The organism is Nonomuraea solani (assembly GCF_900108335.1).
In the GTDB taxonomy this organism is placed as follows: Bacteria; Actinomycetota; Actinomycetes; order Streptosporangiales; family Streptosporangiaceae; genus Nonomuraea; species Nonomuraea solani.
Map to the genome: position 1 here is coordinate 1 of NZ_FNVT01000020.1, position 110,222 is coordinate 110,222.

General features: G+C 70.2%; 119 protein-coding genes and 2 pseudogenes. 67 read left to right on the forward strand and 54 right to left on the reverse strand.

The features are described 5' to 3' along the window. Together C4V41_RS62385 and C4V41_RS46185 are read right to left on the reverse strand one after the other, a co-directional pair. Window positions 1-305: hypothetical protein (locus C4V41_RS62385; protein WP_160150631.1), on the reverse strand; the 305-nt coding region annotated here is incomplete at its 3' end. 136 nt (window positions 306-441) lie between these two features. Continuing rightward, the gene (locus tag C4V41_RS46185) at window positions 442-1,026 is read right to left on the reverse strand and encodes a recombinase family protein (RefSeq protein ID WP_103962410.1); all 585 of its coding nucleotides are present in this window, start codon (window positions 1,024-1,026) and stop codon (window positions 442-444) included. 8 nt (window positions 1,027-1,034) lie between these two features. Between C4V41_RS46185 and C4V41_RS46190 the strand changes: the two genes are divergently transcribed. Together C4V41_RS46190 and C4V41_RS46195 are read left to right on the forward strand one after the other, a co-directional pair. After that, the gene (locus tag C4V41_RS46190; RefSeq protein WP_103962411.1) at window positions 1,035-1,607 is read left to right on the forward strand and encodes a DUF6924 domain-containing protein; all 573 of its coding nucleotides are present in this window, start codon (window positions 1,035-1,037) and stop codon (window positions 1,605-1,607) included. Next, window positions 1,594-2,652, forward strand: a complete 1,059-nt coding sequence (locus C4V41_RS46195; protein WP_103962412.1) for a WD40 repeat domain-containing protein — start codon at window positions 1,594-1,596, stop codon at window positions 2,650-2,652. Before C4V41_RS46190 ends, C4V41_RS46195 begins: the two co-directional genes overlap by 14 nt. A gap of 370 nt (window positions 2,653-3,022) precedes the next feature. On the opposite strand, the gene C4V41_RS66285 is transcribed toward C4V41_RS46195, so the two are convergent. The 3 genes from C4V41_RS66285 to C4V41_RS46215 form a co-directional block, all read right to left on the reverse strand. Then, window positions 3,023-4,339 carry a DUF4158 domain-containing protein gene (locus C4V41_RS66285; RefSeq protein ID WP_407670159.1) on the reverse strand — a complete coding sequence of 439 codons (1,317 nt, stop codon included), beginning with the start codon at window positions 4,337-4,339 and terminating at the stop codon, window positions 3,023-3,025. Window positions 4,340-4,629: 290 nt separating this feature from the next. Continuing rightward, the gene (locus tag C4V41_RS46210) at window positions 4,630-5,013 is read right to left on the reverse strand and encodes an SAM-dependent methyltransferase (RefSeq protein WP_200824701.1); all 384 of its coding nucleotides are present in this window, start codon (window positions 5,011-5,013) and stop codon (window positions 4,630-4,632) included. 333 nt (window positions 5,014-5,346) lie between these two features. Next, entirely contained in the window at window positions 5,347-6,015 is a 669-nt protein-coding gene (locus C4V41_RS46215; RefSeq protein ID WP_103962413.1) for a class I SAM-dependent methyltransferase, read from the reverse strand. Window positions 6,016-6,076: 61 nt separating this feature from the next. Here C4V41_RS46215 and C4V41_RS46220 point away from each other — a divergent pair, with 61 nt between their 5' ends. Further along, complete coding sequence (locus C4V41_RS46220) at window positions 6,077-6,715, forward strand: TetR/AcrR family transcriptional regulator (RefSeq protein WP_103962414.1); 639 nt, start codon at window positions 6,077-6,079, stop codon at window positions 6,713-6,715. 192 nt (window positions 6,716-6,907) lie between these two features. On the opposite strand, the gene C4V41_RS46225 is transcribed toward C4V41_RS46220, so the two are convergent. The 5 genes from C4V41_RS46225 to C4V41_RS46240 form a co-directional block, all read right to left on the reverse strand. Continuing rightward, window positions 6,908-7,504, reverse strand: a complete 597-nt coding sequence (locus C4V41_RS46225) for a recombinase family protein (RefSeq protein WP_103962415.1) — start codon at window positions 7,502-7,504, stop codon at window positions 6,908-6,910. A 409-nt stretch (window positions 7,505-7,913) separates the two neighbouring features. Continuing rightward, on the reverse strand, window positions 7,914-8,147 hold the full coding sequence (locus C4V41_RS61185; RefSeq protein WP_146104044.1) for a hypothetical protein: 234 nt from the start codon (window positions 8,145-8,147) through the stop codon (window positions 7,914-7,916). A 112-nt stretch (window positions 8,148-8,259) separates the two neighbouring features. Then, window positions 8,260-8,955: an ABC transporter permease gene (locus tag C4V41_RS46230; protein WP_103962416.1), complete on the reverse strand. Its 696-nt coding sequence runs from the start codon at window positions 8,953-8,955 to the stop codon at window positions 8,260-8,262. Further along, window positions 8,952-9,857 (reverse strand): ABC transporter ATP-binding protein, encoded by a 906-nt coding sequence (locus C4V41_RS46235; RefSeq protein WP_103962417.1) that lies wholly within the window; start codon window positions 9,855-9,857, stop codon window positions 8,952-8,954. Before C4V41_RS46235 ends, C4V41_RS46230 begins: the two co-directional genes overlap by 4 nt. Beyond that, entirely contained in the window at window positions 9,854-10,228 is a 375-nt protein-coding gene (locus C4V41_RS46240; RefSeq protein WP_103962418.1) for a GntR family transcriptional regulator, read from the reverse strand. Before C4V41_RS46240 ends, C4V41_RS46235 begins: the two co-directional genes overlap by 4 nt. A 602-nt stretch (window positions 10,229-10,830) precedes the next feature. Between C4V41_RS46240 and C4V41_RS46245 the strand changes: the two genes are divergently transcribed. Continuing rightward, entirely contained in the window at window positions 10,831-11,028 is a 198-nt protein-coding gene (locus C4V41_RS46245; protein WP_103962419.1) for a hypothetical protein, read from the forward strand. A gap of 44 nt (window positions 11,029-11,072) precedes the next feature. Here the strand turns inward: C4V41_RS46245 and C4V41_RS46250 are convergent, their stop codons facing one another. Further along, entirely contained in the window at window positions 11,073-12,518 is a 1,446-nt protein-coding gene (locus tag C4V41_RS46250) for a tyrosine-type recombinase/integrase (protein ID WP_200824702.1), read from the reverse strand. Window positions 12,519-13,021: 503 nt separating this feature from the next. Next, complete coding sequence (locus C4V41_RS46255; RefSeq protein WP_103962420.1) at window positions 13,022-13,621, reverse strand: TetR/AcrR family transcriptional regulator; 600 nt, start codon at window positions 13,619-13,621, stop codon at window positions 13,022-13,024. 97 nt (window positions 13,622-13,718) lie between these two features. Between C4V41_RS46255 and C4V41_RS46260 the strand changes: the two genes are divergently transcribed. After that, window positions 13,719-15,209 carry a carboxylesterase/lipase family protein gene (locus tag C4V41_RS46260; RefSeq protein WP_103962421.1) on the forward strand — a complete coding sequence of 497 codons (1,491 nt, stop codon included), beginning with the start codon at window positions 13,719-13,721 and terminating at the stop codon, window positions 15,207-15,209. Here the strand turns inward: C4V41_RS46260 and C4V41_RS64780 are convergent. From C4V41_RS64780 to C4V41_RS46285, 5 genes are all read right to left on the reverse strand, one after another. Next, window positions 15,143-15,565 carry a hypothetical protein gene (locus C4V41_RS64780; RefSeq protein WP_235030801.1) on the reverse strand — a complete coding sequence of 141 codons (423 nt, stop codon included), beginning with the start codon at window positions 15,563-15,565 and terminating at the stop codon, window positions 15,143-15,145. The genes C4V41_RS46260 and C4V41_RS64780 overlap by 67 nt on opposite strands. Before the next feature lie 72 nt (window positions 15,566-15,637). Then, complete coding sequence (locus C4V41_RS64785) at window positions 15,638-16,036, reverse strand: DUF6069 family protein (RefSeq protein WP_235030802.1); 399 nt, start codon at window positions 16,034-16,036, stop codon at window positions 15,638-15,640. Window positions 16,037-16,275: 239 nt separating this feature from the next. Continuing rightward, window positions 16,276-16,836 (reverse strand): dihydrofolate reductase family protein, encoded by a 561-nt coding sequence (locus tag C4V41_RS46275; protein WP_103962423.1) that lies wholly within the window; start codon window positions 16,834-16,836, stop codon window positions 16,276-16,278. A 259-nt stretch (window positions 16,837-17,095) separates the two neighbouring features. Next, window positions 17,096-18,055, reverse strand: a complete 960-nt coding sequence (locus C4V41_RS46280) for an MBL fold metallo-hydrolase (RefSeq protein ID WP_235030803.1) — start codon at window positions 18,053-18,055, stop codon at window positions 17,096-17,098. 42 nt (window positions 18,056-18,097) lie between these two features. Continuing rightward, window positions 18,098-18,604 (reverse strand): pyridoxamine 5'-phosphate oxidase family protein, encoded by a 507-nt coding sequence (locus C4V41_RS46285; protein ID WP_103962425.1) that lies wholly within the window; start codon window positions 18,602-18,604, stop codon window positions 18,098-18,100. Window positions 18,605-18,816: 212 nt separating this feature from the next. Between C4V41_RS46285 and C4V41_RS46290 the strand changes: the two genes are divergently transcribed. Further along, complete coding sequence (locus C4V41_RS46290) at window positions 18,817-21,483, forward strand: LuxR C-terminal-related transcriptional regulator (protein WP_103962426.1); 2,667 nt, start codon at window positions 18,817-18,819, stop codon at window positions 21,481-21,483. Between the two features lie 414 nt (window positions 21,484-21,897). Here the strand turns inward: C4V41_RS46290 and C4V41_RS46300 are convergent, their stop codons facing one another. Further along, complete coding sequence (locus C4V41_RS46300) at window positions 21,898-23,025, reverse strand: serine hydrolase domain-containing protein (RefSeq protein ID WP_103962427.1); 1,128 nt, start codon at window positions 23,023-23,025, stop codon at window positions 21,898-21,900. A gap of 149 nt (window positions 23,026-23,174) precedes the next feature. On the opposite strand from C4V41_RS46300, the gene C4V41_RS46305 reads away from it, so the two are divergent. The 3 genes from C4V41_RS46305 to C4V41_RS62390 all read left to right on the forward strand — a co-directional run bounded on the left by C4V41_RS46305 (window position 23,175) and on the right by C4V41_RS62390 (window position 25,557). Then, on the forward strand, window positions 23,175-23,906 hold the full coding sequence (locus tag C4V41_RS46305) for a MarR family transcriptional regulator (protein WP_235030804.1): 732 nt from the start codon (window positions 23,175-23,177) through the stop codon (window positions 23,904-23,906). A 282-nt stretch (window positions 23,907-24,188) separates the two neighbouring features. After that, window positions 24,189-25,127, forward strand: a complete 939-nt coding sequence (locus tag C4V41_RS46310) for an immunity 49 family protein (RefSeq protein ID WP_160150632.1) — start codon at window positions 24,189-24,191, stop codon at window positions 25,125-25,127. Window positions 25,128-25,416: 289 nt separating this feature from the next. Next, window positions 25,417-25,557 carry a hypothetical protein gene (locus C4V41_RS62390; RefSeq protein WP_160150633.1) on the forward strand — a complete coding sequence of 47 codons (141 nt, stop codon included), beginning with the start codon at window positions 25,417-25,419 and terminating at the stop codon, window positions 25,555-25,557. A gap of 110 nt (window positions 25,558-25,667) precedes the next feature. Here the strand turns inward: C4V41_RS62390 and C4V41_RS46315 are convergent, their stop codons facing one another. Next, on the reverse strand, window positions 25,668-26,237 hold the full coding sequence (locus tag C4V41_RS46315; protein ID WP_200824704.1) for a TetR/AcrR family transcriptional regulator: 570 nt from the start codon (window positions 26,235-26,237) through the stop codon (window positions 25,668-25,670). Between the two features lie 91 nt (window positions 26,238-26,328). On the opposite strand from C4V41_RS46315, the gene C4V41_RS63490 reads away from it, so the two are divergent. The 3 genes from C4V41_RS63490 (at window position 26,329) to C4V41_RS46325 (ending at window position 29,773) form a co-directional block, all read left to right on the forward strand. Further along, window positions 26,329-26,562 carry a hypothetical protein gene (locus tag C4V41_RS63490; protein ID WP_200824705.1) on the forward strand — a complete coding sequence of 78 codons (234 nt, stop codon included), beginning with the start codon at window positions 26,329-26,331 and terminating at the stop codon, window positions 26,560-26,562. A 433-nt stretch (window positions 26,563-26,995) separates the two neighbouring features. Then, entirely contained in the window at window positions 26,996-27,346 is a 351-nt protein-coding gene (locus C4V41_RS46320; RefSeq protein ID WP_103962429.1) for a VOC family protein, read from the forward strand. A 69-nt stretch (window positions 27,347-27,415) separates the two neighbouring features. Beyond that, window positions 27,416-29,773: an ATP-binding cassette domain-containing protein gene (locus tag C4V41_RS46325; RefSeq protein ID WP_103962430.1), complete on the forward strand. Its 2,358-nt coding sequence runs from the start codon at window positions 27,416-27,418 to the stop codon at window positions 29,771-29,773. 43 nt (window positions 29,774-29,816) lie between these two features. Here the strand turns inward: C4V41_RS46325 and C4V41_RS46330 are convergent, their stop codons facing one another. Continuing rightward, window positions 29,817-30,317, reverse strand: a complete 501-nt coding sequence (locus C4V41_RS46330) for an FBP domain-containing protein (RefSeq protein ID WP_103962431.1) — start codon at window positions 30,315-30,317, stop codon at window positions 29,817-29,819. Between the two features lie 69 nt (window positions 30,318-30,386). Here C4V41_RS46330 and C4V41_RS46335 point away from each other — a divergent pair, with 69 nt between their 5' ends. The 5 genes from C4V41_RS46335 to C4V41_RS46355 all read left to right on the forward strand — a co-directional run bounded on the left by C4V41_RS46335 (window position 30,387) and on the right by C4V41_RS46355 (window position 33,426). Continuing rightward, window positions 30,387-30,962 carry a TetR/AcrR family transcriptional regulator gene (locus C4V41_RS46335; protein WP_103962432.1) on the forward strand — a complete coding sequence of 192 codons (576 nt, stop codon included), beginning with the start codon at window positions 30,387-30,389 and terminating at the stop codon, window positions 30,960-30,962. Window positions 30,963-31,089: 127 nt separating this feature from the next. Beyond that, window positions 31,090-31,818: an arsenate reductase/protein-tyrosine-phosphatase family protein gene (locus C4V41_RS46340; protein WP_235030805.1), complete on the forward strand. Its 729-nt coding sequence runs from the start codon at window positions 31,090-31,092 to the stop codon at window positions 31,816-31,818. After that, window positions 31,815-32,195: a VOC family protein gene (locus C4V41_RS46345; RefSeq protein ID WP_103962434.1), complete on the forward strand. Its 381-nt coding sequence runs from the start codon at window positions 31,815-31,817 to the stop codon at window positions 32,193-32,195. The genes C4V41_RS46340 and C4V41_RS46345 overlap by 4 nt, the downstream gene beginning before the upstream one ends. Before the next feature lie 87 nt (window positions 32,196-32,282). Further along, window positions 32,283-32,837, forward strand: a complete 555-nt coding sequence (locus C4V41_RS46350) for a hypothetical protein (RefSeq protein WP_103962435.1) — start codon at window positions 32,283-32,285, stop codon at window positions 32,835-32,837. Window positions 32,838-32,859: 22 nt separating this feature from the next. Beyond that, complete coding sequence (locus tag C4V41_RS46355; RefSeq protein ID WP_103962436.1) at window positions 32,860-33,426, forward strand: hypothetical protein; 567 nt, start codon at window positions 32,860-32,862, stop codon at window positions 33,424-33,426. Window positions 33,427-33,662: 236 nt separating this feature from the next. Here the strand turns inward: C4V41_RS46355 and C4V41_RS46360 are convergent, their stop codons facing one another. Next, on the reverse strand, window positions 33,663-34,124 hold the full coding sequence (locus C4V41_RS46360) for a winged helix-turn-helix transcriptional regulator (RefSeq protein WP_103962437.1): 462 nt from the start codon (window positions 34,122-34,124) through the stop codon (window positions 33,663-33,665). An 83-nt stretch (window positions 34,125-34,207) separates the two neighbouring features. Here C4V41_RS46360 and C4V41_RS65965 point away from each other — a divergent pair. Then, window positions 34,208-35,323, forward strand: a pseudogene (locus C4V41_RS65965) (MFS transporter); the annotation flags it as partial. On the opposite strand, the gene C4V41_RS63495 reads toward C4V41_RS65965, so the two are convergent. The 4 genes from C4V41_RS63495 to C4V41_RS46375 form a co-directional block, all read right to left on the reverse strand. Then, the gene (locus C4V41_RS63495) at window positions 35,320-35,616 is read right to left on the reverse strand and encodes a LysR substrate-binding domain-containing protein (RefSeq protein ID WP_200824706.1); all 297 of its coding nucleotides are present in this window, start codon (window positions 35,614-35,616) and stop codon (window positions 35,320-35,322) included. The pseudogene C4V41_RS65965 and the gene C4V41_RS63495 sit on opposite strands and share 4 nt — an antisense overlap. 167 nt (window positions 35,617-35,783) lie before the next feature. Next, window positions 35,784-36,440 carry an alpha/beta fold hydrolase gene (locus C4V41_RS63500; RefSeq protein WP_200824707.1) on the reverse strand — a complete coding sequence of 219 codons (657 nt, stop codon included), beginning with the start codon at window positions 36,438-36,440 and terminating at the stop codon, window positions 35,784-35,786. Then, window positions 36,440-37,519, reverse strand: coding sequence for a YbfB/YjiJ family MFS transporter (locus C4V41_RS63505; protein WP_235030806.1), 1,080 nt, complete (start codon window positions 37,517-37,519; stop codon window positions 36,440-36,442). The genes C4V41_RS63500 and C4V41_RS63505 overlap by 1 nt, the downstream gene beginning before the upstream one ends. Continuing rightward, window positions 37,510-38,310, reverse strand: a complete 801-nt coding sequence (locus tag C4V41_RS46375) for an alpha/beta hydrolase family protein (RefSeq protein WP_103962439.1) — start codon at window positions 38,308-38,310, stop codon at window positions 37,510-37,512. Before C4V41_RS46375 ends, C4V41_RS63505 begins: the two co-directional genes overlap by 10 nt. An 82-nt stretch (window positions 38,311-38,392) precedes the next feature. Here C4V41_RS46375 and C4V41_RS46380 point away from each other — a divergent pair, with 82 nt between their 5' ends. Both C4V41_RS46380 and C4V41_RS46385 read left to right on the forward strand, forming a co-directional pair. Continuing rightward, a complete protein-coding gene (locus tag C4V41_RS46380; RefSeq protein ID WP_103962440.1) occupies window positions 38,393-39,058 on the forward strand; it encodes a TetR/AcrR family transcriptional regulator in 666 nt (221 codons plus the stop codon). Further along, the gene (locus C4V41_RS46385; protein ID WP_103962441.1) at window positions 39,043-39,480 is read left to right on the forward strand and encodes a MerR family transcriptional regulator; all 438 of its coding nucleotides are present in this window, start codon (window positions 39,043-39,045) and stop codon (window positions 39,478-39,480) included. The genes C4V41_RS46380 and C4V41_RS46385 overlap by 16 nt, the downstream gene beginning before the upstream one ends. On the opposite strand, the gene C4V41_RS46390 is transcribed toward C4V41_RS46385, so the two are convergent. Together C4V41_RS46390 and C4V41_RS46395 are read right to left on the reverse strand one after the other, a co-directional pair. Further along, window positions 39,472-39,996: a GNAT family N-acetyltransferase gene (locus tag C4V41_RS46390; RefSeq protein WP_103962442.1), complete on the reverse strand. Its 525-nt coding sequence runs from the start codon at window positions 39,994-39,996 to the stop codon at window positions 39,472-39,474. The two genes, C4V41_RS46385 and C4V41_RS46390, sit on opposite strands and share 9 nt — an antisense overlap. Beyond that, entirely contained in the window at window positions 39,993-40,967 is a 975-nt protein-coding gene (locus tag C4V41_RS46395; RefSeq protein ID WP_103962443.1) for a Gfo/Idh/MocA family protein, read from the reverse strand. The genes C4V41_RS46390 and C4V41_RS46395 overlap by 4 nt, the downstream gene beginning before the upstream one ends. A 155-nt stretch (window positions 40,968-41,122) precedes the next feature. Between C4V41_RS46395 and C4V41_RS46400 the strand changes: the two genes are divergently transcribed. The 3 genes from C4V41_RS46400 to C4V41_RS61190 all read left to right on the forward strand — a co-directional run bounded on the left by C4V41_RS46400 (window position 41,123) and on the right by C4V41_RS61190 (window position 44,321). Then, on the forward strand, window positions 41,123-41,503 hold the full coding sequence (locus C4V41_RS46400) for a peptidase inhibitor family I36 protein (RefSeq protein WP_160150634.1): 381 nt from the start codon (window positions 41,123-41,125) through the stop codon (window positions 41,501-41,503). Between the two features lie 277 nt (window positions 41,504-41,780). Continuing rightward, complete coding sequence (locus C4V41_RS46405) at window positions 41,781-44,042, forward strand: ATP-binding protein (protein ID WP_103962445.1); 2,262 nt, start codon at window positions 41,781-41,783, stop codon at window positions 44,040-44,042. 48 nt (window positions 44,043-44,090) lie between these two features. After that, the gene (locus tag C4V41_RS61190) at window positions 44,091-44,321 is read left to right on the forward strand and encodes a hypothetical protein (protein WP_146104045.1); all 231 of its coding nucleotides are present in this window, start codon (window positions 44,091-44,093) and stop codon (window positions 44,319-44,321) included. Between the two features lie 197 nt (window positions 44,322-44,518). On the opposite strand, the gene C4V41_RS46410 is transcribed toward C4V41_RS61190, so the two are convergent. The 3 genes from C4V41_RS46410 to C4V41_RS46420 all read right to left on the reverse strand — a co-directional run bounded on the left by C4V41_RS46410 (window position 44,519) and on the right by C4V41_RS46420 (window position 46,782). Further along, window positions 44,519-44,962 (reverse strand): hypothetical protein, encoded by a 444-nt coding sequence (locus C4V41_RS46410; protein WP_103962446.1) that lies wholly within the window; start codon window positions 44,960-44,962, stop codon window positions 44,519-44,521. A 75-nt stretch (window positions 44,963-45,037) separates the two neighbouring features. Beyond that, window positions 45,038-46,123: a sensor histidine kinase gene (locus C4V41_RS46415; RefSeq protein ID WP_200824708.1), complete on the reverse strand. Its 1,086-nt coding sequence runs from the start codon at window positions 46,121-46,123 to the stop codon at window positions 45,038-45,040. Then, complete coding sequence (locus tag C4V41_RS46420) at window positions 46,120-46,782, reverse strand: response regulator transcription factor (RefSeq protein ID WP_103962447.1); 663 nt, start codon at window positions 46,780-46,782, stop codon at window positions 46,120-46,122. Before C4V41_RS46420 ends, C4V41_RS46415 begins: the two co-directional genes overlap by 4 nt. A 140-nt stretch (window positions 46,783-46,922) precedes the next feature. Here C4V41_RS46420 and C4V41_RS46425 point away from each other — a divergent pair, with 140 nt between their 5' ends. Next, window positions 46,923-48,374, forward strand: a complete 1,452-nt coding sequence (locus tag C4V41_RS46425; protein ID WP_103962448.1) for a DUF1349 domain-containing protein — start codon at window positions 46,923-46,925, stop codon at window positions 48,372-48,374. Window positions 48,375-48,482: 108 nt separating this feature from the next. Here the strand turns inward: C4V41_RS46425 and C4V41_RS46430 are convergent, their stop codons facing one another. Further along, window positions 48,483-50,138 (reverse strand): serine hydrolase domain-containing protein, encoded by a 1,656-nt coding sequence (locus C4V41_RS46430; RefSeq protein ID WP_103962449.1) that lies wholly within the window; start codon window positions 50,136-50,138, stop codon window positions 48,483-48,485. A gap of 193 nt (window positions 50,139-50,331) precedes the next feature. Between C4V41_RS46430 and C4V41_RS46435 the strand changes: the two genes are divergently transcribed. Next, window positions 50,332-51,270 carry a helix-turn-helix domain-containing protein gene (locus tag C4V41_RS46435; protein WP_103962450.1) on the forward strand — a complete coding sequence of 313 codons (939 nt, stop codon included), beginning with the start codon at window positions 50,332-50,334 and terminating at the stop codon, window positions 51,268-51,270. Between the two features lie 77 nt (window positions 51,271-51,347). On the opposite strand, the gene C4V41_RS46440 is transcribed toward C4V41_RS46435, so the two are convergent. Then, on the reverse strand, window positions 51,348-52,403 hold the full coding sequence (locus tag C4V41_RS46440) for a protein kinase family protein (RefSeq protein ID WP_235030807.1): 1,056 nt from the start codon (window positions 52,401-52,403) through the stop codon (window positions 51,348-51,350). Window positions 52,404-52,726: 323 nt separating this feature from the next. Between C4V41_RS46440 and C4V41_RS46445 the strand changes: the two genes are divergently transcribed. Further along, window positions 52,727-53,839, forward strand: a complete 1,113-nt coding sequence (locus tag C4V41_RS46445; protein ID WP_146104046.1) for a nucleoside/nucleotide kinase family protein — start codon at window positions 52,727-52,729, stop codon at window positions 53,837-53,839. Between the two features lie 7 nt (window positions 53,840-53,846). Here the strand turns inward: C4V41_RS46445 and C4V41_RS46450 are convergent, their stop codons facing one another. Beyond that, entirely contained in the window at window positions 53,847-54,722 is an 876-nt protein-coding gene (locus tag C4V41_RS46450; protein ID WP_103962453.1) for a LysR family transcriptional regulator, read from the reverse strand. Between the two features lie 85 nt (window positions 54,723-54,807). Here C4V41_RS46450 and C4V41_RS46455 point away from each other — a divergent pair, with 85 nt between their 5' ends. From C4V41_RS46455 to C4V41_RS46470, 4 genes are all read left to right on the forward strand, one after another. Continuing rightward, window positions 54,808-55,167 carry a YybH family protein gene (locus tag C4V41_RS46455; protein WP_200824709.1) on the forward strand — a complete coding sequence of 120 codons (360 nt, stop codon included), beginning with the start codon at window positions 54,808-54,810 and terminating at the stop codon, window positions 55,165-55,167. Between the two features lie 83 nt (window positions 55,168-55,250). Further along, window positions 55,251-56,147 carry an alpha/beta hydrolase gene (locus C4V41_RS46460; RefSeq protein WP_200824710.1) on the forward strand — a complete coding sequence of 299 codons (897 nt, stop codon included), beginning with the start codon at window positions 55,251-55,253 and terminating at the stop codon, window positions 56,145-56,147. Next, a complete protein-coding gene (locus tag C4V41_RS46465; protein WP_103962455.1) occupies window positions 56,144-57,868 on the forward strand; it encodes an ABC transporter ATP-binding protein in 1,725 nt (574 codons plus the stop codon). The genes C4V41_RS46460 and C4V41_RS46465 overlap by 4 nt, the downstream gene beginning before the upstream one ends. Then, window positions 57,865-59,583, forward strand: a complete 1,719-nt coding sequence (locus C4V41_RS46470; RefSeq protein ID WP_103962456.1) for an ABC transporter ATP-binding protein — start codon at window positions 57,865-57,867, stop codon at window positions 59,581-59,583. The genes C4V41_RS46465 and C4V41_RS46470 overlap by 4 nt, the downstream gene beginning before the upstream one ends. On the opposite strand, the gene C4V41_RS46475 is transcribed toward C4V41_RS46470, so the two are convergent. Continuing rightward, window positions 59,552-60,325 (reverse strand): MerR family transcriptional regulator, encoded by a 774-nt coding sequence (locus C4V41_RS46475; protein WP_103962457.1) that lies wholly within the window; start codon window positions 60,323-60,325, stop codon window positions 59,552-59,554. The two genes, C4V41_RS46470 and C4V41_RS46475, sit on opposite strands and share 32 nt — an antisense overlap. A 34-nt stretch (window positions 60,326-60,359) precedes the next feature. Further along, window positions 60,360-60,953, reverse strand: coding sequence for a TetR/AcrR family transcriptional regulator (locus tag C4V41_RS46480; protein ID WP_103962458.1), 594 nt, complete (start codon window positions 60,951-60,953; stop codon window positions 60,360-60,362). Window positions 60,954-61,082: 129 nt separating this feature from the next. On the opposite strand from C4V41_RS46480, the gene C4V41_RS46485 reads away from it, so the two are divergent. From C4V41_RS46485 to C4V41_RS46495, 3 genes are all read left to right on the forward strand, one after another. Beyond that, a complete protein-coding gene (locus C4V41_RS46485; RefSeq protein WP_235030831.1) occupies window positions 61,083-61,889 on the forward strand; it encodes an SDR family NAD(P)-dependent oxidoreductase in 807 nt (268 codons plus the stop codon). A gap of 227 nt (window positions 61,890-62,116) precedes the next feature. Then, window positions 62,117-62,977 (forward strand): nitroreductase/quinone reductase family protein, encoded by an 861-nt coding sequence (locus C4V41_RS46490; RefSeq protein ID WP_327537510.1) that lies wholly within the window; start codon window positions 62,117-62,119, stop codon window positions 62,975-62,977. 231 nt (window positions 62,978-63,208) lie between these two features. Continuing rightward, window positions 63,209-65,038, forward strand: a complete 1,830-nt coding sequence (locus C4V41_RS46495; RefSeq protein WP_103962461.1) for a rhamnogalacturonan lyase — start codon at window positions 63,209-63,211, stop codon at window positions 65,036-65,038. A gap of 32 nt (window positions 65,039-65,070) precedes the next feature. Here C4V41_RS46495 and C4V41_RS46500 read toward each other — a convergent pair whose 3' ends face one another. After that, entirely contained in the window at window positions 65,071-65,766 is a 696-nt protein-coding gene (locus C4V41_RS46500; protein WP_103962462.1) for an SDR family NAD(P)-dependent oxidoreductase, read from the reverse strand. Window positions 65,767-65,845: 79 nt separating this feature from the next. On the opposite strand from C4V41_RS46500, the gene C4V41_RS46505 reads away from it, so the two are divergent. Then, the gene (locus C4V41_RS46505) at window positions 65,846-66,256 is read left to right on the forward strand and encodes a winged helix-turn-helix transcriptional regulator (protein WP_327537511.1); all 411 of its coding nucleotides are present in this window, start codon (window positions 65,846-65,848) and stop codon (window positions 66,254-66,256) included. Between the two features lie 4 nt (window positions 66,257-66,260). Here the strand turns inward: C4V41_RS46505 and sigJ are convergent, their stop codons facing one another. Continuing rightward, window positions 66,261-67,175, reverse strand: a complete 915-nt coding sequence (gene sigJ, locus C4V41_RS46510) for an RNA polymerase sigma factor SigJ (RefSeq protein WP_103962464.1) — start codon at window positions 67,173-67,175, stop codon at window positions 66,261-66,263. A gap of 262 nt (window positions 67,176-67,437) precedes the next feature. Here sigJ and C4V41_RS46515 point away from each other — a divergent pair, with 262 nt between their 5' ends. Further along, on the forward strand, window positions 67,438-67,824 hold the full coding sequence (locus C4V41_RS46515; protein ID WP_103962465.1) for a sensor histidine kinase: 387 nt from the start codon (window positions 67,438-67,440) through the stop codon (window positions 67,822-67,824). Window positions 67,825-67,868: 44 nt separating this feature from the next. Here C4V41_RS46515 and C4V41_RS46520 read toward each other — a convergent pair whose 3' ends face one another. Next, a complete protein-coding gene (locus tag C4V41_RS46520) occupies window positions 67,869-69,656 on the reverse strand; it encodes a LamG domain-containing protein (protein ID WP_103962466.1) in 1,788 nt (595 codons plus the stop codon). A 182-nt stretch (window positions 69,657-69,838) separates the two neighbouring features. On the opposite strand from C4V41_RS46520, the gene C4V41_RS46525 reads away from it, so the two are divergent. The 5 genes from C4V41_RS46525 (at window position 69,839) to C4V41_RS46545 (ending at window position 72,600) form a co-directional block, all read left to right on the forward strand. Then, the gene (locus C4V41_RS46525; protein ID WP_103962467.1) at window positions 69,839-70,477 is read left to right on the forward strand and encodes a TetR/AcrR family transcriptional regulator; all 639 of its coding nucleotides are present in this window, start codon (window positions 69,839-69,841) and stop codon (window positions 70,475-70,477) included. A 12-nt stretch (window positions 70,478-70,489) separates the two neighbouring features. Then, window positions 70,490-70,780, forward strand: a complete 291-nt coding sequence (locus tag C4V41_RS62395) for a DUF6204 family protein (protein WP_235030833.1) — start codon at window positions 70,490-70,492, stop codon at window positions 70,778-70,780. A gap of 132 nt (window positions 70,781-70,912) precedes the next feature. Next, entirely contained in the window at window positions 70,913-71,506 is a 594-nt protein-coding gene (locus tag C4V41_RS46535) for a hypothetical protein (protein ID WP_235030808.1), read from the forward strand. Beyond that, window positions 71,503-72,069: a helix-turn-helix domain-containing protein gene (locus C4V41_RS46540; RefSeq protein ID WP_103962468.1), complete on the forward strand. Its 567-nt coding sequence runs from the start codon at window positions 71,503-71,505 to the stop codon at window positions 72,067-72,069. Before C4V41_RS46535 ends, C4V41_RS46540 begins: the two co-directional genes overlap by 4 nt. Before the next feature lie 9 nt (window positions 72,070-72,078). Continuing rightward, window positions 72,079-72,600, forward strand: a complete 522-nt coding sequence (locus C4V41_RS46545; RefSeq protein ID WP_103962469.1) for a GNAT family N-acetyltransferase — start codon at window positions 72,079-72,081, stop codon at window positions 72,598-72,600. 305 nt (window positions 72,601-72,905) lie between these two features. On the opposite strand, the gene C4V41_RS46550 is transcribed toward C4V41_RS46545, so the two are convergent. Further along, complete coding sequence (locus C4V41_RS46550; RefSeq protein ID WP_103962470.1) at window positions 72,906-73,856, reverse strand: MurR/RpiR family transcriptional regulator; 951 nt, start codon at window positions 73,854-73,856, stop codon at window positions 72,906-72,908. A gap of 65 nt (window positions 73,857-73,921) precedes the next feature. On the opposite strand from C4V41_RS46550, the gene thrC reads away from it, so the two are divergent. From thrC to C4V41_RS46595, 9 genes are all read left to right on the forward strand, one after another. Further along, on the forward strand, window positions 73,922-74,986 hold the full coding sequence (thrC, locus tag C4V41_RS46555; RefSeq protein WP_103962616.1) for a threonine synthase: 1,065 nt from the start codon (window positions 73,922-73,924) through the stop codon (window positions 74,984-74,986). 154 nt (window positions 74,987-75,140) lie between these two features. Then, a complete protein-coding gene (locus C4V41_RS46560; protein ID WP_160150636.1) occupies window positions 75,141-75,746 on the forward strand; it encodes a DNA/RNA non-specific endonuclease in 606 nt (201 codons plus the stop codon). A gap of 94 nt (window positions 75,747-75,840) precedes the next feature. Continuing rightward, window positions 75,841-76,449, forward strand: coding sequence for a biotin transporter BioY (locus C4V41_RS46565; RefSeq protein WP_103962472.1), 609 nt, complete (start codon window positions 75,841-75,843; stop codon window positions 76,447-76,449). A 7-nt stretch (window positions 76,450-76,456) separates the two neighbouring features. Then, window positions 76,457-77,806: an AMP-binding protein gene (locus C4V41_RS46570; RefSeq protein WP_103962473.1), complete on the forward strand. Its 1,350-nt coding sequence runs from the start codon at window positions 76,457-76,459 to the stop codon at window positions 77,804-77,806. Continuing rightward, window positions 77,803-78,933 (forward strand): thiolase family protein, encoded by a 1,131-nt coding sequence (locus tag C4V41_RS46575; RefSeq protein WP_103962474.1) that lies wholly within the window; start codon window positions 77,803-77,805, stop codon window positions 78,931-78,933. The genes C4V41_RS46570 and C4V41_RS46575 overlap by 4 nt, the downstream gene beginning before the upstream one ends. Next, entirely contained in the window at window positions 78,930-79,604 is a 675-nt protein-coding gene (locus tag C4V41_RS46580; RefSeq protein WP_103962617.1) for an energy-coupling factor ABC transporter ATP-binding protein, read from the forward strand. The genes C4V41_RS46575 and C4V41_RS46580 overlap by 4 nt, the downstream gene beginning before the upstream one ends. After that, a complete protein-coding gene (locus tag C4V41_RS46585) occupies window positions 79,601-80,206 on the forward strand; it encodes an energy-coupling factor transporter transmembrane component T family protein (RefSeq protein ID WP_103962475.1) in 606 nt (201 codons plus the stop codon). The genes C4V41_RS46580 and C4V41_RS46585 overlap by 4 nt, the downstream gene beginning before the upstream one ends. Before the next feature lie 47 nt (window positions 80,207-80,253). Further along, on the forward strand, window positions 80,254-80,598 hold the full coding sequence (locus C4V41_RS46590; protein ID WP_103962476.1) for an ArsR/SmtB family transcription factor: 345 nt from the start codon (window positions 80,254-80,256) through the stop codon (window positions 80,596-80,598). Continuing rightward, window positions 80,598-81,215, forward strand: coding sequence for an SRPBCC family protein (locus tag C4V41_RS46595; protein ID WP_103962477.1), 618 nt, complete (start codon window positions 80,598-80,600; stop codon window positions 81,213-81,215). Before C4V41_RS46590 ends, C4V41_RS46595 begins: the two co-directional genes overlap by 1 nt. A gap of 80 nt (window positions 81,216-81,295) precedes the next feature. On the opposite strand, the pseudogene C4V41_RS46600 reads toward C4V41_RS46595, so the two are convergent. The 3 genes and pseudogenes from C4V41_RS46600 to C4V41_RS46610 form a co-directional block, all read right to left on the reverse strand. Continuing rightward, a pseudogene (locus C4V41_RS46600) lies at window positions 81,296-81,670 on the reverse strand (hypothetical protein); the annotation flags it as partial. 21 nt (window positions 81,671-81,691) lie between these two features. Continuing rightward, window positions 81,692-81,931: a type II toxin-antitoxin system RelE family toxin gene (locus C4V41_RS46605; protein ID WP_103962479.1), complete on the reverse strand. Its 240-nt coding sequence runs from the start codon at window positions 81,929-81,931 to the stop codon at window positions 81,692-81,694. Then, entirely contained in the window at window positions 81,928-82,224 is a 297-nt protein-coding gene (locus C4V41_RS46610; protein WP_103962480.1) for a type II toxin-antitoxin system Phd/YefM family antitoxin, read from the reverse strand. The genes C4V41_RS46605 and C4V41_RS46610 overlap by 4 nt, the downstream gene beginning before the upstream one ends. A 152-nt stretch (window positions 82,225-82,376) precedes the next feature. On the opposite strand from C4V41_RS46610, the gene C4V41_RS46615 reads away from it, so the two are divergent. Together C4V41_RS46615 and C4V41_RS46620 are read left to right on the forward strand one after the other, a co-directional pair. Further along, window positions 82,377-84,677, forward strand: a complete 2,301-nt coding sequence (locus C4V41_RS46615; protein ID WP_146104047.1) for a pentapeptide repeat-containing protein — start codon at window positions 82,377-82,379, stop codon at window positions 84,675-84,677. Window positions 84,678-84,731: 54 nt separating this feature from the next. Next, complete coding sequence (locus C4V41_RS46620; protein WP_103962618.1) at window positions 84,732-85,469, forward strand: aminoglycoside phosphotransferase family protein; 738 nt, start codon at window positions 84,732-84,734, stop codon at window positions 85,467-85,469. Between the two features lie 10 nt (window positions 85,470-85,479). On the opposite strand, the gene C4V41_RS46625 is transcribed toward C4V41_RS46620, so the two are convergent. Further along, window positions 85,480-86,298, reverse strand: a complete 819-nt coding sequence (locus tag C4V41_RS46625; protein WP_103962482.1) for an NAD(P)H-binding protein — start codon at window positions 86,296-86,298, stop codon at window positions 85,480-85,482. Between the two features lie 18 nt (window positions 86,299-86,316). After that, complete coding sequence (locus tag C4V41_RS46630) at window positions 86,317-87,705, reverse strand: MFS transporter (protein WP_103962483.1); 1,389 nt, start codon at window positions 87,703-87,705, stop codon at window positions 86,317-86,319. Window positions 87,706-87,788: 83 nt separating this feature from the next. Here C4V41_RS46630 and C4V41_RS46635 point away from each other — a divergent pair, with 83 nt between their 5' ends. Next, the gene (locus C4V41_RS46635) at window positions 87,789-88,250 is read left to right on the forward strand and encodes a MarR family winged helix-turn-helix transcriptional regulator (RefSeq protein ID WP_235030809.1); all 462 of its coding nucleotides are present in this window, start codon (window positions 87,789-87,791) and stop codon (window positions 88,248-88,250) included. Window positions 88,251-88,415: 165 nt separating this feature from the next. Here C4V41_RS46635 and C4V41_RS65610 read toward each other — a convergent pair whose 3' ends face one another. Then, on the reverse strand, window positions 88,416-88,541 hold the full coding sequence (locus C4V41_RS65610; protein WP_268808829.1) for a hypothetical protein: 126 nt from the start codon (window positions 88,539-88,541) through the stop codon (window positions 88,416-88,418). An 87-nt stretch (window positions 88,542-88,628) separates the two neighbouring features. After that, window positions 88,629-89,402 carry a maleylpyruvate isomerase N-terminal domain-containing protein gene (locus tag C4V41_RS46645; RefSeq protein ID WP_103962484.1) on the reverse strand — a complete coding sequence of 258 codons (774 nt, stop codon included), beginning with the start codon at window positions 89,400-89,402 and terminating at the stop codon, window positions 88,629-88,631. A 520-nt stretch (window positions 89,403-89,922) separates the two neighbouring features. Here C4V41_RS46645 and C4V41_RS64795 point away from each other — a divergent pair. After that, a complete protein-coding gene (locus tag C4V41_RS64795) occupies window positions 89,923-90,087 on the forward strand; it encodes an alpha/beta hydrolase (protein WP_235030810.1) in 165 nt (54 codons plus the stop codon). Window positions 90,088-90,518: 431 nt separating this feature from the next. Here the strand turns inward: C4V41_RS64795 and C4V41_RS62400 are convergent, their stop codons facing one another. Next, a complete protein-coding gene (locus C4V41_RS62400) occupies window positions 90,519-90,683 on the reverse strand; it encodes a hypothetical protein (RefSeq protein ID WP_160150637.1) in 165 nt (54 codons plus the stop codon). Window positions 90,684-90,749: 66 nt separating this feature from the next. On the opposite strand from C4V41_RS62400, the gene C4V41_RS46655 reads away from it, so the two are divergent. Further along, entirely contained in the window at window positions 90,750-91,868 is a 1,119-nt protein-coding gene (locus C4V41_RS46655; RefSeq protein ID WP_103962486.1) for a hypothetical protein, read from the forward strand. A 298-nt stretch (window positions 91,869-92,166) separates the two neighbouring features. On the opposite strand, the gene C4V41_RS46660 is transcribed toward C4V41_RS46655, so the two are convergent. Continuing rightward, a complete protein-coding gene (locus C4V41_RS46660) occupies window positions 92,167-92,760 on the reverse strand; it encodes a CGNR zinc finger domain-containing protein (protein ID WP_103962487.1) in 594 nt (197 codons plus the stop codon). 88 nt (window positions 92,761-92,848) lie between these two features. On the opposite strand from C4V41_RS46660, the gene C4V41_RS46665 reads away from it, so the two are divergent. Further along, window positions 92,849-93,652: an MBL fold metallo-hydrolase gene (locus C4V41_RS46665; protein ID WP_103962488.1), complete on the forward strand. Its 804-nt coding sequence runs from the start codon at window positions 92,849-92,851 to the stop codon at window positions 93,650-93,652. 238 nt (window positions 93,653-93,890) lie between these two features. Then, entirely contained in the window at window positions 93,891-95,276 is a 1,386-nt protein-coding gene (locus C4V41_RS46670; protein ID WP_200824712.1) for an MFS transporter, read from the forward strand. A gap of 85 nt (window positions 95,277-95,361) precedes the next feature. Here the strand turns inward: C4V41_RS46670 and C4V41_RS46675 are convergent, their stop codons facing one another. Then, window positions 95,362-96,108: a hypothetical protein gene (locus tag C4V41_RS46675; protein ID WP_103962490.1), complete on the reverse strand. Its 747-nt coding sequence runs from the start codon at window positions 96,106-96,108 to the stop codon at window positions 95,362-95,364. Window positions 96,109-96,295: 187 nt separating this feature from the next. Here C4V41_RS46675 and C4V41_RS46680 point away from each other — a divergent pair, with 187 nt between their 5' ends. Beyond that, a complete protein-coding gene (locus C4V41_RS46680) occupies window positions 96,296-96,934 on the forward strand; it encodes an NAD(P)-dependent oxidoreductase (protein ID WP_103962491.1) in 639 nt (212 codons plus the stop codon). On the opposite strand, the gene C4V41_RS46685 is transcribed toward C4V41_RS46680, so the two are convergent. Both C4V41_RS46685 and C4V41_RS46690 read right to left on the reverse strand, forming a co-directional pair. Beyond that, a complete protein-coding gene (locus C4V41_RS46685) occupies window positions 96,920-98,035 on the reverse strand; it encodes an SWIM zinc finger family protein (RefSeq protein ID WP_103962492.1) in 1,116 nt (371 codons plus the stop codon). The genes C4V41_RS46680 and C4V41_RS46685 overlap by 15 nt on opposite strands. Window positions 98,036-98,049: 14 nt before the next feature. Next, complete coding sequence (locus tag C4V41_RS46690; RefSeq protein WP_235030811.1) at window positions 98,050-100,758, reverse strand: DEAD/DEAH box helicase; 2,709 nt, start codon at window positions 100,756-100,758, stop codon at window positions 98,050-98,052. Between the two features lie 100 nt (window positions 100,759-100,858). On the opposite strand from C4V41_RS46690, the gene C4V41_RS46695 reads away from it, so the two are divergent. The 9 genes from C4V41_RS46695 (at window position 100,859) to C4V41_RS46735 (ending at window position 107,274) form a co-directional block, all read left to right on the forward strand. Continuing rightward, on the forward strand, window positions 100,859-101,476 hold the full coding sequence (locus C4V41_RS46695; RefSeq protein WP_103962494.1) for a DedA family protein: 618 nt from the start codon (window positions 100,859-100,861) through the stop codon (window positions 101,474-101,476). Further along, window positions 101,460-102,563, forward strand: coding sequence for a sensor histidine kinase (locus C4V41_RS46700; RefSeq protein ID WP_103962495.1), 1,104 nt, complete (start codon window positions 101,460-101,462; stop codon window positions 102,561-102,563). Before C4V41_RS46695 ends, C4V41_RS46700 begins: the two co-directional genes overlap by 17 nt. Continuing rightward, window positions 102,554-103,198 (forward strand): response regulator, encoded by a 645-nt coding sequence (locus tag C4V41_RS46705; protein WP_103962496.1) that lies wholly within the window; start codon window positions 102,554-102,556, stop codon window positions 103,196-103,198. Before C4V41_RS46700 ends, C4V41_RS46705 begins: the two co-directional genes overlap by 10 nt. Window positions 103,199-103,300: 102 nt before the next feature. Next, a complete protein-coding gene (locus C4V41_RS46710; protein WP_146104048.1) occupies window positions 103,301-103,522 on the forward strand; it encodes a hypothetical protein in 222 nt (73 codons plus the stop codon). A 60-nt stretch (window positions 103,523-103,582) separates the two neighbouring features. Then, the gene (locus tag C4V41_RS46715) at window positions 103,583-104,476 is read left to right on the forward strand and encodes a phosphotransferase family protein (protein ID WP_200824713.1); all 894 of its coding nucleotides are present in this window, start codon (window positions 103,583-103,585) and stop codon (window positions 104,474-104,476) included. Between the two features lie 234 nt (window positions 104,477-104,710). After that, a complete protein-coding gene (locus C4V41_RS46720; protein ID WP_103962499.1) occupies window positions 104,711-105,256 on the forward strand; it encodes a dihydrofolate reductase family protein in 546 nt (181 codons plus the stop codon). A 2-nt stretch (window positions 105,257-105,258) separates the two neighbouring features. Beyond that, window positions 105,259-105,660: a hypothetical protein gene (locus C4V41_RS46725; RefSeq protein WP_103962500.1), complete on the forward strand. Its 402-nt coding sequence runs from the start codon at window positions 105,259-105,261 to the stop codon at window positions 105,658-105,660. Between the two features lie 205 nt (window positions 105,661-105,865). Continuing rightward, complete coding sequence (locus C4V41_RS46730) at window positions 105,866-106,237, forward strand: TetR family transcriptional regulator C-terminal domain-containing protein (protein ID WP_200824714.1); 372 nt, start codon at window positions 105,866-105,868, stop codon at window positions 106,235-106,237. A gap of 308 nt (window positions 106,238-106,545) precedes the next feature. Beyond that, window positions 106,546-107,274 (forward strand): helix-turn-helix transcriptional regulator, encoded by a 729-nt coding sequence (locus tag C4V41_RS46735; protein ID WP_235030812.1) that lies wholly within the window; start codon window positions 106,546-106,548, stop codon window positions 107,272-107,274. Between the two features lie 487 nt (window positions 107,275-107,761). Here the strand turns inward: C4V41_RS46735 and C4V41_RS46740 are convergent, their stop codons facing one another. Next, the gene (locus C4V41_RS46740) at window positions 107,762-108,109 is read right to left on the reverse strand and encodes a YciI family protein (RefSeq protein ID WP_103962501.1); all 348 of its coding nucleotides are present in this window, start codon (window positions 108,107-108,109) and stop codon (window positions 107,762-107,764) included. A 90-nt stretch (window positions 108,110-108,199) separates the two neighbouring features. Then, window positions 108,200-108,778: a dihydrofolate reductase family protein gene (locus tag C4V41_RS46745; protein ID WP_103962502.1), complete on the reverse strand. Its 579-nt coding sequence runs from the start codon at window positions 108,776-108,778 to the stop codon at window positions 108,200-108,202. 260 nt (window positions 108,779-109,038) lie between these two features. Between C4V41_RS46745 and C4V41_RS46750 the strand changes: the two genes are divergently transcribed. Continuing rightward, complete coding sequence (locus C4V41_RS46750; RefSeq protein WP_146104049.1) at window positions 109,039-109,281, forward strand: transposase; 243 nt, start codon at window positions 109,039-109,041, stop codon at window positions 109,279-109,281. Between the two features lie 373 nt (window positions 109,282-109,654). On the opposite strand, the gene C4V41_RS46755 is transcribed toward C4V41_RS46750, so the two are convergent. Then, the gene (locus C4V41_RS46755; protein WP_103962504.1) at window positions 109,655-110,056 is read right to left on the reverse strand and encodes a hypothetical protein; all 402 of its coding nucleotides are present in this window, start codon (window positions 110,054-110,056) and stop codon (window positions 109,655-109,657) included. Window positions 110,057-110,222: the final 166 nt, after the last annotated feature.

A 110,222-nucleotide genomic window follows, 5' to 3' on the forward strand; every position in this document is an offset into this window, starting at 1 on the left:
TCAATCAGCTGAGTGCCCTCGGCACCGGCCCGGTCTCCAAGATCTACTTCGCCAAGAAGCTCCGCGGTCAGGCTGCGACGCTCGAACGCCTTCGCGTTGATCGGCAGCTTGAGGAAGCCCTCACACACGGCCCGGACCCGCTCCACCTCGCCGCAGTGTTCGGCCTCGACCCCAAGACCGCTATCCGCTACGCCGAGAACGCCCGCGTTCTCCTGGCCACCGCAGCTGAAGAGCAAGACCCCGCCAGGCGCGACGAACCCAAGGGTCGAAACGGTCCATGAGGGATGAAGAACCTTCAGTTCCATCGGATGAACCTTCAGTTCGCATGAACTCTGGGACTTCATCGGGGTCGAGGAACAGGCGGACAGCCGTCGGCGCTGAGAAGGATCTTGCTCGGGGTGCCAGCGGGCAGAAACGGAATGTCGGTGGGATAGCCGCTGGTCAGCGCCGCGCGAGTGCTGCGTAGGCGGTGGAGCGTCCGATTTTGAGAGTGCGGGCGGCTTGGGTGACCGAGGCGCCGTCGTCGACCAGGCGGCGCAGGGTGTCCAGTTCGGCGGGGCCGATGGCGCGCGGCCGGCCGGTCTTCTTCTTGCCAGGCAGCATGGCGCCGGTGGCTTCGCGGCGCTTGGCGGCGGCGATGCCCTCGGCCTGGCGCTCGGCGCGCAGTTCCAGTTCGTACTCGGCGGCGGCCGCCAGGACCGCGAACATGAAGCGGCCCTCCTTGGTGTCCAGGTCGAAGTTCTCGGTCAGGGACACGACCTTGACGCCGCGCTCGCGCAGCTCGGTCACCACGGTCAGCACGTGCGCGGCTGAGCGGCCCCATCGGTCGGACTTCCAGAACTTCAACGTGTCGCCGGGGCGCAGTGCGGCCAGGGCGGCGGCGAATTCGGGACGGTTCCCGCGCAGGCGGCTGGAGATCTTTTCCTGGAACAGGACGTCGTAGCCGTGCTCGGCGAGCGCGTCGAGCTGGAGCTGGGGGTTTTGATCGCGGGTGGAGACCCGCGCGTAGGCGACGATGCGGCCCATGAGTCCTCGTGGCGGGCGTGAGGGGGTCAGGGCGTCTGGAGGTATTCATCGAGGGGCGGCAGGTCTTCCGGCGGAGTCTGGCCGATGATGAGGGACAGTTCCGACACCCACCGGGTGAGGCCGCCTTGCCAGGAGGAGAAGTAGATCGCCCCTTCGGGGTCGTCCTGGTCGGGCAGCAGGACGTAGCCATCCTTGCCGTCGACCTGCGCTCGCAGGATCTTCGGCCGCTGGCCGTCGTAGATGAACGTTATGTGAGCCCCCTCGCCCGTCCAGAAACGTATACGTTGCTGGACACCCTAACGACCAGGTGCGATATCGTCCGGAAACCTCTGTCCGGAAAGTCCATGTGCGCGTGGCCGCTAGGAAAGATCATCTCTATGAGCCTTCCTCAGCCCGCCGACCTGACGTCCCTTGTGCTGCGCACCGATTTCAGCGACGACTCGAAATGGCTGGCGTTGCAGGCACTGCTCGATGGCCTGAGCGAGTACACAGATGCGACCTACGTCAGCGACCCCGCGTACGGTTTTGAGGACCCTGGAGGTCAGAGGGTGCTGGCAAGATGCGGGCATGACAAGCAATGAGCCGCTCATCAGCAGCCTGGCCCCGTTCGGCACGTTCGGCAGTCATATGTACGACTTCGATCTCATCACCCTCGACGGTCAACTGCTCGTCGTCGGCACCCCCGACGAGGACTGCCGTGCCTGCACCTGGGATCCGGGAGCCGACCGTTGGATGACGTACGAGCTCGACGCTCCGGATGAGGAAAGCTTCACCGAGCTCACCTCGCTCTGTGCGGCGGTGGTGGACGGGCGGATCGTGATCGGCGGTGGTGGTGACCACCAAGGCTTCGCAATGTGGGACTTGACGACTGGCAGGGTACGGCTGAGTGCACAGGATTACGGCACGGCCTCCGCGGTCAGGGCCGACTTCGGGGGGTATTCAAGGTTCGTCGTGGGAGCTTCGAGCTTCACGGGGGTGGATCTCTGGGACCCGTCCCTGACCGAGCCTGACGACGACGACGGCGACGAGGACAAGCCGGAGCAGCCCTCACCGTACGACTCCCTGGTCAGTGTCAGGTTGTGGTGCAAATCGAGGACCAGTAGTGCTGCCGCGGCGGGACTGCTGGACGGCCGCCCTGTGGTGGTCGGCGGTCACCCGAGCGGAGTCGTGGCCGTATGGGATGTCGAGGGAAGGCCTCTGGCCGAGTTCGACAGCCTCGATCGCCTTGCCGGCTCCGAGGACTCGGGTCGCTTCCCCGGGGCGACGCTCACTGATTTCGCCCTGGTGGTGGTAGATGGTCGTACCCAGGTCGTGGCGGCGGGCCAGCAGCGGCTCCTGGTGGGAGATCCGAGGTCCGGCGAGTGGGGGGAGGAGCTCACCGTGCCTGGTGGCGAGATCGTGTGCCTCGACGCCGACACCGTGCACGGGGTCCCCGTCGCTGTCACCGGGGCCGAGGACGGCACCATCTGCGTCTGGGACCTGACGGAACGTCGGGTGCTGGGCCGGCCGTTCCAGAAGTACGATTCCGAGGTGTTCGGGGTACGGCTGGCCGAGCTCCACGGTCGTCCTGTGGTCGTCAGCAGTGGAAGGTTCAGTTCCGTCGACGTCTGGGAGATTCCGTCGTAGGGAGGTGGCGCTGTCCGACCTCAGCTCCGAGTTACCCCGTTCGCCTTCCGGGCTCAGGGACGGTCTGTGGAACACCGCCTCGGTGGACTGTGCGGTAGTTCCCCCGGGCGCGCATCGAGCCCGGGGACCCGCCGGTCTACGCATGGGTGGACCCCGCATGGCTTTGCGCTCGCTTCGACCAGGGCGGTTCCACCGAGCCCTGCCTACTGGCTGTCCTCACCGCCCTCCGCCGCCAGACTCCGCACATGCTCCTCTGCCTCGGCTAGGAGCCGTCTGAAGATGTTGTTGATGTGATCGACTGCAGGTAGAGGATGTGGCAGTCGAGGTCTGGGGATGAAGCTGCCTTGGGCTTGCTGCCCGCTGGGTGGTCTCAGCCGGCGGTCGGTTGCAGGGTCCAGATGCCCTGTACGGGGGTGAGCCCGAGGTTGATCAGGCGGCGCAGGTTCAGGGCGGCTGCTCGTAGGTGGAGCCAGAGGTCGTTGCGCAGGACGCCGCGGTAGCGGAGCTTGCGGGCGCGGCCGTCCGCGCCGATCAGCCAGGCGATGGAGCGTTCGACCATGGGGCGATGTCGCCGGTAGACAGCGGTCAGATCGGGGTCGGTGATCCATTGGTGGCGTGCTTGGCGTAACAGGGCGTCGTGGGGTGCACCTGCAGGGTGCGGCCGTGCTTGCTCATCGTGCAGCGTTCCCGTAGCGGGCAGGAGCGGCTTCTTGCCGACCTGCCGGCGCGCCAGCTCCGGCAGGCAGCGTACGGCGGCCAGCACCTGACGCCCGCCCGCCGCCGCCCCCAGCGCCTTCGACTCGCCCAACAACTTCAAAAACGGCCGGACGGTGTTGTACTTGTCGGCCAGCGCGGCACGCAATGCCGCCTCCGCCGACCCGTCCCCGTCCTCTTCCGGCACCAGCTCTTCCACCTGCCCCAGCGCGGCCAGCACCTGCTCCTTGCTCACGCCGGCCTGGTAGGCGACCGCCGTCCACAACGCGGCCACGTCCAGATCGGCGCCCACCTCGGCAACCAGGTCCAGCTGCTCCACCAGGACCCGGCCCGCCCGCGACAGCAGCTTGGAGGCCTTCTCCAGCCTGGGCAACATCGCCAGCCGCTCGCCCGCCGACTTGCGCCGCGCCGGCGAGATCAACCGGGTGGCCATCAGCAGCGCGAACAAATCGAGAGCGTCGTCGATCGCCTCGGCCTCCAACGACCGGGTCACCCCCAGCATCGTGGCCGTCTTGCGCGGCTCAGCCAACCTGGCAAGCAACGGCGCCTTGGTACCCGCCCCGTACTTGGCCAGCGTCTTCATCCGCCGCACCGGCACCTTGCCCACCCGCACCCGCCCCAGCTCGAACGCCGCGATGTCGTCCACTCGCTTGAGCGCCTTGACCATCTCGGTGCCCGATTGCCGCTTGGGCGCCTGCCGCAGCCGCTCCAGCTCCGAGATCCGCGCCCCCTCGGGAACCACCAGCAGCGCCGCCAACGCCCGCGGCAACCCCGCGTCGACGCGTTCCACCTGACGCGTCACCGTCGCATACAGGCGCTCATCAGCCTGTTCCCGGACGCTGGCCACCAGCCGCTCCAGCACCGTCACCCCCGGCAGCAGCACCCGATGCCGGCGCAGCCACGCCACCGACTGATCGAACAACGCCGTCGGCCCCTCCGCATGCGTCCACGCCCGGCCATGCAAGAACGTCAAGAACCGCTTCGACAGCACCCCATGTACCTGGTGACAGCCTCGTTAACGACAGGCCAGTATCCACAGGAATACGTTCATATCAGTAGCTCTCTTCATTGGACGATGCGGAGGTGCTCGGCCTGGTCGCAGACACGGGTGATGGGTGTCGTCTACGAGAGGCCATGGCCCTGCGATCAGGTTGATCACTGGACGGACGGCGGGGGCCCGCCGTCCGGAACCTCAGTAGTAGGAGCTCATGAGCTCGGTGGCCCAGGCCGGTTGGGTGACCGGATGGCGGGGGGCGAACTCGATCAGGTACGGCTTGATATCCAGGATGGGGTGCCTGACAGCGCGTCCAGGTCGGCGACGTGCAAGTTCAGGCCGTCCACGGCGAGGAGTCGGCAGCGGGAGACACCAAGACGGTTGGGACGGTATGGCCCCCGGTGGGCGAAGATCCCTACAGGGGCCGCGCTCGGGTTCCCTCGTGGGGGGCGGGGATCGGTGCGTACCTTGGCTGGGTCGACCCGATCGAAGAGGAAGACGACCTCCAGGTGGGAGAAGCCCTCCAGGCCGAGCACCGCCGAGGCGGTGAAGGTCTCACCGTCCAGCCGGATCACGGCTCGAACGTCGTGCCAGTCGTCTTCGACCATCTCGCTGCGACCGCCCACCACCCGGCCGACTGGTCGCAGGGTCACGGTGCCGGTTGTGATGGTGATCTCCACGTTCTAGTAGCGCCCGAGGGCACCGCGGTGGTTAGCGAGGGTGTTCGAGCCGGTTGAACAGCACGGATTCGCCGTTCAGGTGAATCGGGGTTCAGCCGCCGGAGCCCCGGCCGCAACTGCCGCACCGCGGGCCGGCTGGCGAGTCGGCGCCACTCGCCGCGACCGATCAGCCTCAAATGCCACCTGGACTACGAGCGGCGCTCAGGGCCGTCACCCGGCATGTCGACCACTACGCCGCCCAAGCTCGACTTGCTCGGGCGGCGTGAAACTTGCCACAGACCTACAGAAACCCGCGACCGGAGATTCCTAGGCGTCGCGGCGCAGCGTGAACCAGAAGGTCGGCACCGAGTTGGTGCCCGGTGTGACGTCGAGTAGTTCCCAGCCGGCGAACCTGGCGCGGAGCTCATCGGCTGTGACGCCCGCCGCCCACGACGTGACCTCGGGGATTGGATTGCCGAGCGGCTCGGGGCCGTACCCGAACATCAGCAACCGTGCTCCGGGAGCGGCGCGGTGGGTGAGCCCGGCGGCGTAGGCGTCGCGGCGGTGCAGCGGGACCCCGCAGTAGCAGCTCAGGTCGAAGAACAGGTCGAAGGGGCCCGGCACGTCCAGCTCGTCGAGGCGGGTGGCGTCTCCGTGCAGCAGCCGTACCGCCACTCCCGTCGCTGCAGCCTTCTTTCTGGCCTGGTCGACGGCGCGGTCGATCAGGTCGACGGCCGCCACCTCCCAGCCGTGCCGTGCGAGGTAGGTGGCGTTGGTCCCCGTGCCGCAGCCGAGTTCGAGGGCGCGGCCGGGCGGCAGCGCGCCGTGCCCTTCTACCAGGGCGACCAGCTCGGGCGGCGTCAGGCCGGTGTCCCACGGCGGCTTGCCGGCGCGGTAGTAGCCCTCCAGCGCACGGTGGACGGACTCCTCCTCCTGGTCTCGCTGCGTTGAGGCCAGGTCCGGTTCCGGCTTCTGGGTGGCGTTGGGCTGGTCCATCGTCTCCTCCAAGAATATAGAGTTGAACTCTAGTGACATACTCTAGAGATATACTCGCAATATGGACAAAGTCAAACGGCCGGACAAGCGAGCCGAGCGCTCACGGCACACCCGTGAAAAGGTCGTCGAGGCGGCTCGCGAGCTGTTCGTCGCGCAGGGTTACGGGGCGACGAACCTGCAGGAGGTCGCGGACCGGGCGGGCGTGGCCGTCCAGACGATCTACTTCGTCTTCCGCAACAAGCGCACGCTGTTCAAGGACGTCGTCGACACGTCCATCGCCGGGGACACCGAGCCGGTCGCCACCATGGATCGTGAGTGGTTTCGCGCCGCGTGCGCCGAGCCCACCGCAGCCGGGCAATTGCGCGCGCACGTCCACGGCACCCGCGAGATCCTGGGCCGAGTCGCCCCGATCATGCCGCTGATCGCGGCTGCCGCGGCCACCGACCCTGAGATCGCCGCGCAGTGGCCGGACGGCCCCGACCCGCGTTACACCGTGCAGTACGCAGCGGCCGAAGCCCTGGCCGGCAAGCCCGACACCCGTCCCGGCCTCTCCATCGAGATGGCGGCGGACCTGCTGTTCGGCCTCCTCAGCCCGCAGCTCTACCTGATCTTCGTCCGCGACCGCGACTGGTCACCGGACACGTGGGAAGAGTGGGCCCGCACCGCCTTGACCTCCCAACTCTGCGCCGACCCCGGCTAAGCGGACGGACGTCACGATCGTCCTCCAACCCGCAATGCTGGTGGCCAACCACCTGGCCGGCCTCCTGCGGGCCGGGTCGGACAACCTGGCCGACACCCATACCGGGCCCTACGCCAACCAGATCACCCCGGCCACCCAAGCCCCGGGGCCGGTAGGCCGACCACGACAAACAAAACTCCGCCCCCGGTCCGACTACGCCCTATCCAGGGTCTTCTTTGGCTGGCGGGGCACAGTGTCGCCCTTCAGATGCCCGTACACCGTCGAGCGCGGCACCCCGAACAAGTCCGCGATCTGCTGGACGGTCTTGTCCCGCATGTCGTACAGCTGCTGGGCGAGGGCGGCCTGGTCGGCGGTGAGCTTGGGCCGGCGTCCGCCGACCCGGCCGCGGGCGCGGGCGGAGGCCAGGCCGTCCATCGTGTTGGCCACGATCAGCTCGCGCTGCAGCTCGGCCAGGACCGACAACATACCGAACATCGCGCGGCTCTCCATCGTGTCGGTGTCGATGACCTGCTCGATCACATGCAGTCCCACCCCGCGTTCGCGCAGGTCCGCCCCGAGGGTGACCAAGTGCAGGACCGAGCGCGACAGCCGGTCCAGCCGGGTGACCTTCAGCGTGTCGCCCTCGCGCAGCAGCTTGAGAACCAGCGCGAGGCTGGGCCGAGAAGCCTTGGCGCCACTGGCCTTGTCCAGATGGATGGCATCGCGGTCGAGGCCCGCGCGCAGCAGCGCGTCGATCTGGTGGTCGGGGTTCTGGCCGGCGGTACTGATCCGCGCGTAGCCGAAGAGCACTGGCGAAATCTACTCCACGGACCGTTCACCGACATTGATTTTCGACACGAGTTATCGACGGTGCCCACCTGCGGCTCCGTGATTGACAGACGACCGTTACTCGACACTGAGATGACCAACCTTGCGACCACACAGAGTAGCGATGGTTACTCAGCGCTACTTTGCGGCTGGTGACGCGGACCCGAGTGGGGCCCAGTAGCGGACCGGGATAGCTGCGAGAAGGGCACTCACACCCTGCCGCTGAGCGGCAGACGCCGTCTCACGTGGGGCGGGGCGGCGCCGCCGAGGGTGGGGAAACGCGCTCGACGCCCGATCAGCGCCCCTTGGGGAAGGCGGCGCGCAGTGCGGAGCCGCGGGTGATGAACGCGACCCGGATGATGGGCAGCATACCGACGACCTGGCGCGACGCTCAGGAGTCGCGGCGGGCATTCCTTCGCGGCGCGATGAAGACGGCCCAGGCGGCCACACCCAGGCCCGGACCGAAGGACGAACCTAGCCCGACACCGTAAGTGAAGTTGTCGAAAAAACCCCCGACGACGACGCCGACGAGGAGGCCGAAGGCAGCGCCAAATGCGATCCAGATCCCGAGATTTGCCCAGATCCCGAGACCTTCGGCGGGCGGGGGCGTGTTGTTGTTCGTCATTGCATCTCTCCCAAGGACGGGGGCGGACAGGGCTGACAATCTGGCGGCCCATCACGGCGGATGTTGGTGTTCGCGTTGTCCGGTGTCCGGAGCGGCCGAGTGCCCACCGCGTCTATGCCGTGGCACGGCGGATGAGCCTGTACCCGCCGACCGCGAACGCGGCGGCCACCAGGACCGGCCAGCCGGCGAGCAGCGCCGTGGGGGACTGGTCGAGCAACCAGCGGCCGATCGCGTGCCATTGCCGGGTCCACGTGATCAGCGCGGCGGCCAGCCCGAGCGCTGTGAACGCCAAGGTGAGGCTGGCGAGGACGCCGGTGGTACCCCAGCGCAGGTGCAACGTGCCGAGCAGGATCCCGAGGTGGGTCACGACCAGCATGGGTACCGCGTACCCGAGCAGGAGCAGCACCGGGTTGGCGTCATCCATGAACGGCAGGCCGAAGAAGCGCATCCCCATCCCCCAGTAGCCGGTGGCCTGTTCCACGGCGCGCAGCAGGCAGAGCACCAGCGCGTAGGCCAGCGACTGGACGACTGCGAGCAGCGACCAGGCCAGGTAGAACTCCCGGCGGGTCACGCTCATGCCCAGCGCGTACGGGAAGATCTGGGTGACCGAGACGGTGGCCATCCCGATCGCGACGCCCCACAGGCTGACCAGGCCGCCGGTGTTCGTCACGCCGTCGCCCGGGTCGTAGTTCGCCATGAAGGTCAACAGGTTGATGCCGAACGCGACGGCCATCATGCTCCACGTCCAGCCCAGGATCTGCGGCCAGGCCGGCATCTGGAGACGGGCCACCTGACGGATGCGGTTCATCGGGCGGCCTCCCGGTCCGCCGGCGCCGTTGTCGTCGGCGGTACGGTCAGGCGGACCACGAGTTGCTGCAACGACAGCGGCTCCAGCTCGACGTTCAGCTCCTGCGCGAGCGCCTTCGCGTGCGGTCCGAGCCCACCGAGGATGGTCGACCGGACCAGGCCGCTCAACCGCTCGCGGTGCAACTCGGTGCGTCCGGCGGCGAACCCGTCCACGGCCTCCGCCCGTCCGGTGGCCGCCACCGCCCGCCCGCGCAGGTCGTCGGCGTCCTCATCGAGCAGCAGCCGGCCACGGTCGATGAGCAGCACCCGCTCGACCAGATCGCTCACCTCATCAATGAGGTGGGTGGACAGCACCACGGTGCGGGGATGCCCGGCGTAGTCGGCGAGCAGGCGGTCGTAGAAAAGCTGCCGGGCGGCCGGGTCGAGCCCGAGGTACGGCTCGTCGAAGAACGTCAGGGGCGCCCGCGCGGCCAGCCCGACGGTCACGCCGAGGGCCGACAGCATGCCCCGCGAGAGCCTGCGGACCAGCCGCCCGGCCGGTAGCTGGAAGTCCGCGGCGAGGCCGTGCGCGAACGTGTCGTCCCAGTTCGCAAACAGCCGGCGTGCGGTGCGAAAGACATGGCGCACGGTGTAGACGTTGGGGTAGAGCTGGCTCTCCCGGACGAAACAGACCTTCGACAGGACGGCCGGGTTCTCCACCGGCGGCGCGTCGAAGACCGACACGTTCCCCGACGACGCGAACGCCTGCCCGGTGAGGATCTGCATCAGGGTGGTCTTGCCCGCCCCGTTGCGCCCGAGCAGGCCGTAGATCGTGTGCTCGGCCAGCGCGAAGCTCACGTCGTCGAGCGCCGTGACGTCACCAAAGCGCTTGGTCACCCCGTGTGCGGTTACCACCGCCGTCATCCCAGGTCCCTCCCGACAACCGCACCGAATGAATCGATCATCTTCATCAGCTCGTCGTGGCCGATACCGAGCTTGCGGGCCTCGGCGAGCAGGGGTTCCACGTACTGTTCGGCGAACCGTTCCCGTCGCCGCTCGCGCAGCCTGGCCCGGGCGCCACCGGCGACGAACATGCCGATGCCGCGTCGCTTGTAGAGCGTTCCCTCCGACACGAGCTGGTTGACGCCCTTGGCCGCGGTGGCCGGGTTGATCCGGTGAAAGGCGGCAAGCTCGTTGGTGGACGGGACCTGGGCCTCCTCCACCAGCGACCCGTCGATGATCGAGTTCTCGATCAGCTCGGCGATCTGAAGGAAGATCGGTCGGTCGTGGTCCATCGTTGGCTTAGCCGCCCAACTGGTTAGCTACATGTGTAAGTAACCATGCAACCTTGCGACGCGGCTGTCAAGCCGCCCGGGCGTCCCGCGACCTCAGCCGGCGGCGGCGCCGGGACCCGTTTCCCGCTCAGGAAAAGGCTGCTCATGACCGCCAGAATGGAGGGCTGACGCAGCGTCAAGGTCAAGCCCACAGGGCAGATTCGATTCGTCTGCGTACGCCGATCGTCCGGGCCCGGCGCCGTCCTGCCAGGGGCGCGCACCGCCCTACCACGATCATGAAGCTAGTCCGGGTTGCCCGCCTCCGGAGCTTGCGCAGCGCCGCCGAGCGAAAGGCGCTTGGCCACATCGTCGGCGCTGCGCACCGAGCAGACGGCGGACCGCGTGACGTGCTCGCGGGTCGTTCAGCCGATGGAGCTGCACGATCCTCCCTGAGTGGCTGTCTCGAGTCCTCAGTCACCAGCCCGATGGATCATGAAAGTCGGACCACTCCGCCGGAACGAACAGGCATTCGCGTGGGAGGCGCTCAACTCTGCAGGCTTCCTTCATCCCACCAATACGAGAAGATCAACGGCTGTCATCTTCCCGACCGCGAGGGATGCATCTTGAACCGTCACCGCAATCTCTACCTGCTGCCGCTCTTAGCCGGGTGGGTCATCCTGCTGCTGGGTGACTGCGCGGCCATGGCAGGCCAGGCCGGGCCGCAGAACGGAACCATGTTCGTCGTCCTGCTGTCGACGCTCGTCCTGGCATGCATGATCACCGCAGCGGTGATGGTGATCGTGGAGCGGTGGCCGCGCTAGTGCCGGTGCGGACTCCCACGTGATGGTTGAGTTAGAGGACGGAATCATTCTTCAAGAAGGCCCTCGCTCAGGGGCGCCGTCACGGTCGACGGGGTCTCCGAGATCATTGAGCAGGCCCTGCAGCCGGCGGGCGGTGGCGCTGTGGCGAGCTCAAGCTCGGTCTTGAAGAAGTTGGTCTTCAGCCAGTGAACCGCTTCCTCGGGCAGGACGCCGGACTTCACGTCGAGCGCGGCCGGTCCGGCGATGACCGCGCCGGGGACCAGGACGGACTTGTGGTCGCGCAGGACTTCCTGGTCGCTGATCTGGGTGTAGACGAGTGCCTCGGAGACCGAGGAGTGGCCGAGCACCTTCATGATGGTGTGCAGCTTGGCGCCGCGCTCGGCGGGCTGGGTGCCGACGGTGTGCCGGAAGCGGCGGGCGGAGATGGTGCCCCGGACGCCGGGGCCGTTCTTCTTGCGGCCCGGGTCGACCAGCCCGACCTGGATGCAGGCTTGCTGGATCGGGGTGTTGAACAGGTAGTACAGCGACAGCAGCTTGCCGTGGTTCATGAACAGGTAGTGGACCTGCTCACCGGTGCGGGGGTCGGTGAAGGGGCGCTCCGGGCCGTTCTGGCGTAGCTCGATGAGCGTCTGGAGCGCGTCGGCGGCGTCCTGGTGAAGCGGGACCATCCGTTCCTTGTAGGTCTTGCGGCCGGGCAGCCGCAGCCGCGGGGTTCCGTCCGGGTAGTGGTCCAGGCAGTCGACCGGCAGGTGCCGGATCTCGTCGCGACGGGCTCCGGACCAGCGGGCGATCAGCAGTGCCGCATGCTGGAACGGGCAGGTGATCTGGTTGATGACGGGCATAACCAGATCGAGTTCGTGGTCGGGGATGAAGCGCGGGATTCCGCTGTTGCGTCCTGGGCGCATCGCGCGGGGGATGGGTGCGAAGCCGGGGACGTCGTCATACTCCCACGCTGAGGCGTCCCGGAACATGAGCGACAGCGCGGAGATGCGCTGGTTGCGAGTGACCGGGCCCAGCGGCTTGCCGGTCTTCTCGGCGGGGGTCTGCGCCAGCGACTCCGCCCAGGCCAGGCAGTGGTCGCGAGTGACGTCGGCATAGGAGACGATGCCGGGATGGTGTTCGGTGATCCACTCGCCGAACTTGCGCAGGGCGATTTCCAGCTTCTCCACCGTCAGTGGCGCGTCGGTGAGCCGCCGGGCTGCCAGCCACTTGTCCGCCACTGCCTGCATCCGTGGTGGCAGCACCAGTGGCGGCTTCCAGGACGGCATCAGCTTGCGGGGCTGGGTGGCGATCTGTCCGCGGTGGAACAGCACCACCTGTAACTGGTGCAGATGGGTGATCCACTGCTTGGCGGCGTTGGTGTCGGCGAAGATTTTCTCGCAACCCGCCACGTTCAGCGCGTCAGTCTGTCCATCCAGGTTCTGTGACGTGCTGGAGATTCGGGCGCAGCCGATGCGCTGACCGGCGAGGGGGCGCACAGGCAGGCTCACAAGCTCGATCGTGTATCGAAACCCGGCTGCGTGACGGGATGTTTCGCAACATTGATTCCGGACTGAGTTCTGCCACTAGTCGATCTTGTCCGTTACTGAGGACTTCCGGACACGAAGATCACCATCGCCAGGCGTCACCAACCAGCCGATCCACCCCCGAAACCATGATCACAAGTGAGCTGCGCCGGAACGGAAACGTACGCTGACGACCCCACGCAGGCCCCGTCCGGCACCTGCCCCGGCCTGCGGGAAGGCGCTTGCCGTACGAAACGGTTCCACTGCAGGTCCACCCCCGAGACCGCGCGAACATGGAGCTGGGTGAGGGTCAGTCGGTGGTTGACCGCCACGGTGCGTGGGGCTCGGTACGGCGGGCGTCGGCGCGGACGCTCAGGGCGTAGATGGGACGGTCGTTGCGGGCTCGGTGCCGAGGTAGAGGTGGCCGGTCAGATGGCACCAGGCCGGAGAGCTGATCTTGTCCCCCCTGCCCCGTGTCCGGGGGCAGGTCACGTACCCCTGAACAGCCGGTCCAGATGCACGTCGATCGCGGCGAGCGCGTCCTGGGGCTCAATCACGTCGAGTTCGATCAGTGAGGTGAAGCCGGTGAGGGCGAGGAGCAGGTTGGTCTCGGTCGCCGGGTCGCGACCGGAGTCGATGTGCCCGTCGGCGATCGCCTGGCGGACCAACTGCTCGACGAGGGCCCGCCCTTGGACGAGGCCGCGGCGCGCCTGCTCGTGCACGGCCTCGTCGTGCAGCGCCTCCAGGACGTAGGCGGCGCTCATCCGGCTGGTCGCGCGGGCGTCGGCATGCAGGGGGAGCATTTCCGCGATCGTCAGTCGCAGCACGTCACGGGGGTGCGGACGGTCACCGAGCTTTTCGAGCCCCTGGTGTACGCGTACCGAGGTCTGCTCGGACGCGAAGTCCATGGCGAAGGAGATCATGGCGGTCCGGGAGGCGAAGTAGTGCTGCAGTTGCCCGAGTGACATGCCCGCCTCCTGCGCCACCACGCGCATCGTCAGCTGTGTGACGCCGCGCTGCTCCACCACCCGCCACAGTGCGCGGGCGATCGCTTCGCGGCGTCCGCGGTGATCCACCTGTTTCGGCATCGCCGGCCCCTTCCTCGTACCCCGAGACTGTTCCAATACGATTGACATAATACACCTGACCCATAATCCTGGGTTCCACTCGAGGGAAGGAATCGTCATGTCCGAGCAGCCAAAGGTACGGACCACGGAAGGCGTGGTGCAGGGGCGCCGGCGGCAGGGGCACGCGGTGTTCCGCGGCATCCCCTACGCCCAGCCCCCGGTCGGAGCGCTCCGCTTCGCCGCGCCCGCGCCGCCGCACCGCTGGGAGGGGACGAGGCAGGCGGTCGAGTTCGGCCCCGTGGTGCCGCTGTCCCTGCCGATCGACGTGCCCCCACAGGGCACCGACTGGCTGACGCTCAACGTCGGCACTCCCGATCCCGGCGCGGCGGGACTGCCGGTGCTGGTGTGGATCCCCGTGGGCGGCTACCTCGCGGCGGCGTCGAGCGACCCGATGTTCGACCCGGCAGCGCTGGCCGAGGCGGGACTCGTCGTGGTGACCATCAACTGCCGCGTGGGCGCGGAGGGTTTCGCGTTCCTCGACGACGCGCCGCCCAACCGCGGATTCCTCGACCAGATCGCGGCGCTGGAGTGGGTGCAGCGCAACATCGCCGCCTTCGGAGGCGACCCCGGCCGGGTCACCGTAGCCGGGGTGTCCGCCGGGGCGGGGTCGGTCGCCGCCCTGCTGACGATGAAGCCGGCGCGCGGACTGTTCCGGCGGGCCATCGCCCACTCGGTGCCGGGGCTGCACAGCACCCCCGCGCTGGCACGGCAGGTCACCGCCGCGTTCGCGGACCGGCTCGGCGCGGCGGCCCCCACCGCCGAGGCCCTGCGCGACATCGACCCATGGCACCTGGCCGCCGAGCTCACCTCCTTCAACGCCGGCCTCCACGCGCACCGGGAGAGCTGGGGACGCCTCACGGAGACCGGCACCGCGCTGTGCCCCGTCGTCGACGGCGAGGTCCTCCCGGAAACGCCCTGGCCCGCGCTGACCGGCGCGCGCGCGAGCGGGACCGAACTGCTGGTCGGCCACACCCGGGACGAATTCCGGTACTTCAGCGTCATGAGCGGACGGTACGGCACCTTCACCGAGGAGGACGCCCACGCAGCCCTGGAACTGCACGCCCCGCAGCCTGACGGCGCGCGGGCCTACCGTGCCGCGTTCCCGCAGGCAGGCCCGGAGGAGCTGGTGGAGACGGTGTACTCCGACGCCCTCTTCCGCATGCCGTCACAGAAGCTGGCCGAGGCGAACGCCGCAGCCGGCGGCACCTCGTACCTGTTCGAACTGTGCTGGGTCGCCCCGGCCCTCGGCGGCATCCTGGGCGCCTGCCACAGCCTCGACGTGCCCCTGGCGTTCGGCACGCTGGACAGCCCCGTCGGCACCCAGCTCATCGGCGAGGAGCCCTCTCCCGAGGCAGTCGCGCTCTCCCGCGAACTCCAGGAGGCATGGGTCCGCTTCGTCACCACCGGCGACGCGGGCTGGTCCGCCCACCGGCCCGGCGGGCACCTCACCCGCGTCCTGGACACCGAGTCGAAGACTCTGCCCTACCCCGAACAGGCATCCCGCCAGATCTGGGAAGGCCACTCGCCCGCCCCCTTCGATCTGTCGTAATCGCCCTGGACCAGCAGCGCCGGCTCACCATGGTCAACGACATGGGCCGCACGCTGCTGGACCTGCCCGAGCACTGCGTCGGCATGACCCTGCCCGCGCTCGGCATCCGCGACCGCCTGTACGACGTGCTGACCGGCGCCGGCGAGGCCCGCGAGTTCGCCAACCAGCTCCACGTCATCTCCGGTCTGATCCAGGTCAAGGAGCACGACGAGGTCGTCCGCTACATCCGGGCCATCCGCAAGCACCGCGAATCCCTCGACCTGAACCTGAGCAGCCGCATCGGCGACACCTCGGTGGCGGCGCTGCTGATGGCCAAATCCTCGCTCGCCACCGAACGCCGCGTCGAACTGCATCACGTCGGCGACATCGCCCGCTCCGTGCTGCTCCGGCCCGGGGGCGGCCGGCAGGTACTGCGTGCTTTGAAAGGTTCAGGCGGACAGGCGGCGGGCGATGGCCGGGATCACGATCGCGGCGGCGACCACGTGCGTCAGCATCAGCAGCACCCTCGTGGCCGGGGCCGCGTCCACGAGCAGATCCGGCACCAGCGACAACACGGTGAGCGCCACGGTGGTTCGGGCGAATACCGTGCGCGGGCGGCGAACCGAGCGGGCCAGCACCAGTGCCAGCACCAACCCCACCGCGGAGAAGATGACGGTCAGTACGGCGAACCCGGGCACCGGAATCGGCGCGCCGCCGACAACCAGGCTGATCCCGGCGAGCTCGCCCACCGCGGCGACGGTCGCGGTCGCCGCGCCGGCGACCACCGCGGCGATCAAGCCACCGATGACCAGCGGCTGCGCGGAAGATGGGGTAGCGGTGGCGGTCACGTCTTCGTGGATGTTCTGCGCCATTTTGATGCCTTTCGGAGGAGAACTATTCGGACGGTCAGGCCCGGGTCGCTTTGGAGCTGTGGCACTCGGATGCGCGGCCTTCCCGGGCCGGGGGCGGCGTACCCGTATCGCGTCCCATCACGGCGGTGAAATGGGTGCGGTCGGTGGTGTTCCCGGCCCGTGAGGTGAAGGGAGCGGACGCCTCAGGACATCGCAGGGGAGGGCCGTCGTGGTTCCTAGGCTTCTGCGACGGGGTGATAGCGCACATCGATCTCGGCGAAGGGTTGTGAGCCGTGGGCATGTCGCAGCCGGATCGGCCGGCCGCCGGGGTTGTCGAAGAGCCGGATGCCGTCACCGAGCAGGATGGGGGCGATGTGCAGGTCGATTTCATCGATCAGGCCGCGTTCGAGTAGTTGGCGGCCGATCGTCGGGGAGAGGACTTCGAGGTTCTTGCCCCCGGCGGCCTCCAGGCCGATGCGTACGGCCTCGGCCACGTCGCAGTTCAGGAACGTGACGCCGTCGGCGGGCGTGGCGTCTTCGGGGTGGTGGGTGAGCACGAAGATCGGGCCGTTCCAGTCCTCGCTGTAGGGCCGGGCGCCCGGGTCGCGGTCCCAGCCGTTCCGCCCGCCCAGGACCGCGCCGGTGGTCTTGATGTACTCCTGTTCCACGCCGTCGCGGCCGGTGACCCCGGCCAGCCAGTCCATGGCGTGGTTCGGGCCCGCCACGAACCCGTCCAGCGACATGCTGAAGTGAAGGAGCACTTTGCCGCCTGCGGTCTGCGGCTCGGGGTGGTTCATGGTGTCGCCTCCTGCGATCTGCTTGCGTTCTGTGACTTTGTCGAAGAGAGATGGATCCCGCCTGCCGCTCGGCCAGAGTCGCGCATCGATGACGTCGCCCAAGCGTCCGCCCGTGAGGCGAGGCGCGCTGCTCCGCAGAGAGCAATTTTCCGCTGACCGGCCCGACCATCCTGGAGAACGTCGTGCCGCCGCCCCAGATCCCGACCGGCGACCCGCGTGTACCGGTTGTGTCGCATACCGATCCCCGGTGGCGCTCGCTTCAGTGGGCGAGGCGCCGGAGTTGGCCTTCGTGGATGTCGCTCACCCACTCCCAGCCGGGCTTGGCCGATGGTCCGACCCGTGGGTCGGCGGGGACCTGGCCGTTGCGTAACGCGGTTACGTACGCCCGATCCAGCTCGATCCGGGCCCGCATCTGATCGGATCCGCCGACGGAGCCGTGGCCCGGGACGACGACGTCGACGTCACCCGCCATGCCCTCCAGCAGTTGCAGCGCGGTGAGGTACTCCTCGATCGCGGTGGCGAGGTCTCCGTCGTCGAGCATCGGTACCAGGACGTCAGAGAGCATGTCGCCGGCGACGAGAACCCCGCGCTCCTCGATGAACAGCGCCGCGTGGCCCGGGGCGTGCGCCTGATGCTCGATGATCCGGACATCAGGGCCGTCCCAAGGGATCCGCGCGGTTCCGGCGGGCAGGCCGGTGATGAGGCCGAGCAGGTCCAGCGGTACCTGCCCGGCGATTTCCGTCTCGAGCAGGTCGGCGGCGATGCGGGCCTTCGCATCTGGGTCCGCCAGCACACCTCGCATATAGGCCGCGCAACGGTCGGTACCGTAGCGGGGCGCCTCGCCGAGCCGGGCATGCCAGAGCACGTGATCCCAATCAGGATGCGTCGAGAAGCCTGCCACAACGGGCTGGCCCAACTCACGAAGGCCGTCCGCGATGGCGGCCATTTCGTCGCCCGTTATCCCGGCGTCGATGAGCAACACACCGGCCCGGCCCTGAACCACAACGGTATTGGTCTGCACGAACTCGCTCTCGTGGACCAGCACACCCTCCGCGACCCGCCTCAGCACAAGCTCGCCTCCTTTGCATCCTGGATTGGCGTAACGATGCATCGTGACGCCCTCGTAAGCGATATAGCCGTCGGCCGGCACCGACGCGCAACCCATGATTGCCTTGCCCATGATGATTTCTTTCGGCGCTGTGCAGTCCCGCAGGGTCAAGCGGTCACTCAGGCATCCCTCGCCACCTGTCGCCGTCGAGCTCTAGGCCGGATGCCGCCAGGGGATCACCGGCGCGCGATGGTCGCCGGCGAGGCCGTGCAGGGAGCACGGTTGCCGCGGCTCGCGGGGGCACAGCACGAACGCCTCGCTGATCGTCGCGCGATACAGGCGCCACTCGGCCGGTGCGGTGACGTCCTCGATCGACAGGGTGGCCCCACCCCGGCCGGGGTCTCCGGGGTAGATCTCGATACCGCGGTCCAGGTCGCGGCCGGTCAGCTCGGCGGCGCTGCCGGACAGGTACACCGCCCGGCCGTGGTAGGCCGGCACCGTCGAGTCGAAGATCACCATGCTCAGCCGGGGACGCGCGGCGAGGTTACGGGAATGCTGCGTGTCGGGGCTGGACACCCAGAAGATCTCGGCGTAGTCGGCGGTCGCGAAGTAGACCGGCGACGTCCACGGGATGCCCTCGGCGTCGGCGGTGCCGAGAATCACGTACAGGTTGGCGTCCATCAGGCCACGGGCGTGGGCGTCCAGATCGATGTCGGTCATGACGCCGCCCCCCGCTGGACCCGGTGGATGTCCAGTGGATCGAGAGCTCGTCCATGACGGTCGCCCCGCATCCGGGAACACGGTCGGGTGTGCATCGTGACCTCCTTGTTCGACGGTGTACACCCAGGCTGGCGGGCGGCACGCGTCTGGACATCAGTGGTGGGCACTGAGCCGGTACGGATGCGTCACCGACGTACGCCATCCTGGTAGGCGTGGACTTGACGAAGATCTCGACCCGAGAGGCCGACGTGCTGGCCGCCGTGGGCCTGCACCTGTCGAACGCGCAGATCGCCAGTCGGCTGCACATTTCGGTCCGGACGGTCGAGAGCCACGTCGCGGCGCTGCTGCGCAAGCTCGACGCGTCCGATCGACAAGCCCTGGCCGCGTTGGCCGAGCAGGCCCAGACCGGGCGGTTCGCCGGCCTGCCGGTCAGCCGGACGACCTTCGTGGGCCGCGCGGCGGAGGTGGCCGCCGTCGAGTCGGCGCTGGACAAGTCCCGGCTGGTGACGGTGGTCGGCCCGGGCGGGGTGGGCAAGACCCGGCTGGCGGCCGCCGTCGCAGAGCGGGCGGAGTCGCGGTTTCCCGCCGGCGGCGCCTTCGTCGATCTCGTGCCGGTCCGGACCGCGGCCGTGGCCGGCTCGGTGGTGCAGGCCGTCGCCGACGCGTTGGACGTGACCGTGGGCCCGACGCAGTCCGTCGAGCGGGCAGTGTTCGAGCGGCTGCGCCCGGGCCGGCCGCTGCTGGTGCTGGACAACTGCGAGCATGTGATCGACGAGGTCAGCGTGCTGACCGAACAGGTGCTGGCCGCTTGCCCGCAGGCCACCGTGCTGGCCACCAGCCGGCAGCGACTCGGTGTCACCGGCGAACGGCTCGTGCACGTGCGCCCACTCGCCGGCACCGAAGTCGAGCAGCTGTTCCGGGATCGAGCCGGCGCCGCGGATCCCGGGTTCGCCGCGCCGCCGACAGTCGTGGCCGACGTCTGCGCCCGGCTGGACGGTCTGCCGCTCGCGGTCGAGCTGGCCGCCGCCCGGGTGGCCGCGCTCGGCGCCGACGGACTGCTGACCGGCCTCGACGATCAGCTGCGGCTGCTGGCCGGCGGCAGGGGGGCGCACGTGCGCCATCACTCGCTGCGCGAGCTGATCGGGTGGAGCTACGACCTGCTCGACGCCGACGAGCGAACCTTGTTCCGCCGGCTGTCGGCCTTCGTCGGGGTGTTCGACCTGAATGCCGTGGCGGCGCTGAGTCCGCAGGCGACCCCGGCCGAGGTGGCTGATCTGCTGGGCCGGCTGGTCGATCAGAACCTGGTCGTGCGCACCGGCCCCGGCTGGCGGCTGCTCGACTCGATCCGCGCGTTCGGCCTCTCGCAGGCGAGCGTCGTGGGAGAGCAGGACGCGATTCGGGAGCGGTACCTGCTCTGGGCGTTCGCGACCGCCGCCGACGTGGAGTCCCGGCTGGACGCCGACTGGCGTTCGGCGTTCGACGGTGTCGCCGATGACCTTCGGGCGGCGGCCATCGCGGTCGGATCGGACCCCGCGGCCCACGGCTTCCTGCGCACGCTCGCCCACCTGACCTTCGCCGCGGGCCGGTTCGTCGAAGCGCGGACGCTCTATCAGGCCGCAGCCCGGTGCGCTACCGGCATCGAGCGGGGCCAGGACCTGCGGGCCGGCGCCTACGCCGCGCTGACCGTCGCCGACAACCGCACCGCCACCGAACTCATGCGGCAGGCCGTCGAGGCCGCGGGCACCGCCGACCTGCGTGCCGAGGCCGTGATGGTCGGCGTGCGCTACAACTTCGGGCCGATCGAGTCCGCGACCGATGACCAGGCGCGCCTGCTGGCCGAGGCGAGGAAGACAGCCGACGCGAACCCGAGCGATCAGCGTCTAGCCGCGCTGGTCGCCATGGCGACGGCGTGGCACGAGGGTCACGGCTGGATGCCCGACCTGGGCTGGGCCCGCGAGGCCGTGGAACTCGCCCGTGCGGCCGGCGATCCGCTGGTATTACTCGCCGCGATGGATGCCCTGTGCAATGCGCTCGACCGCGCGGGGGCCGCCCGGGAAGCCCATCGGCTGGCCGGCGAACGACTGCGGATCGCGATCACCCTGCCGCGCCACGACCCAGCCGCGGCCGCCGAGATCGTTGACGCGTTCCACGTCGCGCCGAGGGCCGCGCTGGGCGCAGGCGACCTACCCGCTGCGCTGGCGCTGGCCCGGCAGGCCCACGGCGACGATCCGATCGGCGAGCATCCGTACCTGCAGGCCCCGCGACTCGTGCGCGTGCTTGCTCTTACCGGCGACTTCGACGAGGCGATCAGCCGAGCCGAGACGTTGTGGGCGGCGTGGCGGCGCGACGGTAACCCGTCGATGCCGTGGATGAACTCGGCGCTCGCCCTCGCCGGGATGATCCAGGGCCTGCGCGGCGACCCGACGGGCCGGCGGCGATGGCGCGAACGGTCGCTGACGGTCGCGGCCGGCTCGCCTGTCGTGGCGGCCTGCCGGGCGTTCGCCGACGTCCGGGTCACCGTCCACTGTGGACGGTATGACGACGCTGCCGGCCAGGTCGAACGGGCCTTCGCGCCGTTCTCCGATCAGCGGTGGGTCGGCTACGCGCGCGTCGTCGGGGCCGAGCTCGCCGTCATGGCCGGCCTTCCCGACGCCGGCGACCGGATCATCGCCGCCGAACCGTACGCGGCCGAGAGCGACTGGGCGGCCGCGTGCCTGGCCCGGGTGCGCGGCCGGCTCGGCGACCACGCCGCCTTGGCGGACGCAGCGGAGCGGTGGTACCGGCTGGGTGCGCGCTTCGAGCGGGCAGCTACGCTGGCGCTGCTGCCCGACCGGGCCGATGAGGGGCACACCGAGCTGGCCGCGCTCGGCTGCCGCTAGGGGATTCATCGCGGGCCATGAGCTCCGTATGTCGTCTGAGGGCTTGTCAGGTACCCGAGAAGATCTCCACCCGGGTGAAGGTGCGCCCCCAATTCAAGGCGCAAGCCCCGGCGCTGCCGGGTCATCCTGACCGTTTATGAGAGGAAACGGCTGGGCCGCGACGCCGCCGAACTCACCCCCTGGCCGACCACCTGATCGCGCACGGCCTGTGCTGGAGATGCTCGCCAAGAACCTGATCACCCCGGCCGGGAAACGCCAAGGCGAGAACCCGTCCCTGGCCGGCATCCACCGGGCCCTCGCCGAGCACGAGAAGACACAGGCCCACGCCGACTTCGTCCTCCTGCAAGGCCAAGACGCCCGGCCTGCATCCGACGGCCGGGCCAACCGCCTCGCAGTTCACCAGGGAGACGCCGTCTACTTGGCGGCTGGGGACACGTTCGGGAGCGGAGGGCCGAACTCTATGTCGAGGATGGCCAGGAACGCCTCATAGGCTTGGGGAGACCAGTCGGTGTTCACGTGGCCGGCGACCATGTGCGTGCCGTCGCGGTCGCCCATGACGAGAGTGAAGGTGCCGTAGTCCGCGCCGCCGTTGCCCCACACGGGTACGCCGCTCTGGAGCTTCTGCTCCACCCACACGCCGAGCCCATAGCGCGTGTTGGGCAGCCATCCGGCGCCGTCCGTCGATACGGTCGTGAACATCTCCTCCATCTGCGCCGGCTTGAGTATCCGGCCGGAGCACAGCGCCGAAAAGAACGTGAGCAGGTCGCCGGTCGAGGAGATCATGCCACCTGCGCTCCAGGCGGTTGTCTCGTTCGACTCGGTCGCATCGCGCAGCGGCGCCGCCGGGTCTTCCGAGTGCAGCCTGGAGTAGTGCACCGGATGCGGCCCGGGAATGACCGTCTGCGTGGTGGGCAGCGACGTCCTGGTCAGGTCGAGTGGCCGGAGAATGAGCCGATCGAGCACGTCGCCGTACGATTCACCCGTGGCCTTCTCCACCATCATCGCAGCCAGGTAGTACTGCGTGTTGGAGTACCGGAACGCTTCGCCGGGCGCGTTGTAGGGCGGATGTCGCAGAGCGATCCGTACCAGTTCTTCGGGTGTGAAGACCTTGAACCGGCGTTCGTACCAGGCCTCGCCCTGGCCATCGGCGAAGAACTCCGGGTCCATGCTGAAGTTGAAGGCGCCGCTGGTCTGGTTGAGCAACTGCCGTAACGTGATCTTGCCGCCGTCATAATGACTATCGTCGAGCAGGCCGGGCAGCCACTTCGCCACCGTGTCGTCGAGGCTGAGTACGCCTTCGCCGACCAATTTCAGCGTAGTGGCGGCGGTGAACGCCTTGGCGGCACTGCCGATACGGAACAACTCCTCCGGTGCGCGCTCGCGGCCGGTGCTGATATCGGCCTTGCCCGCAGAGGCGAACCAGCGGGTGTCGCCCTTCCAGACCTCGGTCACGATGCCCGGCGTCACGCCTGAAGACACCGCATTGTCCAATATGCGCTGCACGGCCTCGTAATTGCTTCCGAGGCTGTTCGGTATTGTCATGGTGCCTCTCTTCCGGTCGCCATTGATCGTTTCGTCGCATACAAACGCTACGTTGCGTTTGCGAAGCAGTCAACGTTAAAACTGCTGCTAGAAGCCATTGTTGCGATGATAATGACGATGAACGCAACGGATCGTTGCAGTGAATGTGATTGAATGCAAGGGTCGAAATATGCGGCGAAGGGGTGCGGCTGATGCCGGAAGGCAGGTTGACACTTGAGGATCGTGAATCGATAGCCCAAGGCTTGGCCGAAGGGCTTGGATTCGCCGAGATCTCCCGGCTGCTGGGCAGGCCGACCTCCACGATCAGCCGCGAGGTGAACCGCAACGGCGGCGCCGGCGGTTATCGCCCGGATCAGGCGCACGAGGCGACGCGAGAGCGCGCTCGGCGTCAACGCCCCAAAGCAGTCGAATCATCAGAACGACCTCCTGCGGACGACAGAACGCAAGAGGTCGAGGGCAAGCTCACCGACGTTCTCGTTGCGTCGGGGCTGACGCGGATGTCCGCAAGGGTGCTGGCCTGTCTCTGTCTCACCCACAGCGGCGGACTCACGGCCGCCGACCTCGTCCAACGTCTGCGCGTAAGTCCGGCGTCCATCTCCAAGGCGGTTGGCGAACTCGAAGTGATGAACCTGATCGGCCGCGAACGAAACCATCGGCGACGAGATCGCTACATCGTCGACCAGGAAATCTGGTACCGGTCACTCCTGGCCAGCGCGCAATTCAACACCAACATCGCGAAGGTCGCCCGCGAAAGCGCCGAAGCCCTCGGTCGTTCGACTCCGGCCGGCGCCCGAATGAACGCCATGAGCGAATTCTTTGAGCAGGTGGGGCGTGAAACCATCGCCGTGGCCGAACGGTACCGTCATATTCTCGCCCGCTAAGACGTCTCGCTCTGCGCCGGTCGGTCAGCGTCGATGACCAACGTGACCAAAGGGCGGCAGTCGTCACAAGCAAGAACACGGTGCAGGAGTTGGCAAAGGGCTGTCGGTCAGAAGGTGTCTCTTATCCTCGTATATGATCGTTTAGGCGCCTGGTCGTCGGCTTTGCCATCGGTGCCGGCACAGTCTGGCGCTTCGTTCGCGAGAGCATCGACCGGGTAGCCGTCGTCGCCGTGGTCACCGCCGGTCTGACGGACGATGGACGGTCGAAAGAGGCGTACGGCGGTGACATCGCGAAGCGATTCCGGATGGGGTGGCAGCGCGGCGAATGGTTATCCGATCCTGGAAGGTCGCACGATCGCCATGCTCGAAGTCAGTCGTCATGAGACGTTCGCCGACTACTCTGTCAGGTGTCTGGACAGGTTGTCCGAAGATCTGGTGAGTGGTGTCGAGGAGGTTCAGTGCTACTCCGCCGCATTGAGCCTCCAGTTCCTCGCCGCGCTGGGCGCCCTCGGTCACCGCACGGTGTTGGATCCCGCTGGCGGCTCGCGGGAGACGTGGCTGAGTCTGCGGACCGCGCTGGACACGGGAGCGGCGATCTTTACGGTCGCCGCAGCGGCCAAGGGCGTCGTGCCGGTTCGGATGGATGATCGAACGGTCCGGCTGGACACTACCGGGCCGGTGTACTACGCCAATGCGAAGAACTGGCTCACCACGCTGTGGCTCGCGATCGTGGCCAGGGACGCCGGCGTGATCGAGCGTCTTGCACGGTTCTCCATCGTCGCTCTGCGCCAGTCCGGGACCGCGGCGCCTGAATACTCCTACGACATGGTGCGCATGCTCCAGCTCTTCTTCCGGGGCGAGCGGGGCGCGGATGTGGCGTTGGGCGCTGCGTTGGAGGCCGGCAAGCCCGCCGAACTGGCGGACCGCTATGAGCGTGAGGTGGCGAACCAGCTGCGGTTCCCAGAGATGGAGCTTTTTCACTACCTGCTCAGCGACTCCACCGGGGAACGTTTCAATAAGGCGCTCGCCAACGCGTTGACCGGCCATCTGGACTACTGGTCGGTCGACGACGATCGGCTCGATTCGCCGTCCGGGTACATCGCGCTGGGACCCTTGGCGCTGGCCGTCATGGCCCAGGACGCGGGCATCGCGATCTCGGTCCGCTCGGAGTATCTGCCGTCGGCGCTGCTGGACGGCACGGCGCTCACCGAACACGGCTGACCCGGAAACGCCCAAAGACGGCCAAACCACAGAGACACCGCCGACTCGACCAGCAGTTGCTGAGGCCAGAGGCCGCGTTTCACGCAATAGCCACTGCGCCACAATGGCTTTGTGGGCGTATTCGAACTGTCCGGAAAGCCTGCGGCGCAAGATACCGGCGGCTTCAAGCGCTCGTGTGCGGTCGCCAACGCTGGGACCCGCTGATCGGGCGATGAGGTTGATAGCGGAATCCTCCGCGTAGCGGCGAACGTCGGCCGCGTCGTCAACGCCGACGCTTCCAAGCCTTTGAGTGATCATCTCCTCCATCACGTCGGTCGGCGTCGAAGCCGGGGCGGGCGATCGGGCGTCCAACCCGGCCTGCGGCATCGAGTGGGTCTGGTGCCGGCCGGCGGGCGCCGCGGCGATGACCTGGCCGAGCATGATGTCGTGACGACGAACCCGTCGAACGAGGCCACCTTCTCGGCCCGGCGGGAAGTCGCGCAGGTCGACGAGCTCGCGCCTCAGAGCATGCTCGCCCTGATGGCCGGAGTCGCGCAGAGGTCATGACCCGTTCTGGACCAAGGGCAGGAACACCTCGTCCACGATCTCGGCGATCATCTTCTCGGTGATCGGGTGGCGGGTGAGGATCAGTTCGTGGCGGAGCAGGTTCGCCGGTGCGGACAGCACCCGGGGGCTCACCTCGGCCGAGGCGATCTCCCCGCGTGCGGCCGCCCTTTCGAGGATGCCGGTCATGACGTCGGTCATGATGCTCGCGACGTCCACCTGGATGTCGGCCGACTCGGCCATGAGGCCGTGCAGCAGATCCAAGGGCACGTCGTGCTGCCGCCGCGCCATCCTGCGCAGCACCTCCACGACGTCGCCGCGCAGCGTGCCCGTGTCGGGCGGCTGGTCGGCGATCGAGCCGGTACGCCGGCGCAGGGCCGCCAGAGCCAGCTCGGCGCGGTTGCGCCAGCGGCGGTAGAGGACCTGTTTGCCCGTCTGGGCCCGCGCGGCCACGCCCTCCATGGTCAGGCGGGCGTACCCGACCTCGTGCAGTTCCGCCCAGGCGGCCTCCAGGATCGTGTCCTCCAACTCCGCGCCCCGCCTGCGCTGGCCGGCCTGCTGTGACACGAGAACCTCCACTAGAGACGTTGCGTCTCTTCGCAGAGTATCGTAAACAATAAGAGACGTAACGTCTCTAGTAGAGAAGAAGGAGGTCGTCGTGCGCACTCGACTCGACCCCGCGGTGCTCAGGCTCGCCGGGATTCTCCTGCTCGGCGTGCTCGCCCCGCTCCTGGACAGCACGATCGTGAACGTCGCCATCGACACACTCGGCCGCGACCTGGGCGTACCGGTGTCGGACGAGAACTGGCGGGCCACCTTTCTGGACTCCATCGCCATTGCGGTCGGCCGCGCCGATAAGGGCGTCCACCACTTTTCAATGCCCTGGTGGTAATAGTCGTCGCCGGCGTTCGTTAATTCCGTCACGCCGATCGTGCCGCCGGTCTGCGTCTCCAGCCGCTGCTGCTCAGGCGCCCGGATCTGGACACGTTAAGCGCCTGGAACGCGAGTGCCGGCTTGGCGTTCCGAATATCGGCAAGACTCACGCCTGCTCCTTTCAAGGAAAGGTGAACTCATGAAACTCTTTCCATGACCTGTGGTCAATGGTCCGCTTTCGGCCATGGGGTGCGCTTTAATAACTGCCGTGAAATTACACGACGGTCTTTTTGCGGAGTGGGAGGGGCGGGCCGCCCGGGCGCGTGGCGGCTGCGTACGGAGGTGGCCGCGCTGACGCCCGCGTACCAACCGGTCAGGAATCGAGAAGCACCCCCCACCGGCCCTCACTAGCGTTGCCACCACGAACTTCGCACGACATTCGAGGAGCGACCATGGCCACCCAGGGCATCAAGACCGTGCTGCACCCCGTGTCCGACCTGACGAAGGCCAAGGAGGTGTACGCCGCGCTGCTCGGCGTGGCGCCCGTGGCCGACGGGTCCTACTATGTCGGTTTCGAGGCCGAGGGCCAGCACATCGGGCTGGTGCCGACCGGCGGCCCGCAGTCCATGACCTCGCCGGTGGCCTACTGGCACGTGACCGACATCGAGGCCAAGCTGGCCGAGGTGACCGCCGCCGGCGCCACCGTCAAGGACGCCGCCCGTGACGTGGGCGGCGGCCGTCTGGTGGCCACGTTCACCGACCCCGACGGCAACGTTCTGGGGCTGCTGCAAGACCCGGCGTGAACAGGACATACTTCTCATTACTGGTCGGACAACGCCCAGGCGGCCCCCCGCGAAACAGATGGAGAGACGATGAACCCGCACGTTGCCGACAGCCACGGTCTGATCCGCGTGCACGGCGCACGCGAGAACAACCTCAAGGACGTCAGCATCGAGATCCCGAAGCGCCGGCTGACGGTGTTCACCGGAGTCTCCGGCTCGGGCAAGAGCTCGCTGGTGTTCAGCACGATCGCCGCGGAGTCGCAGCGGATGATCAACGAGACCTACAGCACCTTCGTGCAGGGTCTCATGCCGACGCTGGCGCGGCCCGAGGTCGACGTGCTCGAAGGGCTGACGACCGCGATCATCGTCGACCAGCAGCGGATGGGTGCCGACCCGCGTTCCACGGTCGGCACCGCCACTGACACCAACGCGCTGCTGCGCATCCTCTTCAGCCGCCTCGGTGAGCCGCACATCGGCTCACCTCAGGCCTTCTCCTTCAACATCCCCACGGTACGGGCGAGCGGCGCGATCACCGTCGAACGCGGCAACCGCAAGGCCGAGAAGGCGACCTTCACCCGCATCGGCGGCATGTGCACGGGCTGCGAAGGCCGGGGCACGGTCTCCGACCTCGACCTCACCCAGCTCTACGACGACTCCAAGTCGCTCGCCGAGGGCGCGTTCACCATCCCGGGCTGGAAGTCCGACAACTTCTGGACGGTACGGGTCTACGCCGAGTCGGGCTTCGTCGACGCGAACAAGCCGATCCGCGACTTCACCAAGCGGGAGATGCAGGACTTCCTCTACAAGGAGCCCGTCAAGGTCAAGGTCGACGGCGTCAACCTCACGTACGAGGGGCTGATCCCGAAGATCCAGAAGTCGTTCCTCTCCAAGGACCGGGAGGCGATGCAGCCGCACATCCGCGCGTTCGTGGACCGGGCGGTCACCTTCACCACCTGTCCCGAATGCGACGGCACCCGGATCAGCGAGGCGGCCAGGTCGTCGAAGATCGGCGGGATCAATATCGCCGACGCCTGCTCGATGCAGATCAGCGACCTCGCCGAATGGGTCCGCGGCCTCGACGAGCCGTCGGTCGCGCCGCTGCTCGGCAAGCTGCTGCACACCCTGAACTCGTTCGTGGAGATCGGGCTGGGCTACCTGTCGCTCGACCGTCCGGCGGGCACGCTGTCGGGAGGCGAGTCGCAGCGTACGAAGATGATCCGTCACCTCGGCTCCTCGCTCACCGATGTCACCTACGTCTTCGACGAGCCCACCACGGGCCTGCACCCGCATGACATCCGGCAGATGAACGACCTGCTGCTGCGGCTGCGCGACAAGGGCAACACGGTGCTCGTCGTGGAGCACGAGCCGGAGACGATCGCGATCGCCGACCACATCGTCGACCTGGGCCCCGGCGCCGGTACGGCGGGCGGCACCGTCTGCTTCGAAGGCACCGTCGAGGGGCTGCGGACCGGCGGCACCATCACCGGCCGCCACTTCGACGACCGGACCCCGATCAAGGAGACGGTGCGCAAGCCCAAGGGCACGCTGGAGATCCGCGGCGCGAACCGCCACAACCTCCAGAACGTCGACGTCGACATCCCGCTCGGCGTCCTGTGCGTCGTCACCGGCGTCGCGGGCTCCGGCAAGAGCTCGCTGCTCCACGGCTCCATCCCCGCCTCGGCGGGCGTCGTGTCGGTCGACCAGGCGCCCATCCGCGGTTCGCGGCGGAGCAACCCGGCGACGTACACGGGGCTGCTCGAACCGATCCGCAAGGCGTTCGCGAAGGCCAACGGCGTGAAGCCGGCGCTGTTCAGCGCCAACTCCGAGGGCGCCTGCCCCAACTGCAACGGCGTCGGCGTCATCTTCACCGACCTCGGGATGATGGCCGGTGTCTCCACCACCTGCGAGGAGTGCGAGGGCAAGCGGTTCGACGCCTCGGTGCTGGACTACCACCTCGGCGGCCGCGACATCAGCGAAGTGCTCGCGATGTCGGTGACGGAGGCCGAGAGGTTCTTCGGCGAAGGCGAGGCGCGCACACCGGCCGCGCACGCCATCCTCGAACGGCTCGCCGACGTCGGGCTCGGCTACCTGAGCCTCGGCCAGCCGCTCACCACGCTGTCCGGCGGCGAGCGGCAGCGGCTCAAGCTGGCCACCCAGATGGCCGAGAAGGGCGGCGTGTACGTCCTCGACGAGCCGACCACCGGCCTGCACCTGGCCGACGTCGAGCAGCTGCTCGGCCTGCTCGACCGGCTCGTGGAGTCCGGCAAGTCGGTCATCGTCATCGAGCACAACCAGGCGGTCATGGCACACGCCGACTGGATCATCGACCTTGGCCCGGGGGCCGGCCACGACGGCGGCCGGATCGTCTTCGAGGGCACGCCCGCCGACCTGGCCGCCGACCGCTCCACCCTCACCGGCGAGCACCTCGCGGCCTACGCAGGCGCCTGACGCCGAGATCGACGCCGTGGTGGGCGCGGCCGGGGCGTAACCGTTATCCGGTCACCTTGCCGATGAAGGTGGCCAGGTTGGCCCGGGTGCGGGCGATCTTCTCGTCCACGGACAACGTCTCGTCGAGATCGCCCCCCACGGCCGTCTGCCGCTTGCCCCTGATGGCCAGGGAGCAGACGAGGTCGACGCACACGTACTGCCCCACCGTGTTGCCCAGACGCCCCGCCTCGCCGGTGCGGCGCGCGCTCATCAGCGCCACCCCGCCACTGGTACGGGTGATCAGGCACAGCGAGCACATGCTGCGCGAGGTGAAGCCCCGTGAGGTTCCCGGGGCCGCCCGGAGCGCGATCCCGACGAGGCTCCCGTCGTCGCGCTCGGCGACGACGTAACCCCGCTCGGGCGCGCCGGGATCTCGCCAGCCGAGAAAGTCGAGATCCTCCCAAGGTTGCTCTTCGAGATCTCTGGGCAGGCCCAGACGCTTGGCCTCGCCCTTGGAACAGTTGACGAACGAGCTGCGGATATCGCTCTCCGTGATGGGTCTCATGGACGGCGAGGCTAGTTCGCCTAATATAATTAGGCAAATCATTAATTTGCTTAGTTGGACGGGGGTTCCATGGCACGCACCGGCGTCACCAGCGAACGTGTCACCCAGGCGGCGGCCGAGGTGGCCGACGAGCTCGGCTTCGACCAGGTGACCGGCTCGGCGGTCGCGCGCCGCCTCGGGGTGAAGGACCCGAGCCTGTACGCGCACATCTCCAACGCCCGGGAGCTGAAGGTACGGGTCGCGCTGCTGGCCCTCGCGGAGCTGGCCGACAAGGCCGCCGCCGCGCTGGCCGGGCGTTCGGGCAGGGAGGCGCTGGTGGCGCTCGGCAACGTGTACCGCGACTACGCCAAGGCGCATCCGGGCCGATACGCCGCGGCCCGGTTCGAGCTCGACCCGGAGACCGCGGCCGCCGGCGCCGGGCCCCGGCATTCGGAGATGATGCGGGCGCTCCTGCGCGGCTACGACCTGCCGGAGCCCGACCAGACCGACGCGGTGCGCTTCCTGGGCGGCGCCTTCCACGGATACGTGAGCCTCGAAATGGCCGGCGGGTTCAGCCACACCCCGCGCGCGGCCGACGACTCCTGGGCGTGGGCCCTGGACACTCTCGACCTCGCTCTCAGAAGCCGTGCGAAGGGATTGACATGACCGGCTGGATCACCACGCCCATCGACGAACGCCTGGCGCGCTGAAGCCGGAACGCGCCGCACCGGCTCCCCGCCGGTCATCGCCGCTCTGATGCATCAAATGGATTTGATGTAATGTCGAGGATGTGGTGCCCGACTTCGTCCGGCTGGCCGCCCATCCGCTGCGGTGGCGGCTGCTGACCGAGCTCGCCGTCAGCGACTACCGGGTCCGTGAGCTGGTGGAGCTGGCCGGGCAATCGCAGAACCTGGTCTCCTACCATCTGCGCCTGCTGCGCGATGGCGGGCTGGTCACGGCGCGGCGCAGCTCGTACGACGCCCGTGACAGCTACTACCACCTCGACCTGGAACGCTGCGCCCACGGGCTGGCCGCCGCCGGCGCCGCCCTGCACCCGGCGCTCCGCCTCACCCCGGCCCCGGCCCCGGTCGTGCGAGGACGACGGCCCGCCGTGCTGTTCACGTGCACCGGCAACAGCGCCCGCTCGCCGATCGCCGAGGCCCTGCTCCGCCAGCGCGCCGGCGGCCATGTCGAGGTGACCAGCGCGGGCAGCCACCCCCGGCCCCGGCTGCACCCGCACGCCGTACGCGTCCTGCGCGACGACCACGGCATCGACCTCGCGAACCAGCGGCCGCGACACCTGGGCACCATGGCCGATCGCCGGTTCGACTACGTGATCAGCCTGTGCGACAAGGTCCGCGAGGTCTGCCCCGACTTCGGCGGCCGTCCCCGGCGCATCCACTGGAGCGTCCCCGACCCGGCCGACGGGGAGCAGCCCGTGTTCGCCCGCACCGTGGCGGAGATCGGCACCCGCGTCCACCATCTGCTGCCGCTCCTCACCTCACAGGAGGTCCAGCCATGACCACATCCGACCAGTTCGCCAGCGTCCGCTACGTCGTCGACGACGTGAGCGCGGCCGTCGACTTCTACACCACCCACCTGGGCTTCACGGCGCGGGTCAACGTCGCGCCCGCCTTCGCCGACGTCGTACGCGGGCCGCTGCGGCTCCTGCTGTCCGGCCCGGCCAGCTCCGGCGCCCGCGCCACCCCGGCGGGCACCACCGCCGGCCGCAACCGCATCCACCTCGTCGTCAAGGACCTCGACGCCGAGATCGACCGGCTGCGCGGCGCGGGCCTGTCCTTCGAGAGCGAGGTGGTCTCCGGTCCCGGCGGCCGCCAGATCCTGCTCGCCGACCCGGCGGGCAACCTCGTCGAGCTGTTCGAAGCCACCGGCGCCTAGCCGTCGCAACCGAGGCACAAGTGGATCACCAGTCGGCGCTGCGAGGCTCCGCGACGTAAGCGAAAGCACGTCGCAGGAGGCACACGTATGAGGAAGATGGCGTTATCCATCGCGGCAGCCGCTCTGACGGGGGTGACCGTGACGGCGCCCGCGTCCGCCACGGCCGTGACGATCAGGGTCGAGCGCGCCCACGCCGAGATGGTGCGGGAGTGGATCGACCCGTTCACCTGCCCGACGAACCAGGTGCTCACCGGCCGCTCGCACAACGGCGACGAGACCGCCCCCACCACCTATTACTGCAGTTTCATCCTCATCAACGGCGAGCAGGCCCAGGTGCACCTCGGGGACTGGACCTCCCGCCAGAAGGAGAGCAGGGCCGACTACAGCGCCCCCGACCACCACGCGGTCGCCGGCCGGTGGCACGAAGGCGACGAGAACGGCTACACGAGATACCGCACCGCCACCATCTCCTGGCAGGGCCGGCAGGTGCTGCTGGCCAACGGGGACATCAGCGGCTCGTACAGGGAGAGCAGCCACACCTGGCACGCGAACGAGAACACGGTCATGACCGGTCGCCGGCACGTCGGTGACGAGAACGGCGCGACCTACTACCGCTTCGCCACCGTGACCGTCGCGGGCTGACCCTCCGAAAGGAACCGGACAAATGAGAACGTACGGCAAGGCCCTGTCCGTCGTCGCCGTGGCCGCCGCCCTGTCGGCCACCACCATGGCCTCTCCCGCCTCGGCAGCGGTGACGATCAAGATGGAACGCGTCTACACCGAGACCGTGTGGGAGTCGATGGGCATCCAGTTCACCTGCCCGCCGAACCAGGTGCTCACCGGCCGCTCGCACTACGGCGACGAGCGAGCCAAGACCACCTACCACTGCAGCCGGATTCTGATCAACGACGAGCAGGTCCAGGTGCACTCCGGCGACTGGACCTCCCCTCAGCGGGAGAGCAGGTCCGACTACAGTGCCCCCGACCACCAGGTGATCGTCGGCAGATGGCACCAGGACGACGAGAACGGCGACACGAGATACCGGACCGGCGCTCTGTACTGGCAGGGACGTCAGGTGCTGCTCGCCAACGGGGACACCACGGGTGAGTACAAGGAGAGCAGCCATAGCTGGCTGGCCGGATACGGCAAGGTCATGACGGGTCGTACCCATCACGGGGACGAGAACGGCAAGACCTGGTATCGGTTCGCCACCGTGACGTTCGAGGGCTGACCTCCCACGCAGGCCGGGGCCGCCTTTGTCGCGTTGCGGTGCCGCCCGAGTCCGCGGTGTCGATCACCAATGTCGTTGTAAAGGGTGATCAGCGCGGTCACCGGCCTGCTCGACTCCTGTGCTTCTGGCAGCTGCTGGCGGAGGCTCCCCGGTTTCTCGCCTTCGCCCGCGAAAGCGTGGCCTCCGCGCCGCCCGGCGATCCGGTGACCGCCCTGAAGCACCTGCGGTAGCAGCCGTCACCCCGCGACCTTCCGCACGATGGTGGTGCCGGCGTCGAGCACGGTGCCGTCCGCGCCGGTGGGTACGAGTTCGGGCACGGCCGCCCCGTGCCGGTCGACGAGGGTGGAGTGGGCTTCACCAGGGGCGAAGGCGTGGCGTTCGCCCCACTGGCGCAGCGCCACGACGACGGGGAAGAGGTCGCGGCCCGCGTCGGTGAGCACGTACTCCTGACGGCGGCCCGACGGCGCGGTGCGCTGGGCGAGGAGCCCATGGGCGGTGAGCCTGCGCAGCCGGTCGGTGAGGATGTTGCGGGCGATGCCGGTGCGGCGCTGGAACTCGGTGAACGAGCGCGCGCCGTCCATCGCGTCCCGGATGACGAGAAGGCTCCACCGGTCGCCGACGAAGTCGAGCGTGCGCGCGACCGGGCACTCGGGGTCGGTCCAGCCGGAGTCCGGAGCGGGCGTGACGCTGCTCGACATGACACCTCCTGATCAGTTGCATCTTGAAACCATTGTGCCGTAGCGTCAAATCAGTTGCAATGTGCTACTGATTGGAGCGCGGGATGGACACGTGGCGGCGGCTGCTGCTCGCGGTGGTCTGCGGGGTCGCGGTGGCGAGCATCTACGTCGCTCAGCCGGTGCTGGCGCCGATGGGCCGTGATCTCGGCGTCCCGGCGGGGCTCACCGGGTGGATCGTGGCGACCGGTCAGGTGGGTTACCTGGCCGGGCTGGTGCTGCTGGTGCCACTGGGCGATGTGCTCGACAGGCGACGGCTCATCGCCGGGCACCTGGCGCTGACCGCGGCGGGCCTGATCCTGACGGCCTCGGCCCAGGTGGCGTGGGCGGCGTTCGCGGGGCTGGCGGTGGCCGGGGTGTTCGCGGTGGTGGTGCAGACCACGGTGGCCTACGCCGCCTCGCTCTCGGCGCCGGGTGAGCGGGGCAGGACCATCGGGGTGGTGACCTCGGGTGTGGTCGTCGGCATCCTCGGCGGAAGGATCCTGGCCGGCTGGCTCGCCGGGGTGTGGGGCTGGCGGAGCGTCTACCTCGTCCTCGCGGTGCTCGCGCTCGGGCTCGCGGCCCTCGTCCTGGCCGCGCTGCCCGCGGACGTACGCACCGAACGCCCGGCAGGGCGCCGGGGAGCGCGAGGCGGGCTGTTCCTCACGCGCGGGCTCATCGCGTTCTTCCTGTTCGCGTCGTTCGGCACCCTGTGGAGCGGCATGGCGCTGCCCCTGGCCGGCGCGCCGTGGCACCTGAGCGAGGCCCAGATCGGGCTGTTCGGCATCGCGGGGCTCGCCGGAGCGCTCGGTGCGGCGCGCGCCGGACGGTGGGCGGATTCGGGACGGGACGGGCCGGTCACCGGTCTGGCCCTCACCCTGCTCGTCGCCGCGTGGGCGGGGATCGCGCAGCTTCCGTGGTCGCTGTGGCTCCTGGTCGCCGGGGTGGTGCTCCTCGACTTCGCGGTCCAGGTCGTGCACGTCGGCAACCAGCACCTTCTCACCTCGGCGCATCCGGATCGCACCAGCGGTGTCATCGGCGGCTACATGGTCTTCTACTCCCTCGGCTCCGCCCTCGGCGCGGCCGCCACCACGGTCGTGTACGCCTCGGAGGGCTGGGCCGGTTCGAGTCTGCTCGGAGCGGGGTTCGCCTGCTGCGCCCTCGCCGTGTGGGCGATCGACTACCAGGTACGGGCGGCCCGCTGCAACCGGTCGCGGACCCGTACGACATCGGGGTTGGCGTCGGCGCCCGGCCGCTGGACGAGGAAGAGCGTGTTGAGCGGCGGCTCGGCGGTGTCATGCAGCAGGACCAGCCGGCCCGAGGCCAGGTGCTCGTCGCAGAGCGAGCGGGGGAGCACGCTGTAACCGGCGCCCGCGTTGACCGCCGACAGGACCGCGTACAGGTTGGGCACGGTGACGGCGGCCTGCGCGGAGAGCTGCTTGCCGAAGACCTGGCGCCAGTAGCGGCGCCCGGCCACGGGGCCGCCTGGTCGCGATCACCATGTCGTGGTGGCCCGACGCGGAGCTGGCCAAAGAGCGGCCGAACCCGATGCTGAACGGCCACCAGGCCTGGCTGGACGGACTCGTTCAGGCGTCCGCTCAGAAGCGGTAGCGCAGAACCGCTCCGAGTGTGCTGAACACATGTTCAGTCGAGTGCGAGCAGAATCTTCAGCAGGTCCTGCGGTGCGTCCCGCATGAGGTTGTGCCCGCCGTCCAGCGCGTACGTCGTCCACGAGGCGTCCTCGCGGAGCCGCTCGTAGACGGGAGTGAAGGGGGAGTCGCCGTCCCAGCCCGCCGCGTACACGTAGACCCGGCGCCTCACCCGCGCGAGGCCGCCGGTGAGCCGGAGCGGCTGGAGCAGCGAGGCGAGCGGGTGGGGCATGGCCCGGGCGTCGAAGAACGGCAGCGGCCGCACCGCGTCCCCGGACTCCACCACGTCCGCATACCACTGCCGTTCCCGCTCGGAGACCAGGTCCCAGCAGGAGTCGCCGTGTTCCGGCACCATGGCGTCCAGGTACACCAGGCCGGTCACGCGGCCGGGCAGGCGGTCGGCGGCCCCGGTGATCACCATTCCGCCATAGCTGTGGCCGACCAGCACGGCGTCGTGGATGTTCTCGGCCTCCAGGGCACTGGTCACGTCCTGGATGTGGGTGTCGAGGTCGGCGGTGCCGTCCGGTCGTTCGCCGAGCCCGGTCAGCGTCAGTGGGTGGACACGGTGGCCGTGGTCGCGCAGCGGCCGGGTGAGCTCGTCGAAACACCAGCCGCCGTGGCACATGCCGGGAATGAGGACGTAAGTGGCCATCAGTAATGCTCCTTAGCGATCAGGGCCGCCGCGGCGCACAGGGCCACGGTCCACGCCAGGGTCGCGGTGGTCGAGGTGTGATCGGCGAGCAGTCCCGCCAGCCAGGGGCCGGCGGTCTGGCCTGCCGCGAACAGCGTGGTGAAGACCGCCAGCGTGGCGGTCCAGCCGGCGGGCGGGGTTCTTGTCTTGATGAGCGTGGTCACGGCGGCGGGGACGCCCATGAACGTCGCCCCGTAGACGATCGCGGAGGCGAGGATGACCGGTGGCGCGGGTGCGACCAACGCCAGCGCCGCGCCGCCGGCCAGCAGGCCGAGCAGGGTGGTCAGGCGCGCGGTCCGGCGGCGCCACAGCGCCGGTGCCACGACGGCCAGGCCGAGCGCCGTCCAGGTCAGCATCACCTGCGCGAGCGGCGCGTCCCGCTCGGCGAGGTAGGCGGACAGGAAGGTGATGTACGTGATGTAGCCGGCCGCGAACAGCAGGTAGGCCAGGGCGATCCTCGACAGCGGGCGCACCTGCGCGCGCCCGGCGCCGGCGGCCGTCACTTCCTCGCTGGTACGGGCGGCGCCCCAACTGACCAGCGTCGCCAGGGCGGCGGCGGCGCTCAGGCCGAGCCAGGCGAGGCGCCAGTGCTCGGCCAGCGGTGGGATGGTGACGCCGCTGAAGACGATGCCCAGGCCGGTGCCCGCGAAGTAGATGGCGATCGCGTCGCGCCCGGCCATGCGCGACGCGATCACCCCACCGGTGATGAACACGGCGGCCCCCGCCGCCCCGGCCGCGGCCCGCGCGGCCAGCAGCGCCAGGAAGTCGTCGCTGACGGCGGTGGCGGCCAGCGACACCGCGGTGAGGACCATGCCCCAGCGGAAGGTGGCGGCGGCGCCGACGCGGCGGACGGCGCCGGCGGTCAGCAGCGCGCCGAGCAGGTAGCCGAGCCCGTTGGCGGCGCTCATCGTCCCGGCTTCCGCCAGGGTCCAGCGCAGGTCGTCACGCATGGCCGGCAGGAGCAGCCCGTACGCGAAGCGGGCCAGCCCGAGCGCCGAGGCGGTGCCCAGGGCCAGCCGCAGCGCCTGCCTCACAGGCACCGGGCCAGGAAGTCCTGGATCGTCCGCGCCAGCGTCACCCGATGGTCCGACAACGCGTGGTCGGTGGCGAAGAGGTGGTGTTCGAGGCGTTCGACGGGCTGCGCCCGATAGGCCGCGACGACCGGGTCATGATGGACGCCGTGCGGCGTGACGGGGTCGAGGCCGGTGCCGATCAGGAGCACGGGACGGTTCGCCAGCCGCGGCGCGAGCCCGGCCAGCCGCCACGAGTCGCCTGCCGCCTCCATCTCGCCGACCAGTGCCTCCCCGCTGGTGCCCTGGAGGGGAGCCAGCTCACCGGCGAACGCCTCGACGTAGCTCGCCCGGACGCCGGGGTCGGCACGGCAGTGCGCGGCCACCGTACCGAAGTCGAATCCGGCCACCGAGGCGACGGCGGTGACGGACGGGTCGGCGGCCGCGGTCATCAGCGCGGCGAAACCGCCCATGCTGTGGCCGACCAGCGCCAACCGCTCCGGATCAAGCCGGTGAGCGGCCGCGAGCCCCCGCAGGGCGGCCACGACCGCCGCCGTGTCCTCCAGCGCGTGCCCCCACGACCACGAGCCGCCGACGCCCCACGAACCGCGATAGTGGAACACCAAGGACGCGTAGCCCGCCCGGCGCAGCGCCTGCGCGAGGTCGAAGTTGCGTTCGTTGCCGGGGAATCCGTGCAGCAGCACGACGACCGGGTGCGGCCCCGGGCCCGCCGGCACGTGCAACACGCCGAGCAAGGACGCGCCCCCGCTGTCGAACCTCAGCGCCGGTGTGGCGGCCGGAAAGTCAGGCGGGTCGAACATGGAACAAACTCCCTGAGATCGAACCGATCGGTACGACCCGAGACGCTAGCACCAGATCGAACCGACCGGTACCATCTACCGCATGCCCGTCCCCAAAGGCTCGACGATCGACCCCGCCCGCACCCGCGCCACCATCCTCGAAGCGGCCACCGCGGTGCTGTACGAGCGCGGCATCGACGGCATCGGCGTCGCCGAGCTGTGCACCCGCATCGGCGTGTCCAAGGAGACGCTCTACCGGCACTTCGGCACCAAGGAGGACCTGGTCGAGGCCACGCTCCGGCACCGGAGCGAGCGCATCACGCAATGGCTGGCGGCGGCCGCGGAAGCCGCCGGCGACGACCCCCGCGACCAGCTCGCCGCCGTGTTCGACGCACTCCAGCGGTGGTACGACGACCCGGTCTTCCGCGGCTGCGCCATGCTGAACGCGGCCGCCCAGCACCACGTCGAGCCCGTACGCGCCATCACCGCGCGCCACCTCGGCCGCTACCTCGACCTGCTGACCGGCATCGCCGAACGCGCCGGAGCCCCCGACCCGCCGGCTCTGGGGCGGCAGCTCCTGATGCTGGTCGAGGGCGCCACCGTCGTCGCCGCACACCACGACAGCGCCGGCGCGGGCGATCAGGCCCGCCAGGCCGCCCTCACCTTGCTGGCGGCGGCCGGCGCGCGGGAGCCGGCCAGGGCGCCCTCTACCGGCATCTCGTCCTCGACGGGCTCAAGTACGCTTGAACTCCCATGGACGAACAGCTGACGATCGGCGAACTGGCGAGCCGCACGGGCGTCGCCACCTCCGCCCTGCGCTACTGGGAGGAGCTCGGCCTGCTACCGGCGCCCGAGCGGGTCTCAGGCCAGCGGCGTTATCCGCCATCGGCCGCCGGGCTGGTCGGGGTGGTCGTGTTGCTGCGAGGCGTCGGTTTCACGTTGCGCGAGATCAAGGCGTTCATCGCGTCTCGTTCGCCGGACGGCGACGGCTGGCGGGAGCTGTACCGGCGCAAGCTCATCGAGCTGGATCAGCGGATCACCCAGGCCCAGGTGGCGCGCACCGCCATCGCCCACGGCCTGGCCTGCCCGCACAAGGACCTCTTCGAGTGCGCCAACTTCACCAGCGGGGTCACGGCGCTCCTGGCGGGATCCTCCCTCGAAGAGGCCCACGAGAAGGCGCATTCACGCTGACCGTCTCACGTGCAGGTGGCCGTCTCTGGGGTAAGGCGGCTGAGCGGGAAGGACCCTGAGAAACTCGTATCGAGCCTTCTCCGCGACGCGGCACGACGCGAGGTTGTCCACCTGGTGGAGCAGTTCGAGACGCGCCAGGCCATGCGCCTCGAAGGCCCAGACGGTGAGCGCTTCGAGGGCGCGAGGGGCCACCCCGCGGCCTCGGGCGTGCGCGGCCGTCCAGTAGCCGACCTCCGCGGACTCGGGATGATCGGTCCGCTTGAGAACCACGTTGGCGAGCAGCCGGCCCTCTTCATGAACGGCGAAGCTCATCCGTTCTCCGGTCGCCCAGCCCTGGTTCTGGACGTCCAGCCACTTCAGCGCATCGTCAAAGGTCTCGATGGGGTTCGTCCAGCGACGCAGGACCGGATCGCGATGGGCCTCGATCAGCGGCTCGATGTCGTCTTCGTTCCAAGGGCGCAGGATGAGCGCAGGGGCGGACGGTGTCGCGTCCGCCCGCAAGGTGATGTTCGTCAAGCGTAGGAGACCCCGATCTGCTTGCGCACCTCGTCGAGGATGCCCATCACGTCCAGCGTGGCGGCATGCGGCACCAGGTCGCTTTCGGTACGCCCGGCGGCGAGGCAGGCCATGACCTCTTCCGCCTCGAAGGCCAGCCCGTTGCCGCTCCGGGGGAACGTCATCTCTTCGCTCTCCCCGCCGCGTACCAGGGTGAAGCCGGTCGTCCCGAAGAAGCGCTTCGGGATGACGATCCGCCCGCGGGTGCCCAGCACGGTCGCCGACACCGGGCTGCCGCCCACGATGCCGCAGTGCAGGACCGCGAGCGCGCCGCTGTCGTAGCCGAACGTCATGGCGGTGTTCTCGTCGACGCCTTCCGGGGTGAGCGTGGCCATGGCACTGATCCGGCTCGGTACGCCGAGGAACAGGTGCGTGAACGTGACCGGGTAGACGCCGAGGTCCAGCAGGGCGCCGCCGCCCAGTTCGGGGGCGCGGAGCCGGTGGGTCGGTGCAAACGGGCCGCTGATCGCGAAGTCCGCGTACACCGCGGTCACCTCACCGATCGCGCCGTCCGCGACGAGTTCGCGCATCCGGCGGATGGCCGGCAGGGCGCGCGTCCACATGGCCTCCATCAGGAACACCCCGCGCTCGCGCGCCGTCGCCACGAGGTCGGCCGCGCTCGCCCGGTCGAGGGTGATCGGCTTCTCGACCAGCACCGGCTTGCCGGCGGACAGGCACAGGTGGGCCGCCGCGTGGTGTGCCGCGTGCGGGGTGGCCACGTAGACGACGTCGACGTCCGGGGCGGCGGCCAGTTCGGCCCAGGAGCCGTACGCGCGCGGAATCCCGCGCTCGGCCGCGAACGCCTGGGCCGTGTCGAGACGGCGGGAGCCGACGGCCACCACCTCCGCGTCCGGCAGCAGCGCCAGGTCGGAGACGAACGCGGCCGCGATGCCTCCGGTGGCGAGGATGCCCCATCGGGTAGGGGTTGCCATGGTTCCTCCACGTGCTCGATCACAGGGATCCAATCACGATCGAGCGCGTCGGGTGACACCGGGGCCTCGACATTTTCGGCCGGGCCTGTGGCGCATTTTCGGATCACCTGCCATGATCTTGGCGAATTACCACTCAGCCGAAAATGAGGTCGTCCATGAAGAGATCGATGGTGCGCCGGGCCGGTGTCGTGGCGCTGGCCCTGACCAGCCTGATGGCGGTGGGCGCGACCGCGCAGGCCGACGCCCAGCGGCTCAGCTCCTGCCTCGGCAGCTTCTGCCTGTACGAGCACGACGACTTCGCCGGTGCCGAGCAGGAGTTCCTCTTCACCTCCAACGGGTGCGCCAACGTGGGCTCGACGCTGAACAACAAGGCCAGCTCCATGAGGAACCCCTCGGCCGGGCGGATGCAGCTCTACACCAGCGCCAACTGCGCGGGTTCCTACGGCTACGCGGCCGCCCCGAGGTCGGTCGACGGCGACCTGACGAACAACGGCTTCGACAACCAGGCGACCTCCGTGAGGCGTGTCACCCCGTAGCACTTCCTGACGCGTACGGCCGACCGCTGTTCAGCGGGAGGCCGTACGCGCCACACCCCCTCAAGATCATGCACTTGTGCACCCCCTTTCTCCGCCGCTGACACTGCTTCGGCCTCCGTCGTCCCCACCAGGGAGATGAGACGGCCCGGGACGCCCGCGCCGCGTGAACAGGCCGCTTTCCGCCGGCCGTCCCACACCCGTGGGACGTCCCCGCGCATCCCTGGCGGCCCTGTGGCAGGCTGAAGTCGGGGAGATCGTGATAGCGGGGGACAACAGAATGCGGGAGACCGACGTTCGGCGAGATTTCGCTGCCCTACTCGAAACGCTCAAGGTGCGCTCCGGCCGCAGTTACCAGGCGCTCGCCCGCCGCGTCGGCCTGAGCACCTCCACGGTGCACCGGTTCTGCACCGGCAAACAGTTTCCCGGCGACGCGCGCGTGGTCGAGCGGCTCGCGGCGGCGTTCGGGGCGGGCCAGGGGGAGACGCGGGCCCTGCTGCGGCAGTGGCGGCTGGCCGACGTCGTGGACGCCAGAAGGTCCGGGGATTCGCAGCCGTACGAGAAGGCGCTCCGCGATGACCTGCCGCGCGACATCGGCGACTTCGTCGGGCGCGGCGACGAGCTGAAGCGGCTGCTCGACCCCGGCGGCACGGCCGAGGTCTGGACGATCGACGGCATGGCGGGCATCGGCAAGACCACGCTCGCCGTACACGCCGCCCACCTGCTCAAAGAGCGCTACCCGGACATCCGTCTCTTCCTCGACCTGCACGGCTACTCGGCCGGGGTGCTGCCGATGACCACGTCGGCCGCGCTGAAGGCGCTGCTGCGCGCGGCCGACGTGCCCGATGAGCGCATCCCCGCCGAGACCGACCAGCGCGCCTCGTTGTGGCGCTCCACGCTGGCCGGGCGCCGGGCGCTGATCGTGCTCGACAACGCCGTGGACGCCGCGCAGGTGGTGCCGCTGTTACCCGGGCGGCGCGGCTGCCTGACGATCGTGACGAGCCGGACCAGGCTGGTCGATCTGGACGGGGCCGAGCCGCTGTCCCTGGGCGAGCTGGCGACCGAGGAGGCCGTGTCGATGCTCGGCCGCGTCGCCGACGCCGACCCCGCCGCCGCGGCGGAGGCCGTGCACCTGTGCGGCCGGTTGCCGCTGGCCATCCGCATCGTCACCGCCCGCGTCCGCCACCGCCCCGCCTGGACGGTGGCCGACCTGACCAGGCGGCTGCGCAGGGAACACGGCCGCCTGGCCGAGCTCCAGGCGGGCGCCGGGAGCGTCGAGGCCGCGTTCGCGCTGTCGTACCGGAGGCTGGGTGTCGATGAGCGCCGCATGTTCCGCCTGCTCGGTCTGCTGCCCGGGCTGGACGCCGGTTTGGAGAGCGTGGCCGCGCTCGCGGGCCTGCCGCCGACGGCGACGGAACGCCTGCTCGAACGCCTCGTGGACGCCCACATGCTGCAGGAGCCCGCGCCCGGCCGCTACTCCTTCCACGATCTCGTACGCGACCACGCCCGCGCGACGCTGGACACCGGCGAACCGGACGACCGGCGGCGGGCCGCGCTCCACCGTCTCCTCGACCACTACCTGTCGGCCGCCGACCAGGCCGCCCACCTGCTCGAACCCAGCCGGCTCCCCAGCGTGCCCGCTCCCGAGGGCCAGGCGCCGCCGTTCGCCGACCGGCGGGCCGCGATCACCTGGCTGGAACGCGAACAGGACAACCTGCTCGCCGCCATCGACGCGGCCATGGAGGCGGATTTTCCCGTACACACCTGGCAGCTCGCCCGCGCCCTGTGGCACTTCTTCCTGCTCCGGGGCAACACCCACGACTGGATCCACACCCACCGGCTGGCCCTGTCGGCCGCCAGGAAGACGGGGGACAGCGTGGCCGAAGCCGAGACGCTCAAGAACCTCGGCCTGGCCCAGTGGCTGTCCGGCGCCGACGCCACCGCCGTCGCCCTGCATCACCAGGCGCTGGTGCTCGACTGCTGGAACGAGGATCCCGCGGGGCAGGCCAAGACGCTGACGCATCTGGGCTTCGTGCACAACAGGACGGGTGAGCTGACCATCGCCGCCGACCACTTCCTGCTGGCCGTGCACCTGTACCAGGAGGTCGAGGATCCCGTGGGCGCCAACCGCGCGCTGGCCGGGCTCGGCGACACGTACCGCAAGACGGGCCTGCTCCCGCAGGCGCTGCGCTGCCTGCGCGAGGCGCTGCACCTGAGCGAGTGGTGCTCCGATCGGTGGGGCGAGACGCTGGCCCACACCGGTCTCGGCTCGGTCTATCTGGCCGCCGGGAACGCGAGCCTGGCCCGCCACCACTTCGGGCGGGCGCTGGAGCTCAGCCGGGAGGGCGGCGACCGGTGGAGGGAGACCATGGTGAGCACGTGGCTGGGGTTCGCGCACCTGGACGCGGGCAGCGCCGGCCAGGCCCACCGGCATTTCGGGCATGCCCTGGAGCTCAGCAGGCAGACCGGCGACCAGTGGAACGAGTCCACGGCCGTCGCCGGCCTCGACCGCCTGCGCCGGACGGACGACGAGCTGACGTAGCCGATAGGATACCCCGACCTCCCTCCACTGAGTTCGGAAAGTCCTCCCGTGCGCGTAATGACGTTCTTCTGGTCGGCAGCGGTGGCGCTGTCACTGTGGGACCTGCTGGCGCTGACCGCGATCTGGGCGATCCGGTCGCCTTCTTCCCTGCTCCCCGGCCTGCATGGTCCTGCTGGCCGGGATCGCGGGGATCCGCCCGCGCCTGACGAAGCTGCGCGACACGGGCTGGCGGCGGTCGTCGTCCTGGCCAGGGTCCTGCCCTCTACCGGCTGTCCATGAGCGGCGACGGCCGGATCACGATCGGTGAGCGGCTCACCCCCACCCTCAGGGGCATGGTCAGCGGCAACCGTCTCCAGTAGTTGGACTCCCGGCCCTCGCACTCCCCGAGCACCGCGACTGCTGCGCCTCGACCTCGAAACCGGCCGCACCCAGGTGGTGCCCGGCGAACAGGACCCCTTCGTCCAGGCATGGCGATGTCAGGCGCAGAGGTTGATGTACCAGACCGGATCCCAGTTCGTGATGAACTGGTGATTGCTCGCCAGATACCTGATGTGCTCGTGCCGTGATCCGAGGAGTTCCACCCGGACGTTCTGGTGGTTGTAGTAATTCGATGTCCCGAGCCAGTCGCTCAGCGCGTACTGCTGGCATCGGTAGAACTGGAACAGCTCGTAGGTGTTGCCATTTCTGATCCAGGTGCAGAACCTTCCCCCCGGACACTGGTTGACCCAGTCGGTGGCCTGCTGCTGACTCCAGCCGGACTTCGTGTACCAGTGCTCCGGGCTCGGGGTGACCGACGGCCACATGGCTGTCGCTTGGGCCGTCGTCTGGGCCGTCGTCTGGGCCGCTGTCGGGGCCGTGAGTAACCCGCTCAGCACCAGAGCGGCGGCGAGTGACACGAGCACACGGCGTGCGATCTTCATGCTTCTCTCCCTCCGTTCGTCGCGAGCTGGAGCGTAATCGCGCGCCCTGTCGGGAGGCTGTCCGCTGCCTGTCGTTCAGCGTCGGCGCTGGAACCGTACGGTGATGGACAAACCGCCTTCTGGGCGGGCGCTGGTGGTGAGGGTGGCGTGGTGAGCCTGCGTGACGGCGTTGACGATGGCGAGGCCGAGGCCGTAGCCGTCGGGGCGGCCGTGTCGATCGGGCGCCAGCCGCTGGAAGGGCTGGAAGAGGCGCTGGATCTGGTCGCCGGGGATGACCGGCCCGCTGTTGGTGACCGTGAGGGCCGCCTGCGTGCCGGAGGTCCGCGTGGTGACCTGTACGTGCCCGCCGGTGTGGTTGTGGCGCAGGGCGTTGTCGATGAGGTTGGCGACGAGGCTTTCGATCAGTTTCGGGTCTCCGGACGTCACCGCGGGCGTCAGGTGGTCGGCGAGGTCGATGCCCGACCGCGTCGCCTGTTCGCGGCGGGAGGCCAGCACTTCTTCGACGACGTGGGCCAGGTCGAGGGTGTCCCAGCGGGTGACGCCGCGCTCGCTGGTCGCCAGGGCGAGCAGCGCCTGGACGAGCCGCTCCTGGTGTCCGCCCAGGTCGAGGGCCTCCTGGCAGACCGCGCGCAGGGTGCCGGCGTCGGCGTCGGGGTCGGCGAGGGCGACTTCGAGGAGGGTACGCAGGCCGGCCAGCGGGGTGCGCAGCTCGTGGGAGGCGTTGGCGACGAAGTGGCGCTGGGCGTCGAAGGAGGCTTCCAGGCGGGCGAACAGGTCGTCGAGGGTGTGGCCGAGCTCGGTCAGCTCGTCCGTGGGCCGGCCGAGGTCGAGGCGCCGGTGCAGGTTGCCGGCGGAGATGATCTGGGCGGTGGCGGTGATGGCGCGCAGCGGGTGCAGGAAGCGGCCGGCGACGTACCAGCCGAGAGCCAGGGCGATCGGGATCAGAACGACCAGGGCGACGGCGGATCCGGCGAGGAGCTGGGGCAGGCTGATCCCGGGCTCGGTGATCGGGCTCGATGAGGAGTGGTCTTTGGGGACGGTCGCGTTGATGGTGACGAGCGGGACGTCGACGAAGACGAGCACGAGGAATCCGGCGGCGTAGATGCCCGACGCGTAGGCGAGCGCGAGCCGCTTCTGCAGGGACTTTCCGGCGAGCGTCACGACGGTCCGATGCGGTAGCCGCCTTCGCGGACGGTCTCGATCACGGGCGGGTCGCCGAGCTTGGCCCGCAACCGGTGCATGGTGTGCTTGACGGCGCTGCTGAACGGGTCGGCAGCCTCGTCCCAGACGCGTTCGAGCAGCTCTTCGGCGGAGATGACCAGGCCGGGCACGCCGAGCAGACATTCGAGCAGCGCGAACTCTCTCGGGCTCAGCTCAAGACGGCGGCCCGCCCTGGACGCGACCCGGCGGGCCGGATCGAGGGTGATGTCTCCGCAGGTCAGCGTGGGCGGTATCGGCGGGGTGGCGCGGCGGGCCAGGGCGCGGACACGGGCGACCAGTTCGGCGAACGCGAACGGCTTGGGCAGGTAGTCGTCGGCGCCGAGGCTGAGCCCGTCGACGCGGTCCTCGATCGTGCCGGATGCGGTGAGCATCAGGACGCGGGACTCACAGCGGCCGTGGGCGAGTCGCCGGCAGATCTCGTCACCGTGGACGCCGGGCAGGTCGCGATCGAGGATCACCACGTCGTAGCGGGTGGTGGCCAGTCGGTCGAGGGCGGCGGTTCCGTCCAGGACGACGTCGACCGCCATGCCCTCGCGGCGCAGGCCCGTACCGATGGAGCGGGCGAGGACCTCGAAGTCCTCGACGACGAGGACTCTCACCGCTGCTCACAGCCGGAAGGGCGGCGGAACCGGCCGCCGGGTCGAGATGCCATGGCCGCAACGATGCCAGATCCCCGGTTCCAGCCGGGTCGCAGCGGCTGCGACCCGGCTGGAACCGGGTGCCGCGTACAACCGTCGCCATGAGTTCATTCACGTTGCTGCGCGCCGAGTGGGCCAGGTTCCGCTCCGCGCGGGGCTTGGTGCTCGCCATGGCGGCCTCCGTGCTGGTCACGGTGTCGCTCGGACTGCTGGTCGCCGGGGGTGCCCGCACCAGTTGCGTGACCGGGAAGGGGGAGGAGCCCTGTCCCGCGCCTGTGGTGGGTCCCGATGGTACGGCGGTGAGCGACAGGTACTACTTCGTGCACCAGCCGCTCAAGGGCAACGGCAGCATCACCGTCCGGGTGTCGGACATGACGGGGCAGATTCGGCTGCCGGACGTCGTGCCCGGGGTGCGCAACGTCAAGGAGGGCGTGGTGCCATGGGCGAAGGCCGGACTCCTGGTCAGGCAGAGCCTCAAGCAGGGCACACCGTACGCCGCCGTCATGCTCACCGGCCATCATGGCGTGCGGATGCAGGACAACTTCACCCACGACGTGGCCGGCGGTCCGCACAATGGCCCTCACCAGTGGCTGCGGCTGACCAGGTCGGGCGACACCATCACCGGCCACGAGTCGGACGACGGCAAGACGTGGACCGTGGTCAGCACGGTTGAGCTGGCCGGGCTGCCGGAGACGGTCGAGATCGGGATGTTCGTCACCTCACCGGGCGTCTTGTGGGACATGGCGAAGGCCTTCGCCCAGGCCACCGCCGCCTTCGACCGGATCACGGTGAAGGGCGGGAACGGTTCGTGGCGCCGCGACGACGTCGGCGTCGTCATGGAGTCCGACGGAAAGACCCCGCATCACCCGGGCGGGGTCGTCGAGTCCGGCGGCAGGTTCGTCGTGACCGGGGGCGGTGACATCGGGCCCGCCACGGTGGAGGGCGGTCTGCGCGCCGACCTCATGCTGATCGGCGGGGGCCTGGGGCTGATCCCGGTGCTGGTGGCGGCGGTCCTGTTCGTGCGGGGGCCGCATCCGGCGGGGGTGCTGGCGGTCAAGGCCGTGGTGATCGGTACGGTCGCGTTCCTGGCGGGGCTGGTGTCCTCGGGGGTCGTGGTGCCCGTCGGCCTGGCGATGTTGCGGGCCAACCAGAACCCGGTCCAGCCGATCACCCTGGGCACCGAGCTGCGGGTGATCGTCGGCTACGCGGCGCTGACCGCGGCCGCGGCCGTCCTGGCTCTGGGCCTGGCCGCGCTGGTCAGGCGGAGCGTCGTCGCCATCGGGCTGGCCGTCGCGCTGGTCGTCGTGCCGCACCTGCTGGCGACGTCGGGAGTGGCGCCGTGGCTGCTGATGATCACCCCCGCCGCCGGGTTCGCGATCACGCAGAGCGTCCCCACGTTCGCGCATGTGGACGTGATCCCGTCGCTGCTCGGGGGCTACCACCCGCTCCCGCCCTGGGCGGGTCTGACCGTCATCTGCGCGTATGCCGCCGTCGCCCTCGGGGCGGCATACGGCCGGTCGCGTTGGGAAACGACTGTATCCGCGCCTGCCTGACGGCTCTGCCCGTGACAAGTACGACGACCGCGTCCTCGGCGAGCTGTGGCCGGCCACTCGCCGCCCATCGAAGGTCGCTGAGCCGGGCGGCTCCCGGCCTCGCCGCTGCTACGTCGTGGGGAGGCCGACCGCGTTGGCCGCGTCGGCCTCGAAGTATTCCGTCGTGGCGAAGGCGCCGGCGTGATCCTCGAAGAAACTCCTGACGCCGTCGATCGAGTCGTGAACGATGACGTTCACCGCCTTGGTCCCGTCGGTGCTCGCCACCGCCATCGTCCATTTGGCACCTGAGGGAAGCCGGCCGTACGCCTGCTTCATGGAATCCCAGTAGCCATCGTTGTCGGAAATCGTGGAAACAGCCATGACGTGCATCGTGGCCTCCTCCTCATCAACTCTCGGATTAACTCGGCAATTGGTGTGAAGATACTGAGCTGAACCATTCTTGAAGTCGTAGATCGCGACGGTCTGAGGGTCCTCGAGCGGATCGTCCGACAGCATCAAGAAGTGGGTCTCGCTGGTCGGGAGCAGTTCGTAGTCGAGCTGCTCTGGTTTGTTGAGGAGTTGCGCCTCCATCCGGTTCAGGGCGAATTTGAGGTGGAGCTTCCCGCGTTCGGCCACCACGTCGAAGCGGGTGCCGGGGCGCTCGTAGGAGCCTTCGTACCTGGACAGATCGAGGACCAGGGACGGGTCGGGCTCCGGCAGATCGGGGATCGTGACCGCGCCGAGGTCGGCCAGGATCTCGTTGAACACCTTCCGGTAGAAGCTGTCGCGCGGCCCGGCGTTCACCAGCATCGAGATGGCGATGTTGGATTCCGGCAGAATCCGCAGACGGGCGCTCTGGCTGACCGCACTGCCGTCGTGGGCGTAGACGGTCTCGCCGTGCCAGTCGCACACGATGAGGCCGAGCGCCCATTCCGGCCCGAACATGTACGGGTCAGGTACGGGGACCCGCGACTCCATCATTTCGCGGATGATGCCGGGGGAGACGATTCTGGTCCCGTTCGGCGCCATTCCTTCGTTGAGGAAGACGTACGCCATCGTGAGCAATTCCCGGGCCGTCGTGTTGACGTTGCCGCCAGGCCCGAAGGAGCGCGGCAGATGATCCAGCGGCGAGAGAATGGGCCCCTCTTCGAGGGATCGGATCAGATATCCGGTCGCGGCCCGATCCTCGTCCACGTGCTCGCGCCGACTCGTCGTCGAGGTCAGCCCCAAGGGGCCGAACAGGCGATCCCGCATGATGTCGTCCCACCGCCTACCGTCGATCACCTCCATGATGCCGGCGAGGATCGCGTAGCCCAGGGCCGCGCTGTAGCCGTGCGTGTGGCCCAAGGGGTGGACCTGGCGCGCGTCGGCGATGTTCGCCACCATGCGCTCGTACACGTCGTCGCCCTCGCCCGGATCTCCGTAGCTCTCCTCGATGCCGTTGGTGTGGTTGAGGAGATGGCGGGGTGTGACCTGGGCGCTGACCTCGGGGTCGGCGACCCGGAACTCAGGAAGGTAGGTTCGCACCGGCTCGTCCAGGGCGACTTTTCCCTCGTCGACGAGCTGCATGAAGGCGAGGGCGGTCCAGGTCTTGGACACGGAGCCGCACTGGTAGACGGTGCCGGGCGTCGCGGGCTCCCGCGTGGAGACGTTCTTGACGCCGACCGCGAAGTCGGTGATCTCCCCGCCGCTGAGGACGCCGATCGTGGCACTCGGAATCCGGTACTCCGCCAGCAGCTCGGCGACGCGAGCTCGTATCCGGGTCACATCCAGCGCTCTTGCCATAAGAAGTCCTCCGATTCTTTCCAAGTGCGAAAAGGCTACGTTGCATTTCATATATCGTCAACGACAATTAGACGTTATACCTGGTTAACAGCACGAATCGTTGCAACAGGATTGCCGATAAACGCAATCGGCCGTTGCAATGTACTGTGAGTGAACGCACCCGTGGACATGGAACCGACAGGAGGGCGAGCCGATGCCCGGAGGCAGGCTGACCCACGACGATCGCCGTCAGATCGCGATCTGGCTGGGCGAAAAGCTGGAATACGCCGAGATCGCCCGGCGGCTCGGCCGGCCCACGTCCACGATCAGCCGCGAAGTGGCCCGCAACAGCGCGCCCGGCGGCTACCTGCCCGACCGCGCCCAGCAGGCCGCCGGTCAGCGCGCCCGCCGCCGCAGACCGGCGCAGGCCACGGAGCCGACGGCCGACGGGCGGCCGTCCGAGTCCGTGCGCGCCTTCGTGGAGCAGTTCGCGACCCTGCTGGTCGGGACCGGCCTGTCCCGGATGCCCGCGCGGGTGTTCGTCTGCCTGCTCACCTCCGAGTCCGGGGGCCTGACGTCCGCCGAGCTCGTACGCCAGCTTCAGGTCAGCCCGGCGTCGGTGTCCAAGGCCATCGGCTACCTGGAGCCGGTCGAGCTGGTCAGGCGCACCCAGGATTCCGGCCGCCGTGAGCGGTACGTCATCGACGACGACGTCTGGCTCCGGGCGTTCAAATCCGACACCGGGGCACACGCCGAGGTCGCGGCGGCCGCACGGCACGGCATCGAGATCTTCGGCGCCGGCACGCCCGCCGGCACCCGGCTGGGCCAGATGGCGCAGTTCTTCACCTGGATCAGCGAGCAGATGAACGGCAGCGGCCTCACCGACGCCGTCGTACGCGACGCGCGGACGGTGCTGGCCGCACTGGTGTTCGCCGCCCGGCCACTCACCCTGGACGACCTCGCCACGGCACTCGGCTGGCCCGTCGCGCGGACGGCCGACGCCCTGGACGCGATCACCCGCCGCCCGGCCCTCTCCGACCCGCTCACCGTGGAGCAGGCCGGGCGCGGCACGTACGCCATCACCCCGAGGTCCGACCGCCTGAGTTCCACGCAACGCGACGCACTGATCGCCCGACCTGAGCAGGGACCATAGCGCGGTGGGTGGTGATGCCGCGCGGGACGATCAGCGAGGGGTCGGCCCATGGCGAATAGCGGCAGCATCGGGCTCGATCACTCAAGCGGCAGGGCGTGCCGTCCGGCCACCTGGCGGATCTCCTCCAGCGGGTACGGCGTCTTCCTGCTCTCACTTTGCAGACCGTGGTAGAAGTCGTTCAGCACGGTGGCCAGCGGGCTGCGCCGCGACAGCAGAGCCGCGACCCCCTCGGGCATGCCGACGGGCTGCTCTCCCGCCGCCCATCCCCGCACCAGGCCGCGACGCCTCGGCCAGGCGGCGCCGTGGAAGGTGCCCGCCAGCCAGTTCACCAGGTACGTCAGCGTGTAGGTGCGGTCGAAGGTGCGGTGCCGGCGATAGAAGGCATGTTCCTCCTCTGACAGGTCGAACCGGGTCGACACGGCCTGCCCGAAGTCGGTCAGGTAGAAGCGGTGCCCGTCGGTGAGGAAGTTCTCGAAATGCGCGTCGAAGTGCAGCAGGCCGCCCGCGTTCATGAAGGACACGACCTCACGCAGCCCCTGGTCCGCCAGGGCGCAGGCGTGGTCGGCGTCGCCCGCGCGCACCCGCTCGCCCAGCCACTGGTCCAGGTTGTACGGGAAGTACTCCAGGAACAGCACCAGGCTCGCCGGAGCCTCTGCCAGCGCTTCGAGGCGGCGCCGCATGCCGGGCGCGCCCTCCCAGAAGGTGACCGCTTGATCGATGTCGGCCAGCTCTCCGTACAGCGGGGCGGGCTCGGCGTTGGGCAGCGCTCGCCAGTGATACAGCAGCGGGAAGCCGGGGAACCGGCCGGTCAGCACCCATTCGGTGGTCATCGTGTGCGCGGCCAGCTCGCGCCAGGCGCCGAAGCCGGGCGAGCCGATGCCGTACTGGCAGAACGGCGGCAACCCGAACAGGTTGGCCGTCGAGTGCGGGTGGCGTAGTTCGGGCTCGGTGAGGGGCACGCGTTTGACGAAGACCGAGGTGCCGCCGACCTCGAGCCGCGCGGACGCCCCGCCGATGCCGGTGCCGAGAGGCTCGGCCTCGCGCTCCAGCAGCTCGGCCAGCTCCCGGTCGTCATAACGGGCCAGGGCCGTGGAAACGTCACCGTGGGTGGTCAGCCGCGCGTCCATCATCATGATCACCTTACCGGCCGATGGCGGCAGCCCTTGCCCACCCCGCCCCCGTGGGCGCGGGGTTGCCGAGCGACCCGGACGGAGAGCGTCCTGCCGACGGGCAGGCGGATGACGGTGGACACCGCCACTCCCTTGCGCAGGACCGAGAGACGTCACCGCAGGGCTGACCCCCAGCGGTGTCGGTTCGTTCCCGCTGATCTGGTGCTCGCGGCGGACACCACGGGAACGGGCCACGTCACGACCGGCCGTTCATACCGGTCTGACCGGCGAATCCGCACCCGAAATCGGTTCGCCGGGAGCGCGGCCCTGCCGTTAGTGTCGCGCGGGTGGATCTGCCTTTGCTCTGGTTGTCCGGGCCGTCGGGGGTCGGGAAGTCCTCGGTCGGCTGGGAGGTGTTCGCGCGGCTGAGCCGCGACGGGGTCACGACGGCGTTCGTCGACGGTGACCAGATCGGCATGTGCCACCCCCTGCCGGAGAACGGCGCTCACGCGCTGCGCGCCCGCAATCTGGCCGCGATGTTGCCTCATTTCCGGCAGGAGGGCGTGCGGTGCCTGGTGCTGTCGGGTTTCGTCGACACGGCCGAGGAGGTCGCCGAGTACACGAGCCGGATGCCCGGCGTCGCGTTCACGTCGTGCCGCCTGTGGGTCGGCGGCGCCGAGTTGCGGAGGCGCTTTCTCGCGCGCGGATGGCGCCCCGACCTGGTGGAGGACGCCGTCGCCGAGGCGGCGGGGCTGGAGCGCAGCACCTATGCCGACCTGTGCGTGGACACCGGCGGCCTGGGCGTGGCGGAGGCGGCGCGGCTGGTGCGTGAGCGGGCGGCCGGTGGGTGGCCGGGTGTGCTGCCCGCCGTGACACCCCACGAGGTCGCCGCCCCGGTCGACTCCGGAACGGCTCCCGTGTTGTGGTTCGCCGGGGCCACGGCGTCCGGGAAGTCGACGATCGCGTACGAGATCTTCCGGGAGGTGTTCCGGTCCGGGACGCCCGCCGCGTATGTCGATGTGAAGCAGATCGGGGTGCTGCGGCCGATCGGGGACGACCTTCGTCTGAAGGCGCGCAATCTCGCGGCCGTCTGGGCCGGATATCGCGAGGCCGGGGCCGAGTGCCTGATCGTCTCCGGGGAGGCCGGCTCCGATGACACCATCCGGAGGTATGCCGAGCTGCTTCCGAAGGCGCCGCTGACGGTCTGCCGGCTGCACGCCGGACCGGCGACACTGGCCGAGCGGGTGGCGCGGCGCGGCCGGGGGGAGGGGCCGGCGCTGCCCGGTGATGAGATGAAAAATCGGGACATGGGTGCCTTGCGGCGCATCGCCGAACGGGCGGCGGCCGAAGCCCAGACCGGGGGCGAGGGTCTGCGCATCGACACGGACGGCCTGCAGGTGCACGAAGTGGTCGCCCTCGTACGCGACCGCATCGGCGACTGGCCCACCGCCCGCCCCTGAACGGTCCTTACGCGAACGCCCGCCGCGCGTACCTGAGCAGTTCCCGCACCGCCGGGCCGAGCGCGCTCTTCCAGACCAGCGCCAGCAGCGCGGGCGTCTCCACGTCGCGGATCCGCAGGGCGGTGAGCCGGTCGCCGTAGTGGGCGGCCATCGAGTCGCTCAGCACCGCCACCGCCATCCCACGCCCGGCCAGGTCGGCGATCGCGTCGGCGGCGCTGGCCTGCATCGCGATCACCGGCCGCAGGTCCTGTGCGGCGCAGGCCCGGTCGAACACCGTGCGCAGCCCCGTCCCCGGCGGCATGCACACGATCGGGTACGCCAGCAGCTCCCGCAACGTCACCTCCTCCCGCCCCGCCAGCGCGTGCCCGGCCGGCACGGCCGCGACGAGCCGTTCGCTGATGATCGTGTGCGCCTCCAGCCCTTCTGGCGCGGCCGTCGCGGTGCCGATGAGGGCCAGGTCGAGCGCACCCGTACGAACCCCTTCGCAGAGCCGGTCGGAGTTGTCCTCCAGCAGCGCGATCCGCACCCCCGGATGAGCCCGGTGGAACGTGGCGAGCGCGTCGAACAGCGGTGTCAGCGTGCACCCGATGACCATCCCGACCGTCAGCCGCCCCCGGATCAGGTCGGCCACCTCGCCCACCGCCTGCCCCACCGCCTCGGCGGCGGCCAGGGCGGCGCGGGCGTGTTCGAGCGCCGCTCGCCCCGCGGCCGTCAGGGTCGCGCTGCGCGCCGACCGGTCGAACAGTTCGGCCCCCAGCTCGCGTTCGAGCTGCCGGATCTGGGCGCTGACACCGGACTGGCTGATGTGCACCCGCTCGGCGGCCCGCGTGAAGTTCCGCTCCTCGGCGACCGCGACGAAGTACTCCAACTGCCGCAATTCCATAACTAGAAATTCTAGTTCCCATGAAAACCATCTGTTGGACTTCTATCAAAACCTTCGGCAGGCTGGAAGAAACCAAGGAGGAGTCATGACGGAGAAGGCCATGCGGCCCGAGGACATCACCCGCCTGTTCGTCGAGCGGTCCAATGCCGGCGACGCGGCCGGGGTCGCCGCCCTGTACGAGGAGGACGCGGTGCTGGCCTACCCGCCGGGCAGCCAGACGATCGGCCGGGAGGCGATCAGGGAGCTGTGGGAGAAGGTGCTGGCCGGGCGCCCGCACTTCGAGGCCGAAGAGCCGCTGCCGACGCTGGTCTTCGGCGACATCGCGCTCACCTCGACCCCGCCGAAGGATGGATCGGGGGCCCGCGCCCAGGTCGTACGGCGCCAGCCCGACGGAAGCTGGCTGCGCGTCATCGACCAGCCGGAGTTCGTCACCCCCACCGCGTAGCGCGCCGATCGGTGCGCGATCCGGGGTGGATGCCCGACAGATGGCGGATGATCCCAGGCCGGCGACCCGTGAAGATGGCCGACATGGATCCAGAACTAGAAGCATTCGTCCCGTTGCTGCCCCGCCCCGAATTCGCCGACCCGGCCGCCTCCCGCCAGAAATATCACCAGCTGGCCACCGCGGCGGCGGCGCCGGACACGACGGGGCTGGAGATCGAGGACCGCATGGTGCCCGCCGATCCGGACGTGGCGGTCCGGATCTACCGCCCGCACCAGGCGCAGGGCGCCATCATCTGGATGCACGGCGGCGGCTGGGTCATGGGCGACCTGGAGACCGAGCACCCGTGGGCCGCCCGGATCGCGAACGAGTCCGGCGCCGTGGTGATCTCGGTGGGTTACCGCCTGGCGCCCGAGAACCCGTTCCCGGCCGCGTTGGACGACGCCTACGCCGTCCTGACCTGGGTGGCCGAGCACGCGGCCGAGCTCGGCGTCGACCCGGACCGCATCGCGGTCGGCGGGCACAGCGCCGGTGGCGGGCTCGCGGCCGGGATGGCGCTGCGGGCCCGTGACGAGCGGGGGCCGCGGATCCGCTTCCAACTGCTCAACCAGCCCGGCCTCGACGACCGGCAGGAAACCTGGTCGGCCCGGAACTTCACCGACACGCCCTGGATGACCCGCGATTCGGTCGCCGCGGCGTGGCGGCATTACCTGGGCGCCACCCCCGCGACGCCGTACGCCGCCCCGGCGCGCGCCACCGACCTGTCCGGCCTGCCGCCCGTCTACCTGGCCTCCGCGGAGTTCTGCCCGAACCGCGACGAGAACATCACCTACGCGCTGCGCCTGCTGCAGGCGGGCGTGCCGGTCGAGCTACACCAGTGGGCCGGCACCTTCCACGGGTCGCAGGCGCTGCAGACCGCCGAGGTGTCGCAGCGGCAGATCGCCGAACTCGGCGCCGTCCTGCGCCGCGCCGTGGCCACGTGAAAGCCGACGCAGGGCTGCTACGCCCGTACGGCTGGATTTTCGCCACGGTCGCGATCACGCAGGTCATCGGCGCCCTCGCCGGTCTGGCGCCGCTGCTGGCGGTCGTCGAGCTGGGTCGCATGCTGTTGTCGCCCGGCCCGATCGATCACGGTCATGTCTGGTTCGTCGTGATCGTGGGGGCGGCCGGCCTGTTCGTCCGGCTGCTGTTCACGGCCGCGTCCTCCGGGATCGGGCACATTCTCGACGGCCAGGTGCAACTGGCGTTCCGCCGGCGACTGGCCGATCGGCTGGGACGCGTACCGATCGGCTGGTTCTCCCGGCGCCGGACCGGCGAGCTGGCCAAGGTGGTGGGCGAGGACGTGAGCGCCGTGCACCCGTTCATCGCCCACACCCCCGGCGAGCTGGCCGCCGCGTTCGTGGTGCCGCTGGTGTCGCTGGTCTACCTGTTCACCATCGACTGGCGGCTCACGCTGATCACGCTGATCCCGGTGGCGCTGGCGGTGGCGCTCGTCCCGCTGATGATGACCCCGGCCCGGCAGGGCGAGCAGGAGAGGTTCGACGCGGCCCAGGGACGGATCGCGAACTCCGTCGTCGAGTTCGTCCAGGGCATCGCGGTGGTCAAGGCGTTCGGCGGGTCCGAGCGCGCCCACCGCAAGTTCCGCGCCGCCGCGGACGATTTCACCGACATCTTCTTCCGGTGGGTACGCGGCGTCTCCCTGATCGCCGCCGGGATGCAGCTCGCGCTGTCACCGCCGTTCGTCCTGCTCGTCGTACTGATCGGCGGTACGGCCCTGATCACGTCCGGCGGCCTGGCCCCGGCCGACCTGCTGCCCTTCCTACTGCTCGGACTGGGCCTGACCGCGCCGGTCGCGGCCCTCGGCCACGGCTTCGACGACATGACCGCCGCGGGCCGCGCGGTCGGCCGCATCCGGGACGTGCTCGCGGTACGGTCACTGCCGGAGCCCGCGCACCCGGTCGCGCCCCAGGGCCATCGGGTGGAGCTGCGCGACGTCCGCTTCGGCTACGAAGCCGGCAACGAGGTGCTGCGCGGGATCGACCTGGTGCTCGAACCGGGAACGGTCACCGCGATCGTCGGCCCGTCGGGAAGCGGCAAGTCCACGCTGGTCCAGCTCCTGCCCCGCTTCTTCGACCCGGACGCCGGCTCGGTCACCATCGGCGGCGTCGACCTGCGCGAACTCGGCAGCCGCGAGCTCTACCAGACGGTCTCCTTCGTCTTCCAGGACGTTCGCCTGCTGCGCGCCTCGGTCGCGGACAACATCGCGCTGGCCGTCCCGCAAGCCGACCGCGACGACGTGGTCCGCGCCGCCCGGCTGGCGAACATCCATGACCGCGTTCTCCAACTGCCCCGCGGCTACGACACGGTGATCGGCGAGGAGGCCGGGCTGTCGGGCGGCGAGGCGCAGCGGATCTCGCTCGCCCGCGCGCTGCTCGCCGCCACCCCCGTTCTGGTGCTCGACGAGGCGACCTCCTTCGCCGACCCGCAGACCGAACAGGCGGTACGCGAGGCCCTCACGACCCTCGGCTGGGATCGCACCATCCTCGTCATCGCCCACCGCCTGGAGACGGTCGCCGGCGCCGACACCGTCGTGATGCTGGAGAACGGCGAGATCGTCGAACGTGGCAGCCCCGCCGACCTGCTGGCACAGGACGGCAAATTCGCCGCGTTCTGGCGCTCCCAGAAAGGGGACGACCCCCGATGATCCGCATGCTGCTGCGCGTCCTGGGGCACGACGGCGCCCGGCCGATGCGCCGCACCGTGGCCCTGATGACGGCGACCGCGATGGCCGAGGGCCTGTCCTACGCCCTGCTGGTCCCCGTGCTGCGGGCCCTGTTCGGGAGCGAACCCGGGGCCGCCCTGCCGTGGCTGGTCGCGTTCGGTGCCGCGGTCGCGGCCTACGCCGTGCTGCGCTACATCAGTGATCTGTCCGGGTTCCGCGTCGGGACCGTGCTGTTGCGCGGGATGTACCACCGGCTCGGCGACCACCTGGCCCGGCTGCCCATCGGCTGGTACGACGCCGGCCGCGTCGGCGAGGTGTCCATCCTGGCCGGCCGCGGCCTCCTGCAGGCGATGAGCGTGGCGGCGCACCTGCTGGCGCCGTTCATCTCCGCCTGCGTGACCCCGCTGACGATCGTCGCGGTGATGATCGCCTTCAACGGGCGGCTCGGGCTGGCCGCGCTGGCCGCCGTCCCGGTCGTGGCGGCGGTCCAGATCTGGACGGGACGCTCGATCGCCGCCACCGACGCCGAGCGCCACGAACGCGACAAGGAGGCCGGCGGACGCGTCATCGAATATCTCCAGGCCCAGCCGGTCCTGCGCGCCGGCGGCCGGACCGCCGAACGTTTCCGGCTGCTCGACGACGCACTGAGCGAACTCCAGCGCTCGTCCCGCAGGCTGACGCTGTCGGTGCTGCCCGGCGTCGTGGGCCTGACGCTCGTGGTGCAGGTGATGTTCACCGTGCTGCTGGTCCTGGGCGCCTACCTCGCGCTCGGCGGGAACATCGGCGCGGCGGAGCTCCTGACGATCCTGGTGCTGGCCGCCCGCTGCGCCGATCCGCTGCTGTCGCTGGCCGACATCGGGGGCAAACTGCGCAGCGCGCGTGCCGAGCTGGACAGGCTCGACACGGTCCTGCGTACCGAGCCGCTGCCGGAACCCCGCGAACCGGTCCGGCCGGACCGCCACGACCTGGAGTTCGCCTCCGCCGGCTTCCGGCACGGCGACCGTACGGTGATCGACGGCGTGTCGTTGTCCGTGCCGGAGGGACGGCGGCTCGCGGTGGTCGGGCCGTCGGGTTCGGGCAAGAGCACGTTGCTGCAGTTGCTCGCGCGCTTCTACGACGTGGACGCCGGCGCGGTACGGGTCGGCGGCGTGGACGTACGCGCCATCGACACCGAGACGCTGATGGCGCGGATCGCCATCGTCTTCCAGGACGTCTATCTCTTCGAGGGCACGATCGAGGAGAACGTCAGGCTCGGCCGCCCCGACGCCGACGACGCCGACGTGCGCGCGGCGGCGACCGCGGCCCGGCTCGACGAGGTGATCGAACGGCTGCCCGGCGGCTGGGCGGCGAACGTCGGCGAGGGCGGCGCGCTGCTGTCGGGAGGCGAGCGCCAGCGGGTCTCGATCGCGCGAGCGCTGCTGAAGAACGCGCCCATCGTGCTGCTCGACGAGGTGACCTCCGCCCTCGACCCGGCCAACGAGGCGGCCGTCCACGAGGGCATCGAGCGCCTGATGGCGGGCCGGACGGTCGTGATGGTCGCGCACCGCATGCGGACCGTGCGGCGCGCCGATCACATCGTCTTCCTGGACGGCGGCCGGATCGTGGAGGAGGGCACCCACGACGAGCTGCTGCGCCGCGATGGCCGCTACGCCGATTTCTGGAGCCTCAGCGCGCCGGCCCGACCCGGGCTCGCATGATCCGCATGGCCTGCCGCACCACCTCGGCCTGCGCGGGGGCCAGCCCGTCGAGGAAGGGCTCCACCGACGCGGCGTCCCACTGCGGCGAGTCCGGCCTGATGTCGCCGAGCACGTGCTCCAGGCTGAAGTCGGCCAGCATCTCGGCCAGCGGCGCCACCCGGGGGTCGCCGGGCTCGGCCGCCGCCAGGTCGTCCAGCCTGCGGTAGAAGTCGTGCCCGCGCGCCGTCACCTCGGGATCGGCGGCCAGGGCGTCGAGCGTGACGAAGGCGCGCTGCTTGTCCGGCGCCTCGGCCACGGTGTCCATGAGCAGGAGCAGGTCGCGATCCCAGGCCGCGGCCTGCGAGGACGGGATCTCGACCGCCCGCAGGAACGCCAGCAGGTCGGGGGAGGCGGCGTCGTCGGGCGACAACGTCCCGGCCTCGGCCCGCTGCAGCACCTGGGCCAGGCGGGCGCGCCTGAGCTGGATCTCCCGCTCCTGCCTGGCCAGGTCGGCGTCGATCTCGGCGAGGATCTCGGGCAGCTCACGCGAGCGGTCCTCGGTGACGACGTCGCGGGCCTCGTCGAGGCTCAGCCCCAGCTCGACCAGCCGCCGTACGCGGGCCAGGGCGATGGCGTCGCGCATGCCGTATTCGCGGTAGCCGTTGGCCAGGCGCGGCGGCTCCGGCAGGACGCCCTGGTGGTGGTAGTAGCGCACCGTCCGGGTGGACACCCCGAGCAGCGCGGCGAGCTCTCCGATCCGCATGGTTCCCAGTTAAGTCCCTGACGCCGCGTCAGCGTCAAACCGGGGGGCGCAACGCCTTGAGCGTGAGGTCCACCAGGGCGTCGGCGTATTCGGGGGTCAGCGGCCCGGTGCGCAGCAGCCAGCGCTGGTAGAGGGGCGCGTACAGCAGCTCCAAGGCCAGGTCGAGGTCGGCGTCGGCGGCGATCTGGCCGGCCCGCTGCGCGCTGCGCAGCCGGGCCTTCTTGGCCTCGTCGACCGGCCCCGCCAGCTTCTCGCGGTATTGGGCGGCGAGGTCGGGGTCGTTGATGATCTCCATGTTGAGCGCCCTGATCGGCGCCTCGAACGCCGGATCGGCGAACTCCGCCACCGTCGCCCGCATCACCAGCCGCAGGTCGGCCTCGATGTCGCCGGTGTCGGGCAGTGCCATGCCCTCACCGCCCTCGCTGAGCGCCAGGAAGGCGTCGAAGACCACGGCCCCCTTGGAACGCCACCACCGGTAGATCGTCTGCTTGCCGACGCCGGCCCGCGCGGCGATGGCCTCGATCGACAGTTTGGCGAAGCCCACCTCGGAGACCAGCTCGCGGGCGGCGTCGAGGATGGCCTGGCGGGAGCGCTCGCTGCGGCGGGCAGGATCGGGCTGCTTGGGCATGGGCGTCAGTATAGCAGCCCAACGAGACGAGACGGTCCGTCTTGACAGCGACGCCTTTCGGAGGCATTCTCGAGAAGCGCGAGACGAACCGTCTCGCCTTACCTAGTTGAAGGAAGTCCCTTGACCCGAGTGTGGTTCATCACCGGCGCGTCCCGTGGCCTGGGCAGGGCCTTCGCCGAAGCGGCACTGGCCGCGGGGGACCGGGTCGTGGCCGCGGCCCGGAATGTGGCGCCGCTGGAAGACCTGGTCCAGAAATATCCCGACAATCTCGTACGCCTCCCGCTCGACGTCTCCGACCGCGCCGCCGTACAGGAGGGCGTGGACCGCGCCGCGGCCGCGTTCGGCAGGCTCGACATCGTGGTCAACAACGCCGGCACCATGCTCCTCGGCATGCTGGAGGAGGCCACGGAGGAGCAGATCAGAGCCCACTTCGACGTCAACTTCTTCGGCGCCGTGTGGGTCGCCCAGGCCGTCATCCCGCACCTGCGCGCCCAGGGCTCCGGCCACATCCTGCAGGTGACGACGATGGGCACGGGCGGCGGATTCGCCTCGACCGGCCTGTACGCGGGCGGCAAGTCGGCACTCGACTCCGTCAGCCAGGCGCTGGCGATGGAGGTCGCGCCCTTCGGTATCAAGGTGACCATCGTCCAGCCGGGCGGCTACGACACCGGCCTGTTCACGGCGGGCACCACGATGACGGAGCCCAACCCGGCCTACGAGCCGCTGCGGGCCAAGTTGGCCGAGATGTGGGGCGAGGACGCCGGCCCCGCCGCGAGCACGGCCGCGCCCGTCATCATGGAGCTGGTCGACCTGCCCGACCCGCCCCTGAGGCTCATCGTCGGCGGCCCCTCCTACGACATGGTCCAGCAGATGGACCAGGCCCGCGCCGCCGAATACCGCGCCTGGGAGCACCTCAGCCGCAAGGCGCCGGGCTAGAAAACCGGCTTGACAGCTCCTCCGGGCACATGGGTGAATAGCCGTCGCGTCGCGTGTCGCCGTCGCGGAGTACGACAGGCGGCATGGAGGCGCCGAATCAAGGGGGATGACGCCGTGGACACTCACATCGGTCTCGCCTGAGCGCAGCCGCTCCCGCGCGTCGTCCCATGCCCTGCCCAGCGGTGTCATAAGCCCGCCGGCCTCGGCATGCCCGTGCGGGTTCTCGCATGTCATCGACATTCACCCCGTATCTGGAGCCATCAATCAGCATGCCCAACGACTTCAACCAGCAGATCATTGACGAATTCCGCGCCAACAAGGGCCAGGTCGGCGGCTACTTCGAAGGAGCCAGGCTGCTCCTGTTGACGACCACCGGGGCCAGGTCAGGCGCCTCCCACACGACGCCGCTCGGCTACCTGCCCGACGGCGACCGTGTCCTCATCATCGCCTCGGCGGGCGGTGCCCCGAAGAACCCGGCCTGGTACCACAACCTGCTCGCCGATCCGCAGGTCACCGTCGAGGACGGTGTGTTCACCTACCAGGCCAAGGCGGTCGTGATCGAGGGCGAGGAGCGCGACCGTCTGTTCGCCCGCGCCGTCGAGTCCGACCCCGGCTGGGCCGAGTACGAAACCAGGTCGGGCCGGGTCCTGCCGGTGGTCGCCCTCCTGCCGAGCTTCGGCGGGCCGCCCATCGGCCGCATGGGCGACGTGCTCAAGACCGTCCACGACGCCTTCCGGCGGGAGCTGGCCCTGGTCCGCAGGGAGGCGGCCGCGTCGGGGCCGCGCCTGGCCGCGCAGCTCCGGGTCAACTGCCTGACCGTGTGCGGCAACCTGCACGAGCACCACACGCGCGAGGACGGTCACATGTTCCCCGCGCTGGAGCGCCAGTACCCCGAGCTCGCCCCGGTGCTGGAGCGGCTGCGGGCCGAGCACGCGACCGTGGCGCGGCTGCTGGGCGACCTCAAGGCCCTGCTCGCCGACGACGACGCCGACCCGGCGACGCTGGTGAGCGAGGTGGACCGGCTCACCCGGGAGGTCGAGGCGCACCTGGACTACGAGGAAGAGCAGTTGGTGGCGCTGCTCAACTGAGCCCTCCCCGCCCGGGCCGGCGGTTCCGGCCCGGGCGGGTCTTGCGGATCGGTGCGGCCTGGCCTTAAATACGCCCTGGCGCTGACCCGGCCGCATTGGAGTTCCCGTGACCGTTTTCGCACGTCAGGCACCTGGCCCCATGCTGTTAGCGCTATCACCGCGTCACCCCGCAGCGTGAAACTTTCTTTTTGCCCATCGGGAAAGCGCTTACCGAACGCAAAGGAACCCGCCATGCGCTTACACCTGGCCGCCGCGGCCACCGTCCTGGCCCTCGCCGCGACCACGTTCCCCGCCGTCCCCGCCCAGGCGGCGCCGCCCACGAAACAGATGGAGGACCTGGACCGGGGGCTGATCAGCGTCCGCTCGGGCTCGGGCAACCTCGTCTCCTGGAGGCTGCTCGGCACCGACCCCGACGGCGTCTCCTTCAACCTCTACCGGGGCTCGACCAGGGTGGCCTCGGGGCTCACGACCTCCACCAACTACCTGGACAACGGCGCCGCCGCCGACGCCTCGTACACCGTGCGCGCGGTCGTCGGCGGGACCGAGCAGGCTGCGTCCCCGGGCTCGCTCCGCTTCACCGGCGGCGCCTACCTGGACGTTCCCATCCAGCCGCCGTCGGGCGGCACCACCCCGGACGGCGTCGCCTACACCTACACCGCCAACGACGCCAGCGTGGGTGACATGGACGGCGACGGACAGTACGAGATCGTCCTGAAATGGGACCCGACCAACGCCAAGGACAACTCCCAGTCCGGCTACACCGGCAACGTCTTCGTGGACGCCTACCGCCTGGACGGCACCCGGTTGTGGCGCGTCGACCTGGGCCGCAACATCCGCGCCGGCGCCCACTACACCCAGTTCCAGGTCTACGACTACGACGGCGACGGGCGCGCCGAGGTCGCGATGAAGACCGCCGACGGCACCAGGGACGGCCGCGGCACGGTGATCGGCAGCTCCAGCGCCGACCACCGCAACTCCAGCGGGTACGTGCTCGCCGGCCCCGAGTTCCTCACCATGTTCAACGGCTCGACGGGCGCCGCGATGTCCACGGTCAACTACGACCCGCCGCGCGGCACGGTCTCCTCGTGGGGCGACAACTACGGCAACCGCGTCGACCGGTTCCTGGCCGGAACGGCGTACCTGGACGGCGAGCGCCCCTCGCTCATCATGGCGCGCGGCTACTACACCCGCAGCGTCATCGCCGCCTGGGACTTCCGCAACGGCTCGCTCACCAAGCGGTGGACGTTCGACAGCAACTCGGCCGGCTCCCAGTACGCCGGGCAGGGCAGCCACAGCCTGTCGGTCGGCGACGTGGACGCCGACGGCCGCGACGAGATCGTGTACGGCGCGATGACCGTCAACGACAACGGCACCGGTCTGTGGAGCACCCGCACCGGCCACGGCGACGCCCAGCACCTGGGCGACTTCGACCCGGGCCGGGCGGGCCTGGAGTACTTCAAGGTCAGCGAGTCCACCTCCCAGCCCGGCTCGCTCTACATCGACCCGCGCAACGGCTCCATCCTCTGGTCCACCGCGTCGGGCTCCGACAACGGCCGCGGCGTGGCCGGGGACATCTCGACGGTCCGGGTGGCCGGCGAGTTCTGGTCGGCCGCCGACGGCAACCTGCGCAGCGTCACCGGCAACAACGCCGGCCGCAAGCCGTCCTCGGTCAACTTCCTCGCCTGGTGGGACGCCGACCCGACCAGGGAACTGCTCGACCAGACCAGGATCGACAAGTACGGCACCAGCGCCGACACCCGCCTGCTGACCGCTTCGGGCGTGCACTCCAACAACGGCACCAAGGCCACGCCCTCGCTGTCGGGCGACCTGTTCGGCGACTGGCGCGAGGAGGTCATCTGGCCGACCAGCGACAACCGCGCGCTGCGCATCTACTCGACGCCCACCCCGACGGACCGGCGTCTCTACACGCTGATGCACGACCCGCTCTACCGGGTGTCGGTGGCCTGGCAGAACACCGCCTACAACCAGCCGCCGCACACGAGCTACTTCATCGGCGACCGCATGCCCACCCCGGCGCGGCCGGACATCTACGTGCGCTGATCCGCGCCGGCCAGAAGCCGGTCAGAAGCCGGTCAGAAACCGATCGTGGTCTCGAAGGTGTCGCGGGCCTGCGCCAGCTGATACCAGCGCTCGGCGATGGCGTCGGGGTCACCTTCGCCGCCGCCGGGCACGATCGGGAGTCCCACGGACACGTGCCCGACGTAGACGCCCTCACCGGCCAGGTCGCCCTGGATGGAGGTCGCCCAGTGCCGCAGGCCCGCCTGGGCGATCGCGGCGTTGCCGAGCACCGCCATCGGCAGGATCGCCGAGGCGCCCGTAGTGAACAGCAGCGCCCCATTGCCTTCCTTGCGCATCCCGGGCAGCACCGCCGCCACGGCGGTCAGCGCGCCCCCGACGATCAGGTCGACCTGCGTACGAACCGATTCCGGCGTGGTCTCCAGCGCCGTGGTGAACCCCATCGCCGCGAAGTCGGGCATCTCGCCGGTGCTGTGGTCCAAGTTCGGGGCCGGGCTGTACGACAGCACTCCGATGCGGCCGAGATCGGCGGCGGCGGACTCCAGCGCGGCGGTCAGCCCGGCGCCGTCGGTGACGTCGGCCGGGTAGGCCCTGACGGTGATCCCCTCGGTGGCCAGGGAGTCGGCGATCGGCTGGAGCTTGGCCCGGTTGCGGGAGATCAGCGCGACCGGGTGCCCGGCGGTGCCGAACCGCCGGGCGATCGCCCGGCCCAGACCCGGCCCGGCACCGACGACTGCGATGGTGGAAGTCATGCGGTTACCCCACATTCGTTACGATCAGTAAGTAGCCCCACGATAGGGAACCGTCTCCACCCGTACAAAAGGCACATTGATGTTCGCAAGCCAGAACCCGGACCCGCGCATGGCGGCGGCCCGGACCCCACCGCACCCCTGCGCGTCCTGGCCCGACAACGGCCAGGGCATCCGCGACACCCTCGACCGCGTCGGCGACAAATGGTCCATTCTCGTCATCGGCATCCTCGGCGCCGGACCCCTTCGTTTCGGCGCCCTCTACGACCAGGTCCCCGGCATCTCGCAGCGGATGCTCACCCGCACCCTCCGGCACCTGGAGCGCGACGGCCTGCTCACCCGCACCTCCTACCCCGAGGTGCCGCCCCGGGTCGAGTACGAGCTGACCCCGCTGGGCGACCAGATGCGCGAGACCGCCTACACCTTCGTCCGGTGGGCCACCGACCACAACGACGAGATCGAGGCCGCCCGCCACCGCTACGACAACCGCTGATCTCTCAGGTCGTCCATGGGCGGAGCTTCTCGGGGTTGCGGACGGCCCAGATGTTCTTGATCCGGTCGTCGGCGACGTCGAAGGCCATCACGACCACCGTGACGCCTTCCTGCTGAGCCACCAGGCCGGGCTGACCGTTGACCGTACGCTCCAGGAACGTCATCTCGGACGTCATCATGGCGGTGATCTCGACCAGGGCGGACGCGACCTTCTCGGCGCCCTCGATCGGCCGGAGCACGGCGCTGACCACGCCGCCGCCGTCGGCGATTCCCGTGACGGCGGGGTCGAGGAGGCCGACGAGAGCGTTGATGTCCTTGGCCTCCCACGCCTGCTTGAACCGCCTGACGATCACCGCCTGCCGGGCCACCGGCGTCGCGGGGGCCTGCGCGTCGCCTATGCGGCGGCGGGCGGACGTGGCCAGTTGCCGGCAGGCCGCCGGGGTGCGGCCGACGATGTCGGCCACCTCGGCGAAGGGGTAGCGGAAGACGTCGTGCAGGATGAACGCGACGCGCTCGGCGGGCGTCATCGATTCGAGCACGACGAGAAACGCCATGTTGATCGACTCGTCGAGCGTGACGCGGTCGGCCGGATCGCCGCCGGGCCGCTCGTCGGCCCACTCGGTACGGTCGGGCAGCGGCTCCGGAATCCACTCGCCCACGTAACGCTCCCGCCGGGCCCGGGCCGAGCCCAGCAGGTCGAGGCAGACGCGGCCGGCGACCTTGGTCAGCCAGGCGCCGGGCGAGTCGATGGCGTCCTGCTCCTGCCGGGACATGGCGTACCAGCGGGCGTAGGTCTCCTGCACGACGTCCTCGGCGTCGGCCAGCGAGCCGAGCAGCCGGTAGGCGAGGTTGATGAGGTGCCGCCGCTCGCTCATGATCGCGCTCAGGCTCGGATCCAGCCCCTCGTCTCCCGTGGTCATCGCCGGCCTTTCTCTTGTCACAACTGCCTTCACCAGGACCGACGAGACAGCCGTCCGAAATGTGAGGCCGGGGTAACACACCGGGAGCCTCTGTGACAACAGAGACGGGTGGGACGTATGCTGAGAGCGCGTCCGGGCCCGGCGCCACACCACACAGCGTCGTTCAACGCGCGCTCAACATATCCTCAACACGCCCTTTCGCATGATTGCTCCATGCCCGCCAAAGCGGGGCGTAGCGGCTGAGGGATTGAGGTGTGGCGCGATGATCCGCGTGATGAAGAGCGAGACGCTGGCCGGGGAGCTCGAAGACCACCTGGCGCAGTGGTCGGCCAGGACCGGGATCACCGTGGAGACCTGGGCGTTGCCCGCGAGCGACGTTCCCGCGCGCGTGTCGCGGGGCGTGCTGGCCGTGGTGCGCGAGGCGCTGGCGAACGTCGAGCGGCACAGCGGCGCGTCCACCGCGTCGATCGCGGTGACCGCCGGTCGCGGCGGGCTGCGGCTGACGGTGAGCGACAACGGCACCGGCGCCGTCCCCGAGTGTGCGGGTCACGGCATGCGGGCGGCCTTCGCCGAGCTCGGCGGCACCCTGTCGGTCCACGGCGTCCCCGGCGAGGGCACCACCGTGACCGGCACCTTGCGCCGCTGGTGAAGTTGACGGGCCGCGGGGCCTTGCGGCCCCACGGCCGTCTCGATTCAGCCGATGGGAGCCGTCATGATGCTCTTGATCTGCTCCGGCGTCAGGGCGGCGTCGTAGGTGCGGACCTCGTCGATGACCATGCCGTGCAAGGTGCCGTGAGGATGGCCCTGCCCGATGATCAGCTGACCTGGAATCCCGGAGAACTGATCGGTGTTCCCGGCGTAACCGACCGGCTCGCCGTTCACGTAGAGGCGAATCTCCCTGCCGTCGTGGGTGGCGGCCAGATGGGTCCACGTGTCGACCGGCAGGACCTGCGGCGCGACGACGAAGTGCCCGCTGCCCAAGCCGGCGGAGGGTGTGTCATTGGGCCAGTCCGCGGCGTACAGCATGAATCCGTTGCGCGACAGCGCCTCCAGGGGGCGGGCGTTCGTCTTCGGCTTCACCCAGGCCGACAGAGTCACCTTTCCCCGCGGGGGCAGGTTGGGCACGTTGGCGGTCGCGGCGTAACCGAAGGCCAGCGCCGTGCCGTACTTCCCGCTCACCCAGGACGGGTTGGTGGCCGTGCCGGTGTGACCCTGGCCGGATGAGTCGCCCAGCGTCGTGCCGGTGCCCTCGTTCAGTCCGTAGGCGCCCACGAGCGTTGCCTGGAGGTCGGGCGGCCCCTCGATCAGGGCGGAGACGACGGCGGACGGCGTGCTGACGTTGCCGGTGGTGTCCACCGCCAGCGTCGCGTAATAGTAGGTGGCGCGGGCGGGCACATGATCGGTGAGCTCCGTCGTCGTCTCCGCGACGCGGGCGACCAGCGTCGCCGCGGACGGAGTGAAAGCGGGCGTCGTCGACCGGTGGAGCTGGACTTCGGTGATGCCCCGCTCGTCATAGGCGCCGTTCAGCCGCACTCCGGCCCAGCCTTCGTGGGGGGACACCGTCACCGTCGGCGCCGTCGGCGGGCAGTCCGGATTGGTGACCTGTCCGCCGACCATCTCCGATGGCGAGCTGGGCTGGCGCAGAGTGTCCAGGGCCACGACCCGGTATTGGTGGATCGAGTTGCGGTGGACACAGCCTGGATTCCAGGTCAGGCCGGTCACCGTGGCGACCAGGGTGTACGCGTCGACAGTGTCCTCCGGGGCGCCGACCTCGTGGATCTCGTAGGCCGAGATGCCGTGATCGTCGGTGGCGGCCGGCCACGACAGCTGGATCGTGCCCGTGCCGAGGTCGGCCGAGACCACGGGAGCCATGGGCCGCTCGTCCACGACGACCGCCTTCAGCATGTCCTGCCGGATCTCCTCATCGGCCAGCCCGCGCCGGTAGACGCGCACCTCGTCGACGGTCGCGTCAGGACAGGACCTGCCGATCTTCAGCGGGCCGGAGTCGTAGTCGACGGCCCCGGTCACCGGAAGCGCCTCGACGGCCCAGCCGTCGAGGACGTAGCGCAGTGTGCTTCCGTCGTACACGAGCGCCAAGTGGATCCAGTCTCCGGTGAATCCGCCGATCGACTCGCCGTCGTGGTTCTGGCCGCCCGTCCTGATGCCCCAGGTCCCCCCGATCCGGTAGGAGTCGTCCTTGGCCGCGAGGATCGGGCAGTGGCCGTCGGCCTTGATCCAGGCCTCCACCGTCAGCCCGTCCGCTGTGCGCAGGCTCGGCGCGTCCGGCACCGTCAGGATCTGGTCCAGCTTCCCGACGCGCAGTCCCTTGCCGTACTTGCCGTCCACCCACTGCGGGTTCGCGACGGTCCCGTCATTGCCGTTGCCCGACAGATCGTGAACGGTCGTCCCCGATCCTTCTTCCATCCCGTACGCGGCCACCAGATCCGCGTCTGCCGACGCCGGTGTGGCCACCAGAAGCACTGCTCCTACGAAAAGCCCCGTGATGACACGGCATAAACCATGCACTGTGCTTTCTCCCCATCTATCTCAATGGGCCCCTGAGTAGACGATAGACAGTGATCGTGCAGGTGAGTAGCGACCAACCGAAACCGCACTCCACTCCAAAAATGCAATCAACTTAAAGTTTGCACTAGACTTCACGCATGACCGAAGGACTCCGGGAGCGCAAGAAGCGCCAGACCCGGGAACGCATCTCCGAGGTGGCCATCGGCCTGTTCGTGGCGCGGGGCTTCGAGCAGGTCACGATCGCCGAGGTCGCCGCGGCCGCCGAGGTGTCGGTGAACACCGTCTACAACTACTTCCAGGCGAAGGAGGACCTCGTCCTGCCGCCCGAGGAGGCCTCGCCGCGGCGGCTGGCCGACATCGTCCGCGAGCGGGCCCCCGGCCGGTCGGCGGCGGAGGCGGTGCTGGCGCGGCTGCGCGAGGAGGTGCGCGGCCGCGAGCGCAGGGTGGGGCTGACCCCCGGGTTCGGGCGGTTCCTCGAAATGGTCCGGGCCGCTCCGACGCTGACCGCCCGGCTGGAGGATCTCGGGCACCAGATGACCGAGGCGCTGGCCACCGAACTGGCCGAGGAGACCGGCGCGGCCCCGGGCGATCCGCTGCCGCGCGCGGTGGCCTGGCAGCTCGGCTCCCTGCATGCGCTCGTCCTGTCCGAGATCGGCCGGCGCGCGGCGGCGGGGGAGCGGCCGGAGGCGATCTCCGGGGCCGTGCTCGACCTGCTGGACACCGTGGAGAGCCTGCTGGGCGAGCGGGTGCTGGCCTATGCCGTACGAGAGGGATGACCGTTGTTCAGAGTGACGATCAGGGGCAAGTTCACGGGGCTCGACGACGCGGGCCGGGCCGTGGTGCTGGCGGCGGGGGGTGCGGCCTTCACCGAGGCGGGCACGTTCACGCACGATTCGAGCGTGTCGGCGTTCACGTTCCGCTGCCAGGTGGCCGCCGGGCCGCAGGACGGGGAGGACGAGGCGGCGCTGGGGGCGATGGGGGCGCTGGAGGAGTACGCGTTGCCGTACGAGATTTTGAAGATCGGTGTGACGGACATGCGTGAGATCAGGATCCGGAGGAAATTCCCGAAATCCGAGTGAAACGGCTGGGCAGGTCCGGACAGGTAAGAGGTAGCGGCCCGCCGGAAGCCGCTGAGAACACCTCTGTCACCGCCATGCGGCCTCTTTCGCCTGCGCGGACCTTTCCCCTGCCCGCCATCGATCGGATGTCGCGTGCTCGTCGACTCCCGGGTGGCGCTGCCGTCGCAGCGCCGCCGCACCGCTCTCGCGGACCACCGTGTCTTCGCCGTGCTGCTCGCCCTCGCCGCCACGCTGCGGCTGGTGACGATGCTCGGCTATCGGCCGATCACGCTCTACTGGTACGACTTCTTCACCTGCCTCGACACCGCCGTGCACCCGGCGCCGTCGGCGACCTTCCACCCGATCGGCTATCCGCTGCTGCTGCGGGCGCTGCTGCCGTTCCACAGCGTGGAACGGGTCGCGGCCGTCCAGCACGTCATGGGCCTGGGCGTCGCGGTGATGCTGTACGCGGTGCTGCGCCCGCAGGTCGCTGCCCGGCTGGGCGGCCGCGGCGGCGACCGCGCCCCAACTGCTCGACGCGTCGTTCCTGCGGCTGAAACACGCCGTGCTGTCCGACACGCAGTTCATCTTCCTGGTCGTGGCCGGCCTGACCGTGCTGCTGTGGTCGCCCAAGGTGTCGGTGCGCGCGGCCACACTGGCGGGCCTGCTGTGCTGCCGGTGATCCCCGTCGCCTGCCTGGCCGCCGCTCTGGCCGTTCCCAGATATGGGATAGAATCCCGCATGTGAGACAGAGTGAGGACGTGGACGCCCGGCTCGCCGACCGCCTGGCCGAGCTGCGGGTCGAACGCGGCTGGTCGCTGGGGGAGCTGGCGATGCGGTCGGGCATCAGCCGCTCCACGCTGTCGCGGCTGGAGCGCGGCGAGATCAGCCCGACGGCGGCGCTGCTGGGCAAGCTGTGCGCGGTCCACGGGCGCCCGATGTCGCGGCTGCTGGCCGAGGTGGAGTCGGAGCCGCCGCAGGTCGTGACCGCCGCGGCGCAGGCGGTGTGGCGAGACGACACGTCCGGGTTCGTCCGCCGCTCGGTGTCGCCGCCCCACCCCGGGCTGCGCGGCGAGGTCGTCGAGGGCACGCTGCTGGCGGGGGCCGACATCGCCTACGATACGCCTCCCGTACCAGGGCTCGAACAGCACATCTGGGTGCTTGAAGGAGCGGTGGAGATCACCGCCAACGGCCACGCGCACGCCCTGGAGGCCGGCGACTGCCTGCGGTTCCGGCTGTGGGGGTCCTCACGTTTCCGCAACCCCGGCCCCGACCCCGTCCGGTACGCGATCCTGATCGTTCTCCCCTAGGAAGGCCGCATGCGCACCATCGAGAGACTGTCGGCCGAGGAGTTCGAGGCCGGGATCAAAGAGCTGGCCGACCTGCTGGTCGACGCCGTGGACGACGGCGCTTCCGTGGGGTTCGTGACACCGTTCGGCCATGAGGAGGCGGCCGCGTGGTGGCGGGCGCAATATCCGGCCGTGGCCGCCGGCACCCTCGCCGTCTGGGCCTGCCGCGAGGACGGCGCGATGACCGGCACTATCAGCCTGGCGCTGGCGGCCAAGCCCAACGCCCGCCACCGGGCCGAGATCGTCAAGCTCATGGTGCACCGCACCGCCCGGGGCCGCGGCCTGTCACGCGCCCTGCTGGCCACGGCGGAGCGGGCCGCGCCGGCGGAGGGCGCCGGCCTGCTGCTCCTGGACACCGAGACCGGCAGCACGGCCGAGCACGTCTACCTCACCGGCGGCTGGACCCGCTACGGCATCGTGCCGGACTACGCGAGCTCCCCGGGCGGCACGCTGCAGGACTGCAGCTTCTTCTACAAACGGCTCGCCGGATAGACCGGAAGTCGATGCCGGCGGCGCGACCATGCCGCTGGATCGCCGCCGGCCCGAGCATCGGCTTGTGCGCGTGGACACCGCAGAAATGCGCCGGGGTGCGCAATGAACCGGCGAGGTCGGAGCCGTTCGGCGTGCGGGACGCGCGGTGGTTCTTCGGGCGTGAGAGGGCGCTCGCCGGCCCGCGATGGTGATCGGCCCGTTGGGGATCGGCACGTCGTCAATGCTGCGGCCGCGGAAGCCGGCGGGCGGCCAGGTGCCAAGCCGGGGTCAGATGGGGGTGGCGGTCGCGTTCGTTCGGTGCGCGGCTACAGCGTCTGGGTGAGGTCGTCCAGGTCGGCCAGGCGCTGGGCCGGGGTCAGGCGGGCGGCGGTGGCGACGAGGATCAGTTCGGTGATGGCGATCTCGTGCGCGAGCGGTGCCATCGGTCCCGCGGCCGGCAGTCTGATGAGGACTGTCGCCTGGTCGGCCAGTGGCGACGCCCAGGCGTCGGTGACCAGCACCAGCCGTGCCCGGCGGGCGCGCGCGGCCTGGACGAAGGCGGCCGTGCCAGGGGAGTAGCGGCGGAAGTCGTAGGCCACGACCACGTCGGAGGGGCCGAGGTCGAGGACGGTTCGTGCGCGGGCGTGCGCCGAGTCGGGCACGCGGTGCGCGCCCGGCCGCAGGCTGGCGAGCTGGCGGACGAGGTATTCGGCGGCCAGCTCGCTGAGTGGCCCGCCGAGCGCCCAGACGGTCCGGGCCGGGGCCAGCAACGCGGCCGCCGAGTGGTAGTGCTCTTCGGTCACGGCGTCCAGGTTCCCGTTGAACCCGGCCCGCAGCTCGTCGACGGCCTGCCGCACCTTGGCGGAGGCGACCGGTGGCGTCTTGGGGGCGTCCGCGCGAGAGCCACGGGACTTTCCGTCACTCCGGGAGTCGGCGTCTCCGCGGTGGTCCGGCGAATCGTGGGAGGCGTCGTTCTCCTGGGCGTCGGAGGAAGTGCGGGGGTCGAGGGTGGCCGTGACGTGTTCGAGGAGGCGTGAGCGGTCGCGGGCCCCGTCGCGTACGGCGTTCTGGAAGCCTGCGAAACCGCCGAACTTGAGTCGTTCGAACAGGCGTGAGGCCGTCGGCGGGCTGACGCCGGCCCGTTCGGCCAGCGCTCGTAGCGAGCCCAGGGCCGCGAACGGCCAGTCGTCGAGCAGGACCCGGATGACCGCCTGCTCCCCGGCCGGCAGTTCGTGGTAGGCGGCGCTGAGCCGCTGGGCGATCGGGTCCTGGTCCATGATGACAAATGTTACATCACCAACGATTTGCTGAAATATACGAAACAAGTGTTACGGTGCGGAACATGACTACCTGGCATGGTTTGATCGACAGCGACTACCGGCGCTGGCTGCCGGTCACCGCCGCGACCCCCTCCATCTCACTCAACGAGGGCAACACCCCGCTGCTGCGCTCCGACCACCTGTCCACCCTCACCGGCTGCGAGGTCTGGTTGAAGGTGGAGGGGGCCAACCCGACCGGATCGTTCAAGGACCGCGGCATGACGGTGGCGATCAGCCGCGCCGCCGAAGCCGGGGCGGAGGCCGTCATCTGTGCCTCCACCGGCAACACCAGCGCCTCGGCCGCCGCCTACGCCGCCCGCGCCGGGCTGACCGCCGCCGTGCTGGTGCCCAAGGGCGGCGTCGCGCTGGGCAAGCTGAGCCAGGCCGTACGGTACGGCGCCGAGATCATCGAGATCGGCGGCTCGTTCGACGACTGCCTGCGAGTGGCCCGCGAACTGGCCGCCCACCACCCGATCGCCCTGGTCAACTCGGTCGGCAACGAACTGCGCCTGGCCGGGCAGCGTACGGTCGCCTACGAGATCGTGGACGCCCTCGGCGACGCGCCCGACGTGCACTGCCTGCCGGTGGGCAACGGCGGCAACATCACCGCCACCTGGGGCGGCTACCGCAACTACCGGGAGGCGGGCCTGGCCGGCCGGCTGCCGCGACTGTGGGGGTTCCAGGCGGCCGGGTCGGCGCCGTTCGTCCTGGGCGGGCCCGTGGCGCAGCCGGACACGGCGGCCACCGCGATCAAGATCGGCAGCCCGGCCACCTGGGACGGCGCCCTGGCCGCCCGGGACGAGTCCGGCGGGCTGATCGACGCGGTGACCGACGAGCAGATCTTCGCGGCGTACCGGATGCTGGCCCGCCGCGACGGCGTCTTCGCCGAGCCCGCGTCGGCGGCCGGGGTCGCCGGGCTGCTCGACCGGCACGCGCGCGGCGCACTGGAGCCCGGTCTGCGCATCGTGATCACCCTCAGTGGCAACGGCCTGAAGGACCTCGACGCCTCCCTGCGCGACGGCTACACCGCCACCGAGACGTCCGCCGCGACCGCCGACGTGGCCCGCGCCCTGCGCCTGGCCGCCTGAAACTACCAAGAGTAGCGCTCTAGATACGTTACGTCACTCTTCTCACGGGCACGAATTTCGCGACAAAGCCGACGAGGCGGCCGATAGGGCGATTCGCCCATCGGTGTCCTGCGCCTGTCCGGCGATCCCCCTTTTCGCGAGAGGAAACACCTCCGTGCCCGCGACCGCACTGCGTCGCGCGGGCGCCGCCGCGCTCCTGTTCACCGCCGCGGCGTCCGCCCCCGCGTACGCATCCGACCCCGCCCCCTGTGACCACCACCTCCAGTCCGGCCACACCTACCACGCCCACCAGCACACCTTCGTCACCGACAGCGCCGGCCGCCCCAGCGACGCCCTGGCCAAGACCCTCACCGCCAAGGCCGCCGAGCGCGGCGAGTGCGAGAAGACCGTCGGCAACTGGGGCGGAGAGGGCGACTGGCAAGGCGGCCACCTCATCGCCGCCTCCTTCGACGGCGTCAGCATGCGCTACAACCTCGTCCCCATGCGGGGCCGCCAGATCAACCAGGGCCTGATGAAACGCGTCGAGAACGGCGCCCGCGCCTGCCTCGAAGGCGAGGGCACCGTGTCCGACTACCGCGTACGCCCACACTACCCCGACGGCAAGACGATCACCCCCGACCAGGTCACCATCACGATGTCCCCGAAGAAGGGCCGGATCTCGTTCACCCTGCCCAACCGCACCTTGTCCGCCAAGGAGCTGCGATCCTGGCAGGACCGGATTACCAAGACGTTCGAAGAGACCGGATGCGGCAAGAAGTAGCAGAAGCGGTATCGGTCGCTCGCAGATGATCGGCAGGAAAGTTGTGGGATACCTCCATGCCTGAGTACACCCGTTCTGGTGTGGGATCGACCCCATGAAGGATGAAGGGAAACGGCGCAGGTTCCCCACGGGCGACCTGGCGCGGGTGGCCGTGTTCGCCGCACTGATCGCGGTGCTCGGCCTCGTCCCCGGGCTGAGCGTCTTCGGCAGCGCGGTTCCGATCACGCTGCAGACGTTCGGCGTGATGCTGGCGGGCGCGATCCTCGGCAGATGGCGGGCCGCGCTGGCCGTCGTGGTGCTGCTCGTGCTGGTGGCCGCGGGCCTGCCGCTGCTGGCGGGCGGACGGGGCGGGCTCGCCGTGTTCACCCTGCCGTCGGCCGGGTTCCTGATCGGCTGGATTCCGGGCGCGGCGGTGACCGGCTGGCTCGTCGAGCGCGCGGGGCGCAGCCCGAGCTTCACTCGGCTGCTGGTGGCCGCCCTCGTGGGCGGCATCGGCGTGGTCTATCTGTTCGGCATCCCGGTGTGGGCGATGATCGGGGGGCTGCCGCTGGGCACCGCGGCGCTCAACTCCGCCGTCTTCCTGCCCGGCGACCTGATCAAGGCGGTGCTCACCGCGATCGTGGCCAGGGGCACGCAGCGGGCCTATCCCGACGCGGTGCCGGCCGTCCACCAGGAACGGCTGCGAACCGGCGGGGGGCGTTGATCCCTCGATGCCCGTAGCGGAACACGTGATGCGGCACGCCGCCGAGCGCCCGGAGCGGCTCGCGGTGCGCGGCCCGGCCGGCGAGCTCACCTACGCGGAGCTGGCCGGCCGGATCCAGGGCGCCGCGCGGCACCTGCTCGGCCGGGGGGCCGGGCGCGGCGCGCTGGTCGCGATCGGCCTGGCCGACCCGGTCGAGCTGCTCATCGCCGCGTTAGCGGCCGATCTGGCGGGGGCGACGCCGCTGGTGGGCGAGCACATGTGGGACCGTACGCGGTGGGCGCAGGTCGTCCCGGAGCCGCCGGCCGTGCTGGTCGACCGGCCGCTGCCGTACGTGGCAGGCCCGGCGCTGTGGCACGAGGCCAAGCCGGACGACCTGGCGTGGGCGTGCTTCAGCTCCGGCAGCACCGGCCGCCCGCGTGCCGTGGTCCGCGCGCGGGACTCGTGGACGGGGTCGTTCCCGTACCTCGGCGAGCTGGCCGGAATCGGCCCCGGTGACGTCGTGCTGGTGCCGGGTTCGCTGGTCTCCTCGTTGTACTCCTTCGCGGCCGTGCACACCCTGGCCACCGGCGCGACGGCCGTCGTGCCAGGACGCTGGCCCGGCGGGGATCTGGCCGCCCTCCTGTCCGAGGCCACCGTCGTGCACCTGGTGCCGCACCGGCTGCCCGACGTGCTGCGGTCGCCGGGCGCGCTGCGCACGGCCGTGGTCGGCGGCGCGGCCCTCGGCCCCGGCGCGCGGGCGGCCGCGGCGAAGGCGGGAGTACAGGTCGTGTCCTATTACGGGGCGACCGAGCTGTCGTTCGTGGCGGTGGACACCGACGGTGGCGGCCTGCGCCCTTTTCCCAACGTGGAGATCGAGGTCAGGGGCGCGCCGCTGGGTGAGGTGTGGGTGCGCTCGCCGTGGCTGGCCGAGGGCTACCTGGGCGGGGCGGCCGGGCCGCTGCGCCGCGATGGTGACGGCTGGGTGAGCGTGGGGGACGTCGCGGAGCCGTACCGGATGGGACGAACGCTGCGGGTACGCGGGCGCGGCGGCGGCGCGATCCAGACCGGCGGCGCCACCGTCGTGCCCGAGGACGTCGAAGAGGTGCTCAGGAAGGTGCCCGGCGTGGCCGACGTCGTGGTGGTCGGATCGCCGCACCCGTCGCTGGGCGCCGTGGTCACCGCGATCGTCGAGGCCGAGGACGCCCCGCCGCGCGCGGCGCTGGAGGCCATGGCCAGGAGCGGGCTGGACGTGGCGCAGCGGCCGCGCCGCTGGTACACGACGCCGAGCCTGCCGCGCACGCCGACCGGCAAACCCGCGCGCGCCCTGATCGCGGCCCGCCTGGCCGGCGACGACCCCGACATCAGGCGGCTCGCATGAGCGACGTGCCCGTGGTGGTCGCGGCCCGGCGCACGCCCATCGGCACGGCCGGGCACGCCTTCAAGGAGCTGACCGTCGACCGGCTGGCCGCCCCCGTGATCGCGGCCGTGGCGTCAGACCTGAACCGGCCGGTCGACGACGTCGTCCTGGGCAACTGCATGGGACCGGGCGGCAACGTGGCCAGGGTGTCGGCGCTGGCCGCCGGGCTGGGACACGGCGTGCCCGGCGTCACGGTGGACCGGCAGTGCGGCAGCGGGCTGGCCGCGATCCTGCTGGCCGGGCAGGCCGTACGCGCGGGGGAGATGGACCTGGTGATCGCCGGTGGGGCGGAGAGCGCCTCGACCGCGCCGCTGCGTACCGCGCGAGGATCCGAGCGGCCCTACGAGCGGGCGCCCTTCGCGCCGGCCGGCCACCCCGACCCCGACATGGGACCGGCGGCCGAGGCGCTGGCGGCGGCGCGCGGCATCACCCGCGAACGCCAGGACGCCTACGCCTGCCGCAGCCACGCCGGAGCGCTGGCCGCCCGCGCGGCCGGCCGTTTCACCGAGGAGATCGTGCCGATCGGCGACCGGGCCGACGACCAGCGGCCGCGCCCGCTGCGGGCGGCGTCGCTGGCCCGCTTGCCCGCCGCGTTCGTGCCGGACGGTACAGTGACGGCCGGTAATGCGTCCCCGGTCAGCGATGGTGCCGCGGCCGTGGCCCTCGTGCCCGAGCGGCTGCGCGCGGGCCTGCCGGGGATGCGGCTGGTGGCCGGGTGCGTCGTCGGGTGCGATCCCGGGCTGCCCGGGTGGGGGCCGGTGCCCGCGATACGCCGGGTGCTGGCGCGTACGGGGGTGGACGTGGAGCGGGTGGCCGCGGTGGAGATCGTGGAGGCGTTCGCGGCGCAGGTGCTGGCCGTCACCGACGCCCTGGGGCTCGACCCGCTGGGCGCCGACGGCGAGCGGGTGTGCCCGGACGGCGGCGCGTTGGCGCTGGGCCATCCGTGGGGCGCGACGGGGGCGGTCGTGGTGACCAGGCTGTTCAGCAGGTTGGTACGCGCGGCGGCGCCGCCGGGCACGCTGGGCGTGGCGGCCGCGGCGGTCGGGGGCGGGCTGGGCGTGGCCGCCCTGTTCGAGGTGTGCCGGTGATCGAGTTCTCCGACGTACACGTGCGCCTGGGCCTGCGCGACGTGCTGCGCGGCATCACCGCCGCCCTGCCCGAGCGGCGCGTCGGCGTGGTCGGCGCCAACGGCTCGGGCAAGAGCACGCTGGCCCGCCTCGTCAACGGCCTGGCGCTGCCGACCTCGGGCAGCGTGACCGTGCTCGGCCTGGACACCCGCCGCCACGCCGCCAAGATCAGGCGCGGGGTCGGGTTCTTGTTCACCGACCCGGACGCGCAGATCGTCATGCCCACGGTGGCCGAGGACGTCGCCTTCTCGCTGCGCCGCAAGGGCCTGGCGCGCGAGGAGATCGAGCGGCGCGTGCGGGAGGTCCTGGGCCGGTACGGCCTGGCCGGCCACGCCGACCACCCCGCCCACCACCTGTCGGGCGGCCAGAAACAACTGCTGGCCCTGTGCTCGATCATGGTGCTGGAACCGGACATCCTGGTCATGGACGAGCCCACCACACTGCTGGACCTGCGCCACTCCCGCCAGGTCGCCGACCTGCTGCGCGACATGCCGCAGCAGGTGCTCGTGGTCAGCCACGACCTGCCGCTGCTGGCGGACTTCGACCGGGTGCTGGTGCTCGACGAGGGCCGCGTCGTCGCCGACGGCTCCCCCGAGGAGGCCATCGGCCACTACAGAAAGCTCATGCGGTGAACGGCCTGACCGGGGCGTACGTCCCCGGCTCCTCCTGGCTGCACCGCCTGCCGGCCGGTGCCAAGCTGGCCGGGCTGGCCGTGGCGTGCACCGGCCTGGTGCTGCTGCGCTCGCCACTGGCGCTGGCCGGGGCGGCGGTCGTGGTGGCCGGCCTGTACGCGTGGTCGCGGGTGGGTCTGGCGGCGACCTGGGCGCAGATCAAGCCGGTACGCTGGTTCGCGGTGGCGCTGTTCGGCATGCAGCTGATCTTCGCCGACCTGCAGGGCGCGCTGGCCACGACGCTGCGGGTGGTGCTGGCCGTGGCCCTGGCCGGGCTGGTGACCCTGACCACACGGACGTCGGCGATGATGGCGGCGCTCGAACGCTGTCTGGCGCCCGCCAGGTTCGTGGGCCTGGACCCGTTCCGGCTGTCGTTGTTGCTGTCGCTGACCGTGCGCAGCGTGCCGGTCGTGGCCGGGCTGGCCACCCGCGTCCGTGAGGCGCAGCGGGCCAGGGGGGTCGAGCGGAGCCTGCGGGCGTTCGCGGTGCCGCTGGTGGTCAGCTCGCTGCGGCACGCCGACGCGCTGGGTGAGGCGCTCAGTGCCCGTGGCCTCGACGATTAGCTATGCCAGGTTTGACTTATATAAGCTGCTCCTGAAACAATTGCGCTGTGCACGCATTCGACGTTCTCGGTGATCCGGTCCGGCGCCGGATCCTGGAACTGCTGGCCGGCGGGGAGCAGAGCTCCGGCGAGGTCACCTCCGTCATCCAACGTGAGTTCGGCATCTCCCAGCCGGCCGTCTCGCAGCATCTGCGGGTGCTGCGCGACCACGGGTTCGCCAGCGTGCGAGCCCAGGGCACCCGGCGGCTCTACGCCGTGGAGCCGGGGCCGCTGCAGGAGGTCGATCTGTGGCTGGAACGCTTTCGCGGCTTCTGGAACCAGCACCTGGACGCGCTGGCGACGGAGCTGGCCCGGGGCAAACGCGAACGGCGCAGGAGAGACGAGGACACCTGATGGACATCATCGACGAACTCAACCGGGCGCGCCGCGAGCTGCTCGACGGCAAACGCAAGACCATCGTGCTGCGGCGCCGCTACGACGCCGAGGTCGAGGACGTGTGGGACGCCTGCACCGACGCCGACCGGCTCGGCCGCTGGTTCCTGCCGGTCACCGGCGATCTGCGGCTCGGGGGCACGTACCAGTTGCGGGGCAACGCCGGCGGGGAGATCCTGCGCTGTGAGCCGCCGCGCCTGCTGAAGATCACCTGGCTGTACGGCCCCGACCCCGGCTTCTCCGAGGTCGAGGTGCACCTGTCCGCCCAGGACGGCGGCACCCTGCTGGAGCTGCGCCACGAGGCCGAGGTGCCGCCCGAGATGTGGTCGGAGTTCGGCCCCGGCTCGGTCGGCGTGGGCTGGGACCTGTCCCTGCTGGGCTTGGGCCGGCACCTGTCGGGCGGTGTGCCGATCGACGACGACACCTACCACGAGACCGGCGAGGGCCGGCGCTTCATCACGGCGAGCAGTGCCGCCTGGGGTCAGGCCCACCTGGCGGCGGGCGCCCCGGCCGGCGAGGTCGACGCCGCCGTCGCCAGGACCACCGCCTTCTACGCTCCCGAGCAGGCTGATCGCTGATCTTTTCCTCTTCTATCGGATACGCCCCTTGCTGGGCCGGATACCGATAGAAGGGGTGTTGACGCTGCTCGCGGCGGCCGTCAAGGAATATCACTGGCGCGGATCGCCAGCGTCCGCGGCACCGGGTCGCTCGACGGCTCCAGCACGTCGGTGATGACCAGGCCCGCCGCGAGGAAGGCGCCGAGCAACTCCGACAGCGGCATGTGCCGCATGCCGAGCCGCCGGCGGATGCCGTTCTCGCGCCACCAGGGGGCCGCCCGGTGCCAGCCCGAGGTGCGGTAGGTGGGGTGGATGACCCTGCCGCCGTCGGGGAGGTCCTCCGAGTGCGGGCCGGTGAAGCAGGGGTGCGCGCCGTAGTACACCAGCGTCCCGCCGGGGCGCAGCACGCGGGCGGCCTCGCTCACCACGGCGGTGAAGTCGTCGACGTCCGTCGACAGCCAGAACGTGACCACGGCCGCGAACGTGCCGCCGGCCGATCAGGTGTTGATCTGGAGCACCCACGCCGACAGGTGGTCGGCTCCGTGGGTGTAGACGATCCGGAAGGTGTCGGTACGCAGCTCGAAAGCGCCGGGAATGCCCCCATAAGGGCGGGCGCCCAGCGGCTCGGGCTCCTCGGTGAGATCGAGGATGGCGTCGATGATCGCGACGCGCAGCCCGGGAGCCACCTGGGTCAGCGCCTCGCGGACGGGATCGGCGAGTTCGAGTGCCCGCTTCAAGCGCGCTCGCCGGGCGCCGGCAGGCCGAAGTCGGCGTAGACGTCGTCACGGGACTCGTAGCGGTGCAGGCGCAGCTCGCCCCGCTCGCGGGCGGCGATGGCGTCGCGCACCTGGCCGGCCTCCAGCTCACGGCGGGCGCTCAGCAGCTCCTCGTAGTCGGCTTCGGAGATGAGCACGGCGCGCTCGCCGGCGGAGCGGCTGATCAGAGTGATCTCGTGGCCGTGAACGGCTCGGGCCACGAGGGTGCCGAGCTTGTTGCGGGCCTCCACGATGCCCAGCGAGTCGGTCTTCATGGCCCCACCTTACGTGCACCCTGTACGCCATGTGCAAGGTGTACACATCCGTTTTCGGCGATCGGCCCTGGAGATCGCCGACGATCAAGTAGGCTCGCCCGAAATCGGGGGCTTGATCGGTCGAATTCGTCGCGCCCACTGGGGGAGTAGTCGTGCATGTGAACATGAGTCCGGAGGTACGGCGGCTCGGGTCGCCCGGCCTGGTCAGAGAGTCCGACGTGCGGGCCGCGCTGACCATGCTGGCCGCGGGCCCGGCCGGGCTGGTGATCACCGGGGAAGCGGGGATGGGCAAGAGCGCCCTGGCCCACGAGGTGCTCGGGCGGCTCCGGGCCGATGGCTGGGCAGTGGCCGCCGTGGTGGGCAGGTGGTCTCCGCAGACGCTGTTCCGGGGCGTCACGGAGGAGCTCCCCGAGGAGATCGAGGCTCTCGGCCTGGAGCCGTCGGACGACGCCGTGTTCGACGCGATCTGCCGGCTGCTGAAGGACTCACCCCTCGTCGTGCTCTTCGACGACCTGGGCCAGAACCTCGACGGCACAGGCTACCTGGATCCCGGCTTCGGCGAGATGTTCGACCGGCTGTGCCGGGCCGCCGATCGGGGCCGGGTGCTGGTGACCACCCGGACGCCGCCGGCCACGGACGACCGGCTCGGTGTCTTACGACTCGGCCCGCTGGACCTGACCGAGCTGCCTTTCCTGTCCACTGTGGATCCGGCCACGCGGGAGCGGGTGGTCCGCACGACCGCCGCGCATCCACGGACGCTGCACCTGGTCGACGCCTGGCTGTCGGCGAACCCCGGGCGGCTCGCGGCCGTGACGCCGGGGGCCGTGCCGTTCGACCTCGTCTTGGCCGAGCTGACAGGGCAACAGCGGGAGACCCTGCTCCAGGCCGCGGTCTCCACCGTCCCCGTGACCGCGTACGATCTGGCCGTCGCCTGCGACACCAGCGAGCCGGACCAGCGGGAGCGCCCGGCGCCCGAGCGGGCGGCGCTCGAAAACGTGCGGGCCGCCGCGGCGCGGCTCGCCGAGCTCGGGCTGCTCAACGCGTGGGAGGGGTGGGACGGGGACACCGTCTATTTCGCCGACCGCTGGATCGCGGAGATGCTCGCGCCGCACCAGGACCCGGCGATCGCCGACCGTCACGAGCGCGCCCTGAACATGCACTACAGCCGTACGCACGACGGGGGCACGTTCGAGGACTATGTCGCGGTCTGCCGGCACCTGCTGGCGGTCGAGGGGATGGGCGATCTGACGCACTTCGTCCTCGCCGTCGTCGAGAGCCTGGAGCCGGACTTCGAGTACGCGGGGATGGCGCTCCTGGGAGAGATCGCGCCGCACGTGTCGGCGGCCAACGGCCACCACCGTCCCATCCGTGACCACCTGGTCGCCATGTTGACCAGGCACGGCTTCCCGCGCGCCGCCCGCGAGGTGGCCGAACGGTCGTTGTCGGCCGTCGTGGAGTGGGCCGCCACGCATCCGCAGCGCGACGAGGCCAGGTTCTGTCTCGGCGCCGCGTACGACACCTGCGGTCAGGCCCGGTTCGCCGCCGGTGACCTGGTGGCGGCCGAGGCCGTGCTCACGGTCGCCGTGGACATCTACCACGAGCTCGCGGCCGAGCACCCGACCTTCATGGAGGCGGACCAGCGGCTCGCCGGCTCGTTGCAGCATCTCGGCGAGGTGTATCGCGCGCTCGGCCTGCCGGAGCACAAGGACAAGGAGTACGAGACCTGGGCCGAGTGCTCGACGATCCGTACCCGGCTCTTCCAGGCGGACATGAGCCCGGAAACGGCCATGGACGCCGGGCTGGCCTTCCAGCGCCTCGCCGGCCTGGCCGAGCGCGACGGCGATCGGGACAACGCGCTGAAACTGCTGACCACTCGCCTCGTGATGGTGGAGGCGATGGCGGAGATGTACCCGTACGACGAGGACCTCGCCGCCGAACTCGCCGGCGCGAGGGAGGACGTCGCCGCTCTCGACGCGGGAACGGCGGACGTCATCGGGATCCTGCGGCAGGGGCCGTTCGCCTTCAATCGGTGGCGCGCCGACCACGCGGAGGAGGAACTCGACCTTTCCGGCGCCGATCTGCGCGGATTGAACCTCGATCAGATGGTCTTCGCCGGTGCCGACCTCACCGGCGCGGACCTGTCGCGGGCCTCCGTACGCGGCGCCATCTTCTCCGGCGCCGACCTGACCGGCGCCAATCTGGCCGGCGCCGACCTCACCAAGGCGGGGTTCGGCTTCAGCGAGATGGTCGACGCGACCATCGCCTTCACGCGGCTGGGCAGTGCGATGATCCAGCCGGCGACCTTGACCGGCGCGGTCTTCACCGGCGCGATCCTCGATCACACCTCGTTCCGCGAGTGTGACCTGACCGGCGTCGACCTGCGGGGATGCGACCTGAGCACGCTGGATCTCAAGCGCTCCGGCCTGGACGGCGCGATCACCGGCACACCGTAGCGCCGCGGCGAAAACCCGGTGACGCCGGTGGTCGTCCCCGCGATAATCGCCGACGTGAAAAAGGTCGAGGTCGTCGTCGCCCACCACCAGTGCGCGACCCTGCGCGTTGGTGACGTGTTCCTGAAGATCGACGCCGATCAGACGCGCACCGACGTCGAGGTCGAGGCGATGGCCAGGGCGCCGATCCCGACGCCGGAGATCCTGTGGCGGAAGCCGCCCGTGCTCGCGCTCGCCGCCCTCCCGGGCAAGGCGCTCGGCCGCCTCGGCGAGCCGTCGGCCGCGTCGCCGGCGGCGTGGGCCGCGGCGGGTGCCGCCGTACGGAAGCTGCACGACGCGCCCCTGCCCCCGTGGCCCGGCCGGACCGCCGGCGAGATCGCCCCTGGCCTCGACCGCGAATGCGAGTGGCTCGTCGCGAACGACGTCCTTCCCGCCGGCCTGGTCACGCGTAACCGCCAGGTCGCCGAGGCCGCGCTGCGGCCGTGGACACCGGTGTTCACGCACGGCGACCTGCAGATCAGCCACGTGTTCGCCGACGGCGACCAGATCACCGGCGTGATCGACTGGTCCGAGGCGAGCCGGGGCGACGCCCTGCACGACCTCGCCATCTTGACGCTCGGCCACGAGGGGCATCTTGCCGACGTCGTCGCCGGCTACGGCACCGGCGTCGACCTCGACGTGATCCGCGCGTGGTGGTCGCTGCGCAGCCTGATGGCGATCCGCTGGCTGGTCGAGCACGGCTTCGACCCGTTCTTGCCGGGCTGCGAGGTCGACGTGCTGAGATCCCAGATGTGAGTCGCTGTCGCTAGAGGAACGCCGCCCGGTTCTCTTCTGCCCATGAGGCGAAGGTGCGCGCGGGACGCCCGGTCAGCTCCGCCACGACCGGCGTGAGCTCAGCGGGACGGCCGTCGCAGCTCTCCCAGTAGTCGAGGAGCGCGTCGCCGGTCGGCCCGTCCATGTACTGCGCCATCTCCGCCTTCCACTCCTCCCGGGTGACGTGCTTGACGGCGATGTCCCGCCCGGTGGCACGGGACAGGAGGTCGAGCTGGTCGGTGAAGGTGAGGGACTGCGGCCCGGTCACGGTGTACGGGCGGCCGCCGAGCGCGGGGTCCGCGAGCACGGCGGCGGCCACCGCGGCGACGTCGGCCTCGTGTACGGCGTCCACGTGCGCCCCCGGGTACGGCAGGCTGACCGGCGTCCCTGCCTTGATCGGCCACGACCAGGCCATCGCGTTGCCGCAGAAGGTGCCGGGCCGCAGCAGCGTGCTCCGTACCGGTGAGGAGGTCAGCGCCCGTTCGGCGTCGGCGTGCGACTTGGCCAGCGGGCTGGCGTCGGGGTCGGGCGTGAGCACGGCCGAGGACGACAGCAGCACGATGTGCTCGACTCCGGCCGCGGCCGCCGTCGCGGCGAACTCGTCCGCGTGCGCCGGCTCGGCGTACAGGAACACCGAGGTCACGCCAGCCAGAGCGGTGGCGAAGGTGGACGGGTCGCGCAGGTCGCACCTGACGACCGACGGATCGGCCGGGGCCGAGGAGGCGGCGCGGACGGGCGTGTCCCGCTCGCGTAGGAGGCCGATGAGCGCGGTGGCGACGGCGCCGCGAGCGCCGGTGACAAGAGTGGTCATGTCGGTAGATGTCCCTTCTTAGTGGTGGTTCTGTGGGCGGCGCGGCAGGAGCCACACCAGTCCGCAGCAGGTGAGAGTGGCGGCGATGACGACCAGGAGACTGTGCGTGACGGCCAGGTCCTGGGTCGCGGCATGGAAGTAGACCGTCGTCACGGCCGCGGCGCCGGCGGCGTTGGCCAGTTGCTGGGTGGCGCTGAGCACGCCTCCCGCGCTTCCGGCCTGGTGGCGTTCGAGGTCGCCCATGGTGACGTCGAAGACGGTGCCGAAGCAGGTGCCGAGGCCGAGGCCGACGACGAAGACGGGCGGCACCAGGGCCCACGCTCCGCCCGGTACGACGGCGAGCAGCCAGAGGGCTCCGAGCAGGGTGACGCCCAGGCCGATCGCGATCAGGACGCGGCCCAGCCGGGTGACGAGGCGGTGGCAGGCCACGGAGGCGACGACGATGCCCAGGGCGACGGGGGTCAGGTGCAGCGCGGCCCGTAGGGGTGAGTAGCCCAGGCCGGTCTGCAGGAACAGCGCCAGGACGTACAGCAGGCCGGACACGGCGGCGAAGAACACGACGCCCAGCACGAGCCCGGCGGTGAAGCCGCGGTGGCGCAGCAGCGACGGCTCGATCAGCGGGTTACGGGCCGTGCGCTGGCGCAGGCAGAACAGCCCGGCGAAGGCCAGCCCGCCGGCCAGGCACAGGAACGGGCGCGCCGACCAGCCGCCGGCCGAGCCGTCGATCAGGCCGTAGAGCAGCCCGAGCAGGGCCACCCCGAGGAGCGCGGCGCCGGGGGCGTCGACGGCCGTGTTCCGGTCGCCGTCGTCGGCGGGCAGCAGGCGGACGGCGGCGAGCAGGGCGCCGCCGCCGAGGACGATGTTGATCAGGAACATGGCGCGCCAGCCGAGTCCGAGCAGGTCGGCCTGGATGAGGAAGCCGCCCAGGACCGGGCCGGCCACGGAGGAGGCGCCGAGTGCCGGGGCGAAGAGGCTGTACGCCTTGCCGAGCTGGTCGCGGGGGAAGGTGGCGGCGAGGATGCCGTACCCCTGCGGGATCATGAGCGCCCCGAACGCCCCCTGGACGATCCGCGCGGCGATGAGCGTGCCCGGGTCGCCGGCCAGGCCGCAGGCGATCGAGGCGAGGGTGAAGCCGGTCAGGCCGGTGAGGAAGACGCGGCGGCGGCCGTACCGGTCGCCGAGGCGCCCGCCGGTGACCAGCAGGACGCCGAGCGCGAGCGCGTAGCCGGCGCCGAGCCACTGGACGAGCGCCTGCCCGCCGCCGAGATCGGCGGTGATGGCAGGGGCGGCGAGGTTGGTGATGGTGGCGTCGAGCAGGTCGAGCACGGCGGCGGCGAGAACGACCGCCAGGACGGCCCACCGGCCGCCGGTGGTCGTCTCGGGCGAGGCGCGGATGAGCATGGGCATCTCCGTTAGAATGAAGGCGTGGCGCAAAGTTTGAGCCACGCAATGATTGCACGACGCAAACTAATACGGGTACGGAGCCGCCTGTGTCAAACCGAGCCGAGACGTTGAAACGCATCGCCGACGAGAGCCAGCGCCATTACGCGGCCTACACGCTGTTCAACCAGGCCATGGCCGACCGGCTCGGCATCCACCCCACCGACCTGCAGTGCGTGGCGCTGCTCGACCTGGAGCCGGGCCCGGTGAGCAGCGGCGAGCTCGCCCGCCTCACCGGCCTCACGCCCAGCGCCGCCACCCGGCTGGTCGACCGCCTGGACAAGGCCGGCCTCGTCGTACGCCAGACCGACCCCGACGACCGCAGGCGCGCCCTGGTCGCGCTCGCCCCCGAGGCCCGGGCGCGGATCAGCTCGGCCTGGGAGATCCCGGGCCGGGCGTTCAGTGAGGCGCTCGACCATTACGACGAGGCGGAGCTGGCCCTGATCGCGGACTTTCTTCGCAGAGCGGCCGCCGTCGGCCGCGCCCAGGCGGAGCGCCTCACGGAGGCTTAGAGAATTCGGCCACGGGGCGGCGGCCGCCGAGGTGGGCGAGAACGGCCCTCAGCGCCGCCACCGCCGGCACGGTGGCCGGCACCGTGGCGATGAGCCGCCAGGGTGCCGGAAGCGCGACTTTTCGCCGTCGCCGCAGGTGATCGCGTTGATGGCGGCGAACGGCGCTCAGCCTCCAGGGAAGACGCCCAGGACGGCGCCGGCGAGCGCGGCCACCAGGGCGACGGTCGTGTCCCGTGGGGTGGCGCCGAGGGCGCGGGCCAGCGCCGCCGACGCGTGCCGGTTGTCGAGCACCGTCGCCCAGGTGATGACGATCGCGTTGACCGCCGCCGGCGTGAGCGGGATGACCGTCCAGACCAGGAGAATGTGCCGCTGCGCGTTTTACGCGTTCGGGTCCCAGTCTGCGAGCTGCTCCATCGGCTCGGTGTCGCCGGTGGTCTCCAGGCCGTCGAGCGGGGCGCGCGCGTAGAAGTAGAGGACCAGTTCGCTCGCTGCGCCTCGCATCGCCATGTCGCCCGGCTCCGCGTCGGCGGCGAGGTCGTCGCAGTGGACGCCGTCGGCGTTGAGGGTCAGGCGCCAGGAGCGGCCCTCGGTCGTGTGCAGGTCGATGGTCGCCGGCTTGAACGGCCAGGGGACGGTCGTCGCCGCGACGGTCGTCAGGAACTCGTCGACGCCCTCGACCGCGACGTCCGTCGGCAGCGGCTGTGCGGCCCCCTGGGTGAGCTGGGCGTCGTAGGTGTGGACGGCGATCTCCTGGATCTGGTGCCGGGCCACGGCTCCGCTGGTCTCCGGGGCCTGCGAGCGGCCCCACCAGGTCCAGCAGCCGCGGTCCGGGCCGGCCTCGCGCATCGCGTCGAGCATGAGCTCGGTCGACTCGGCGAGCCAGGCGTCCAGGGCTTCGCGGTCGCGGGGCGCGGTCGGGGCGCCCTTCGGGTCCGTCTTCGCCGGGGGCTCAGCGCCCGGGGCCGCCGCGACGATGGCGGCTTGGCGGCGGCGGCCGTCGCCGAGGTGCTGCGCCAGGTCGCGCAGCGTCCAGTCCGGGCAGGTCGGGACCTGGACGTCAAGGTCGGGGGCGGACGCGATCGCGGCGCGGAACGCGGCCGAGCGTTCTTCGATCAGCCGCAGGACCTCGGGGAACTCCAAGATGTTTTGCACGTCGGTTGTGTATCACGGCGCTCCGGCCGCCGGGTAGCGAATTTGTCGACGAGCGCGTCGACGTCCTGTCGGATCTCCACCAGCACGAGGAACGGCCCCACCAACAGGGCCGGAAATAGTGCAGTCAACAGGGCGCCACCTGCGCAGCAGGCTGTAGGCGTGGCTGCGGACGCTGCCGGTGCTGAAGTCCAGGAGGAACCGGTGGATCGGTTGCACGGTTCTCCCTTCGTCGTCGAGGACCAGCCAAGGCACCACGCCCGTCCCCAGCGGGGCAGGTGGATCGATCGGATGTCGCGAGGTGGCTCGTTCACGTCGTTGCGCTCCTTGCGCTCGGGGGTGCGCAACGTGCACCGGCTACGTCACGGAGGATGAGCTTCATCGCGGCGTAATGCGTGGTAGTCCGGTCAACGGTTCCGTGCCGCCCGGCCGCTCACCCCGTTCCGCCTGGCCACTGCCCGTTTTCGCGCGTACGCACGCCGCGGTCTGCCCTGCTGGCGGTGGGGCCAGGCCCACCCCTCGGGTGGCGATTTCCCACCCCGGCCCCGGCTCGGCCACGGTCCAGTACCAGTGGCACGGCCACGGCCTCTACAACGCGGGCAACTCCTGCATCATCTCCCACGTCAACCGCTACCTGATCAGCCTCCGCCTCCCCACACCGGGCACGGTGTGCCGCAAGACCACCTGACGACCGACCGGTCCTGACACCGAACCAACCGCACTCGTGCCAGGACCGCAGCGTTGCCCGGTGACCGTCAGCCGGTCCTGACGGTCAAACGACCGCGCAGGGCCGCAGCGCTGCCACCTGCCGTCAGCCGATCCCCGCGGTGGAACCACTGCGCGAAGGTCGCAGCGTCGTCCCCCACGGCCAGCCGGTTCTGGCGGTGGAGCAACCGCGTCAAAACCGCGAGGCCGTCACCTGGTCGCCTCGCGGTCTTGACTCTGGAAGATCCGCGCAAGCGCACCGGGTCGTGTTGTCCACGGATCTGCCGCCAGGTGGACGGGGCGCCAAGCGTGTCCTGCACATGATCGCCATGAGCCGTCTACCTCACGACGCACGCACGCACGTCTACGCGGCCCACCCGCCTCAGCAAAAGCCAGCCGAAGGGAGATCCCGCGCTACATCGCATCGCCCGCGACGATGTTCACCGCATCCGTCCTCGCCCACACCATGGTGACGACGCGGCACCCCCAACCGCTCGCGACTGCCGCCAGGACATTGGCCCGTGGAGCCGTTTGTGCAGGTGCCGTATTGACCTGCGACGACGATGCGTTGACCAGCATGGCTAATCAACATCTCCGGCGATAGGCAAGGACCTCAAGCGGTCCGATCGACCTACGGAGGTAGTGATGCACACCCGCTCACGGCGGCGAATCGCGGTTGCCGGTCTGGCCTGTGCCGTGGCCCTCACCGGGACGGCGCTGGCCGAATCCGGTCTCTCGTACGCCGATTCGCAGCAGCAGCGTCAGACCGTACAGATCAGGCAGACCAAGGGCGATCAGGTGGTCGAAAGGGCACGGGCGAACTTCCTTGTTCCGGATGCGAGTGTCAAGGCCGACGTTGATGTTCTCAAAGTCGCGTTACGCGAGGTGAAGAAGGGTAAGAGCGTGGCTTTCAACATCGGCGTGGGCAAGGAGAAAATAGCCTCCGCGCTCGGCACTCTCGGCAAGGACGCGAATGCGGCGGAGGTTCTCGCGCAGTGGACGGACCTGGGGGCCGATCGAGCCCGTGCCGGAACGGCCGCGTACACGGCCAAAGAGCGGAAATTCTTCGGCAACTTCACCACGCCCCTGACCAGGCTCACCCAGACCTATCCGAAATCGCAGGCGAAGTACTGGCTGAAGAACACCCCGCCCCAGGTGGTCGATTCCGTGTTCGCCGCCGCGACCGCTGATCTCCCGGCCGATCAGCTTTACGTGTACGCGTACAAGGAAGGGCTGGTCGATTATGTGCGCGATCAGATCGGGCTGGCCAAGACCGCCGACCCGACCGTCGCACAACTCGAAGGCGTCAGGACCACCAGCACGATCTCGGGTTATGTGTATCTCGGCACGGACGACTTCTTCACCGACCTGACCGCCGCCAAGAAACCCGCTTCAAGCTTCCTGCCCCCGGGTTTCGACCTGAAGAAGGTCGCCCTCGACAGGCGGACCAACGAGAAGGGCCGCGAGGTGCAGTCGGCCAGGTTCCCCAATTTGCGGATGGGCCTGCAAGGACTCGCCGCCCTGGTACGCCGCCATCGCGCGCTGTTCCTGGCCGATGTCAAAACCTACGGATACGCGGCTCCCACGCAGGCCGAGCTCGTTTACTGGACCTACGTCTACTTCAATGCGGGGGAGTTCAACGGGCAACTCAAGAAGTACGCGGGTGCCCGCAGGCTGGGTGACTGGATCGCCAGAGGGGAGTACCCCAATTCGATCAGGGTTCTGGAGAGCTGGCGCATGATCAACAGCATGAAGATCTTCTAGAGCGAATGGCGGGGCGGACGGTTCGAGGGGTCTTTGAAGGCCGCGTCCCGCCAGCGGCGGCTCGTCCTCATATCGAGGAACCAGGTGGCAATGGGCGTGATCGACGCTCTGTCCACCGGTCGAGCCGACATTCCAGCCGTCGGGGTTATGTGACGTGGTAAGCCGTTCCTGCGAGGAATGATCTCGCCGAACCCTCGGGGTCGTGTCCTTGGCGTACATGGCAGAGCGGTGATCATTGGATAGGACGATTGCCGGCTCGATGCTCGGAAAGGCAGAAAGGGCAGTCGGGCATTCACCGTCAGTCCGTCTTCGCCTGGGTACGCCGGGCGTAGGCGCGGGCGGCGCGGGCGCGGTCGCCGCAGCGGGTGGAGCACCAGTGGCGGCGGCCGTGGCGCAGCAGGTAGCGCGTGCAGGGAGCGGATTCGCAGCTGGTGAGACGCTCGGCGTCGGGGCTGGTGAGGAGGTCGGCCGCGTTGGCCGAGAGGGCCGCGAGGGCGTGGTCGAGGATCTCGTTGAGCGGGTGCGGGGCCGCGCGGTAGGGGCCGTTCTTGTCGTCCCAGTACAGCAGGGCGGCTGTGGGAACCCTGCTCAGCGCGTCGTTGACGGCGGCCAGCGCCGCCGGCAGGGCGGGGATCCCAGCCACGCGGGCGGCGAACAGCGCCCTGAGGTGTTCGCGCAACGAGCGCAGTTGCGTCGTGCACATCTCCTGCAGCCCGGCGCCCTCCGGGGCGAGATCGCGCCCGGCGAGCCACCGGTTCGCCCCTGCGGGAGTGCCGAGGAAGTCGATGAACTGCCCGCCGGGCAGCGCGATGGCGCTGTTGACGAAGTCGAGGGCGACGTAACGCTCCGCCCCCGGCGCGGGCGGCAACTCGGTCTCGGGGCTCTCGCTCATGGCTCTCATGGTACGGCTTGCGCTCATCCGTGAGAAGCCGCTACCGTTCCTCACGGATAGCCAAGCATTTATCCGTGAGGAGTTCGACATGGCCCCTGTCGGCACCACCAACGAGCAGTTCCCCGTCCGCGTCTTCGGCGGCCCGACCGCCCTCTTCGAATACGGCGGGCTGAGGTTCCTCACCGACCCGACCTTCGACGCGCCCGGCGAGTACCACAGAGAGGGCCGCAGAGAGCTGACCAAGACCGCGCCCGCCTCCGGCAGCCCCGCCGACCTGGGCCGCGTCGACGTGGTCCTGCTGTCCCACGACGAGCATCCCGACAACCTGGACAACTCCGGCCGCGCCCTGCTCGCCGACATCCCGCTCACCCTCACCACGCCCGACGGCGCGAAGCGCCTGGGGAACGGGGCCAAGGGCCTGGCCGACTGGGAACCGGTCGAGCTCGACCGTCCCGGCGGCGGCACGATCACCGTGACGGGCGTACCCGCTCTCCACGGGCCCGGGGCACGCGAGGAGGTCGAGCCGATCACCGGCCAGGTCGTCGGATTCGTCCTGACCGGAGAGTGTTTGCCAACGGTCTATGTCAGCGGCGACAACGCCTCGCTCGACCTGGTGAGGGAGATCGCCGAGCGATTCGGCCCGGTGGACACCGCCATCCTCTTCGCCGGGGCGCCGCGTTTCCCCGTCCTCTTCGACGGTGCCCTGATCGTCCTCGACAGCGCCCAGGCCGCCGAGGCCGCCAAGATCCTCGGCGCCCGCCGGGTGGTCCCCGTTCACTACGACAGCTGGGCCCACTTCACCGAGGGCCGCGACGACCTGATGGCCGCCTTCTCCGTTGCCGGCCTGACCGACCGCCTCGACCTGGGCGACCGAGGCGACCTGGCCGGTTGACCACCTCACCCAGACTGACCGTCCCGACCTGGATGGCCCACCTTGATCAACCGCCCTCGACTTGGGCGGCCGGAGCTGTCCGGCCGGTCGGCCGTCTCGACCCAGGTGACCGTGCCTGGTCGACCATCTCGGCTGGGCCTCCCCGGTGGTGTCGGCCGGATTCGCTCCACCCATGACCTTGTCGGCCCGCTCTGATGGCGGTGTCCGGCTGGGGCGTGCCTATCGAAAGAACGCTCTTGTGACGACTACCGTGCCCGCCCGGGCCGAGGACTCCCCGCACCCCCAGGCGCAGCGCCGTACCCTGATCGTCCTGGTCGCCGCTCAGATCCTCAGCGGTGCCGGGCTGGCGGCCGGTGTGACCGTGGGCACCCTGCTCGCGCAGGACATGCTCGGCTCCACCAGCCTGGCCGGCCTGCCCAGTGCCCTGTCCACGGCCGGATCCGCGCTGGCGGCGGTCGCCGTCGGGCGCATCTCCCACGCCCGTGGCCGCCGACCCGGCCTCGCCGCCGGTTATCTGGCCGGTGCGGTCGGCAGCGCGGGCATCATCGCCGCCGCCGTCGCCGACAGCCTCGTCCTGCTGTTTCTGGCGATGTTCGTGTACGGCGCCGGCATGGCCACCAACCTGCAGGCCCGCTACGCCGGCGCCGACCTGGCCGCCCCCGCGCACCGGGCCCGTGCCGTGTCCATCGTGCTGGTCGCCACCACCCTGGGCGGCGTAACCGGCCCCAACCTCGCCGCCCCCACCGGCGAACTGGCGCAAGCCCTCGGCATCCCGTACCTGGCCGGGCCGTTCCTGCTGGCCGGAGTCGCGTACGCGATGGCCACCCTGGTCCTGGCCATCTGGCTGCGCCCAGACCCTCTCCTGCTGTCCCGCATCCCAGAGGGCCAGAGGTTGGAGGCCAGCCTGCTGGAAAGCCCCGCCCGGGAGGGCCAGGCAAGGGAGGGCCGCGCCCTGGAGGTCAGCGTCCCCGAGCCCGGCGCGCGAGAGGCCCACGCGAGAAAGATCGGAAGCACCACTGCGGCGCGCCTGCGGTCAAGTGATGCCGACGGCAAGCCGGAGCCGGCGATCGGCGGGCGTCGCTCCGGGGTGTTGATCGGCACGCTGGTCATGGTGCTCACCCAGCTCGTCATGGTCGCGATCATGACCATGACACCCGTTCACATGGCCGGCCACGGCCACGGCACCGCCGCCTCCGGACTCGTCATCGCCATCCACCTCGGCGCGATGTACCTGCCCTCACCCCTCACCGGCTGGCTGGTGGACCGCTACGGCCGCCTCACGATCGCCGCCGCCTCCGGCCTGGTCCTGCTGGCCGCCGGCATCGTCGCCGCCGTCGCCCCCAGCGACTCCGTGGCCCTGTTCGCGGTGGCCCTCGCGCTGCTCGGCCTGGGCTGGAACCTCGGCCTCGTCGCCGGTACCGCGATCGTCACCGACGCCGTCCCGACGGCCACCCGTGCCAAGGCCCAGGGCCTGGTCGACGTCTCCATCGCCATCGCCGGCGCGACCGGCGGCATGGCCTCGGGCCTCGTCGTGGCCGCCGCCGGCTACCCGATCCTGGCCATCGCGGGAGGCATTCTGGCCCTGGTCATCGTGCCGGCGGTCGCCGCCACGCGCATCCGCTGACAGGCAGCCGAGGCGCTTGATCGCCCAGAGACTGACGAGCAGAGCCGAGAGCTGGTCGAGTTGGAAACGAAAACCCGGTCAGTTCTCAGATGCGGCGGGCCTTGATCGTCGCCAGCCACTGGTCGCAGTTGAGGCAGGCCGAGCGCGCCTGCCATTTGGACTTGTCCGTGCTCCAGGTCTGGGCGTGGAAGTGGAGGACGTCCGCGGGAATCTGCGACAGCTCGGTGAAGGGCGTGCTGAGCAGGTATTCGTTCATCGCGGCGACCTCGCCGCACGCGTTCACCGGCCATTCCTCGAGCTTCTTCACGTCGCTCAGGAGCTTCTTGATGAGAGGGTGCTGCTTCTTCGCGATACTGAAACCACCGCTGGTGCCCGCCCAGGTCGCGCCGTTCTTGGCGTGCACGATGACGGCGATCACCGTGCCGACCGCGGCGCCCTTGCCCGTGGCGTACTTTCCGGTGAGGTGGCGTGCCTCCCTGTGGGCGTTGAAGAGCATCTCGTCGCGATGCTTCCGCTCCTTCTCCTGCGCCAGTATTTTCTCCAGCCGGGCCAGTTCGGTCATGAAGTCTTTCCATGCGCCTTTGGTGTCGTTCAGCGTCAGCCATTCGATCAGGCTGTCCCTGGCCGCCCCCTCGTCCATGCCGTCCACGACGCGGTTCTCCAGGTTGCGCATCTTGGTGTTGATGGCCTCATAGGGTTCTCGCACCGAGGGCAGGTCCCGTAGTTCCTTGATGTACGTCTGGAGGACGACGCGGCTTTTCGCGGACCAGGCCTTGAAGCCCTCTTCGGGTATCTGGTCGCCGTAGGTGGGGCCGGTCGGCTGCATGGACATGGTGGCGTTCCTCTCGGTCTGGGCCGGGCGATGAGCTGCCCTTGTCCACCCCCGGATGAGCGTCCCGGCACCGGTGGCACCGAGTATCCGAGCGGCCGATGAAAGACCGGTTGCCGCCTGATTGAAGCCCCGGCCCAGGCGCGAGATAAGGTGAGTAAGTACTTACTCACTGACTGGAGGGCCCACCATGCGAATCACGGTCTTCGGCGCGACCGGCGGCACCGGTCTGGAGCTCGTACGCCAAGGGCTCGACCGCGCCCACCAGGTCACCGCCGTCGTACGCGACGCGGCCCGGCTACCCGCCGACGTACGCGAGCGCCTCGACGTCATCGAGGCCGACGTCATGGACCCCGACGCCATCACCCCGGCCGTCAAGGGCCGCGACGCCGTCCTGAGCGCGCTGGGCGCACGCGACCGGGGCCCCACCACCGTCCACTCCGCCGGCATCGCCTCCATCGGCCAGGCCATGGCCCGGGCCGGGGTGCGGCGGGTGCTCATGGTCAGTGCCGGCGGCCTGGAGGCCGACGCGGGTGACGGCCCCTTCACCCGGTACGTGCTCAAGCCCCTCATCGTGCAACGCGCGTTCCGCAACAGCTACACCGACCTGGCAGAAGCGGAGCGGCTGCTGCGGACCGGCGACCTCGACTGGACGATCGTCCGGCCCGGCCGCCTGACGAACGCCGGGCGCACCGGCCGCTACCGTACGGCCAGGGACCTCGCGGTGCGCGGCGGTCTGAGCACCACGCGCGCCGACCTGGCCGACTGCATGCTGGACCTGATCGACGACCGAACGTCGATCGGGCACGTGATCTCAGTGGCCTCCTAGAAGGGCGGGGTCGCGCTCCGGCGGACCGGCGGGCCACCACTGGTCCTCGCGCCGGGCGAAGGGGTACCAGCGGCCGTCGCGCCCGTAGCGCAGTTGCAGGTCGCCGAGGGTCCAGCGGTTGCGCCACGCCTCCGCCTGGGGCGGCTGCTCGCCCTCCCATCCGGCCGCCAACTGGGCCTGGGCCCTGGCGAGGTCGCGGCGGGGCGGGGTCCAGGCCGTTTCGAGGACGTCGAGGCCGTCGGCGCCGCCGTACCGCCAGGCCGTCACGGCGGAGTCGAGACCGAGGTCGAGGTCGTGTTCGGCGGCCAGCCGGACGCGGTCCTGGTATTCGGTCAGCTCCGGCAGGCGGCCGCGCAGCAGCAGCTCACGCGCCCGCCCGGCCGCCGAGGCGGCCAGGACGGCGAGCGCGGCGACGTTCACGCCCGGGTTGTCGTCCAGCGCGGGCGGGGTGAAGGCGACGTCGAACGGGGGCGGCTCCGGCAGCGGGGCTACGCCGATCGCGAACGCCTCGGCGGCGGGCGTCCCGAGCCGGGAGGGCGGCGGGGCGGGGGCGTCGCGCTGCTGGAGCGCCTCGATGAGCTCGTCCTCGCCCCGGCCGCGCATCAGCAGGAGCACGAACGGATCGGCGTCCAGCAGCCAGGACACCTGATAGCACAGCGCGGCCGCGTGCTTGCAGGGGTGCCCCCAGTCGGGGCAGGAGCATTCGGGCTCCAGGTCGCCGACGGCGGGCAGCAGCGGCACGGCGGCGTCCTCGGCGGCCTGGACGAGGTCGTGCGGCATGTCGCGGTCGAGCAGCGCGGCGATGTGACCGGCCTTGGCGGCGACCTGGTCGAGGAAGCGTTCCCAGGCGGCGTCGGTGAGCTGCTCGACGCGGACGACGGTGTCGTACTCGCTCTCGGACACGGCGGCGATCCGGCCGGGGCTGACCGTGATGGGGCCGAGCTGACCGGCCTTGGCGTACGTGCGGCCCTTGCGCAGCAGGCCGTGGTCCAGAGAGGTGTCCTCCATGGCCTTGACCCAGGCGCGCCCCCACCAGGAGGTGGCGAAGCGCGCGCCGGCGCGTTGCGGGGCGAAGGCGGCGAATCCGCGGGCGGCGGTCATCAAGGCTCCAGAGGTCATCGGAGTTCCACGAGGGCGGAGAGTTCGGCATCGGTCAGCTCGGTGAAGGCCGCCTCGCCGGAGGCCAGCACGGCGTCGGCGAGCGAGCGCTTGGCCACGAGCATCTCGGCGATGCGATCCTCGATCGTGCCTTCGGCGATGAGGCGGTGGACCTGTACGGGGCGGGTCTGGCCGATGCGGTAGGCGCGGTCGGTGGCCTGGTCCTCGACGGCGGGGTTCCACCAGCGGTCGAAGTGGATGACGTGGTCGGCGCGGGTGAGGTTGAGCCCGGTACCGGCCGCCTTGAGCGACAGCAGGAACACCGGCGCGCGACCGTCCTGGAAGCGCTGCACCATCTCCTCGCGGCGGGGGACGGGGGTGCCGCCGTGCAGGAGCTGGGTGGTGACGCCGCGCGCGGTGAGGTGGCGTTCGAGCAGCCGGGCCATCGCGACGTACTGCGTGAAGACCAGCACCGCGCCGTCCTCGGCCACGATGGTGTCGACGAGCTCGTCGAGCAGTTCGAGCTTGCCGGAGCGGCCGGGCAGGCGCGGGTCGGCCTCGTGCAGATACTGGGCGGGGTGGTTGCAGATCTGCTTGAGCCCGGTGAGCAGCTTGACGATGAGGCCGCGCCTGGCCATGCCGTGGGCGCCGGCGATCTGGGCCATGATCTCGCGGACGACGGCCTCGTACAGGCCGGCCTGCTCGGTGGTCAGGGCGACGGGGCGGTCGGTCTCGGTCTTGGGCGGCAGCTCGGGGGCGATGCCGGGATCGCTCTTGCGGCGGCGCAGCAGGAACGGCCCGACCAGCCGGGACAGCCGCTCGGCCGTCGCGCGGTCGCCGGATTCGACCGGTTTGGCCCACCGGGCGCGGAACCTGCCGAGGCTGCCGAGCAGTCCGGGCGTGCTCCAGTCGAGGATGGCCCACAGTTCCGACAGGTTGTTCTCGACGGGGGTGCCGGTCAGCGCGACGCGGGCGGCGGCGGGGATCTCGCGCAGCGCCTTGGCCGTGCCGGAGGCGGGGTTCTTGACGTGCTGGGCCTCGTCGGCGACGAGCAGGTCCCAGGGGTGGGCGGCCAGGCGGGCGGCGTCCAGGCGCATGGTGGCGTACGTGGTGAGCACGAACCCCTCGTCCGCCAGCGTGCGGTTGGGCCCGTGGTAGCGGTGCACGGGCACGCCGGGCGCGAACTTGGTGATCTCGCGTTCCCAGTTGCCCAGCAGCGAGGCGGGGCAGACCACGAGCGTGGGGCCGGCGGCGCGGTGCAGGTGGAGCGCGATCAGTGTGATCGTCTTGCCCAGGCCCATGTCGTCGGCCAGGCAGGCGCCGAGCCCGAGCGAGGTCATCCTGACCAGCCAGCGCAGCCCGGCGAGCTGGTAGTCGCGCAGGGTGGCGGCCAGGCCCTCGGGCGGGTCGGCGTCGGCCGGTTCGGCCAGGCGTTCGCGCAGCTCGCGCAGCCAGGTGGTGGGTTCGACGGGCACCTGTTCGCCCTCGACCTCGACGGTGCCGGTCAGGGCGGCGCCGAGCGCCTCGATCCCGTTGAGGGGTTTGAGGTCGCGCTGGCGGGCCTTGCGGGCCAGGTCGGGGTCGATGAGCACCCACTGGTCGCGCAGCCGTACGACGGGGCGGTGGGCCTCGGCCAGGTGGTCCATCTCGGCGGCGGTCAGGCGTTCGCCGCCGAGCGCGAGCTGCCAGTCGAAGCTGGTCAGGTGGGTGCCGCCGAGGAAGGAGGGCATGTCGGAGGGCACGGGGTCGCGGTCGCCGATGACGGCGCGGGCGCTGAGGCCGCGTACGAGGGATTTGGGCCAGTGCACGTCGATACCGGCGGCGGCGAGCCGGTCGGCGGCGCCGGCCAGGAGCTCTTCGACGTCGCCGTCGGTGAGGGCCAGCTCATCGGGTACGGCGTTGTCGAGCAGCCGTTCCAGCCGGGGCCAGGCGCGGGTGGCGCGGCGCAGGGCGAGGGTGGTCTCGATCCTGGCGCGGGGGCCGAAGGCGGGGACGCGGCCCTCCCACAGGTCGGCGGCGTCGGCGACGAGGGAGGGGTCGGCCAGGCTGTGCAACTGGACGACGGCGCGGAACTCGGCGGCGGCCAGGTCGTCGGCCTCCAGGCGCAGCGACGGCCGTACACCGGCGTCGAGCCCGGCCGACACCTCTTCGGCCCAGCGGCGCAGGTGGGGCACCTTGACGGGCTTGGCGGCGGCGTAGGCGGTGGTGCCGGTGGCGCGTACGGCGCCGGGTGAGCGCGGCATGGCGTCGGCCACGGCGTCGAGAAAGGCCCGCAGCAGCGGCTCGGCCTCGGGCAGCAGCCCGCTTTCCGTGATCGGGACGGCGCGCGCCGTGGCGGGCATGGCGGCGGCCAGTTCGCGGATGCGTTCCAGGTCGGCGGGGTCCAGGGGCCCGGCCCGCCAGGAGTCGTGCTCGCCGGTGGTGACGCCGGGCAGGATCCGGCCGCGGGTGACGAGCTGCAGCGCGATCAGCGCCGCCGCGCCCCAGAAGCGCGAGGCGGGGTGGGCCGCCTGGTCGGTACGCGCTCTGGCCAGCGCGGCCACTGCCTCGCCGACGGGCACTAGAGTGGCGGGAACCTCCCGGATTCGTACGTCGCCGTCGTGCTCCTCGGCCACGGTCACGGTGGACGTGCCGTCGGGGTCGAGGAAGACCAGCCGCCCTGTCCTGGGCGGGTCGCCGGGTTGGAAGAGGGCCGCGTGCCGTGCCAGATCCGTCAGAAGGGTCACGGCCGTACAGTGTACGGTACGTTGAGGGTGGGGTTTACCACAGCAATGTCCGGGCAGCCTCCTCATTCCTGACATATGCGATCTTGAATAGCCTTGACTCATGACTGATTGGCTCGTTGGACTCATGGAAAGCCTCGGGGCGCCCGGGGCGGGCATCGCCATCGCGTTGGAGAACCTGTTCCCGCCCCTGCCCAGCGAGGTGATCCTGCCCTTGGCGGGCTTCACCGCGGGCATGGGCAAAATGGACCTGCTGGACGTCCTGGTGTGGACGACGCTGGGTTCGGTGGTCGGCGCGCTGGCGCTCTATTGGGTCGGAGCCCTGCTGGGCCGCGAGCGCGTGCTGGCTCTGGCGAGCAAGCTTCCCCTGGTCAAGACGTCCGACATCGAGAAGACCGAGGCCTGGTTCCAGCGCCACGGCCGCAAGACCGTCTTCTTCGGCAGGATGATCCCGGTCTTCCGCAGCCTCATCTCCATCCCGGCGGGCGTCGAGCGGATGCCGATGCTCACGTTCACGCTCCTGACCACCGCCGGCAGCCTCATCTGGAACACCATCTTCGTGATGGCCGGCTACCTGCTGGGCGACAAGTGGGAGCTGGTGGAGACCTACGCCGGCATCGGGTCGAAGGTGGTGATCGGCCTGGTCGCGCTGGCGATCGTGGTCTTCATCGCGGTCCGGCTGTCCGAGCGGCGCAAGGGGAGGCATGCGAACCGCGGCTGACGGGCTGCGGCTGATGGTCTCGGTGGTGTTCGGCGCGCTCACGGCGCTGATCGAGCTGGTGTTCCTGCTGCTGACGCTGCCGTTCCTGGGTAATCCGAACACCGGCGCGACCGCCCGCCGCCTGTCCCGCCTGGAGGTCCGCCGCCTGCGACTGGACGTCACCACCCTCGACGCCCTGCAAAAGGGCGAAAAAGGCCGGCCCATCCGCTATCTGGCCGCTCGGGTGCCGGTGGGTGTGCTGGGCGGCCTGGTGATCGCGCTGCTCGTGTTCGGGCTGGTGACGGCGGCGCTGCTCGCGACGGCGTGGGGGCGCGGGCTGCCGTTCGACGGGATGACGCCGTCGGTGCCGCTGGTGGCGTACATCGGGGTCGCTGGAATTGTCCTGCTTTTTTTGGTCTTGTCGGGCTTGGCGGGCGTGCATGCGCTCGAACGCCGGCTGGCCGTGCGCATGCTCGGCCCCGACCCCACCGAGGTGCTCGAACGCAGGATCGCCGAGCTGGCCGAGAGCCGGGCGGGGATCGTGGCCGCCGTGGACTCCGAGCGGCGCAGGATCGAGCGCGACCTGCACGACGGGCTGCAGCAGCGGCTGGTCGCGCTGTCGATGCTGGTCGGCCGCTCCAAGCGCGGCCGCCCCGAGCTGCTGGAACAGGCTCACCAGGAGGCGCAGCAGGCGCTCGCCGAGTTGCGCGAGGTGGCCTGGCGGGTCTACCCGAGCGGGCTGGACTCCCTCGGGCTGGGCGAGGCGCTGGCGGGGGTGGCCGAACGCTCCACCGTGCCGGTCCAGGTAGATTGCCGGCTGTCACGGCGGCCGCCGATGGCGGTGGAGACGGCGGCGTACTTCGTGGTGTGCGAGGCGGTCACCAACGCCGCCAAGCATGCCGCCGCCACGCTCATCACGGTCGACGTACAGGAGGAGGACGCCACGGTGGTCGTACGGGTGCGCGACGACGGCGACGGCGGCGCGCTGGCGTCCGGCGGCGGCCTGTCGGGGCTGGCCAGGCGGGTCGCGGCGCTCGACGGCGGCTTCGCGGTGGACAGCCCGGAGGGCGGGCCGACGACGATCACGGCGGTGCTGCCGTGCGGGTGATCCTGGCCGAGGACTCCACGCTGCTGCGCGAGGGCCTGGTACGCCTGCTGCTGGAGGAGGGCCACGAGGTCCCCGCGGCCGTCAGCGACGGCCAGGCCCTGGTGACGGCGGTGGCCGAGCATCGGCCGGACATCGTGGTGGTGGACGTGCGCATGCCGCCGACCCACACCGACGAGGGGCTGCGGGCGGCCCTGGAGATCCGGCGCCGCTGGCCGGCGGTCAAGGTGCTGGTGCTGTCGCAATATGTGGAGAAGAAATACGCCACCGAGCTGATGAGCGCGGACGTCGAAGGCGTCGGCTACCTGCTGAAGGACCGGGTGGCGCAGGTGGGCGACTTCCTGGACGCGCTGGAGCGGGTCGGGGCCGGCGGGGCGGCGTTCGACCCGGAGGTGGTGCGGCAGTTGCTGGCCCGTACGACGCAGGTCGATCCGCTGGGCCGGCTGACGGCACGGGAGCGGGAGGTGCTGGAGCGCATGGCGCAGGGGCTGACCAACGCCTCGATCGCCCAGGAGCTGCACGTGTCGCAGAGCGCGGTGGAAAAGCACGTCAACTCGCTGTTCGACAAGCTGAGCCTGTCGCACGCGAGCGGCTACAGCCGGAGGGTGCTGGCGGTCCTCAGCTTTCTCAAGACCTGAGCGTTGTCCCGGCGTGATCTTCTGCCCCGATACCGGCTCCGCGCGCCCCACGGACATCCCGGGAGGAACCAGGTGGAGGCAAGGGGCCAGACAGCCGAGATCATGATCGCTGAGGCCCGGAAGGCGTTCTGGGTCATGACCGGCTTCATCGCCGTCATCTGGATCCTGCAGATCTTCAACTGGCTCTCGGGCTACGCGCTGGGCAGGGAGTTCGCCCTGCGCGCGTGGGTCCCGGAGAGCCTGCCCGACATTCTCCGCTGCACAAGGAACTCGACGATCTCGGCCTCTGACCTCAAGAGGCATTCTCGGCGTTCGCCGGGATGATGAGGTGGCACGGTGACCACCTACGATGAGGCGGCTGTCCGACCCTTGACACTGGCGTGGGTGCGCCGGCAGCTGGAGGCCGGCGAACGGATCGTCAGAACCGCGGCGCTGCACGGCGGCATCACCGCCGAAATGCGGCGACTGACCATCGGCACGCGGGACGGAGCCACCCGTGACCTGGTGCTGCGGAGCTTCGTCGACCCGTTCTACGTGGCGCGCGCCGAGGACTCGCTGCACAGGGAGGCCGCTGCCCTGTCCCTGCTCACGGGGGCGGGCGTGCCGGCTCCGGAACTGGTCGCGGTTGATCCGGCCGCCGCGCAGTGCGAGTATCCATCGCTCCTCATGACACATCTGGCGGGCCGGACGATCTTCGACGATGAGGGACTGGAGACGCGCGTCCCTCTGCTGGCCCGTCAACTCGTGGCGATCCACGCGCTGCGGCCCGCCGAACGGCCCCGGACGTATGTGACGCTGACGACCGCCGACACCGTCGTGGTGCCCAAGGGCGCCGACGCGGCGGCATGGGCCGCGGCGATCAACGTGATCCGCAGGCCCGCGCCGCCCTATGAAGGACGATTCCTGCACCGGGACTTCCAGCCCGGCAACGTGCTGTTCGACCTGTCGCCCCGGATCACCGGCGTCGTCGACTGGGCGGCGACCTCCTGGGGCCCGGCGGACCTCGATGTCGCGCACTGCTCCACCAATCTCGCGCTGCTGCACGGCCCGGCGTGGGGTCTGCGGTTCGCCGAGGCGTACGAGGAGGCCGGCGGGGTGCTGGCCGCGGCCGCGAGCGAGCGGCTGTACTGGCAGGTACGGGACGGGCTGGCGTGCTCAGAGGAGGTGCGGTCCGTGGCGCGGCCATGGCGTGCGGCAGGCAGGACAGAGCTGACGACGCGAGCCGTGGAGCAGCGGCTGGATGCCTATGTCACCGCCCTGATGGACCGTGCGCGATGAGGTTCGAGGGAACCGGCGGTCTGCGTGTGTGAGTGACCGACCGTGCTGCTCAGCTCGGCGCACCGCCCGCCCTGCGGTCAGGACCACGCCGTTGGCCGCCCGGACCAGGTCGTGGCCGGTGCGCAGCCGCAGGATCCGAGACATGAGCAGCCGACGAAAGCGTTCGTATTGACAATTTTATTTTTCGGTGGAAGTGTGAGGGCACCTCAAGAGCAGGCAGGGAGCTGACCCACCATGAGAAAGATCGTCTCGGGGTTGTACATTTCACTCGACGGCGTCGTCGAGGCGCCGGAGACCTGGCACTTTCCATACCTCGACGAGGAGATGCGCCAGGCGATCGGTGCGAACCTGGAGGCCGCGGACGCCATGTTGCTGGGCCGGCGCACCTACGACATCTTCGCCGCGCACTGGCCGCTGCAGGACACGGACAAGGACCCCTTGGCGGCGACCATGAACGCCACCCCCAAATACGTCGTCTCCACCACACTGACCGACCCGGCCTGGGAGAACACCACCGTTCTGGCCGGCGACCCGCGCGCCGCGCTCGACGAGCTCCGGCGGCGGCCCGGCAAGACCATCGGCATCAGCGGCAGCGTCACCCTGGTGTCGTGGCTGCTGCGCGAGGGCCTGCTCGACGAGCTCAACCTGCTGGTGCACCCCATCGTGCTGGGCGGTGGCCGGCGCCTGTTCGAGGACGGGTTCGGCCAGATCCCCCTGACGCTCACCAAGTCCGCCACCTTCGGCACCGGCGTGCTGAACCTGACCTACACGAGGGCCTGACCATGACCACCAAGACCGTCGCCGACAAGCTGCTCATCAAACCCGGGACCACGGTGTGGATCTCCGAGGACGTTCACCGGCCGCTGGTGGAGCCGCTGCCCGAAGGGGCGCGCCACGTCGCGGACCTCAAGGAGGCGGGCGTCGCGGTGTTCTTCGCCGCCGACGCCGCCAATGCCCGGCGGCTGCTCGACGAGCACCGTGCCGTGCTCGCCGAGCCCGCCATCGTGTGGGTGGCCTACCCCAAGGGCAACCGATCCGACATCAACCGCGACACGCTGTGGCCGATCGTGGGGGAGTACGGGCTGCGCCCCAACGGCCAGGTGGCGGTGGACGAGGTGTGGTCCGCGCTGCGCTTCCGTCCGCTCAAGGAGGGCGAGCCCCCGTTCACGGGCGGCCGGAGCTGAGGCTCTCAGATCGGCGCGGCGAGTTCGCGTCCAGGTCGGCCTCCAGGCGCGCAATCGCTCTACCACCTCGCCGGCCAGGGACGGGTGTGCGTCAGCGCCAGCTACCGGCTACGGCAGCGCCCGTCGTCTACGCGGGAACCATGCCTTCGACCTGTGCCACTCAGTCCGCTTCGAGGCGATCCGCGATACGGACGACCTGCCCACCGTGATCGGTCGGGTGGCGTCGCTGGTCACCCGGCGGATCGTGGAAGGCTGCGGAAGCGGGCATCTCGGCCTGGAGTTCGCGGCCCGTGCGGGCCGCGACGAGCACACCAGGCAGGTTCTCACCCCGATGCGCCGCGACCAGCGCGAAGGAGCCGCCCGCTCGATCGCCGAAGTCGCCGAACGTACCGGCGTCCGCCCCGCCGTCGATCTCCACCAGGCCGCGCTCATCCTGCACTGCCTGACCAACGGCCTGGTCAACGAGCACATCGCCAATCCCGAAGCGGTCGACGCCGAGGCTGTGGAACGAGCGCTGACCGCCGTACTGACCTGCCTGCTGCCACCGCCGCCGAGCGACGACCCTCCGCGCTCCTGATCGCGAACGTGACTATCCCGCAGATCGTGTTCGAGCGCATGCTCTTGGAAGTGGCGAGTGGGTGGGCGTGGCCGAGCAGATGACGATGGAAGCGCGCTCCCCACAGCTGTGCTCCACCCTTTCAAGACCGTTTTCGGATTTTTCAGCGCAGCGGGGTGGATGTCCTGTCCCAGGTGCCGCGGCATGACGTGAGCCGTCAGGATCCGCCGCCCGCCGGCGTTCCGCATGCTCCGAGGATGCGGAACACATGCCAGGATTTCCGGGAAGACCGCGTCATATGAGGATGACGCGGCCGGCGGAGGAGGCATGTGGACGAGAGCGTCTCGATGGCCCGGCTGGTCGGCCGCCTGGAAGCGGTGGTGAGCGAGCTGCGCGGCATCCCGGTCGACGTCGAGCGGCTGGATGACGACGAGCTCGTACGCCGGGAGATCGCGAAGGTCGTCCCCGCGGCCGGCGAACTGCGCGCCCTGCACCCGCTGTACGTGTCGGCCGAGAAGGGGTCCGAGGAGCGGGCGAGCAGGCGCAGGGTGCTCGACGCCCTGGATCGCGGGATGAAGATGCGCACGATCGTCCACGTCAGCGTGATGGACGACCCGAACAAGGCGGCCCGGATCAGGCACCTGCACGCCGCCGGTGACCTGCACCGGGTCGTCGACGAGCCGATCCAGCAGCTGCTCATCTTCGACCACGCCGTGGCGTTCCTCCGGCTGACCCCGTTCGCCTATGCGCCAGGCACTCTGGTCATCAGGCAGCAGGGGCTGCTCACCGCTCTCGTCGACCTGTTCGAGCGGACCTGGGCCAGGGCCAGGGAGGTCAACGAGCCGACGCACAGTCTGAGCGCCCGTGAGCGCGAGGTGCTCGCCCTGATCGCGGAAGGTCGCTCCAACAGCGCCGTGGCCCGCGCCCTGTCGATCACGGAGGCGGCCGTCGGCAAGCACGTGGCCAGTGTGTTCGCCAAGCTCGACCTGCCCGACACCGCCGACGACAACCGGCGGGTGCTGGCGGTGCTGACCTATCTGCGCGGCGTGGTGAAGTAGCGCCGCCAAGGGCGGCCCGCCCCGATGGTTAATGCCTGACGCTGTCGGGGATCTTCGTGGCGCGAAAGGATCAGCCGGTTTCGCGCCATGCGCGTGGCCGAGGATGCCCTGCCGGTCCAGGAGGCCCTGGAGCTTGGTGGGTGGCCGTCGCGGTCGAACACGGTGCCCTCGCGGGAGCGCCGGGTGATCTTCTCTTTGACCGGGCCGATCAGGCTGATCTTGTGCTCGCGTACCGCGCGGTCGCGCAGTCACCTCCATGTGGCAAGTTCGTCTCTCAGCGTTACATCCGGCTCCGCCCTCTGTGGCCTACCTGGTACATATTGGCCTCGAAAATAGTCGTTCGCACAAGCGTCAGCTCGCCCAAACGCTTTCGGCATGTCGCCGAGCTGTGGAGACGACATGTCCCGGGCGCGCACGGCTTGTCAGGTCGACCATGCTCAAGAGCTGGCCGATCACCGGATTTCCGACAGCGTCAGGCACGTGCCGGTCAGGACGGCGCATCCCAAACTGGCCGAATCTCGATGCCCGCACCTAGGGGACAGTGGCGGGCGATCTTCTCGGCTTCGTCCAGGTTGGCGCATTCGATGACGTAAAAGCCCGCCAACTCCTGATCTAGCGCCACGAACGGCCCAGCGGCGGAGACCGGCCCCTGCTGGGAAGGGCGCAGTGTCCTGGCCTCGCTTGCCGGCTTCACGGCCTGCGCCGAGAACGCGATGCGCTGTTCTCTCAAGTGTTGGGCGAAGGCTGCGTGCTCGGCGAGCGCTGCCTCCATCTCCTCACTTGAGACCGACTCCCAATAGTCCTTGGGGTCGAACAACAGCAGTGCGAATTTCATCAAATCAGTCTGACAGGAGCGAGTATCGATGACAAGTTCGAATATCTGGCTGACCGATACAGAGACACCCTCTCGACGACCGGACGCTCGTCAGTGGAGGGAAGGGCGGTAGACGAGTTCCTGGGTGTGGCCGTCGAGCGTTCGGCTTTCGAGCAGTTCGAGGTCGAAGTCGCCCGCGCCTGCGAGGATTGGGCTGGTCCCGGTCCGTCCGGAGATGACGGGGAAGATCGTCACCTGCAGGCGGTCGACAAGGCCGGCGGCCATCAGTGTCCGGTTCAGCGACAGGCTGGCCTGTGAGCGCAGCGGCACGTCCGATTCCTGCTTGAGCCGGGCGACGATGTCCACGGCATCTCCGCTCACGATGGTCGCGTCCGGCCAGCCGAGGGTGTCCTGCAGCGTGGAGGACACCACCGTCGCCGGCATTCGCATCGTCCGGACGTTCCACTCATCGAGCGTGTTGGGATCGATGCCCGAGGACATGATCTGAGCGGTCTCCCGGAAGGTGGTGGCCCCGAAGACCATCCGCTGCTCGGTGGCGAACAGGGCTGCGCGGTGCTTGAGCAGTTCGGGGCCCTGCTTGCTCCAATAGCCTCCCCAGTCAGCGCCCTCGGAGTAGGAGCCGTAACCGTCGAGCGTGGAGAAGACGTCCCAGGTGTAGACGGCGGTCACTTCAGTTGCCTTCTTCCTTGTAGCGGTCATCGGAACGACCGGTCGCTCTCGGCTGTTGGTGGGTCGCGGGCACGATCAAAGCGTCGGAGCTATTGATTTTGACCTACGGAGATGCGCCTGACCAGGGCGGCGACCGGACATTATGCGGACTTGGGAGGGCAACCAAGGCGCGTGGCGGACCCGACCAACTCCTGGACCGACAACCGCCTGCCCAGGCTCTGGCGGTAGCTGGAATCGATCGGGTCCAGCGTGCCGAGCAGGTGCATCGTCTTGTCGCTACGGCCGTACTCGGCGAACGCCTGCCCAGCGGCCACCCGATGCGGCCGCGCCTGTATCCCTCCGACACCCCCGACGCCGAGTGGCTCCTTCTGGAGCCCTTACTACCGGACGCGCACGGCTGGCCGACCGGAAAGCACCACCGCCGCGACGTCGTCGACGCGATCACATACCTGGTCGGCAACGGCCGCAAACGGCGGGCTCTGCCTGCGGATTTTCCGCCATAGGAGACGATCTACGGCTTCCTTCACCGCTGGGCCAAAGCCGGGGTGGTGGCCTCCATGACCAGCTCCGCCGTGCGATCCGGCTGCGCGGGACGCCGCCCTAACCCTGTCGCCGGCGTCATCGACTCGCGGTCGGTGCGAGCCACGGCCACCGTCACGGGGCGTTCGCGCTCTTACGACGCGGGCAAGAGGGCCGCAGGGCGGCAATCACCTTGATGACGTGCCGCCTGACCAGAATGGCCTCCACCGGGCCTGGAACCGACGACCGGCCCCGGCACAAGCCGCCTGACGTCACCCGGAATGAGTACCAGGCCGGGGGCCGATCCTTGCCGCCCGGAGGTCGGGCGGCAAGAACACAGTGATCACCAGTGAGGGATCAAGAATTGCCCTCTGCCAACTCTATGAACCGAGAGGTCAACTCCTGACCGCGCTGCCGCAGTTCATCTGGTACGTCGGCTCGCTGCGCAACGTCCTGCGCCAACTGCGCTGACGCTGCGATGACCTCGACCCGATCGGCTGTCGTGATCAGCGGACTCTCTGAGACCTTGAGCTGATCGGCAACCGTTTGAAAATTCTGAAAGAGCGGGGTGAGGAAGTTCCCGGCGATGTTGAGCGCCTCCGGCGTCAGCTCGTTGACGATCTTCGGGTCGCGGGGCTCGTCGAATACGTCGTCGTAAAGCTCCGGATCGATCCCTTGGCTCTCGTGCAACTGACGGGCGACTTGCTCGGCGGACGCAGCCTCGCCGGCACCACCCGTGAAGACGTTCTTGTAGGACATGGAGTTTCCCTCCTGATCCGCTTCCCAAGGCCGGCCCTAGCACGTCGATCTCGTTGCCGATGGTGCGCCCGCATCAGGGTTCGCGCAAGGGCTCCGCGCACCGGGAAACATGGTGGGCCGAACCTTTCGCGCAAACCCAGCACACGACCCTCCGAAGAAGATCAAC

Excerpts from the sequence above, each read along its gene's own strand:
- C4V41_RS46185 (WP_103962410.1), bottom strand. The coding sequence starts at position 1,026 with ATGGGCCGCATCGTCGCCTACGCGCGGGTCTCCACCCGCGATCAAAAC.
- C4V41_RS46195 (WP_103962412.1), top strand. The coding sequence starts at position 1,594 with ATGACAAGCAATGAGCCGCTCATCAGCAGCCTGGCCCCGTTCGGCACG.
- C4V41_RS46215 (WP_103962413.1), bottom strand. The coding sequence starts at position 6,015 with ATGGACCAGCCCAACGCCACCCAGAAGCCGGAACCGGACCTGGCCTCA.
- C4V41_RS46220 (WP_103962414.1), top strand. The coding sequence starts at position 6,077 with ATGGACAAAGTCAAACGGCCGGACAAGCGAGCCGAGCGCTCACGGCAC.
- C4V41_RS61185 (WP_146104044.1), bottom strand. The coding sequence starts at position 8,147 with ATGACGAACAACAACACGCCCCCGCCCGCCGAAGGTCTCGGGATCTGG.
- C4V41_RS46230 (WP_103962416.1), bottom strand. The coding sequence starts at position 8,955 with ATGAACCGCATCCGTCAGGTGGCCCGTCTCCAGATGCCGGCCTGGCCG.
- C4V41_RS46235 (WP_103962417.1), bottom strand. The coding sequence starts at position 9,857 with ATGACGGCGGTGGTAACCGCACACGGGGTGACCAAGCGCTTTGGTGAC.
- C4V41_RS46240 (WP_103962418.1), bottom strand. The coding sequence starts at position 10,228 with ATGGACCACGACCGACCGATCTTCCTTCAGATCGCCGAGCTGATCGAG.
- C4V41_RS46255 (WP_103962420.1), bottom strand. The coding sequence starts at position 13,621 with ATGCCGAAACAGGTGGATCACCGCGGACGCCGCGAAGCGATCGCCCGC.
- C4V41_RS46260 (WP_103962421.1), top strand. The coding sequence starts at position 13,719 with ATGTCCGAGCAGCCAAAGGTACGGACCACGGAAGGCGTGGTGCAGGGG.
- C4V41_RS46275 (WP_103962423.1), bottom strand. The coding sequence starts at position 16,836 with ATGAACCACCCCGAGCCGCAGACCGCAGGCGGCAAAGTGCTCCTTCAC.
- C4V41_RS46285 (WP_103962425.1), bottom strand. The coding sequence starts at position 18,604 with ATGACCGACATCGATCTGGACGCCCACGCCCGTGGCCTGATGGACGCC.
- C4V41_RS46300 (WP_103962427.1), bottom strand. The coding sequence starts at position 23,025 with ATGACAATACCGAACAGCCTCGGAAGCAATTACGAGGCCGTGCAGCGC.
- C4V41_RS46320 (WP_103962429.1), top strand. The coding sequence starts at position 26,996 with ATGGCCACCCAGGGCATCAAGACCGTGCTGCACCCCGTGTCCGACCTG.
- C4V41_RS46325 (WP_103962430.1), top strand. The coding sequence starts at position 27,416 with ATGAACCCGCACGTTGCCGACAGCCACGGTCTGATCCGCGTGCACGGC.
- C4V41_RS46330 (WP_103962431.1), bottom strand. The coding sequence starts at position 30,317 with ATGAGACCCATCACGGAGAGCGATATCCGCAGCTCGTTCGTCAACTGT.
- C4V41_RS46335 (WP_103962432.1), top strand. The coding sequence starts at position 30,387 with ATGGCACGCACCGGCGTCACCAGCGAACGTGTCACCCAGGCGGCGGCC.
- C4V41_RS46345 (WP_103962434.1), top strand. The coding sequence starts at position 31,815 with ATGACCACATCCGACCAGTTCGCCAGCGTCCGCTACGTCGTCGACGAC.
- C4V41_RS46350 (WP_103962435.1), top strand. The coding sequence starts at position 32,283 with ATGAGGAAGATGGCGTTATCCATCGCGGCAGCCGCTCTGACGGGGGTG.
- C4V41_RS46355 (WP_103962436.1), top strand. The coding sequence starts at position 32,860 with ATGAGAACGTACGGCAAGGCCCTGTCCGTCGTCGCCGTGGCCGCCGCC.
- C4V41_RS46360 (WP_103962437.1), bottom strand. The coding sequence starts at position 34,124 with ATGTCGAGCAGCGTCACGCCCGCTCCGGACTCCGGCTGGACCGACCCC.
- C4V41_RS63500 (WP_200824707.1), bottom strand. The coding sequence starts at position 36,440 with ATGGCCACTTACGTCCTCATTCCCGGCATGTGCCACGGCGGCTGGTGT.
- C4V41_RS46375 (WP_103962439.1), bottom strand. The coding sequence starts at position 38,310 with ATGTTCGACCCGCCTGACTTTCCGGCCGCCACACCGGCGCTGAGGTTC.
- C4V41_RS46380 (WP_103962440.1), top strand. The coding sequence starts at position 38,393 with ATGCCCGTCCCCAAAGGCTCGACGATCGACCCCGCCCGCACCCGCGCC.
- C4V41_RS46385 (WP_103962441.1), top strand. The coding sequence starts at position 39,043 with ATGGACGAACAGCTGACGATCGGCGAACTGGCGAGCCGCACGGGCGTC.
- C4V41_RS46395 (WP_103962443.1), bottom strand. The coding sequence starts at position 40,967 with ATGGCAACCCCTACCCGATGGGGCATCCTCGCCACCGGAGGCATCGCG.
- C4V41_RS46400 (WP_160150634.1), top strand. The coding sequence starts at position 41,123 with ATGAAGAGATCGATGGTGCGCCGGGCCGGTGTCGTGGCGCTGGCCCTG.
- C4V41_RS46405 (WP_103962445.1), top strand. The coding sequence starts at position 41,781 with ATGCGGGAGACCGACGTTCGGCGAGATTTCGCTGCCCTACTCGAAACG.
- C4V41_RS46410 (WP_103962446.1), bottom strand. The coding sequence starts at position 44,962 with ATGAAGATCGCACGCCGTGTGCTCGTGTCACTCGCCGCCGCTCTGGTG.
- C4V41_RS46425 (WP_103962448.1), top strand. The coding sequence starts at position 46,923 with ATGAGTTCATTCACGTTGCTGCGCGCCGAGTGGGCCAGGTTCCGCTCC.
- C4V41_RS46430 (WP_103962449.1), bottom strand. The coding sequence starts at position 50,138 with ATGGCAAGAGCGCTGGATGTGACCCGGATACGAGCTCGCGTCGCCGAG.
- C4V41_RS46435 (WP_103962450.1), top strand. The coding sequence starts at position 50,332 with ATGCCCGGAGGCAGGCTGACCCACGACGATCGCCGTCAGATCGCGATC.
- C4V41_RS46440 (WP_235030807.1), bottom strand. The coding sequence starts at position 52,403 with ATGATGATGGACGCGCGGCTGACCACCCACGGTGACGTTTCCACGGCC.
- C4V41_RS46450 (WP_103962453.1), bottom strand. The coding sequence starts at position 54,722 with ATGGAATTGCGGCAGTTGGAGTACTTCGTCGCGGTCGCCGAGGAGCGG.
- C4V41_RS46455 (WP_200824709.1), top strand. The coding sequence starts at position 54,808 with ATGACGGAGAAGGCCATGCGGCCCGAGGACATCACCCGCCTGTTCGTC.
- C4V41_RS46460 (WP_200824710.1), top strand. The coding sequence starts at position 55,251 with ATGGATCCAGAACTAGAAGCATTCGTCCCGTTGCTGCCCCGCCCCGAA.
- C4V41_RS46470 (WP_103962456.1), top strand. The coding sequence starts at position 57,865 with ATGATCCGCATGCTGCTGCGCGTCCTGGGGCACGACGGCGCCCGGCCG.
- C4V41_RS46475 (WP_103962457.1), bottom strand. The coding sequence starts at position 60,325 with ATGCGGATCGGAGAGCTCGCCGCGCTGCTCGGGGTGTCCACCCGGACG.
- C4V41_RS46480 (WP_103962458.1), bottom strand. The coding sequence starts at position 60,953 with ATGCCCAAGCAGCCCGATCCTGCCCGCCGCAGCGAGCGCTCCCGCCAG.
- C4V41_RS46490 (WP_327537510.1), top strand. The coding sequence starts at position 62,117 with ATGTCATCGACATTCACCCCGTATCTGGAGCCATCAATCAGCATGCCC.
- C4V41_RS46495 (WP_103962461.1), top strand. The coding sequence starts at position 63,209 with ATGCGCTTACACCTGGCCGCCGCGGCCACCGTCCTGGCCCTCGCCGCG.
- C4V41_RS46500 (WP_103962462.1), bottom strand. The coding sequence starts at position 65,766 with ATGACTTCCACCATCGCAGTCGTCGGTGCCGGGCCGGGTCTGGGCCGG.
- C4V41_RS46505 (WP_327537511.1), top strand. The coding sequence starts at position 65,846 with ATGTTCGCAAGCCAGAACCCGGACCCGCGCATGGCGGCGGCCCGGACC.
- sigJ (WP_103962464.1), bottom strand. The coding sequence starts at position 67,175 with ATGACCACGGGAGACGAGGGGCTGGATCCGAGCCTGAGCGCGATCATG.
- C4V41_RS46515 (WP_103962465.1), top strand. The coding sequence starts at position 67,438 with ATGATCCGCGTGATGAAGAGCGAGACGCTGGCCGGGGAGCTCGAAGAC.
- C4V41_RS46525 (WP_103962467.1), top strand. The coding sequence starts at position 69,839 with ATGACCGAAGGACTCCGGGAGCGCAAGAAGCGCCAGACCCGGGAACGC.
- C4V41_RS46545 (WP_103962469.1), top strand. The coding sequence starts at position 72,079 with ATGCGCACCATCGAGAGACTGTCGGCCGAGGAGTTCGAGGCCGGGATC.
- C4V41_RS46550 (WP_103962470.1), bottom strand. The coding sequence starts at position 73,856 with ATGGACCAGGACCCGATCGCCCAGCGGCTCAGCGCCGCCTACCACGAA.
- thrC (WP_103962616.1), top strand. The coding sequence starts at position 73,922 with ATGACTACCTGGCATGGTTTGATCGACAGCGACTACCGGCGCTGGCTG.
- C4V41_RS46565 (WP_103962472.1), top strand. The coding sequence starts at position 75,841 with ATGAAGGATGAAGGGAAACGGCGCAGGTTCCCCACGGGCGACCTGGCG.
- C4V41_RS46570 (WP_103962473.1), top strand. The coding sequence starts at position 76,457 with ATGCCCGTAGCGGAACACGTGATGCGGCACGCCGCCGAGCGCCCGGAG.
- C4V41_RS46575 (WP_103962474.1), top strand. The coding sequence starts at position 77,803 with ATGAGCGACGTGCCCGTGGTGGTCGCGGCCCGGCGCACGCCCATCGGC.
- C4V41_RS46595 (WP_103962477.1), top strand. The coding sequence starts at position 80,598 with ATGGACATCATCGACGAACTCAACCGGGCGCGCCGCGAGCTGCTCGAC.
- C4V41_RS46610 (WP_103962480.1), bottom strand. The coding sequence starts at position 82,224 with ATGAAGACCGACTCGCTGGGCATCGTGGAGGCCCGCAACAAGCTCGGC.
- C4V41_RS46625 (WP_103962482.1), bottom strand. The coding sequence starts at position 86,298 with ATGACCACTCTTGTCACCGGCGCTCGCGGCGCCGTCGCCACCGCGCTC.
- C4V41_RS46630 (WP_103962483.1), bottom strand. The coding sequence starts at position 87,705 with ATGCCCATGCTCATCCGCGCCTCGCCCGAGACGACCACCGGCGGCCGG.
- C4V41_RS62400 (WP_160150637.1), bottom strand. The coding sequence starts at position 90,683 with ATGCTGGTCAACGCATCGTCGTCGCAGGTCAATACGGCACCTGCACAA.
- C4V41_RS46655 (WP_103962486.1), top strand. The coding sequence starts at position 90,750 with ATGCACACCCGCTCACGGCGGCGAATCGCGGTTGCCGGTCTGGCCTGT.
- C4V41_RS46660 (WP_103962487.1), bottom strand. The coding sequence starts at position 92,760 with ATGAGCGAGAGCCCCGAGACCGAGTTGCCGCCCGCGCCGGGGGCGGAG.
- C4V41_RS46665 (WP_103962488.1), top strand. The coding sequence starts at position 92,849 with ATGGCCCCTGTCGGCACCACCAACGAGCAGTTCCCCGTCCGCGTCTTC.
- C4V41_RS46675 (WP_103962490.1), bottom strand. The coding sequence starts at position 96,108 with ATGTCCATGCAGCCGACCGGCCCCACCTACGGCGACCAGATACCCGAA.
- C4V41_RS46680 (WP_103962491.1), top strand. The coding sequence starts at position 96,296 with ATGCGAATCACGGTCTTCGGCGCGACCGGCGGCACCGGTCTGGAGCTC.
- C4V41_RS46685 (WP_103962492.1), bottom strand. The coding sequence starts at position 98,035 with ATGACCGCCGCCCGCGGATTCGCCGCCTTCGCCCCGCAACGCGCCGGC.
- C4V41_RS46695 (WP_103962494.1), top strand. The coding sequence starts at position 100,859 with ATGACTGATTGGCTCGTTGGACTCATGGAAAGCCTCGGGGCGCCCGGG.
- C4V41_RS46700 (WP_103962495.1), top strand. The coding sequence starts at position 101,460 with ATGCGAACCGCGGCTGACGGGCTGCGGCTGATGGTCTCGGTGGTGTTC.
- C4V41_RS46710 (WP_146104048.1), top strand. The coding sequence starts at position 103,301 with ATGATCGCTGAGGCCCGGAAGGCGTTCTGGGTCATGACCGGCTTCATC.
- C4V41_RS46720 (WP_103962499.1), top strand. The coding sequence starts at position 104,711 with ATGAGAAAGATCGTCTCGGGGTTGTACATTTCACTCGACGGCGTCGTC.
- C4V41_RS46725 (WP_103962500.1), top strand. The coding sequence starts at position 105,259 with ATGACCACCAAGACCGTCGCCGACAAGCTGCTCATCAAACCCGGGACC.
- C4V41_RS46740 (WP_103962501.1), bottom strand. The coding sequence starts at position 108,109 with ATGAAATTCGCACTGCTGTTGTTCGACCCCAAGGACTATTGGGAGTCG.
- C4V41_RS46755 (WP_103962504.1), bottom strand. The coding sequence starts at position 110,056 with ATGTCCTACAAGAACGTCTTCACGGGTGGTGCCGGCGAGGCTGCGTCC.